The organism is Nonomuraea sp. NPDC000554 (genome assembly GCF_040300065.1).
GTDB lineage: Bacteria > Actinomycetota > Actinomycetes > Streptosporangiales > Streptosporangiaceae > Nonomuraea.
Genome location: NZ_JBEPDC010000008.1, coordinates 107,059 through 219,730 on the forward strand (window position 1 = coordinate 107,059; position 112,672 = coordinate 219,730).

The 112,672-nt window shown below is 70.1% G+C and carries 108 protein-coding genes (1 of these 108 cut by a window edge); 65 read left to right on the forward strand and 43 right to left on the reverse strand.

All coding sequences use genetic code 11. The annotated features are described in order from the left end of the window. The coding region (locus ABT294_RS17645; protein ID WP_350806802.1) for an RICIN domain-containing protein at window positions 1–436 on the reverse strand (436 nt) is incomplete at its 3' end. 321 nt (window positions 437–757) lie between these two features. Here ABT294_RS17645 and ABT294_RS17650 point away from each other — a divergent pair. Beyond that, window positions 758–1,612: a universal stress protein gene (locus ABT294_RS17650; protein WP_350806804.1), complete on the forward strand. Its 855-nt coding sequence runs from the start codon at window positions 758–760 to the stop codon at window positions 1,610–1,612. 39 nt (window positions 1,613–1,651) lie between these two features. On the opposite strand, the gene ABT294_RS17655 is transcribed toward ABT294_RS17650, so the two are convergent. Continuing rightward, the gene (locus ABT294_RS17655) at window positions 1,652–2,782 is read right to left on the reverse strand and encodes a site-2 protease family protein (RefSeq protein WP_350806805.1); all 1,131 of its coding nucleotides are present in this window, start codon (window positions 2,780–2,782) and stop codon (window positions 1,652–1,654) included. Between the two features lie 403 nt (window positions 2,783–3,185). Here ABT294_RS17655 and ABT294_RS17660 point away from each other — a divergent pair, with 403 nt between their 5' ends. The 7 genes from ABT294_RS17660 (at window position 3,186) to ABT294_RS17690 (ending at window position 8,641) form a co-directional block, all read left to right on the forward strand. Next, on the forward strand, window positions 3,186–3,827 hold the full coding sequence (locus ABT294_RS17660) for a MauE/DoxX family redox-associated membrane protein (protein ID WP_350806807.1): 642 nt from the start codon (window positions 3,186–3,188) through the stop codon (window positions 3,825–3,827). Between the two features lie 46 nt (window positions 3,828–3,873). Further along, on the forward strand, window positions 3,874–4,374 hold the full coding sequence (locus ABT294_RS17665; RefSeq protein WP_350806809.1) for a TlpA family protein disulfide reductase: 501 nt from the start codon (window positions 3,874–3,876) through the stop codon (window positions 4,372–4,374). Further along, entirely contained in the window at window positions 4,371–6,242 is a 1,872-nt protein-coding gene (locus tag ABT294_RS17670; protein ID WP_350806811.1) for an ABC transporter ATP-binding protein, read from the forward strand. The genes ABT294_RS17665 and ABT294_RS17670 overlap by 4 nt, the downstream gene beginning before the upstream one ends. Further along, window positions 6,239–6,796 carry a S26 family signal peptidase gene (locus ABT294_RS17675; RefSeq protein WP_350806813.1) on the forward strand — a complete coding sequence of 186 codons (558 nt, stop codon included), beginning with the start codon at window positions 6,239–6,241 and terminating at the stop codon, window positions 6,794–6,796. The genes ABT294_RS17670 and ABT294_RS17675 overlap by 4 nt, the downstream gene beginning before the upstream one ends. After that, window positions 6,784–7,002 (forward strand): hypothetical protein, encoded by a 219-nt coding sequence (locus tag ABT294_RS17680; RefSeq protein WP_350806815.1) that lies wholly within the window; start codon window positions 6,784–6,786, stop codon window positions 7,000–7,002. The genes ABT294_RS17675 and ABT294_RS17680 overlap by 13 nt, the downstream gene beginning before the upstream one ends. Window positions 7,003–7,068: 66 nt before the next feature. After that, window positions 7,069–7,551, forward strand: coding sequence for a sensor histidine kinase (locus ABT294_RS17685; RefSeq protein WP_350806818.1), 483 nt, complete (start codon window positions 7,069–7,071; stop codon window positions 7,549–7,551). Between the two features lie 232 nt (window positions 7,552–7,783). Then, window positions 7,784–8,641, forward strand: a complete 858-nt coding sequence (locus ABT294_RS17690; RefSeq protein WP_350806821.1) for a hypothetical protein — start codon at window positions 7,784–7,786, stop codon at window positions 8,639–8,641. Window positions 8,642–8,668: 27 nt separating this feature from the next. On the opposite strand, the gene ABT294_RS17695 is transcribed toward ABT294_RS17690, so the two are convergent. After that, window positions 8,669–9,085 carry a fasciclin domain-containing protein gene (locus tag ABT294_RS17695; RefSeq protein WP_350806822.1) on the reverse strand — a complete coding sequence of 139 codons (417 nt, stop codon included), beginning with the start codon at window positions 9,083–9,085 and terminating at the stop codon, window positions 8,669–8,671. A 604-nt stretch (window positions 9,086–9,689) separates the two neighbouring features. Here ABT294_RS17695 and ABT294_RS17700 point away from each other — a divergent pair. After that, on the forward strand, window positions 9,690–10,547 hold the full coding sequence (locus ABT294_RS17700) for a DUF4429 domain-containing protein (protein ID WP_350806824.1): 858 nt from the start codon (window positions 9,690–9,692) through the stop codon (window positions 10,545–10,547). A 56-nt stretch (window positions 10,548–10,603) separates the two neighbouring features. Here ABT294_RS17700 and secD read toward each other — a convergent pair whose 3' ends face one another. Together secD and ABT294_RS17710 are read right to left on the reverse strand one after the other, a co-directional pair. Next, the gene (gene secD / locus ABT294_RS17705) at window positions 10,604–12,847 is read right to left on the reverse strand and encodes a protein translocase subunit SecD (protein WP_350806827.1); all 2,244 of its coding nucleotides are present in this window, start codon (window positions 12,845–12,847) and stop codon (window positions 10,604–10,606) included. Between the two features lie 35 nt (window positions 12,848–12,882). Next, window positions 12,883–13,275, reverse strand: a complete 393-nt coding sequence (locus ABT294_RS17710; protein ID WP_350806829.1) for a hypothetical protein — start codon at window positions 13,273–13,275, stop codon at window positions 12,883–12,885. An 83-nt stretch (window positions 13,276–13,358) separates the two neighbouring features. Between ABT294_RS17710 and ABT294_RS17715 the strand changes: the two genes are divergently transcribed. The 4 genes from ABT294_RS17715 (at window position 13,359) to ABT294_RS17730 (ending at window position 15,412) form a co-directional block, all read left to right on the forward strand. Then, window positions 13,359–13,739: a hypothetical protein gene (locus tag ABT294_RS17715; protein ID WP_350806830.1), complete on the forward strand. Its 381-nt coding sequence runs from the start codon at window positions 13,359–13,361 to the stop codon at window positions 13,737–13,739. Window positions 13,740–13,890: 151 nt separating this feature from the next. Next, window positions 13,891–14,253 carry a hypothetical protein gene (locus tag ABT294_RS17720; RefSeq protein ID WP_350806831.1) on the forward strand — a complete coding sequence of 121 codons (363 nt, stop codon included), beginning with the start codon at window positions 13,891–13,893 and terminating at the stop codon, window positions 14,251–14,253. Next, the gene (locus ABT294_RS17725) at window positions 14,250–15,053 is read left to right on the forward strand and encodes a rod shape-determining protein (RefSeq protein ID WP_350806833.1); all 804 of its coding nucleotides are present in this window, start codon (window positions 14,250–14,252) and stop codon (window positions 15,051–15,053) included. Before ABT294_RS17720 ends, ABT294_RS17725 begins: the two co-directional genes overlap by 4 nt. Window positions 15,054–15,073: 20 nt before the next feature. Then, a complete protein-coding gene (locus ABT294_RS17730; protein WP_350806834.1) occupies window positions 15,074–15,412 on the forward strand; it encodes a TraR/DksA family transcriptional regulator in 339 nt (112 codons plus the stop codon). A gap of 249 nt (window positions 15,413–15,661) precedes the next feature. Here the strand turns inward: ABT294_RS17730 and ABT294_RS17735 are convergent, their stop codons facing one another. Further along, window positions 15,662–17,218 (reverse strand): MFS transporter, encoded by a 1,557-nt coding sequence (locus ABT294_RS17735; protein ID WP_350806835.1) that lies wholly within the window; start codon window positions 17,216–17,218, stop codon window positions 15,662–15,664. 86 nt (window positions 17,219–17,304) lie between these two features. Between ABT294_RS17735 and ABT294_RS17740 the strand changes: the two genes are divergently transcribed. From ABT294_RS17740 to ABT294_RS17755, 4 genes are all read left to right on the forward strand, one after another. After that, entirely contained in the window at window positions 17,305–18,012 is a 708-nt protein-coding gene (locus ABT294_RS17740) for a TetR/AcrR family transcriptional regulator (protein WP_350806836.1), read from the forward strand. A gap of 162 nt (window positions 18,013–18,174) precedes the next feature. Further along, on the forward strand, window positions 18,175–20,031 hold the full coding sequence (locus ABT294_RS17745) for a LamG-like jellyroll fold domain-containing protein (RefSeq protein WP_350806837.1): 1,857 nt from the start codon (window positions 18,175–18,177) through the stop codon (window positions 20,029–20,031). Between the two features lie 158 nt (window positions 20,032–20,189). Continuing rightward, window positions 20,190–20,690, forward strand: coding sequence for a GNAT family N-acetyltransferase (locus ABT294_RS17750; RefSeq protein WP_350806838.1), 501 nt, complete (start codon window positions 20,190–20,192; stop codon window positions 20,688–20,690). Window positions 20,691–20,806: 116 nt separating this feature from the next. Beyond that, window positions 20,807–21,688 carry a DNA-3-methyladenine glycosylase family protein gene (locus tag ABT294_RS17755; protein WP_350806839.1) on the forward strand — a complete coding sequence of 294 codons (882 nt, stop codon included), beginning with the start codon at window positions 20,807–20,809 and terminating at the stop codon, window positions 21,686–21,688. 62 nt (window positions 21,689–21,750) lie between these two features. Here the strand turns inward: ABT294_RS17755 and ABT294_RS17760 are convergent, their stop codons facing one another. Genes ABT294_RS17760 through ABT294_RS17795 form a run of 8 tightly spaced genes read right to left on the reverse strand, consistent with a single transcriptional unit; the run spans window position 21,751 to window position 30,268 of the window. After that, the gene (locus tag ABT294_RS17760) at window positions 21,751–23,346 is read right to left on the reverse strand and encodes an ABC transporter ATP-binding protein (RefSeq protein WP_350806840.1); all 1,596 of its coding nucleotides are present in this window, start codon (window positions 23,344–23,346) and stop codon (window positions 21,751–21,753) included. Continuing rightward, window positions 23,343–24,377 (reverse strand): serine hydrolase domain-containing protein, encoded by a 1,035-nt coding sequence (locus ABT294_RS17765; protein WP_350806843.1) that lies wholly within the window; start codon window positions 24,375–24,377, stop codon window positions 23,343–23,345. The genes ABT294_RS17760 and ABT294_RS17765 overlap by 4 nt, the downstream gene beginning before the upstream one ends. Then, window positions 24,374–24,826 (reverse strand): GNAT family N-acetyltransferase, encoded by a 453-nt coding sequence (locus ABT294_RS17770; RefSeq protein WP_350806844.1) that lies wholly within the window; start codon window positions 24,824–24,826, stop codon window positions 24,374–24,376. Before ABT294_RS17770 ends, ABT294_RS17765 begins: the two co-directional genes overlap by 4 nt. Before the next feature lie 25 nt (window positions 24,827–24,851). Then, window positions 24,852–26,018: an anhydro-N-acetylmuramic acid kinase gene (locus ABT294_RS17775; protein WP_350806846.1), complete on the reverse strand. Its 1,167-nt coding sequence runs from the start codon at window positions 26,016–26,018 to the stop codon at window positions 24,852–24,854. Continuing rightward, entirely contained in the window at window positions 26,015–26,914 is a 900-nt protein-coding gene (gene murQ, locus ABT294_RS17780; protein WP_350806847.1) for an N-acetylmuramic acid 6-phosphate etherase, read from the reverse strand. Before murQ ends, ABT294_RS17775 begins: the two co-directional genes overlap by 4 nt. After that, window positions 26,911–27,750, reverse strand: coding sequence for an ABC transporter permease (locus ABT294_RS17785; protein ID WP_350806848.1), 840 nt, complete (start codon window positions 27,748–27,750; stop codon window positions 26,911–26,913). The genes murQ and ABT294_RS17785 overlap by 4 nt, the downstream gene beginning before the upstream one ends. Next, on the reverse strand, window positions 27,747–28,703 hold the full coding sequence (locus tag ABT294_RS17790; RefSeq protein ID WP_350806850.1) for an ABC transporter permease: 957 nt from the start codon (window positions 28,701–28,703) through the stop codon (window positions 27,747–27,749). The genes ABT294_RS17785 and ABT294_RS17790 overlap by 4 nt, the downstream gene beginning before the upstream one ends. A 17-nt stretch (window positions 28,704–28,720) precedes the next feature. Then, window positions 28,721–30,268 carry an ABC transporter substrate-binding protein gene (locus ABT294_RS17795; protein WP_350806851.1) on the reverse strand — a complete coding sequence of 516 codons (1,548 nt, stop codon included), beginning with the start codon at window positions 30,266–30,268 and terminating at the stop codon, window positions 28,721–28,723. An 82-nt stretch (window positions 30,269–30,350) separates the two neighbouring features. On the opposite strand from ABT294_RS17795, the gene ABT294_RS17800 reads away from it, so the two are divergent. Beyond that, a complete protein-coding gene (locus ABT294_RS17800; RefSeq protein ID WP_350806852.1) occupies window positions 30,351–31,229 on the forward strand; it encodes a MurR/RpiR family transcriptional regulator in 879 nt (292 codons plus the stop codon). A 256-nt stretch (window positions 31,230–31,485) separates the two neighbouring features. On the opposite strand, the gene ABT294_RS17805 is transcribed toward ABT294_RS17800, so the two are convergent. Further along, the gene (locus ABT294_RS17805; RefSeq protein ID WP_350806854.1) at window positions 31,486–32,232 is read right to left on the reverse strand and encodes an SDR family NAD(P)-dependent oxidoreductase; all 747 of its coding nucleotides are present in this window, start codon (window positions 32,230–32,232) and stop codon (window positions 31,486–31,488) included. A gap of 199 nt (window positions 32,233–32,431) precedes the next feature. Continuing rightward, window positions 32,432–32,881: a redox-sensitive transcriptional activator SoxR gene (gene soxR, locus ABT294_RS17810; protein WP_350806855.1), complete on the reverse strand. Its 450-nt coding sequence runs from the start codon at window positions 32,879–32,881 to the stop codon at window positions 32,432–32,434. 221 nt (window positions 32,882–33,102) lie between these two features. On the opposite strand from soxR, the gene ABT294_RS17815 reads away from it, so the two are divergent. From ABT294_RS17815 to ABT294_RS17830, 4 genes are all read left to right on the forward strand, one after another. Further along, window positions 33,103–33,855, forward strand: a complete 753-nt coding sequence (locus ABT294_RS17815) for an SDR family oxidoreductase (RefSeq protein ID WP_350806857.1) — start codon at window positions 33,103–33,105, stop codon at window positions 33,853–33,855. 149 nt (window positions 33,856–34,004) lie between these two features. After that, a complete protein-coding gene (locus ABT294_RS17820; protein ID WP_350806859.1) occupies window positions 34,005–34,781 on the forward strand; it encodes an SDR family oxidoreductase in 777 nt (258 codons plus the stop codon). 267 nt (window positions 34,782–35,048) lie between these two features. Beyond that, window positions 35,049–35,630 (forward strand): PadR family transcriptional regulator, encoded by a 582-nt coding sequence (locus ABT294_RS17825; protein WP_350806860.1) that lies wholly within the window; start codon window positions 35,049–35,051, stop codon window positions 35,628–35,630. Further along, on the forward strand, window positions 35,627–36,421 hold the full coding sequence (locus ABT294_RS17830) for an SGNH/GDSL hydrolase family protein (RefSeq protein WP_350806861.1): 795 nt from the start codon (window positions 35,627–35,629) through the stop codon (window positions 36,419–36,421). The genes ABT294_RS17825 and ABT294_RS17830 overlap by 4 nt, the downstream gene beginning before the upstream one ends. 6 nt (window positions 36,422–36,427) lie before the next feature. Here the strand turns inward: ABT294_RS17830 and ABT294_RS17835 are convergent, their stop codons facing one another. Further along, window positions 36,428–36,682 (reverse strand): acyl-CoA-like ligand-binding transcription factor, encoded by a 255-nt coding sequence (locus tag ABT294_RS17835; protein WP_350806862.1) that lies wholly within the window; start codon window positions 36,680–36,682, stop codon window positions 36,428–36,430. A 127-nt stretch (window positions 36,683–36,809) separates the two neighbouring features. On the opposite strand from ABT294_RS17835, the gene ABT294_RS17840 reads away from it, so the two are divergent. Both ABT294_RS17840 and ABT294_RS17845 read left to right on the forward strand, forming a co-directional pair. Further along, a complete protein-coding gene (locus ABT294_RS17840) occupies window positions 36,810–37,508 on the forward strand; it encodes an alpha/beta fold hydrolase (protein ID WP_350806863.1) in 699 nt (232 codons plus the stop codon). Window positions 37,509–37,592: 84 nt separating this feature from the next. Next, the gene (locus ABT294_RS17845; RefSeq protein WP_350806864.1) at window positions 37,593–38,591 is read left to right on the forward strand and encodes an AAA family ATPase; all 999 of its coding nucleotides are present in this window, start codon (window positions 37,593–37,595) and stop codon (window positions 38,589–38,591) included. On the opposite strand, the gene ABT294_RS17850 is transcribed toward ABT294_RS17845, so the two are convergent. Further along, window positions 38,533–39,219 carry a hypothetical protein gene (locus ABT294_RS17850; protein ID WP_350806865.1) on the reverse strand — a complete coding sequence of 229 codons (687 nt, stop codon included), beginning with the start codon at window positions 39,217–39,219 and terminating at the stop codon, window positions 38,533–38,535. The genes ABT294_RS17845 and ABT294_RS17850 overlap by 59 nt on opposite strands. A 109-nt stretch (window positions 39,220–39,328) precedes the next feature. Here ABT294_RS17850 and ABT294_RS17855 point away from each other — a divergent pair, with 109 nt between their 5' ends. After that, window positions 39,329–40,276: a helix-turn-helix transcriptional regulator gene (locus ABT294_RS17855; protein WP_350806866.1), complete on the forward strand. Its 948-nt coding sequence runs from the start codon at window positions 39,329–39,331 to the stop codon at window positions 40,274–40,276. Window positions 40,277–40,497: 221 nt separating this feature from the next. Here ABT294_RS17855 and rph read toward each other — a convergent pair whose 3' ends face one another. Then, window positions 40,498–43,086, reverse strand: coding sequence for a rifamycin-inactivating phosphotransferase (rph, locus tag ABT294_RS17860; RefSeq protein WP_350806868.1), 2,589 nt, complete (start codon window positions 43,084–43,086; stop codon window positions 40,498–40,500). 572 nt (window positions 43,087–43,658) lie between these two features. Here rph and ABT294_RS17865 point away from each other — a divergent pair. The 5 genes from ABT294_RS17865 to ABT294_RS17885 all read left to right on the forward strand — a co-directional run bounded on the left by ABT294_RS17865 (window position 43,659) and on the right by ABT294_RS17885 (window position 48,169). Further along, window positions 43,659–44,129, forward strand: coding sequence for a DUF5713 family protein (locus ABT294_RS17865; protein ID WP_350806870.1), 471 nt, complete (start codon window positions 43,659–43,661; stop codon window positions 44,127–44,129). A gap of 87 nt (window positions 44,130–44,216) precedes the next feature. After that, on the forward strand, window positions 44,217–45,242 hold the full coding sequence (locus tag ABT294_RS17870) for a permease (RefSeq protein ID WP_350806872.1): 1,026 nt from the start codon (window positions 44,217–44,219) through the stop codon (window positions 45,240–45,242). Between the two features lie 5 nt (window positions 45,243–45,247). Then, a complete protein-coding gene (locus tag ABT294_RS17875; protein ID WP_350806873.1) occupies window positions 45,248–45,961 on the forward strand; it encodes a TIGR03943 family putative permease subunit in 714 nt (237 codons plus the stop codon). Window positions 45,962–46,322: 361 nt separating this feature from the next. Beyond that, a complete protein-coding gene (locus tag ABT294_RS17880; RefSeq protein ID WP_350806874.1) occupies window positions 46,323–46,937 on the forward strand; it encodes a dihydrofolate reductase family protein in 615 nt (204 codons plus the stop codon). 326 nt (window positions 46,938–47,263) lie between these two features. Next, on the forward strand, window positions 47,264–48,169 hold the full coding sequence (locus ABT294_RS17885) for an LLM class F420-dependent oxidoreductase (protein WP_350806875.1): 906 nt from the start codon (window positions 47,264–47,266) through the stop codon (window positions 48,167–48,169). A gap of 26 nt (window positions 48,170–48,195) precedes the next feature. Here the strand turns inward: ABT294_RS17885 and ABT294_RS17890 are convergent, their stop codons facing one another. Next, entirely contained in the window at window positions 48,196–49,074 is an 879-nt protein-coding gene (locus ABT294_RS17890; protein ID WP_350806877.1) for a DUF72 domain-containing protein, read from the reverse strand. 33 nt (window positions 49,075–49,107) lie between these two features. Further along, complete coding sequence (locus ABT294_RS17895; RefSeq protein ID WP_350806878.1) at window positions 49,108–50,352, reverse strand: MFS transporter; 1,245 nt, start codon at window positions 50,350–50,352, stop codon at window positions 49,108–49,110. A gap of 93 nt (window positions 50,353–50,445) precedes the next feature. Here ABT294_RS17895 and ABT294_RS17900 point away from each other — a divergent pair, with 93 nt between their 5' ends. Further along, the gene (locus ABT294_RS17900) at window positions 50,446–50,904 is read left to right on the forward strand and encodes a winged helix-turn-helix transcriptional regulator (RefSeq protein ID WP_350806880.1); all 459 of its coding nucleotides are present in this window, start codon (window positions 50,446–50,448) and stop codon (window positions 50,902–50,904) included. On the opposite strand, the gene ABT294_RS17905 is transcribed toward ABT294_RS17900, so the two are convergent. The 5 genes from ABT294_RS17905 to ABT294_RS17925 all read right to left on the reverse strand — a co-directional run bounded on the left by ABT294_RS17905 (window position 50,855) and on the right by ABT294_RS17925 (window position 55,607). Continuing rightward, window positions 50,855–51,487 (reverse strand): hypothetical protein, encoded by a 633-nt coding sequence (locus tag ABT294_RS17905; protein ID WP_350806881.1) that lies wholly within the window; start codon window positions 51,485–51,487, stop codon window positions 50,855–50,857. The genes ABT294_RS17900 and ABT294_RS17905 overlap by 50 nt on opposite strands. 79 nt (window positions 51,488–51,566) lie before the next feature. Continuing rightward, window positions 51,567–52,517, reverse strand: coding sequence for an Lrp/AsnC family transcriptional regulator (locus ABT294_RS17910; RefSeq protein WP_350806882.1), 951 nt, complete (start codon window positions 52,515–52,517; stop codon window positions 51,567–51,569). Between the two features lie 99 nt (window positions 52,518–52,616). After that, complete coding sequence (locus ABT294_RS17915; protein ID WP_350806885.1) at window positions 52,617–53,432, reverse strand: carbohydrate ABC transporter permease; 816 nt, start codon at window positions 53,430–53,432, stop codon at window positions 52,617–52,619. Window positions 53,433–53,434: 2 nt separating this feature from the next. After that, window positions 53,435–54,319, reverse strand: a complete 885-nt coding sequence (locus tag ABT294_RS17920) for a carbohydrate ABC transporter permease (protein WP_350806886.1) — start codon at window positions 54,317–54,319, stop codon at window positions 53,435–53,437. Next, on the reverse strand, window positions 54,312–55,607 hold the full coding sequence (locus ABT294_RS17925; protein ID WP_350806888.1) for an ABC transporter substrate-binding protein: 1,296 nt from the start codon (window positions 55,605–55,607) through the stop codon (window positions 54,312–54,314). The genes ABT294_RS17920 and ABT294_RS17925 overlap by 8 nt, the downstream gene beginning before the upstream one ends. Window positions 55,608–55,771: 164 nt before the next feature. On the opposite strand from ABT294_RS17925, the gene ABT294_RS17930 reads away from it, so the two are divergent. From ABT294_RS17930 to ABT294_RS17940, 3 genes are all read left to right on the forward strand, one after another. Further along, window positions 55,772–56,284, forward strand: coding sequence for a Rossmann-fold NAD(P)-binding domain-containing protein (locus ABT294_RS17930; RefSeq protein WP_350806891.1), 513 nt, complete (start codon window positions 55,772–55,774; stop codon window positions 56,282–56,284). A gap of 29 nt (window positions 56,285–56,313) precedes the next feature. Continuing rightward, entirely contained in the window at window positions 56,314–56,637 is a 324-nt protein-coding gene (locus tag ABT294_RS17935; RefSeq protein ID WP_350806892.1) for an integrase core domain-containing protein, read from the forward strand. A gap of 1,411 nt (window positions 56,638–58,048) precedes the next feature. After that, a complete protein-coding gene (locus ABT294_RS17940) occupies window positions 58,049–61,315 on the forward strand; it encodes an NPCBM/NEW2 domain-containing protein (RefSeq protein ID WP_350806893.1) in 3,267 nt (1,088 codons plus the stop codon). A gap of 324 nt (window positions 61,316–61,639) precedes the next feature. Here ABT294_RS17940 and ABT294_RS17945 read toward each other — a convergent pair whose 3' ends face one another. Next, complete coding sequence (locus ABT294_RS17945) at window positions 61,640–62,578, reverse strand: NAD(P)-dependent oxidoreductase (protein WP_350806895.1); 939 nt, start codon at window positions 62,576–62,578, stop codon at window positions 61,640–61,642. Between the two features lie 67 nt (window positions 62,579–62,645). Here ABT294_RS17945 and ABT294_RS17950 point away from each other — a divergent pair, with 67 nt between their 5' ends. Next, on the forward strand, window positions 62,646–63,224 hold the full coding sequence (locus tag ABT294_RS17950; protein WP_350806896.1) for a CGNR zinc finger domain-containing protein: 579 nt from the start codon (window positions 62,646–62,648) through the stop codon (window positions 63,222–63,224). A 106-nt stretch (window positions 63,225–63,330) separates the two neighbouring features. Here ABT294_RS17950 and ABT294_RS17955 read toward each other — a convergent pair whose 3' ends face one another. From ABT294_RS17955 to ABT294_RS17975, 5 genes are all read right to left on the reverse strand, one after another. Further along, a complete protein-coding gene (locus tag ABT294_RS17955; protein WP_350806898.1) occupies window positions 63,331–63,879 on the reverse strand; it encodes a hypothetical protein in 549 nt (182 codons plus the stop codon). 72 nt (window positions 63,880–63,951) lie between these two features. Continuing rightward, window positions 63,952–64,449 carry a hypothetical protein gene (locus ABT294_RS17960; protein WP_350806900.1) on the reverse strand — a complete coding sequence of 166 codons (498 nt, stop codon included), beginning with the start codon at window positions 64,447–64,449 and terminating at the stop codon, window positions 63,952–63,954. Continuing rightward, a complete protein-coding gene (locus ABT294_RS17965; protein WP_350806902.1) occupies window positions 64,446–64,970 on the reverse strand; it encodes an RNA polymerase sigma factor in 525 nt (174 codons plus the stop codon). Before ABT294_RS17965 ends, ABT294_RS17960 begins: the two co-directional genes overlap by 4 nt. A 142-nt stretch (window positions 64,971–65,112) precedes the next feature. Further along, window positions 65,113–65,769, reverse strand: coding sequence for a response regulator (locus ABT294_RS17970; RefSeq protein ID WP_350806904.1), 657 nt, complete (start codon window positions 65,767–65,769; stop codon window positions 65,113–65,115). Further along, entirely contained in the window at window positions 65,766–66,947 is a 1,182-nt protein-coding gene (locus tag ABT294_RS17975; RefSeq protein WP_350806906.1) for a sensor histidine kinase, read from the reverse strand. The genes ABT294_RS17970 and ABT294_RS17975 overlap by 4 nt, the downstream gene beginning before the upstream one ends. Window positions 66,948–67,101: 154 nt before the next feature. Here ABT294_RS17975 and ABT294_RS17980 point away from each other — a divergent pair, with 154 nt between their 5' ends. The 5 genes from ABT294_RS17980 to ABT294_RS18000 all read left to right on the forward strand — a co-directional run bounded on the left by ABT294_RS17980 (window position 67,102) and on the right by ABT294_RS18000 (window position 71,683). Next, the gene (locus tag ABT294_RS17980; RefSeq protein ID WP_350806907.1) at window positions 67,102–68,157 is read left to right on the forward strand and encodes an ABC transporter permease; all 1,056 of its coding nucleotides are present in this window, start codon (window positions 67,102–67,104) and stop codon (window positions 68,155–68,157) included. Beyond that, complete coding sequence (locus ABT294_RS17985; protein ID WP_350806908.1) at window positions 68,154–68,828, forward strand: ABC transporter ATP-binding protein; 675 nt, start codon at window positions 68,154–68,156, stop codon at window positions 68,826–68,828. Before ABT294_RS17980 ends, ABT294_RS17985 begins: the two co-directional genes overlap by 4 nt. 352 nt (window positions 68,829–69,180) lie before the next feature. After that, entirely contained in the window at window positions 69,181–69,942 is a 762-nt protein-coding gene (locus ABT294_RS17990) for a FadR/GntR family transcriptional regulator (RefSeq protein WP_350806909.1), read from the forward strand. Between the two features lie 135 nt (window positions 69,943–70,077). Continuing rightward, window positions 70,078–70,494 (forward strand): thioesterase family protein, encoded by a 417-nt coding sequence (locus ABT294_RS17995; protein WP_350806911.1) that lies wholly within the window; start codon window positions 70,078–70,080, stop codon window positions 70,492–70,494. A gap of 73 nt (window positions 70,495–70,567) precedes the next feature. Further along, the gene (locus ABT294_RS18000; protein ID WP_350806912.1) at window positions 70,568–71,683 is read left to right on the forward strand and encodes a suppressor of fused domain protein; all 1,116 of its coding nucleotides are present in this window, start codon (window positions 70,568–70,570) and stop codon (window positions 71,681–71,683) included. Between the two features lie 217 nt (window positions 71,684–71,900). Here the strand turns inward: ABT294_RS18000 and ABT294_RS18005 are convergent, their stop codons facing one another. Next, entirely contained in the window at window positions 71,901–72,035 is a 135-nt protein-coding gene (locus tag ABT294_RS18005; protein ID WP_350806913.1) for a hypothetical protein, read from the reverse strand. Between the two features lie 206 nt (window positions 72,036–72,241). Between ABT294_RS18005 and ABT294_RS18010 the strand changes: the two genes are divergently transcribed. Further along, window positions 72,242–73,744, forward strand: a complete 1,503-nt coding sequence (locus ABT294_RS18010) for an MFS transporter (protein ID WP_350806914.1) — start codon at window positions 72,242–72,244, stop codon at window positions 73,742–73,744. Here ABT294_RS18010 and ABT294_RS18015 read toward each other — a convergent pair. Beyond that, window positions 73,741–74,121, reverse strand: coding sequence for a hypothetical protein (locus ABT294_RS18015; RefSeq protein ID WP_350806915.1), 381 nt, complete (start codon window positions 74,119–74,121; stop codon window positions 73,741–73,743). The two genes, ABT294_RS18010 and ABT294_RS18015, sit on opposite strands and share 4 nt — an antisense overlap. Before the next feature lie 89 nt (window positions 74,122–74,210). Here ABT294_RS18015 and ABT294_RS18020 point away from each other — a divergent pair, with 89 nt between their 5' ends. The 5 genes from ABT294_RS18020 to ABT294_RS18040 all read left to right on the forward strand — a co-directional run bounded on the left by ABT294_RS18020 (window position 74,211) and on the right by ABT294_RS18040 (window position 77,856). Further along, a complete protein-coding gene (locus ABT294_RS18020; protein ID WP_350806916.1) occupies window positions 74,211–74,417 on the forward strand; it encodes a cold-shock protein in 207 nt (68 codons plus the stop codon). Between the two features lie 448 nt (window positions 74,418–74,865). After that, window positions 74,866–75,105: a hypothetical protein gene (locus ABT294_RS18025; RefSeq protein WP_350806917.1), complete on the forward strand. Its 240-nt coding sequence runs from the start codon at window positions 74,866–74,868 to the stop codon at window positions 75,103–75,105. Between the two features lie 100 nt (window positions 75,106–75,205). Further along, the gene (locus ABT294_RS18030; protein ID WP_350806918.1) at window positions 75,206–76,090 is read left to right on the forward strand and encodes a DMT family transporter; all 885 of its coding nucleotides are present in this window, start codon (window positions 75,206–75,208) and stop codon (window positions 76,088–76,090) included. Between the two features lie 195 nt (window positions 76,091–76,285). Then, a complete protein-coding gene (locus ABT294_RS18035; RefSeq protein WP_350806919.1) occupies window positions 76,286–76,453 on the forward strand; it encodes a hypothetical protein in 168 nt (55 codons plus the stop codon). Window positions 76,454–76,746: 293 nt separating this feature from the next. Further along, a complete protein-coding gene (locus ABT294_RS18040; protein ID WP_350806921.1) occupies window positions 76,747–77,856 on the forward strand; it encodes an acyl-CoA dehydrogenase family protein in 1,110 nt (369 codons plus the stop codon). Between the two features lie 82 nt (window positions 77,857–77,938). On the opposite strand, the gene ABT294_RS18045 is transcribed toward ABT294_RS18040, so the two are convergent. Continuing rightward, window positions 77,939–78,499 (reverse strand): Tn3 family transposase, encoded by a 561-nt coding sequence (locus ABT294_RS18045; protein ID WP_350806922.1) that lies wholly within the window; start codon window positions 78,497–78,499, stop codon window positions 77,939–77,941. A 32-nt stretch (window positions 78,500–78,531) separates the two neighbouring features. Between ABT294_RS18045 and ABT294_RS18050 the strand changes: the two genes are divergently transcribed. The 5 genes from ABT294_RS18050 (at window position 78,532) to ABT294_RS18070 (ending at window position 83,549) form a co-directional block, all read left to right on the forward strand. Further along, window positions 78,532–79,152 carry a dihydrofolate reductase family protein gene (locus ABT294_RS18050; protein WP_350806924.1) on the forward strand — a complete coding sequence of 207 codons (621 nt, stop codon included), beginning with the start codon at window positions 78,532–78,534 and terminating at the stop codon, window positions 79,150–79,152. Between the two features lie 53 nt (window positions 79,153–79,205). After that, a complete protein-coding gene (locus tag ABT294_RS18055) occupies window positions 79,206–79,529 on the forward strand; it encodes a YciI family protein (RefSeq protein WP_350806925.1) in 324 nt (107 codons plus the stop codon). Then, complete coding sequence (locus ABT294_RS18060; RefSeq protein WP_350806927.1) at window positions 79,526–80,767, forward strand: RNA polymerase sigma factor; 1,242 nt, start codon at window positions 79,526–79,528, stop codon at window positions 80,765–80,767. Before ABT294_RS18055 ends, ABT294_RS18060 begins: the two co-directional genes overlap by 4 nt. A gap of 777 nt (window positions 80,768–81,544) precedes the next feature. After that, window positions 81,545–82,819, forward strand: a complete 1,275-nt coding sequence (locus ABT294_RS18065; RefSeq protein ID WP_350806928.1) for a chymotrypsin family serine protease — start codon at window positions 81,545–81,547, stop codon at window positions 82,817–82,819. An 88-nt stretch (window positions 82,820–82,907) separates the two neighbouring features. Next, on the forward strand, window positions 82,908–83,549 hold the full coding sequence (locus ABT294_RS18070) for a hypothetical protein (RefSeq protein WP_350806930.1): 642 nt from the start codon (window positions 82,908–82,910) through the stop codon (window positions 83,547–83,549). 134 nt (window positions 83,550–83,683) lie between these two features. On the opposite strand, the gene ABT294_RS18075 is transcribed toward ABT294_RS18070, so the two are convergent. Beyond that, window positions 83,684–84,520, reverse strand: a complete 837-nt coding sequence (locus ABT294_RS18075; RefSeq protein WP_350806932.1) for an MBL fold metallo-hydrolase — start codon at window positions 84,518–84,520, stop codon at window positions 83,684–83,686. A 386-nt stretch (window positions 84,521–84,906) separates the two neighbouring features. Here ABT294_RS18075 and ABT294_RS18080 point away from each other — a divergent pair, with 386 nt between their 5' ends. Then, window positions 84,907–85,557 (forward strand): SRPBCC family protein, encoded by a 651-nt coding sequence (locus tag ABT294_RS18080; protein ID WP_350806934.1) that lies wholly within the window; start codon window positions 84,907–84,909, stop codon window positions 85,555–85,557. Window positions 85,558–85,978: 421 nt separating this feature from the next. Here ABT294_RS18080 and ABT294_RS18085 read toward each other — a convergent pair whose 3' ends face one another. From ABT294_RS18085 to ABT294_RS18100, 4 genes are read right to left on the reverse strand one after another with little or no spacing between them, the layout of a single operon-like run. Then, complete coding sequence (locus ABT294_RS18085) at window positions 85,979–88,009, reverse strand: phosphocholine-specific phospholipase C (RefSeq protein WP_350806935.1); 2,031 nt, start codon at window positions 88,007–88,009, stop codon at window positions 85,979–85,981. Window positions 88,010–88,023: 14 nt separating this feature from the next. Beyond that, a complete protein-coding gene (locus ABT294_RS18090) occupies window positions 88,024–89,895 on the reverse strand; it encodes a glycoside hydrolase family 5 protein (protein ID WP_350806937.1) in 1,872 nt (623 codons plus the stop codon). Window positions 89,896–89,917: 22 nt separating this feature from the next. Beyond that, on the reverse strand, window positions 89,918–90,709 hold the full coding sequence (locus tag ABT294_RS18095; protein ID WP_350806938.1) for a DUF7158 domain-containing protein: 792 nt from the start codon (window positions 90,707–90,709) through the stop codon (window positions 89,918–89,920). Then, a complete protein-coding gene (locus ABT294_RS18100) occupies window positions 90,706–94,911 on the reverse strand; it encodes a glycoside hydrolase family 38 N-terminal domain-containing protein (protein ID WP_350806939.1) in 4,206 nt (1,401 codons plus the stop codon). The genes ABT294_RS18095 and ABT294_RS18100 overlap by 4 nt, the downstream gene beginning before the upstream one ends. Window positions 94,912–95,017: 106 nt before the next feature. On the opposite strand from ABT294_RS18100, the gene ABT294_RS18105 reads away from it, so the two are divergent. The 9 genes from ABT294_RS18105 (at window position 95,018) to ABT294_RS18145 (ending at window position 105,213) form a co-directional block, all read left to right on the forward strand. Beyond that, window positions 95,018–96,232, forward strand: coding sequence for an ROK family transcriptional regulator (locus ABT294_RS18105; RefSeq protein WP_350806941.1), 1,215 nt, complete (start codon window positions 95,018–95,020; stop codon window positions 96,230–96,232). A gap of 115 nt (window positions 96,233–96,347) precedes the next feature. Further along, window positions 96,348–97,622 carry an ABC transporter substrate-binding protein gene (locus ABT294_RS18110; RefSeq protein WP_350806943.1) on the forward strand — a complete coding sequence of 425 codons (1,275 nt, stop codon included), beginning with the start codon at window positions 96,348–96,350 and terminating at the stop codon, window positions 97,620–97,622. Next, window positions 97,622–98,623, forward strand: coding sequence for a carbohydrate ABC transporter permease (locus tag ABT294_RS18115; RefSeq protein WP_350806945.1), 1,002 nt, complete (start codon window positions 97,622–97,624; stop codon window positions 98,621–98,623). The genes ABT294_RS18110 and ABT294_RS18115 overlap by 1 nt, the downstream gene beginning before the upstream one ends. Before the next feature lie 5 nt (window positions 98,624–98,628). After that, the gene (locus tag ABT294_RS18120) at window positions 98,629–99,465 is read left to right on the forward strand and encodes a carbohydrate ABC transporter permease (protein WP_350806947.1); all 837 of its coding nucleotides are present in this window, start codon (window positions 98,629–98,631) and stop codon (window positions 99,463–99,465) included. Between the two features lie 95 nt (window positions 99,466–99,560). Next, a complete protein-coding gene (locus tag ABT294_RS18125; protein ID WP_350806949.1) occupies window positions 99,561–101,315 on the forward strand; it encodes a beta-galactosidase in 1,755 nt (584 codons plus the stop codon). A gap of 10 nt (window positions 101,316–101,325) precedes the next feature. Beyond that, window positions 101,326–103,500, forward strand: coding sequence for a hypothetical protein (locus tag ABT294_RS18130; protein WP_350806952.1), 2,175 nt, complete (start codon window positions 101,326–101,328; stop codon window positions 103,498–103,500). Window positions 103,501–103,564: 64 nt separating this feature from the next. Continuing rightward, on the forward strand, window positions 103,565–103,810 hold the full coding sequence (locus ABT294_RS18135) for a hypothetical protein (RefSeq protein WP_350806953.1): 246 nt from the start codon (window positions 103,565–103,567) through the stop codon (window positions 103,808–103,810). A 185-nt stretch (window positions 103,811–103,995) separates the two neighbouring features. After that, on the forward strand, window positions 103,996–104,376 hold the full coding sequence (locus ABT294_RS18140; protein ID WP_350806954.1) for a nuclear transport factor 2 family protein: 381 nt from the start codon (window positions 103,996–103,998) through the stop codon (window positions 104,374–104,376). 354 nt (window positions 104,377–104,730) lie between these two features. Continuing rightward, window positions 104,731–105,213: a hypothetical protein gene (locus ABT294_RS18145; protein ID WP_350806956.1), complete on the forward strand. Its 483-nt coding sequence runs from the start codon at window positions 104,731–104,733 to the stop codon at window positions 105,211–105,213. A 41-nt stretch (window positions 105,214–105,254) separates the two neighbouring features. Here ABT294_RS18145 and ABT294_RS18150 read toward each other — a convergent pair whose 3' ends face one another. Further along, window positions 105,255–105,467: a hypothetical protein gene (locus ABT294_RS18150; RefSeq protein WP_350806957.1), complete on the reverse strand. Its 213-nt coding sequence runs from the start codon at window positions 105,465–105,467 to the stop codon at window positions 105,255–105,257. Between the two features lie 157 nt (window positions 105,468–105,624). Then, window positions 105,625–106,350, reverse strand: coding sequence for an alpha/beta fold hydrolase (locus ABT294_RS18155; protein WP_350806959.1), 726 nt, complete (start codon window positions 106,348–106,350; stop codon window positions 105,625–105,627). 160 nt (window positions 106,351–106,510) lie between these two features. On the opposite strand from ABT294_RS18155, the gene ABT294_RS18160 reads away from it, so the two are divergent. Next, window positions 106,511–107,329, forward strand: coding sequence for a helix-turn-helix domain-containing protein (locus tag ABT294_RS18160; RefSeq protein WP_350806961.1), 819 nt, complete (start codon window positions 106,511–106,513; stop codon window positions 107,327–107,329). 242 nt (window positions 107,330–107,571) lie between these two features. Here ABT294_RS18160 and ABT294_RS18165 read toward each other — a convergent pair whose 3' ends face one another. Then, window positions 107,572–108,570 carry a LacI family DNA-binding transcriptional regulator gene (locus ABT294_RS18165; RefSeq protein ID WP_350806962.1) on the reverse strand — a complete coding sequence of 333 codons (999 nt, stop codon included), beginning with the start codon at window positions 108,568–108,570 and terminating at the stop codon, window positions 107,572–107,574. Window positions 108,571–108,689: 119 nt separating this feature from the next. Here ABT294_RS18165 and ABT294_RS18170 point away from each other — a divergent pair, with 119 nt between their 5' ends. The 3 genes in view from ABT294_RS18170 to ABT294_RS18180 are tightly spaced (at most 11 nt apart) and all read left to right on the forward strand, a layout consistent with a single transcriptional unit that may run on beyond the window. Further along, window positions 108,690–110,456: a glycoside hydrolase family 13 protein gene (locus ABT294_RS18170; RefSeq protein ID WP_350806964.1), complete on the forward strand. Its 1,767-nt coding sequence runs from the start codon at window positions 108,690–108,692 to the stop codon at window positions 110,454–110,456. Further along, window positions 110,453–111,799 (forward strand): alpha/beta hydrolase, encoded by a 1,347-nt coding sequence (locus tag ABT294_RS18175; RefSeq protein WP_350806965.1) that lies wholly within the window; start codon window positions 110,453–110,455, stop codon window positions 111,797–111,799. Before ABT294_RS18170 ends, ABT294_RS18175 begins: the two co-directional genes overlap by 4 nt. Window positions 111,800–111,810: 11 nt before the next feature. Further along, window positions 111,811–112,672: the 5' portion of a sugar ABC transporter substrate-binding protein gene (locus ABT294_RS18180; protein ID WP_350806966.1), read on the forward strand. 335 nt of this gene lie beyond the right edge of the window; the window shows 862 of its 1,197 coding nt (coding positions 1–862); its start codon is at window positions 111,811–111,813; the stop codon falls past the right edge of the window.

Genomic DNA, 112,672 nt, shown 5'->3' on the forward strand with positions numbered 1-112,672 from the left:
CTCGCCAGAGGTAGGCGGGTACCTTGATCTGGGAGTTGTCGCCGGCGCTGTCGAGGCAGTATCCGGTGGCGACGTTCTTGATCTGGCCGTTCTGGACGATCCACCTCAGGTTCGGTGAGGGGTTGGAGCAGTCTCGCCAGAGGTAGGCGGGTACCTTGATCTGGGAGTTGTCGCCGGCGCTGTCGAGGCAGTATCCGGTGGCGACGTTCTTGATCTGGCCGTTCTGGATGACCCACCTCAGGTTCGGTGAGGGGTTGGAGCAGTCCCCCCACAGGAACGCGCGGACCTTCACCTGAGACCTGTCGCCGCCGCTGTCCAGGCAGTACCCGGTGGCCGTCCTTCCAGCGGGAGCGTCCGAGTGTCTGTCCGGGCCTGTCGCCACGGCGGCCATCGCCGTGTTCGCGACAGCCCCGACGGCCAGACCGAGCAGAGTCACCGATGCCACCCGGACCGCGTGACGGACATTGATCATCGTGTTCGTCTTCCTTCCGTTCCAGCGGGGAACCGCTCAGCCCCCCAACATGATCACTTTGGCTGCTGAACGCCCCACGGCCCCGCAGCGATGGGCAGCAGCGGATTAAAGATCACGGCAAGGTCTGACCGGACCGCTCCGGTTCCCGTCGCGGCCCAGGAGGTGCTGCGGCCGGCGCGTTGGAGCCGCCGCGGCCCTGCGGCCCATCGGCCCTGCGGCCCGGGACTTCCGGCCCTGCTCGGCGCCGCGGCGGGCGGGGTCGGATGGGGAGAGGAGGTGGCCGTCATGTCTGGTGTGATCGTGGCGGGGGTCGATGGTTCGGCGCCGGCGCTCGCGGGCGTGGAATGGGCGGCCGACGACGCCTTCCGCATGCGCGTGTCGCTGCGCGTCGTCTGCGCGGTGGACCTCTGGCCGTACCCGGTCCCGGAGCTGTCCGTCCCCGACTGGGAGGATGCGCTGTTCAAGGGCGCGCACAAGGTCCTGGCCGAGGCCGAGGCCACGGCGCGGGCGCGTCAGCCGACCGTCGAGGTGAGCACCGAGCTCCTCGCGGGGCCTGCCGCGGCCGCTCTGCGTGAGCAGGCGGACGCCGCGGCCGAGATCGTGATCGGCAGCAGGGGCCTCGGCGGCTTCACCGGGTCCGTACTGGGCTCGATCAGCACGAACGTCGCCGGCCACGCACCCGGCCCGGTGGTCGTCGTCCGGTCGCGGGCCACCGTGGTGCACGGCGAGATCGTCGTCGGCGTCGACGGCTCTCCCGGCTGCGAGCCCGCCCTGGGCTACGCCTTCGAGCAGGCCGCGCTGCGCGGCAGCAGACTTCGAGCGCTGAACACGTGGCAGCTGCCGTACGCGTTCACCCCGCACTTCCCGTACACCGTCGACATCGACGAGATGCGCTGGGCCCAGCGCCGCGTCGCCGAGAGCCAACTCAGCCCGTGGCAGGACAAGTATCCGCAGGTCACGCTGCTGAAGGACGTCCAGCGTGGGCACCCGGTCGAGGCGCTGACCCTCGCCGGCGACAGGGCGGACCTCCTGGTCGTGGGCTCGCACGGGAGAAGCGCGGCAGGGGCGCTCGCGCTGGGCTCGGTGAGCCGGGGCGTCCTGCACCACGCGCGCTGCACGGTCGCGGTGGTCCGGGCCTGAGAGGTGGTCCGGGCCTGAGAGCTGTCTGTGGCTGCCGCGTCAGCTGGTCGCGTCCGCGCTGCGCCGTAGGGCCGCCTGTCCCAGGATCCGGTGCAGGTCGGCGCCGGTCACCATGCCGACCAGCCGTCCACTGTCGACGACGACGGCGATCAGCTGTGCCCGCGTGGGTTGCTGGAGCAGGAGGATGGCGTCGTCGTCCGGCGCGAGGGTCGGCACGGGCCGCTGCTTGGCCGCGAGCGTGCCCACCTGGGTGGTGCTCCGGAGATCCGGACGAACCGACGCCAGGGTGTCCAGCGAGACGTAACCTGCCGGGTCGCCGGAGAACGCCACCACCGGGAAGACCGTCTGGCGGGAGTTCAGCACGACCTTCTGCGCCAGCTGCTCGACGTCCATCCAGGCCGGAGCCACGTCCGGCGACGGTGTCATCACCTCGCGCACGAGCAGGCCGCGCAGCCCGGCGCGGGTGGTCTTGACGGTGAGTTCCTGGCGTGCGCTCACGGCGATGTACCAGCCCAGGAGCGCGAGCCACACGCCGCCCAGCCAGCTCCACAGCAGGGTGCCGAACAGCCCCAGCGAGATGAGCGTCGTGCCGAGCAGGTATCCCGCCTGTGACGCCGTCCGATCCGCTCGGGCGGCGTCCCCGAACCACCCCCACAGCACCGCGTGCAGCACGCGCCCGCCGTCCAGAGGGGCGCCGGGAAGCAGGTTGAACACGCCGAGCAGGAGGTTCATGGTGAACAGCCAGGCGGCGGCCGACGCCGCCAGGGTCGGCTTGGGCAGCACGGCATAGGCGAGGAAGGCCACCGCGGCGATGCCCAGGCTGGCCAGCGGGCCCGCCGCGGCCGTCGCCAGCTCGGTCCGGGGGCTCTTGGCCTCTTCGCCCAGCTCGGTGTATCCGCCGAGAATCCACAGCGTGATCGAGCCGACGGTGAGCCCACGCCACCGGGCCACCAGCGCGTGGGCCACCTCGTGGGTCAGCAGCGACGCCATGAACAGCAGGCCCGTGGCCACGGCCACCAGCCAGTACTGCCGTTGGCTGTGTCCGGGCACGGCCTGCGGCAGCACGGTTTCGCCCAGCAGGACGACGATGAGCACCGCGATGCCGAGCGCCGACCAGTGCGCGCGCACCGGGACTCCGGCCACCCTTCCCAGCGGAAGAGTCTGCTTCACCTGGCCATCATCCAGCGGCGGCAGCCCATCTCGGCAGGGTCGAACCGCCCTCATCGGCAGGACTTTGGTCTATCCGGACCTGGAAGCGGGGTTTTCGCGAGGTGGGCGGGACGGTGCACGCGATGTCCTCGGCGTGGTCGGCGACGATGTCGCGCGCCCGGCAGGCCGCCGGCGTGTGAGCCGTGGGGTCCATGGTGCGTTCCCCTCAGGACCTCGGGTCTTGCGGGTGCTTCATGCCCGGATGATCGCGAGTCTACTGTTCCGGTGGCGCGCGGGCGTCCGGGCTTTCCGCGGTCATACGGACCCCCGCGGCCGACCTCGACGGTCAAGGCGTGCCACGAAAAGACCAAGTGAACGCCAACGGCCGCGGGCAAGGTGGTTGACGTCGACCACGGGGGTGATCATGAGCGAGTTCATGCGGGTGTTCCCGCTGGTGCTTCTCGTGGTCGTCTTCGGGGCCTCGTCCCTTGCGAAGATCTCCCGGGCGGAGGCGTTCCGGAGCTTCGTCGCCTCCGTCCGCTCGCTGCGGATCGTTCCGGCCCGCTGGGCCTCGGCCACGGCCGGCGTCGTGGTCGCCGTGGAGATCGTCACTGTCGGGCTGCTGCTGACACCGCCGTGGTATCCGGCCGGACTCGCCCTGGCGGCGACGGTGCTGGCCGTGTTCGCCGTCGTCGCCGTGGTGACGCGGCGGCGGGGGCTCGCGGTCCCCTGCAACTGCTTCGGCCCCGGGAGAGGCGGGAGACGGGGCGCCGCCGCCCAGGGGCGCCCGCTCGGGGTCCCGCACGCCGTTCGCAACGCGCTCCTGGCAGGGGTGGCCCTCGGTGGCCTGCTCGGGGCGGAGGTCGGCGGGGGGTGGGCGGGAACGGCCTGGGTGGGGGCGGGACTCGCCGGTACGGCAGCCCTGGTCTGCGCCGCCGTCGTGCTGCGGTTCGAGGACATCGTCGCGCTGTTCGGCCAGGCGCCCAGCGTGCCGCGCTCCGTGGAGCCCGTTCGGGGGAGACGGTCCGAATCGTCCAGGCGGCCGAGCCCGGGGACAGCGCGCTGAGCAATCGAGAAGAAGCGGCTGGTGCGGAGGCCGCGGTAGGAGATTCATGCAGTTCGTCGTGGTGGCCCTGGTTCTGGTGGCCTGCGTGTCGGTGCTCAACCTGGTGCTCAATCTCGCCGTGATCCGCCGGCTCCGCGTGCACGAGGAGTTGATCGGGAGCGACCGTCCGGCCGCCGAGCCGGTCATGTTGCCGGTGGGCGAGGCTCCGGCGGACTTCGTGGCAACGGACGTCGACGGAGAGAAGCTGTCCCGCGGCGACCTGCGCGCGGGACTGGTGGGGTTCTTCTCCACGACCTGCCCCGCGTGCGCCCAACGGCTGCCGAGGTTCACAGACCTCGCCGCGAAGCACGACAACGTGGTCGCCGTCGTGGTCGGAGAGCCCGGCGAGACCACGGAGATGATCACCACGCTGCGGCCCGTCGCCCGGGTCTTCACCGAGCGCCACGGGGAGAGCATGACCACGGCGTTCGCCGTGCACGGCTACCCGGCCACCTGCCGGATCGACGACGAGGGCACGGTGCTGGCGCTCGACGTGGAGCTCGGGTGAGCCAGGCCGGGGAGCTGCCGCCGCGCACCCTTGCGGCACACGCGGGACGGGCCGCCGTCCTGGCCTGGCGGGCCGCGCCGGGGATGGTCGTCCTCCAGGCCGCAGGAGCGGTGGTGGCCGGGACCGCCCCGGTGGCCACCGCCTGGTTCACCAAACTGGCCTTCGACCGCCTGGCCGCGTCCGGCGGCGGCCAGGGCACCGGACTGCTCGCCATCGCCCTGGGGCTGGCGGCCACGACCCTCGTCACCGCAGCGCTGCCGCAGGCCGTCCAGTACGCCCAGGACGAGCTGCTGCGCGCGATCACCCTGCGCTCGCAGGCCGCCCTGTACGACGCGCTCAACCGTCTCCCCGGCCTGGCCAGGTTCGAGGACCCGGACTTCCGGGACCGGCTGCAGCTGGCCGAGCAGTCCGGACGGCAGGCGCCGGCGCAGATGGTCACCTCAGCCCTCGGTTCCGCGCGCGCCCTGTTCACCATGGTGGGCTTCGTGGGCTCGCTGATCGCCATCGCGCCATGGATGGCCGGGATCCTCGCGCTCGCGGCCGCTCCCGCCGTCTGGGCGGAGCTGACGATCAGCAGGACCCGCGCCCGGCTCGCCCGCCACACGATCCAGGCGATCCGCCGGGAGTCGTTCTACGCCGAGCTGCTCAGCGGGCTTCGGGCCGCCCAGGAGGTGCGGCTGTTCGGCTTAGGCCGGTTCCTGCGCGGGCGGATGCTCGGCGAGCTGACCGCGGTGCACGACGCCACCCGTCGGCTGGACCAGCGGGAGTTGCGGGTGCAGGGCGCGCCGACCCTGCTCGGCGCGATCGTGGTGGCGGCCGGCCTGGTCTGGGCCATTCACGCGGCCGGCCAGGGGAAGCTGGGCATCGGGGACATCGCGGTGTTCGTCGCGGCCGTCGCCGGCTGCCAGTCGGCGCTGACGGAGCTGGTGCGGACCATGGCGCTCGGACACCAGTCGCTGCTGCTCTACGACCACTACCGCGCGGTCATCACCAGCCCGCCCGACCTCGTCGTGCCCGAGCACGCTCAGGCCGTCCCGGCGCTGCGCACCGGGATCGAGCTGCGGGACGTCTGGTTCAGGTACGGGCCGGACAAGCCGTGGGTCCTGCGCGGTGTCGACCTCACCATCCCCGCCGGGCGGACCGTCGCGCTCGTCGGTCTCAACGGCGCGGGCAAGAGCACCCTGGTCAAGCTGCTGTGCCGGTTCTACGACCCCTCCTCCGGGTCGCTGTCCTGGGACGGCGCGGACTACCGCGAGCTGCGGGTCGACGGGCTGCGCCGGCGCATCGCGACGGTGTTCCAGGACTTCATGCACTACGAGCTCACCGTGCGGGAGAACATCGCACTCGGCGACCTGCCGGCCATGGAGGACCCGTCACGGCTGACCGGGGCTGCCAGGGCCGTCCGCCTGCACGACACGATCACCTCACTGCCCAAGGGCTACGACACCCTGCTCACCAGGACGTTCCTCGACCAGCGCGACGGCGACGACCCGGAGACCGGGGTCCTGCTCTCCGGCGGGCAATGGCAGCGGATCGCCATCGCCAGGGCGCTGCTGCGGAACCAGTGCGACCTCATGATCCTCGACGAGCCCAGCTCCGGGCTCGACGCCGAGGCCGAGCACGAGATCCACCAACGGCTGAGGGAGCTGCGCGAAGGGCGTACGTCGGTCCTGATCTCACACCGGCTGTCCGCCGTGCGCGAGGCCGACCTCATCGTCGTCCTGTCGCACGGCCGCGTCGTGGAACGGGGCTCCCACGACACCCTCATGGCCGCCGGCGGCCACTACGCCCGGCTCTTCCGGATCCAGGCGGGCGGCTACACGGATGCGCTGCCCGGCTCCCCGTCCACCATGGAGGCTTCGACGTGAGAGGGCTCGTGCTCGGTGCGCTCGCCGGAACCGCCGCGTGCGTCGCCGTCGCGGTTTGGCAGGCCCGGCGCCACCTCATGCTCGTCACCGTCAGGGGCGACAGCATGCGGCCCGCCTACCGCGACGGCCAGAGGCTGCTCGCGGTGCGCCGCCCCGCCGTCGGCGTCCGCGCGGGCCGCGTCGTGGTGACCGAGAGCCCTGACAGGGAGACGCTCACCTGGCCCGAGCGCGCGGACGGGCGGGCCGCGGCCACTTTGCTGATCAAACGGGTGGCCGCCACGGCGGGCGATCACGTCCCGCGGGGGTCGGTGGCCGGGCTCGCCGCCGGCCAGCGCGGCCGGGTGCCTGCCGGACAGGTGGTGCTGCTCGGCGACAACGCCACCGTGAGCTTCGACTCCCGGCAGGCCGGTTACTTTCCCGCGGATCGCGTCGTCGCCGTCGTGGTCGGACGGCTGTCCGGCGGGACGGCCCGCGACCAGCCGACGGCTCACCGAACTCCCGGAGACAGGTCCGGGACACCGAGGAAGGAAGGAGACCGCAGATGGTCAAGTTGATGGAGTCGCTGGGCGATCGCCTCCTGGCGCGGCTGGTGCCCAGGGTGACCGCCGAGGCGGGCCCGTACTGCCCGCCTGTCTCGCAGTGCCGTCAGTGCGGCTACGACGGGTCGTTCGTCAAGTTCCGGTGGTACCAGCTGTACTCGAACTGCAACGAGTACTTCGGGCCATGCGTCGTCCAGGGACCGAACTGCCCGGTGAAGTAGCGGCACCCGGCGGTGTCCCTCACCGGCCGCTCAGCCGGTGGGGGACACCAGGCGTCACGGCTGGGAATGGCGGACGGGAAGGGTTTCGAGGCCGCGGAACAGGTTGGTCGGGCCGCTCCCTCGCCACCGCAGGTCGTCGGGGGCGACGGAGAGTGCCAGGCCGGGCTGGCGGCGCAGGAGCGTGCCGATCGCGATCTCCCGGTCACGGTGATCGGCGACCCGCTCCGGCTGCACCAGGTGCTCGCCAACCTGCTGAGCAACGCCCGCGTCCACACCCCGGACGGCACCACGGTCACCGTGACCGTCCAGCGGCTGCCGGCCGAGGTGGAGGTCAGCGTCAAGGACGACGGTCCGGGCATCCCGGCCGGCCTCTCGGAGGCGATCTTCGAGCGGTTCTCCCGCGCGGACCCGGGCCGCTCGCGCGCCACCGGCGGGGCCGGGCTCGGCCTGGCGATCGCCCGGGCGGTGATGGCCGCCCACGGCGGCTCGGTGGACGTGCGAAGCCGCCCCGGTCGGACCGAGTTCCGGCTGCTCCTGCCCGTCCGGTGACGGCACGCGCGCTCAGCTCAGCGGACGACCACGGGCGGTGCCGGCGCCATGGCGTCAGGCCCGCAGCGTGCGCATGGCGCCGCCCCAGGCGAGGACCTCGCCGAGCACGGTGCTCAGCTTGTCCTCGTGCGTCATCACCAAGCCACACGAAATACCCATCAAACCGATGTGAGATCGCCATATGTCCAGCGGCTGCCACGATCTCCCTGGTCACCGCGTGCATGATGACGGAGTGAGAAGGATCATCACGGTGGCCGTCGCCTGCCTGGCGGGTGTGGGCTTGCTCAGTACCCCGGCGTCGGCCGCGGACGACGAGGGAATCATCTTCCGTTTCAAGGATCGGCGGATAACCGAGTCCAGTGGGCTGGCCGTCTCGCTGCTCCACGAGGGCATTGTCTACACCCACAACGACAGTGGCGACGGTGCGGTGTGCTACGCCGTGGGCCTTGACGGGCGGACCCGCGCCACCTACACGCTGAGGGGAGTGCGCGCCCAGGACTGGGAAGCCATGGCGGCCTCCAAGGACCCCGTGACCGGACAGAGCGCACTCTGGTTCGCCGACATCGGAGACAGCCTTGACCGCACGAGGCAGGACGTGTCGATCTACAAGGTCGCCGAGCCCAGGGCGTTGCGTGATGCGACCGTGTCGGCGACCCGCTACCGGTTCAGCTACGAGGACGGCCCCCGGGACGCCGAAGGAATCATGGTCCATCCTCGGACCGGCCGTCTCTACGTGGTCAGCAAGGAGTTCTCGGGCGCGCTCTACATCGCGCCGAAACGGTTGCGCACGGACAGGGTGAACGTGCTGCGAAAGGTCGGCGGGGCGCCGCCCATGGCCACGGACGCCGCCTTCGCTCCCGACGGGTCGAGCTTCGTGATCCGGACCTACGCCTACGCCTCACTGTTCCGCGCGCCCGACGATCTGATCGTCAAGATCTTGATGCCCGGGCTCCACCAGGCCGAGTCCATCGCCTACACCCTGGACGGGGAGGCCCTGCTCGCAGGAAGCGAGGGCGTCAACAGCCCGGTGTGGCGGGTCCCGATGCCGTCCGAGGTCGTGCAGGACAGACGCTCACCCCGTCTTCGGTGATGCAGGCGGACGCCCCGTCGCCGGCTGTCAGCTCCGTGAGCGCGGCTGGAGCGTCCTGTCGATGATGTAGACGGTGGCGTTCTTGGTGACGATGTTGCCGCAGAGCACCTTGGCGCGGCCGGAGATCACGATGTGGTCGCCGCTGCCCTTGGCGGTGATGGTGCCGCCCTGCAGGGTCTTGAGCGGTCCGCTGGTCAGCTCTGTCGGCGTCTTCTTGCCGATGATGACGTGGTATTCGAGGACCCGCGTCAGTTGCGTCTTGTCCTTCAGCAGCTTGGCCAGTTGGCGGCTGCCGGAGGGGAACGCCTGGTTGGCGGGAGCCAGGAACGTGATGTCCTTCGCGGTGTTCAGCCGATTGGTCAGCCCCGCCGCGTTGATGGCCTTGCTGAGCGTGGCGAGCTGTGAAGTGTTGGCCACCGCTGTGGCCAGACGATGGTCGGCCATGTAGGCGATGCTGCCCTTGCCGGAGGCAGGCAGCGACGAACACGCCGGACCGACGGGTTTGGCTCCGTGACGGCTCGTGCCCGCGGTGGGCGACTTCGACGGAGCGCGCATGCTCGTGTGGACGCCGGGCGTCGGCGTGGAAAGGGCGGATGCGGGAACAGCGCAGAGGGCGCTTACCGCTACGACGCTCGTACCGAAGGCAAGGAGACTCTTCTTCACGGCGTCCTCCCATCGTCGATGAAGGCAGGTATGGCGATTCGGCCTGATTGGTGTGCACCCCTTTTTCGACTTCTCGAGACCGTGCCCAGCCAAGCAGCGCCATATCGGGAAATATGCGAAGAAAACGGCAATATGGCGCACCCTTGGTCGTGGCTCTTCCCTCGTCCCGTGGGGGCCTGACCGAGGAAGGGGCCCGCCATGGGTGATTCCAGACGCAGGTTCGACCCCCTTGGCGGGGCGCGGTGCGCATCCTCAAGGAGACGGGCGCGCCGATTCCAGACATTCGAGCATGCGCGCGGGCGCGGCAAGCGGACGAGTGCGGGAATGTGCGCGGGCGCGGCGAAGCGAAGATCGCGAGATGTCTCGCGAGTACTAGGCTGATGACATGGCCGAGATCGCCGTCCCCGACGGCTCCTGGACGTTCGACGGGGAAATCCTGCGCATCGTGCCGGGAAGCGGCAAGGACGTGCACGAGCTGCGCAAGGTGCTCGGCGAGGTGGTGGTGCCGTTGAAAGCCGTCGCGGGCGTCGCGTACGAGCCCGCACGCAAGGGCGGCCACCTGCGCTTACGCCTGCGCACGGGGGCCGACCCGCTGACCGACGCGGTGGCGGGGGCGCTGTCGCCGCCTGCCGACCCGTACCGGCTGGCCGTGCCGAAGGACCGCACGGGCGGCGCCGAGTATTTCGCCGACGAGGTCCGTGACACCCTCCTCGTCCACCAGCCGCCGAGCGGCCCGTCTGAGGGCTACCTGCTGCCCGGCCCCGCCGTTCCCGTCTCCGCCACCGCCGGCGACGGCACGGTGCTGTTCGACGGCCAGCGGGTGCGCCTGGAGTGGACGGGGTTCGCCGCGTCGGAGAAGGCGAGGTCGGGGGCGCAGGAGTTCGCGCTGGCGGACATCACGGGCGTCGAGTGGACACCGCAGTCGGGCATGGGCTACGGCAGCCTCCGCTTCCGCGTCAAGGGCGAGGGCCCGCCCAGGTCCGCGCGGGAGGACCCGCACTGCGTGGCGTGGAGCATCCAGCGCTTCGGCGGCACGACCGCCCTGGTGGCCGCCGCGGTGGTGGCTCGCCTGCCGCGCGACGTCCCCGAGTTGCCGGCCCCGTCGCCTCCGTCCGACGACGTGCACGACGCTGTTCTGCGCCGGCTGGCCGAGCTGGGCGAGTTGCACCGCTCGGGGGTGCTGACGGACGAGGAGTTCAGCGCCGCCAAACAGGCGATGATCCGCCGCCTTCAGGCGCCCTGAGACTCGGCTCCACACCCGTGGGCGGCGCCGCCCACGGGTGTGGAGCCGGGGTGGCCTCAGGTCACCGCCCCCGAGCCCTCGCGCGGCCTGGACGTCCGCCGCCTGGCGGGCTCCGGCGGCGGTTGCTTGCTGCGGCGCTCCAGCTCGATCGCCACCGGCCCGGCCACGAACGTCGAGGACGCGGTGCCCGTCACGATGCCGATGATCAGCGCGACGGCGAAGTCCCGCAGCGAGTCGCCGCCGAAGGCGGCCAGCGCGGCCAGGATGAACAGCGCCCCGAGCCCGGTGTTGACGGTCCGCGGCACGGTCTGCAGGATCGCGGCGTTGACGATCCCCGGGAAGGGCGCGTTCCGTCGCTGCGCCCACAGCTCCCTGACCCGGTCGAACACCACCACCTTGTCGTTGACCGAGTAGCCGATGACCGTGAGCATCGCGGCCAGGAAGACGCCGTCGATCGGCCTGCCCAGCCAGGCGAACACGCCGACGACGACGCCCGCGTCCACCAGCAGCGCCAGCACGGCGGCGGCGCCGAACGTCCACCTGAACCTGATCGCCAGGTAGATCAGTTGCGCGGCCATCGCCACGGCGAGCGCGATGAGCGCGTTGCGGCGCAACTCCTCGCCCAGGCTGGGGCCGATCAGCTCGTCGCGCTCCTTGGTGACCTCGCCGAACCGCCCGTCGAGCGCCTGCTCGATGCCGGCGACGTCCTGCGCCGTGATCTGGCCGGTGCGGACGGACACCCGCTCCCCGGACGTCTGCACGACCGCCGAGGGATGCCCGGCGTCGGCCACGACCTGCCGGGCGGCGTCGGCGTCCACCGGTGCCGAGGCGGCGAACTCGACGATCCGCCCGCCGGTGAACTCGACGCCGAAGTTCAGCCCGCGCACCGACAGCCCGGCCACGGAGACGGCCAGCAGCGCGGCGGCGACGCCGAGCCAGACCCGGCCGCGGGACATCACGTCCGGGTCGCGCCTGGTCAGCCAGGTTCGGATCCGTCCGACGCCGCCGAGACCCGACACGCGCGGCCCCACCCGCCGGATGACCAGGTGGGTCAGCACGCGGGTGATCAGCATCGCGGAGACCAGCGAGGCCAGCACGCCGATGGCGAGCGTCACGCCGAAGCCGCGCACCGGCCCCGACGCCAGCCAGAACAGCAGTCCCGCCGCCAGCAACGTGGTGATGTTGGAGTCGGCGATGGCGCTCCAGGCGCTCCTGAACCCGCGGTCCAGCGCCCGGCGCAGACCCCTGCGCGGCGTCTGGCCGTACTCCTCCCTGGCCCGCTCGAACACCAGCACGTTGGCGTCCACGGCCATGCCGATGGCCAGCACGAACCCGGCCAGACCCGGCAGGGTGAGCGTGGCGCCGAGCGCGACGAGCGCCGCATAGGAGATCAGCCCGTACGCCGCCAGCGCCACCGCGGCGAGCAGGCCGACCAGCCGGTAGACCAGGACGATGAACAGCGCGGTCAGCAGCACGCCCGCGACCCCCGCCTTGGCGCTGGCCTCGATGGCCTCGGCGCCGAGCGTGGGCCCGACCGTGCGCTGCTCGATCAGCTCCATGGGGACGGGCAGCGCGCCGCCCTTGATCAGCACGGCCAGGTTCCGCGCTTCCTCCGAGGTGAACGAGCCGGTGATCTGCGTGGATCCGCCCGGGATGCCGGTCCGGCAGGGCACGGACGCGTCCACCTGAGGAGAGGAGATGATCTCGTTGTCGAGGACGATCGCGACCCGGCGCCTGGGGTCGCCGACGGCTTCGCAGGCGGCGGTTCCCGTGAGCCGCTGCCACGCCTCGGCCTCGCGGAACCCGACCGTGACGAACCAGCCCGCCCCCAGCTGGGCGTCGGTGCGTCCGGCCGCGTCGGTGACGCCGTCGCCGGTGATGGCGGCCGGGCCGAGCGCGAGCGGCTGCCCGGACTCGTCCTTGACGGCCCGTTCGTCACCCGGTTCGGCGCGGCCGAGCACCGGATGGAAGGTGAGCTGCGCGGTCTTGCCGATGACCTCGGCGGCCTGGCGCGGGTCCAGCACGCCGGGCAGCTCCACGATGATCCGCCTCTCTCCGGATCGGACCAGGGTCGGTTCGGACACGCCCAGCGCGTCCGCCCGTAGACGCAGGACGTCCAGGGCACGGTCGGTGGCCTCGGAGTCGGCCTTGACGGTGGGGGAGTCGCGGGTCTCGAAGACGAGCTGGGTGCCGCCGCGCAGGTCCAGGCCGAGACGCGGCGAGATGGTGAAAGCGAGCAGTAGTGCGGTGGCGATGACGGCGCACGCGACCACCGCGCGCCACACGGGCGCACGTGACATGAAAGCCTCCACGGGCTGTCAGGTGAAAGGGGACGTCAGCGCGTCGTGGAGGGTGGTGCTCTGGCCGGGGCGACGCCGCGGCCCGGCTGCGGGGTGAGGAGGGGACCGGCCTGCGCGCCGGCCGCCGGGCGCGGGTAGCCGCCCGACCCGTCGTCGGTGTCGAGGACGGCGAGCCCGCCGGCCAGGCCCTGCCCGCCGACCCGGACCTGGGCCCGTTCGGCGGGCGCCGACCCGGCCAGCCAGTGCGGCCCGGAGGCGTGCTCCGCCGCGCCGATCGACGCGTGGCCGGAGCCCGGCCGCGTGTCGGCGGCGGACGCGACCCGATCAGGGAGCCCGTGAACGGCGAGAGCCGCCTCGACGTGCCCGCCCAGCAGGGCGAACGTCGACAGCAGGAGGAGCAGCGCGGCAGCGGCCCTGGACCGCACCATCTCTCACCTCCCGCCGTGACGCACACCGTACCCCAGGAACAACGCACATGCCTTTCCGCGCAGGCTGGGCTATGGTCGGCTCTATGGACACCAGGTCGTGGCGAGCACCACGCGGGTCCACTGCGTTCTTCACCGTGGTGGGCCTCGTTCTGCTGTCCGTCCTGATGGTGGGCTCCAGCGCGGCCAGGTACGGCAGCCTGTCCGCCGGCGGGCCTGCCGACCTCGTCTCCGACATGTGGGCGCCCGGGTCCTGGATGGACCAGCCGTCCAGCATGCCGTCGAGCTTCGCCGGCGCGCGGGAGCACCTGCTGACGGCGTGGCCGCCGATCCGGCGGGCGCTTCAGCCGGAGGCGGCCCATCTGCGGCTGCCGTCCGCTCCGGGGGCGGGCTCGGAGTCCGTCCTCAGCCCGCAGCAGCTCGTCCATCGCACCACGGGCTCCCGTAGCCCTCCGGCGCTGGTCTGATCGTTCCTTTCGCACGCACCTGCCCGCGTACGCGGCCGTAGGGCCCTTCGCCCTGCCCGTCCGCCGCAGGTCTCCTGCCGCTGCCCAGCACCGGCGTTCACCACACCCGTGCGGTGTGGTCCTCTTCGCCTAGCAAGGAGCCGATGTCGCCATGGCGACCATCAGATCAGTCAACATGCTCATCCAGGACTACGAGCGCCATCTGTCGCAGTTGGACGAACTGCGCGACCTCCTCCAGCAACGCCTGACCGCCGCCAGGGCCGGGCTCGCCTCCCCGGCGGACGCGTTGACGTTGCTGGACTCCGGGTGCGGCCTGGCCGGCAAGCGCACCCGGGCTCGGACGCGGCGGCGCATCGCCGAGCTCGAAGTGGCGATCGAGCGGATGGATCGCGGGCTCTACGGCGTCTGCCGCCGCTGCGGCTGCTTCATCGCCCTGGACCACCTGCGACGCGCCCCACACCGCCAAGAGTGCGACGCCTGCCGGGCCGGGCACCGTCCAACGGCGGCGGCATGACGCACCACCAGCCGTCCTACGCGGCCCTCGACCTGGGGACGGCCCGAACCCGTTCCCTGGTCTCGGGCAGCGTCACCATCGCCGAGCGGGCCTCGTCCGTCCCCGCCCGTCCGCGCCAACCCGGCCGGCAGGAACCGGAGCAGGGCTCCGAGGTGGTGTGGCCGATTCTGCACGGGATGGTGGCCAACATGGCGGCCTGTCACCGCCTGGCACACACCGTCCTGCGGGACGCGATGCTCTACGGGTCCTGGCCGTTGGAGCGGGTGCTGGTGGGCGTCCCGGTGGCGGCGACGCGGATCGACCGCCTCGCCGTCAAGGCGTCCGTCAGCCAGGCGGCCCGGTGCCCGGTCGTCCTGGTGGAGGAGCCGCTGGCTGCGGCCGTCGGCTGCGGCCTGGACATCACGGGCTCACGCCCCCGGCTCCTCCTGGACGTCGGCGCCGGCATCATCGAGGCCGTCGCCCTCGGCGACTCCGCGATCACCGACGCGGGCGCCATCCAGATCACCGCGTCACCGCGTCCCACGCTGCCCGCGTACGCGCTGGACAGCGTGACGGACATGGTCGCCGACCTGCTGCGCCGCCTTCCGGCGCAGCAGCGTCCCGCGGCCCGGGCCAACGGCCTGCTCCTCACGGGCGGCGGCGCCCGCGACCCGAGGCTGGCCCGTCACCTGTGCGCCAAGCTGCGCGTCTCCGTCACCCCGGCGCTCGAACCAGCGCACGCGACGATCCGCGGGCTGGCCCGGCTGTGCCTGCTTCCGGCCCTGGCCGAGCAGATCGCCACGCCGGCCGCCGCCCACTGACCTCCGAAAGGACCTGAACCATGACCACCAACCACCGCCCCACGCTGAGCAGCGTCCAGATCCAGACCCTGCGTCAGGAACTGCAGGAGCACCTGCAGTGGCGGATCACCCAGCGCGACAACCTCAAGGCCTCGGCCGACGGCACCAACGGCGCCGACCACGCCTGGCAGGACATCCTCGCCTCGCTGACCGCGGCCGACCGCGCCATCGCCGAAACCCAGCACTGCCTGGACAGACTCGACGAAGGCAGCTACGGGCAGTGCGCCGAGTGCGAGGTCGACATCCCCTTCGAGCGCCTGAAGATCCGTCCTCTGGCCCGCTACTGCATCACCTGCCAGCGCAGCCACGAAGCCGCCTGACCCGCCCAGGCCCCCGCCTCACCACCGGGGGCCACTCCGGCCGCTGCCTAGCATGCTCGATCATGGAGTACGAGCCGAGTCACGAGACGCTTGCCGCCATCGCCGCCCGCCACGGGACCACCGCCGAGAAGGTGCGGCGCATCCTCCCGGGCGGCGCCAACCAGGTCTTCTCCCTCGGGGACGATCTGGTGCTGCGGATTCCGCGGACGAAGCGGCTTCTCCGCGACCTGGTCAAGGAGACCGCCGTCATCAGCCGCCTGGGCGGATCTGGTCTGATGTCCCGTACCTCTCGTCAGAGTCGCGCCTGGCGGGCACTTCCGCCTGTGTAGACGGTGCGTCGCGGCGCAGGACCACGGCCGCGATGAGCGCTCCGGCTGTGGCGCACCCCGCGGCGGTGACCATCGTGAGGGTCTGGGCGTGGGTGAATGCGTGGAGAGCGCTCGTGACGAGGTTCGTGTCACGAGGATGTGCACCGGCGTGTGCCAGGGTGGCTGCCAGGGAACCGCGCGCGTGCTGGGGGAGTCCGCCGGGCAGTTCGGCGCGGTACGCGGTGGACAGCAGGCCACCCAGGACGGCCACGCCCAGGGCGATGCCGAGTTGTTGGTGCGTGTCGTTGAGCGCCGACCCCATCCCCGCCCGGTCGGTGGGCACCGCCGCCAGCACCACGCTGGTGGTGGCGGGAGCGGCGAACCCGGTTCCCGCTCCGGCAAGGAGCAGGCCGGCGGCCACCACGAGATAGGGGCTGGCGGGGCTCAGGGCGGCGAGGACGAGAAAGCCGGCGGCGGTGATGCCGAAGCCGAGCACGATGCACAGGCGCGGGCCGATGCGCGCGGGCGCACGGCCCCCGCCGATGGACCCCAGCACGGTGCCCGCGGCCACGGGCGTGACAGCCAGCCCGGCCTGCCAGGGGTCGTACACCATGACGAGTTGCAGGTGCTGGGCCAGCACGAACAGGACACTGCCCGTTCCCACCGTGAGCAGGGCGGCCGCGATGCTCCCTCCGGCGAAACGCCGCTCGCGGTACAGGGAGAAGTCCACGACGGGGACTGCCGCGTGCCGCTGACGCCAGGCGAAGACGGCCAGTGCGGCGATCGCGGTGAGGGCGCCGCCGATGACGAGCGGCGTGGTGAAGCCGCGTTCACCGGCGGCGACCGCGGCAGTGGTCAGCGCGACCATGCCCAGGGTGACCAGGACGGCGCCGAACGGATCGACGGCCCGGGCATGGGGGGCACGCGATTCGGGGACCCAGCGGATGATCGCGGCCACGGCGACGGCGACCAACGGCACGTTGACCACGAACACCCCCGCCCAGCTCCACACCGACACCAGGAATCCGCCCAGCGCCGGGCCGACGGCCATGGCCACCGAGGCGACCGCACCCCACACCGCGAACGCCTTGGGCCGCTCGCGAGGCGGAAAGCTCCGGACGAGCACCGCCAGCGTGGCCGGCATGACTAGCGCCGCCCCCACCCCCATGAGGGCGCGCATCGCCACCAGCCACCACACCGACCATGCGGCCGCGGCGGCCCCCGAGGCCACGCCGAGAACCGTCAGCCCGGCCAGCAGGACGCGGCGATGGCCGTGACGGTCGCTGACCGCTCCCGCGGCGATCAGCAGCCCGGCGAACACGACCACGTAGGCGTCGATGACCGCCTGCTGCTGGGCGTTGGACGCGTCGAAGGCTGCCCCGATCGAGGGCAACGCCACGTTGACCACGGTGTTGTCCACCACGATCAACAGCAGCGCCGTGCTGACGGCGGCCAGGATCTTCCATCGTCGCGGGTGTCCCTGCTCAGGGTCGATCACGCCGTCTCCTTTCTCCTACATCGTATGGTTACTCCTACACTGTAGGGGAAGTCGGGCGCTGTAGGGTCAGCGGCTAGGCTCGGGGCATGAGCTCAAAGCGCGCCCAGCCGACCCCGTCCAGCCCAGGAGCGGTGTGGCTGCGCGAGCCGCGGCAGGCCGCGCGAACGCCGGCGCTGACCCTCGATCGCATCACCGCAGCCGCGGTGCGGGTCCTGGACGAGTCCGGCGAGGCGGGTCTCAGCATGCGCAAACTCGCCGAGACCCTCGGCGTGCACGCGACCAGCCTGTACTGGCACGTCGCCACCCGCGACGACCTGCTCGACCTGGCCCTGGACGCGATCTTCGCCGAGGTCGACCTCCCCCCGGCAGGCCGGAACTCCTGGCAGGCCGACATCGCTGCGTACATGACCGGCCTGCGCGAGGCGCTGCTCCGCCACCCCTGGGCCGCCGCCCTGGCCGGCAGCCGCCCGCTGATGGGCCCCAAGGCGCTGGACCACGCGGAATCCGTCCATGCTGCCCTGGTCAGCGCGGGTTTCAGCGGGACGGGCCTGTCCGCCGCAGCGGCGGCGATCTCCAACTACGTCATCGGCTCCACCGCCACCGAGACGGCCTGGCGCCACCAGGATCAGAGCGCCGCCCGCCGCGTCCTCGCCGACCACATCCAGAGCGCCGCCGATCGCTACCCGACGCTCGCCGCCCACCCTCCCACTCCGCACAGCGACTGGACCGCTCACTTCCGCCGCGGCATGGACGTCCTCATCGCCGGCCTCGCCGCATCCACCAAGAACGCCTGACCGCCACTCCCGAACCGGCCCCCGGCACGAACGGCGGACAGGCGTTCACGGTGCCATCTCGAGGACCGCACGCATTCACTCGCACGCCCGGACTTCGTCATCCGGCCATGTCATCGTCGCTCCGCCTCCCCAGCATCCGGGGAGAGACGGAAGGAACCACACGTGAGAACCAGTCCCGGTGCCATGCTGCCCCGGTTCGCGGCCGCCGTACTGGCAACCGCCGCGATCGCCGCGTCCGCGCTGTTAACGCCCCCCACCGCGCCGGCGAGCGCCCAGTCGGCGGAGCGCACCGACCCCGCGAACCCGCGTTTCAGCATCGCCGTCCTGCCTGACACCCAGTACTTCTTCGACGGAGACCCCGGCGACACCGCGCCCCTCGACGCCGCGGTCCGCTGGATCGACCGTAACCGCGAGGAAGAGAACATCGTCTTCACCACCCAGCTCGGGGACATCACCGAGAACGGCGCGAAGGAAGAGTTCGCCGAGGCCGACAAGGTGTTCCGGCCGCTGGACCTCAAGCGCATCCCGTACAGCGTCCTGGCCGGCAACCACGACATCAGGTCGAGCACGAGCGACGACCGCGGCCCGAGCCCCTACCTGGACACCTTCGGCCCGCAGCGATTCCGCAAGTCCCCGGCGTTCGGCGGCGCGTCCCCTGACGGCTACAACACCTTCCACACCTTCACCGCGGGCGGCCGCGAGTGGCTGGTGCTGGCGTTGGACTGGAAGCCGTCGGACGCCACGCTGACCTGGGCGCAGAACGTCATCGACCAGCACCCGAAGATGGCCGTCATCCTCACCACGCACGACTTCGTCTCGACGGAGGACAAGCCCGGGCAGGCCGTGCTGTCGGGCAACGGGCAGAACATCTGGAACAAGCTGGTCGCGAAGAAGGACCAGATCTTCCTGACGCTGAACGGCCACTACTGGCCGGCCGGCCGTACGACGCTGAAGAACGCCGCCGGTCACGACGTGTACGCGCACATCACCAACTACCAGGACCGCTACTACGGCGGCAGCGGCATGATCCGGCTCTACCGGTTCGACCTGGCACGCGACACGATCGACGTCGAGACGTTCTCGCCCTGGATCATGGACAAGCCCGCGCGCGACCGCAACCCGCTGGAGCAGCGCGAGATCGAACTGACGGACCCGGCCAACCGCTTCTCGGTGCCGATCGACTTCACCGAGCGGTTCGCGGGCTTCGCGCCTGAGACTCAGCCGGCGCCGCGCCCGGCCGAGGCGATGGTCATTCCCGGCACCGTCGCCTACTGGCGGTTCGACGAGCGGCGCCCGGACGGCACCCCGGTGCCCGAGAGCACCGCGGTGCGGGACCTGTCGGGGCGGGGCAACGACCTCACCCGGGTGACCCTTCCCGGCAGCGGCGCGGACGCGCTGACCTTCTCCGGCGAGCACCACCCGGCCCAGCCCGGCCACGGCAGCCTGCTCTTCAACGGCTCGAAGAACCCGGCCCGCGGCGCGTACCTGCGGACGTCCGACAGCGCGCCGCTCAACAAGGAGACGTTCGAGCGCGGCTACACCATCGAGGCGTTCATGAAGCTGCCCGCCGACTGGGACGCGTCCCACGCGTGGATGGGGCTGCTCAGCCGCATGGGAGCCGGCGCGGACGCCGGTCGTACCGGCAGCGACCCGCTCGAACCGGTCGGCACGCTCAACATCAGCGACGGGCACGGCGCCCAGTGGGCGGTCTTCCCCCAGCGCAGGAACGACATCTCCACCAACTGGAGCCACGAACTGCCGACGGACACCTGGGTTCACGTGGCGGTGGTCAACGACGGGCGCCAGACCGTCATGTACATCGACGGAGCGAAGGTGCTGCGCAACCCGTCCACGCCGGCGGTCGGCATCGCAACGGCGGGCAAGCCGTGGCTGGTCGGCGCGACGACGTATGACCGGGTCGTCGAGCAGGCCTTCTACGGCAGGATCGGCGACATCCGGATCGTGGACCGCCCCCTGCGCACCGAGCAGTTCATGACCGCCGTGCCGCGCGGCAACTGATCGGAGCACGGCCTGCCGGACTCCGGGGCGAGAGCGGCCTCGCCCCGGAGAAACGGGCCAGAAGGGTTCACGTGCGTCGCGACGGCTGAACGGCCCCTCACGGCACCGAGCCGACGTCGAGCTAAGCCCTTCAGCGGGCCGCTGAGATACTTCAGCGCATGAGTACGAGCACGAGTGCGGACGGGATGGCGCAGGAGATCGCGACCACGTGGGAGCTGCGTCCCGCTGGGCAGGGAGACGTCGAGGTGATCGCGGAGTTGCGGGCGACGGTGATGCGTCCGGACCTGCAGCGGCTGGGCAGATTCGACGAACACCGGGTCCGGCAGCGTCTGCGGGATTCGTTCTCCTCCGAGCACACGTCGCTCATCGTGGCCGATGGCGAACAAGCGGGCTGCGTGACGTTGCGGCCGGCCGCGGACGGATGGTGGCTGGAGCACTTCTACCTCGCCCCGGAGCACCAGGGCCGCGGTCTGGGTTCGGCCGTCCTGCGGGCTCTGCTGGAGCGAACGGACGCCGAAGGCGTGCCTGTCCGCCTGAACGTCCTGCGGGGGAGCGCCGCGCAGCGGCTGTACGAACGCCACGGGTTCACCGTGGAGAACCAGGACCCGATCGACGTCTTCATGGTCCGGCAGCCGGCCGCGAGCACGCCGGGAACCTGAATCAGTGCGGAACGTCTTGGGTGGCCGTGGCGTGATCTCCGTGCGGAAGTCCTCGATGACGCGTGCGGCGCCCGAGAGGTGACAGGCTGGTCCGTGCGGCCCCCTACCATACGCGCATGACCACGCACGGATTCACGCTCACCGCCGAAGGCCCGTTCGACTTCGGCGCCTCGCTGCGCTTCGTCGAGGACTGGCCGGCCACCAGCGCGCTGCCGTCCGACGGGCGGGCGCTGCGGTTCGCGTACTGCGCGGAGTCCGACTGGCTGCCGATCGGCGTGAGCGTGACGGCCGCGCCGGGCGGGGTCGCCGTCGCCACGACGCGGGCCGCGGGGCCGGGAATCCGGGGCGAGGTGGCGCGGATCCTCTCCCTCGACGTCGACGGCGCCGGCTTCGCCAAGCTCGGCGAGGCCGACCCGGTGCTCGGCGACCTGCAGCGGCGCAGCCCCGGCCTGCGGCCGGTGTGCTTCTGGAGCCCGTGGGAGGCGGCGTGCTGGGCCGTGATCGTCCAGCGCTCGTCGATGCTCATCGCCTCCCGGATCAAGCAGCGCATCGCGGAGCGGTACGGCGCGAAGGTCACCGTGGACGGCCGGTCGTACCCGGCCTTCCCGCCCCCCGTCACGTTGCTGGAGGCCGGCGGGCTCGGCCTGCCCGCGCAGAAGGAGGAGTGGCTGCACGGGCTGGCCCGCGCGGCGCTCGACGGCGTGCTCACCACCGAGCACCTGCGCGCGCTCGCCCCGGAGGAGGCCCTGGCCGAGCTGCGCGCCCTCCCGGGGGTGGGTCCGTTCTCCGCGGGACTGATCCTGATCCGCGGCGCGGGCGCGCCGGACGCGTTCCCGGGCGACGAGCCGCGCCTGTTCGCCATCCTGCGCGACGCGTACGGCCTGCCGGAGGACGCGTCGCCGGCCGCGTACCGGAAGCTGGCCGAGGCGTGGCGGCCCTACCGCTCCTGGGCCTCCTTCCTGTTCCGGGCCTCCACCTACGGCGTCATGGACGACTGAGCGCCTTTCGTCGTCGGAGGGTGAAAGGCGCCGGTCAGCAGGGCGGAACAGCGCGTCCGCTCCTAGGGGGCGGGGATCGCGGCCAGCAGCTCGCGGGTGTAGTCGGCCTTGGGGTGCTCGAAGATGTCGTCCGCGGTCCCGCTCTCCACGATCCGCCCGCGCTGCATCACATGCACGGTGTGCGAGAGCATGCGGACCACGGCCAGGTCGTGGCTGATGAACAGGTAGCTGAGCTTCAGCTCCCGCTGCAGCTCGGCCAGCAGCTCGAGAATCTGGGCCTGGACGAGCACGTCCAGGGCGGAGACGGCCTCGTCGAGCACCACGAGCTCGGGGGAGAGCGCCAGCGCCCTGGCGATGGCGACCCGCTGGCGCTGACCGCCCGACAGCTCGTGCGGCAGCCGCTGCGCGAGCGAGGCGGGCAGCGAGACCTGGTCGAGCAGGCCGGCGACGGCCTGCTTGCGGCTGGCCGCGGTGCCGACGCGGTGCACGCGCAGCGGCTCGCTGATCGACTTCTCCACGGTGTAGCGGGGGTCCAGCGAGGCGTAGGGGTTCTGGAAGACCGGCTGCACGCGGCGGCGGAACGCGAACAGCTCGCGCCGTCCGAGCGAGGTGACGTCGGTGCCGTCGAAGCGGATCTGCCCGGACGTGACGTCGTCCAGGCCGAGCAGCAGGTTCGCGGTCGTCGACTTGCCCGACCCCGACTCGCCGACGATGGACACGGTGTGGCCGCGGGGGATGCTGAAGCTGACGCCGTCGACGGCGGTGAACTCCGCGGCGCTGCCCCTGATCGGGAAGACCTTGCGCAGGCCCTCGATCCGGACGAGGTCGTGGGCGTCCCGCGACGGCTCGGCCAGCCGCACCGACGACAGGCTGGGCACGGCGCGCAGCAGCCGCCGGGTGTACTCGTGTTGCGGCTCGGCCAGGATCTCGCGCGCCGGGCCGACCTCGACGAGCTCGCCCTGGTACATGACGGCGACGACGTCAGCGCGCTCGGCGGCCAGGGCGAGGTCGTGCGTGATGAGGAAGACGGCGGTGCCCATCTCGGCGGTCAGCTCGGCGAGCTGGTCGAGGATGCGCCGCTGGACGGTCACGTCCAGCGCGGACGTCGGCTCGTCGGCGATGAGCAGCTTGGGACGGCAGGCCAGCCCCATGGCGATGAGCACGCGCTGCCGCATGCCGCCGGAGAACTCGTGCGGGTACTGGTTGATCCGCTGCGCCGGGTCCGGGATGCCGACCATGTCCAGCAGCTCGATCACGCGCGCGTGTGCGGCCTTGCCGGAGGCGACGCCGTGCACCTCGAGGGCCTCGGCGATCTGGTCGCCGATGCGCATGAGCGGGTTGAGGTTCGACATCGGGTCCTGGGGGACGAGCCCGATCCCGGCCCCCCGGATGGCGACCATCTCGCGCTCGCCGACCTCGGCCAGGTCGCGCCCGTCGAAGAGCACCTGGCCGCCGGTGATGCGGCCGTTGTCGGGCAGGAGGCGGTTGACGGCGGCGGCCGTGGTGGACTTGCCCGAGCCCGACTCCCCGACGACCGCGACGGTCTGGCCCGGCATGATGTCCATCGAGACGTTCTTCACGACGGTGACGTCCTGCTTGCCGCTGCGGAAGGCGACCGACAGGTCACGGATGGCCAGGAGCGGCGTGCTGCTCGTCATGTTGTCCTCGATCGTTGTGTGGTGGCCTTCAGCAGGTCGTCCCAGAGGACGTCCGTGGGCACGGGCGTCCCGTCGACCAGCAGCCGGTTGCTGACCATGACCAGGCAGATGTCGCGGTCGGGCACGAAGCCGATGGCGCCGCCCACGTAGCCGGGGTGGCCGAGCACGGTGACGGCCTCGTCCCGGACCTGGAGGTCGTACCTGCGGAAGCCGAGCGCCTGCTGGGCGTCGGGGCCCGGTGCGAAGAACTCCCGCGCGACCTCGGGCCGCCACAGCCTGTCGTGCTCGCGGTAGCGCGACAGCGCGGCGCAGTAGCGCAGCAGGTCGGGGACGGTGGAGAAGAGCCCGGCGTGTCCCGAGACGCCGCCGAAGGCATGGTGGGCGTTGCCGTCGCTCACCTGCCCGATCACGGGTTCCAGGCGCCACCCGGCGAAGTCGGCGCTGCGGAACGGAACGGGGTACGGCTGCTGGGAGTCCAGCATGCCCATTTCGACCCGGTCGTCCCGTGCACTCATGGCCACCCGCGGGCCCGCCGGGCGGGCGTACCTGGTCGAGGTCAGCCCGAGCGGCTCGGTCACCAGCTCCGCCACGGCCCGGTCGAGGGGCAGCCCCGTGACCGCGGCGACGACCTGTCCGAGCAGGACGAACCCGAGGTCGGAGTAGTGCCGCTCCTGGCCGGGACGGTAGCGCGGCGGCGGCAGCTCCCGCTGGATGTAGAGCGGGTACCACTCCCACAGCCCGCCCCGGTGCAGGAGCAGGTCCCGCACGGTGATGCCGTCGAAGCAGCCGGGCAGGTGGCGGCGCACCGGCGCGTCCAGGTCGACGAGGTTGTCGGAGACGAGACGGATGAGCGCCGTCGTGGTGGCGACGATCTTCGTGATCGAGGCGAGGTCGTGGTGGGTGTCGAGGGTCATCGGCTCCTCGCCGACGCGGACGCCGTCCTCCCAGCGCACGGTGCGATGGCCGGCGCACTCGGTCAGCTCGAACCACGGGGTGCGCGCCGCCGTCACGATGCCGGGGGGCGCGGTCACGCCAGCTCCTTCGTCAGCCGGAGCTCGGGCTCGCCGAACTCGGGCGTGACGCGTTCGGTCCCGTCGGGAGCCCAGCCCTGGCGACGGTAGAACCCGATCGACGGCAGGTTGTCGCGGAACACCCACAGGAACGCCGTGGTGGTTCCGGCCGACGCCAGCGCGTCCTCCGCCGCGCCGAGCAGCCGCGCGCCGAGCCCTCCGCCCTGCGCCCCCGGGTGCACGTAGAGCGAGTGGACGGTGTCGCCCGAGAAGCGCGTGAGACCGCGAACCCGGCCGTCGTCCTCCGCCACGACGGCCGGCTTGCCCGTCCACAGCTCGCGGGCGCGCTCCGTGGACATGGCCGACACCAGCCGCTCGGGCAGCACCCTCGCGTAGCTCTCGTGCCAGCAGGCGAGGAAGACCTCGACGATGCCGTCCAGGTCGTCAGGGGCCGCGGGGCGCAGTCTCATCGGCCCAACTCTCGTCGGCCCGCTCTCATCGGTGCAGCGTGAGCGAGCGCGGCCGGTCGGCGATCGGCGCGGGCAGGACGAGCGGCCCGGCTCCCGGCGTGAGCGTGCCGAGGACGCGGGCGGCGCGGGCGCCCGTTCCCGCGGGAACGGTTCCGGGCAGGCCGTGCGCCGTGCACCAGCCGATGAGGGCGAAGGCGATCGCCTCCTTGTCGTCGGCGGGAGCGCCGTAGTCGTCGGAGAGCGCGACCGCCACGCCGGCGAGCGCGTCACGCAGCCCCTTCATCAGGACGGGGTTGCGGCAGCCGCCGCCCGAGACGACGAGCAGGTCCACCCCCGCGGCCAGGACGTCCCTGGCGACCGTCCGCACGGTGAGCTCGGTCAGGGTCGCCACCAGGTCGGCGTCGGAGACCGGGTGTCCCGCCCTGGCGAGCGCGTCCTCGACGTAGGCGAGGTGGAACAGCTCCTTGCCGGTGCTCTTCGGCGCGGGCAGCAGGTAGTACGGCTCGTCGAGCAGCACCTCGAGCAGGCGCTCGTCGACCCGTCCCGAGGCGGCGATCCGGCCGTCCTCGTCGAAGCCGCGCTCGCTCAGCCCGCTGCTCGTGACGACGGCGTCCACCAGCGCGTTCGCCGGGCCGATGTCGTAGGCGTACAGCTCGTCGAGCCCGCGCACCACCGTCATGTTGGCGATGCCGCCCAGGTTGAGCGCGGCGGCGCTGCCCGGGTGCCCGGCGAGGAGCAGGGAGTCGAGGACGGAGACCAGCGGGGCGCCGTGCCCGCCCGCCGTGATGTCGCGGATGCGGACGTCCGACAGCACCGGGGCGCCCGTGCGCTCGGCGATCCACGCGGGCTGGCCGATCTGCAGCGTGCCCAGCGCGTGCGCGCCGTCGACCCAGTGGAACACCGTCTGGCCGTGCGAGACGATCAGGTCCACCGGCCCGGCCTGCTCGATCGCCGCGGCGGCGGCCTCGGCGAAGCTCTGGCCGATGAGCGTGTCCAGGACGCACACCTCGGCGAGCGTCGTCGGCGCGGGAGGCAGCGCCTCGACCAGCCTGGCGCGCAGCTCCGGCGGGTACGGCGTGCTCGCGGTGTGCTCGACCCTGCCGTTCAGCACACCGCCGGCGAGGTCGAAGTCGACGACGGCGACGTCGATGCCGTCGTGCGAGGTGCCGGAGATCATTCCGAGGACTCTCATACCTGCTCTCCTAGCGCGGCCCGCAGCCGCCCGCCGCTGCGGGCCAGCCGCGCCGCGGCGTCCTGGGGGCTGAGGTCGAAGCGGGAGGCCACGACCGCCTGTTTCACGTTGAAGCCGTTCTGGCGGAGCACCGTCAGCGCCTGGTCGCGTCCGGCCCCCGTGATGGTCCGGACGATGCCGACGGCGCGTTCGCGCAGCTTGCCGTTGCTGGCCTTGACGTCGACCATCAGGTTCCCGTACGTCTTGCCGAGTTGCACCATGACGATCGTCGAGAACATGTTGAGCACCAGCTTCTGCGCGGTGCCCGCCTTGAGCCTGGTGGAGCCGCTGATCACCTCCGGGCCCACGAGGACCTCGATCGCGTGCTCCGCCTCCTCACTCAGCGGGCTGCCCGTGTTGCACGACAGGCCCACGGTCAGCGCCCCGCGCTCCCGCGCGCGCCGCACCGCGGCGAGGACGAACGGGGTGCGCCCGCTCGACGCGATGCCCACCACGGTGTCGAGCGGGCCGATCCCGGCCGCGTCGATCGCCGTGACGGCGGCGTCCTGGTCGTCCTCCGCGCCCTCGAAGGGGGAGACGATCGCGCTCTCGCCGCCCGCGATGATCGCGAAGACCTGCTCGGGCGGGGTGCCGAAGGTCGGAGGGCACTCGGACGCGTCGAGCACGCCGATCCGGCCAGGGGTGCCCGCGCCGACGTAGACCAGCCGCCCGCCCGCCTTCATCCGCTCGGACGTGGCCTCGATCGCCCTCGTGATCTCGGGCAGCGCCTTGGCGACCGCGTCGGGGACCGTGGCGTCGGCCCCGTTCATGGTCGCGGCGAGCTCGGCCACGCTCATCCTGTCGATGCCGGAGAAACGGGGGTCGGTCGACTCCGTCGTCAGATCTGAGAGGTTCACCGCTTGCCTCGGTTTCGCGGGTCGAGAGTGTCACGAAGGCCGTCGCCGACCAGGTTCAGGCCCACCACCAGCAGGACGACGACCGCGCCCGGCGCGATCAGCGTCCACGGGGCCACGAAGACCAGGCTGCGCGCCTCGAAGATCATCGATCCGAGGGAGGGGGCCGGAGGCGGCGTCCCCAGGCCGAGGAAGCTCAGCGACGCCTCGGTGAGCACCGCCCACGACAGCGACAGGGCCACCTGGATGACGATGATCGAGGTGATGTTCGGCAGCACGTGCCGCAGCATGATCATCCATCGGCTCTGCCCGGTCGAGGTGGCCGCCTTGACGTACTCGATCTCCCTGAGCGAGAGCACGGGACCCCGGGTGACCCGGATGAAGATGGGCACGTAGACGATCGCGATCGCGACGGCGATCGTGAACCAGTTGCGGTCGAACACCGAGGCGAGCGAGAGCGCGAGCAGCAGCGGCGGGAAGGCGAACAGCACGTTGGTGACCCCGCCGATGGCCCCGTCGGCGAAGCCCCGGTAGAAGCCCGACACCAGCCCGCCGAGCGTGCCGACCACCGTGGAGAAGGCGACGGCGACGACCGCGATGAGCGCCGAGTTGCCCACCCCTGCCGCGACCCTGGAGAAGACGTCCCTGCCGAACTGGTCCGTCCCGAACAGATGGTCGCCCGAGGGCGACAGAAAACGCGACGGCGGGTTCTGCGCGATCGGGTCGTGCGGCAGCAGGCCGAAGGACGACAGCAGCGCGACGACGGCGAGCAACGCGAGGATGACGCCGCCGACCAGGCCGCTGGGGCTCTTGCGCAACGTGGTCATGAGGGCGGTCATGAGGCGCGCACCCGCGGGTCGATGATCCGGTAGAGCAGGTCCGTCAGGAGGTTGACGATCACGAACGCCAGCGCGATGACCAGCACCGTGCTCTGCACGACCGCGTACTCCTTCTGCTGGATGCCCAGCAGCACCTGTCTGCCGATGCCGGGAACGGAGAAGACCTGCTCGACCACCACGGCCCCGCCCAGCAGGTAGCCGAACTGCAGGCCCGTCATCGTCACGATGGGTACGAGCGCGTTGCCCAGCACGTGCCTGATCTGAAGGCGTCTCGGCGGCACGCCCTTGGCCCGCGCGGTGCGGACGAAGTCGTTCGAGCGCACCTCCAGGACGGCGGTCCGCGTGGTGCGCTGGATCGGCGCCGCGATGCCGAAGCCCAGCACGAGCGCGGGCAGGAACATCTGCTGCAGGTTGAGCAGCGGATCGTCGAGCAGGCCCGCGAACCCCTGCCCGTTCGGGTTGAAGCCGAACGAGGCCGCCAGGACCGACAGCAGCGTCGTGGCCAGCAGGAAGGCCGGGATCGACAGCCCGCCCAGGCTCACGACCTGCCCGAGAGCGTCCCTGGGCGAGTTCGTCCTGGACGCGGCGAGCATGCCGAGCGGGACGCCGATCAGCAGGGCCAGCACGATGGAGAACACCGCCAGCTCGAACGTGACGGGCAGCGAGTGCAGCGTCAGGTCCAGCACGCTCTGCTGCGAGCGTGCCGAATAGCCGAAGTTCCCGCTGAACATGTTGCCGAGCCAGGAGAAGAACTGGGTGAACAGCGACTCGTCGAGGCCGTAGTAGCGCTCCAGCGCCACCCGCTGCGCCGGGGTGAGCGCGGCGGCCTCCGTGCCGAGCCCCGCGGTGATCTGGTCGCCGGGAATCGCCCGGAGCATGACGAACACGAACACGGCCACCCCGAACAGGGTGCCGAGCACGCCCGCCACGCGCCGGACGACGCGGTTGCGCACAAGTGCTCCCAGCATGGCTAGCCGAGCGTCGTCGTGCGCAGGTACTGCAGCGAGCCGCTGGCCATCGGGACGAAGCCCTTCACCTGCGACGTGGTTCCGGTGTAGGTGTAGCCGGTGAACATCCAGATCCACGCGGCGTTGTTCTCGAGCTCGGCCGACACCTTGGCGTAGATCTCCTTGCGCTTCGCCTGGTCGGTCGTGGCCTTGCCCTCGGCGAACAGTTTGTCCAGCTCGGGCGAGCTGTAGCCGGCGACCTTGTTCAGGTTGCCCTTGCTGGTGAAGTAGCGGCCGTACATCCCGTCGGGGTCGGGACGCCCGCCGTTCAGCGCGACGGCCGCGTCGAAGTCGCCCGCGACCCACCGGTCCACGAACGCCCCCGACTCCAGCACCTCGAGGTCCAGGTTGATCTTCGCCTCGGCGAGCTGCGCCTTGAGGTTCTGCGCCTCGTTGACGGAGGTCGCGTACTCGCCCTGGGAGACCATCGTCTTGATGGTCAGCCCGCCCGCCTTGCCCGCCTTGCCGAGATACTCGGCCGCCTTGGCCAGGTCACGCGTGGGGCACGGACGCTGCTGCGGGTCCGACTTGAACACCGGAGAGGTGATCGGCCCCGTCACCTCGCCCTCGCCGAGCGCGGCGGTGTCGAGCACCTGCTTGCGGTCCACCGCGCACTGGATCGCCAGGCGCACGTTGAGGTCCTTCAGGTCGCCGTGGGTGGCGTTGAGCTGGAGGGCGTGGTAGTTGAGCTGCGGCGTCTTGGCGACGGTGATCGTGCCGCCGCCCTCCGCGGTCTGCGCGACCAGCGGGTCGTTGAAGACCGCGAGCTGGACGTTGCCCGACTGCATCGCCGAGACGATGGACGACTCGTCGGGGATGACCCGGAACTCGACGCCGTCCAGCTTGGGCTTCTCGCTGCCCCAGTACTTGTCGTTCCTGGCCAGCGTGATCGACTGGCTCGCGACGCGCTTCTTCAACGTGAAGGGGCCGGTGCCGTTGGGGGTCGTGTTGAGCTTCTCCTCGGTGTCGTCAGAGGAGAGCATCGCCATGTTGACCGTGGCCAGGTTGGCGGGCAGCGCGGCGTCGGGCGTGTTCAGGTGCAGCACCACGGTGTTCGCGTCGGGAGCCTCCACCGACTTGACCGAGGAGAGCGAGGCCCTCGCGACGGCGGCCGTGGCCTCGTCCATGATCTTGTCGAGGGAGGCCTTGACGTCCTTGGAGTCGAAGGCGCTGCCGTCGCTGAAGGTGACGCCCTTCCTGAGGGTGAGGGTGAGGGTCTTGCCGTCCTCGGCGGGCTTCCACGACTCGGCCAGGCCCGGCACCACGTTGAGGTCCTTGTCGAACTCCGTGAGCGTGCCGTAGATGTTCGTCAGCACGTTGACGGCCTGGAACTGGGTGGCCTTCCAGGGGAAGAGCGTGTCGGGGTCGGTGGTGACACCGACGACGAGGTTTCCACCCGACGCACCCGACGCGCCGGTAGTGGTTGCGGGCCCGGAGGATGATGAGCAACCGGTGAGAGCGATGGACAGCGCTGCGGCTGCGCCGATCGCGGAGAACGCGCCACGGGACATGTGGCCTCCTCGGGCAGTAGGTCATAAAATTACGCAGACCATACCATCGCTGTACAATCATTCCTCAATAGGGTTGGTGAAGATGGCTGACGGCACCCTGCTCATTCGCATCCGAGCGGCCGTGCCCGCTCTCCGGCCCACGGAGAGGCGCATCGCAGAGCTGGTCGTCGGCGACCCCGCGGGCGCCGCCAACCTGTCCATCGCCGAACTGGCGGCCCGCTGCGAGACCTCGACCACCTCGGTGGTGCGCTTCTACAAGCGCATGGGCTACGCCCACTTCAAGGACTTCACCATCGACCTGACCAGGGAGGTCACGCGGGAGGAGTTCGCCACCTCGAACCTGCCCGAGGTGTCGGGCGACATCGACCGCCACGACTCCCTGGAAGAGATCGTGTCCAAGGTGGCGACGAACGAGACGCTCTCCATCGCCGACACCGCCCGCGCGCTGGACATGGACGCGCTCGCCCGAGCCGTGGCGCTCGTGCTGGCCGCCCGGCGCATCGACACCTTCGGAGTGGGTGCGAGCGCTCTCGTCGGGCTCGACCTCCAGCAGAAGCTGTCGCGCATCGGCAGGACGGCCATCAACTGGCACGACTCGCACTCGGCCTGGACGTCCGCCGCCACGCTCAACGGCACCTGCGTGGCCGTCGCCGTCTCACACACGGGCGCGACCGTTGACACGGTCGAGTTCCTGGCGATCGCCCGCAAGTCCGGCGCCGCGACCATCGCCATCACCAACTACCACGACTCGCCACTCGCGGCCACGTCCGACGTGACGCTCACGACGGCGGCGCGGGAGACCCAGTTCAGGTCGGGCGCGCTCGGCAGCCGCATCGCTCAGCTCATGGTCGTCGACTGCCTGTTCACGGGCGTGGCCCAGGCGTCCTACGACGAGTCGATGGCGGCCCTGCGCAACACCTACACGGTGGTCCACGACCGCATCGTCCGCAAGCGCGGCTGACCGCCAGCGGATTGTCGGCTCGGTCACGCCGCTTTCAAGCCGTCCCCGGCGACGACGGCGCTCCCTGTGTTCTGCGCAGCCACTCGTCCAGAACGGCGTAGTCGGTGTCGCCGAGGCCCTGACGGGGATCGACCCGATGAAGTCCGATGACTCCGGCCAGATCACCACGGGCAACGGCCAGCCCGAGCAGCGGTGCGACGCATGCGTTCGCGTGTCGAAACGATTGCCTGACGGGCCCGGGCGCTTTCGGCGGGGATCACACCGCGATGCGGCCGCCGTCAACGGGCAGGACGGCGCCGTGAACGAAACTGGCACGGTCGGTGGCCAGGTAGGCGATGGCGTCGGCGATCTCCTCGGCCGACCCTGGGCGTCCAGCGGGCGCGGCCGCGGCCAGGGCGTCGAGCGACTCACCCATGGCGGCGGTGCCTTCGGTGCGGGTCGGGCCGGGGCTGACCGCGTTCACGCGCACGCCACGCGGCCCGTACTCGGCCGCCCAGGACTTCGTGAGCAGCACGAGCGCGGCCTTGCTGGATCCGTACAGGCTCATGTCCGCCATGCCGAGCTCGGCGACCACCGTGGTCACGTTGATGATCGCGCCCTTGCCGCGCCCGGCCATGTCCGGGGCGAGCTCGGCGACGAGGAAGAAAGGCGCCTTGACGTTGATGGTGTACACCGAGTCGAAGTCCTCCTCGGTCATCTTCTCGGTGGGGCCGAAGGGGAAGATGCCGGCGTTGTTGACCAGGACGTCGACCTTCCCGAGCGCCTCCTTGGCCCGCCTGGCCAGGGACCGCGCCCCGGCCGCGTCGCGCAGGTCGGCGGGCAGGAAGACGGCCGTGCCGCCGGCGGCCCGGATGTCCTGGACGACCTGGTCGCCCCTGGCCTCGTCCCGGCCGGACAGCGCCACGTGGGCGCCGAGCGCGGCCAGCGCGACCGCGGCGGCCCGTCCGATGCCGCTGGTCCCACCGGTCACCAGCGCCGAGGTACCCGACAGTTCTGTAGTCATGGTCCACTTACCGTTTCTGATGGACATGTAGAGCCGCGGTTGGCGGACGTCGCCCCGTAGCCAAGGCCCGATCGTTCACCGCGACCAGACATCTCCCAAGCCTTCCCTGCTTTAGGGAAAAGGCGGGAAAACGACGCGTAGGAAATCCTTGGCGGATCCGGGTGCACCTGCCGAGGTCAGGACCGCGAAAGCTGCCGCGTCAGGAGTCGAGGACGGAGGAGGCGCCCTGCCGGGCCAGCCTGTCGCCCGGGTTGACCAGCAGGCACTGGTCGAAGGACAGGCAACCGCACCCGATGCACTCGGTGAACTGGTCGCGCATGCGTTCCAGCTTCGCGATGCGGCCGTTGATGGCCTCGCTCCAGCACTCCGACGCCTTCAGCCACAGCTCACGGTTGGGCGCGACATCGTGCGGCACGTACTCCAGCACGGCCTCGATCAGCGACAGCGGTATGCCCACGCTCTGGGAGGCGCGGATGAACGCGAGCCTGCGCAGCGTGCTGCGGTGGTAGCGGCGCTGGTTGCCGACGGTACGGCGGCTGGAGATGAGCCCCTTGCGCTCGTAGAAGCGCAGGGCTGAGGCGGGCACGCCGCTGCGGGCGGACAGCGCCCCGATGGTCAGCTCCGTGGCGATCGCTTCGGATTCCGGCATGCGGCCAACCTAGCTTGACTTAAACCTTGGTTCAGCAACGAGCCTGGTTCCCGAGGCGTTGGACGAACGCCGCACACCCCTGTGACCGAGCCGCTCCAGCTCGCGGTGATCGTCGGCAGCGTGCGCGACGGCCGGCTCGGCCCGACCGTCGCGAACTGGATCGCACCACCGGCGCCTGACCCCCGTCCACCTCATCTCCCAGTGACCACCAGGAAGGCACCATGAACATTCTCAACGGCAAGACCGCGCTCGTCACCGGCGCGAGCAGAGGCATCGGCCGGGCCATCGCCCGGCGCCTGGCGCGCGACGGCGCCCGCGTCGCCGTCCACTACGGCGGCAACGAGCGGGCGGCCGAGGAGACGGTCGCCGCGATCGAGGCAGCAGGCGGGCAGGCCTTCGCCCTGCAGGCCGAGCTGGGGGCGCCAGGCGACGCCGAACACCTGTGGGCCGCCTTCGACGCGCGGGCCGACGGGCCGCTGGACATCCTGGTCAACAACGCGGGGATCCTCAACGACGAGCCCGGCATCGAGCATGTGACCAGGCAGCAGTTCGAGCGGATCTTCGCGGTCAACGCCACCGCCCCGTTCTTCGTCACGAAGCTCGCGCTGCCACGCCTGCGCGACGGCGGCCGGATCATCAACATCTCCACGATGCTGACCCGCGGCTCGGCCATGCCGCAATCCATCAGCTACGCCATGTCCAAGGGCGCGCTCGACGTCCTCACCTCGACGCTCGCCAAGCAGCTCGGACCCCGCGCGATCACCGTCAACACCGTGTCGCCCGGCGTCATCGACACCGACATGCACGAGGGCAGGCTCGTCGGGGACGCGCTGGCGTGGCTGTCGTCGCTGTCGCCCATGGGCCGCGTGGGCGTGCCCGAGGACGTCGCCGACGCCGTCGCCTTCCTGGCCTCCGACGACAGCCGCTGGGTGACCGGGCACTGGCTGGACGCCTCAGGGGGAACCCTGCTGTGAGCAGCACGCATGCACGGACGCCGGTGAACTGATGTAGAGCAAACCACGCAAAAGCCTCAAACATCTCCACGCATGTCGCAAAGCCCGAATTCTGGATCTCCGCGTGGATACGACAGGACGGAGAAAGGCGAAAAGGGAGGCGTTTGCTCGTGACTGCTCAGATGTCCGCCAAGCCGCTGGAAGGCCGGGTGGCCGTCGTCACCGGCGCCTCCAGCGGTATCGGAGAAGCCGCCGCCGAACACCTCGCGTGGCTGGGCGCGAAGGTCGCGGTCCTGGCGCGGCGGGAGGGGCGCCTGCGGGACCTGGTCGCCCGAATCGAGAAGAACGGCGGCAGCGCGCTGGAGATCGCCGCCGACGTGACCGACGCCGCCGTGATGCGCGCAGCCGCCGACCGTGTGGAGGAGCAGCTGGGGAGTGCGGACCTGCTGCTCAACAACGCGGGCGTCATGCTGCCCGCGCCGATCGAGGAACTGCGCGCCGACCAGTGGCAACACCAGATCGACCTGAACATCACCGGGCTCATGAACGCCATCGGCGCGTTCGTTCCGCAACTGGTCAGGGCGGCGGGAATGCGCGGTGTGGCCGATCTGGTCAACACCTCCTCGATCGCGGCGCACAACATCTTCCCGAACTTCGCCGTCTACTCCGCCACGAAGGCGTACGTCACGCAGCTGTCGCGGCACCTGCGGGTCGAACTGGGGCCCAAGAACGTGCGCGTCGCCGCGATCGAGCCCGGGATCGTGGGCACCGAGTTGCAGGACCACGTCACCGACACGGGCGCGCAGGAGTGGCTGAACGCTTCCCAGCAGACCATCGAGTGGCTCACTCCGCAGGACGTCGCCCAGGTCGTCGGCTTCATCGCGACCCTGCCCCCGCGGGTGAACCTGCAGGAGGTCATCGTCATGCCGACCGGCCAGGGCAGCTGACGGCCGACCTGCTCGCGACACCCACGCTGCGCCTGACCGCCGGCGGAGCCTCGTAGGCGGCACCCCGGTCACCGACCCCGGCACGGTGGGCCAGGTGATCGACGATGTCCGCGCCAAGTACGGCGCATCGGACGTGGCCGTCGAAGTCGCCCTCGGGTGACCAGCGGACCGGCGGCCCCGACGAAGCCCGGCGCAATCTTGCTAGTCATCGTTGTGACTACTCATGTCGATGAGTAGCATCGGCCTAGGATGTGGAGGTGGTCGGAGATGGCGTTGCGCCATGCGGTGCTCGCGACACTGCTCGACGGGGAGTACAGCGGCTACCAGCTCACCAAGCTGTTCGACGTGGGCGTCTCCAACTTCTGGTACGCCGCGCCGCAGCAGCTCTACAGCGAGTTGACCAAGCTGGAGGACGCCGGGCTGATCAGCGGGCGGGAGGTCGTCCAGCAAGGGCGTCCGAACAAGCGGGTGTTCCTCGTCACCGAGGCCGGTATCGATGAGCTGGCGTCCTTCGCGGCGTCCTCGAGCAAGCCGCTGCTCATCCGCGACGACCTGGCGGTCAAGGTCCACGCGGTCGACATGGTCGATCCGGCGCCTGTGATCGCGCAGCTGCATGAGCGTGCCGTCGAGGCCGCGGCCAAGCTCGAAGTCTTCGAGCGGGCCTTGGTGCACATGCGCGGCGACCTGGACGAGGAGTCGTTTCTGCGGCAGAGCGACCGGATCGGTCCCTACCTGACCTGCCTGGCGGGCTGCCGCCTCGAACGCCAGATGCGCGACTGGTGTCTGAGCGCCGCGCGGACGCTGGGGGAGCGCGCCACCCAGCCGCACTCGGGAGGGAAGGCCTCATGAGCTTCAAACGGTACGTCGCCCTCGGCGACAGTCAGACCGAAGGGCTCGGCGACGGAGACGATGTCCGAGGTCACCGAGGCTGGGCCGACCGGCTGGCCGAGCACCTGGCCCGGATCGACCCGGAAACGCGCTATGCGAACCTCGCGGTGCGGGGCCGGCGGGCCGCGCAGGTCCGCGACGAGCAGCTCGGGCCCGCCCTGGAGCTCCGGCCCGACCTGGCCACGGTCATGGCAGGGGTGAACGACCTCATCCGCCCCGGCTTCGACGCCGCCGAGGTCACCGCCTGCCTGGAGGAGATGTTCGACGCTCTCGGCACGGCGGGCGCGCATGTGGTCACCGTCACCTACCCCGACCCCAGCAAGATCGCCCCCCTCGCCCGTCCGTTACGCTCCCGGGTCCTCGATTTCAACGCCCGCATCCGCGTCGCCGCCGCCCGCCACGGTGTCACCGTCGTCGACACCTACCCCCACGCCTTCACCACCGACGCCAGGATGTGGAGCACCGACCGCCTGCACGCCAGCCCCCTCGGCCACGCCCGCATGGCCGCCGCCATCGCCCACACGCTCGGCCTGCCCGGCAGCGACGACACCTGGTCCCTCCCGCTTGCCCCGGTGCCACCGTCCACGACCTGGCAGTCCATCGGAGCCGAACTGCGCTGGGTCGCCGCCTTCGCCGGCCCGTGGATCTACCGCCGCCTGCGTGGTCGTTCCTCCGGCGACGGACGCCGGGCCAAGCGCCCCCAACTCGCACCGCTGTCCCCGAGCTCGGCCCTCCCCGAGTCCGCGACCTGACCGCCACTACCGCGATGTACGAGAGGCCCGGCCTTCGACGGCGTCCAACGCCGGGGCGATGACGGCGAAGGCCCGGTCGGTCAGTTCGGCGGGGTCCTCGGCGCCGTCGCTGCCGCTCCACCGCTGCAGGACGGCGTCGAAGGCGGTCAGCGCCATCCCGGCGGCCAGCTGCGGGTACAGATCGGTGTCGGGCGCGAGCCCCAGGCGGCGCGCCAACTCCGCCGCCAGGTCGTCGCGCCACTGCGCGTACCAAGGCCGCACAACCCGCCACCCTGCCACCGGCAACTACGTCATTTGACGCAATCGAGCCACCTTCGGGCCTGTCTAGCGTTCCGGTTATCTCCCCGATCGAGCCCGGGGCCGAATCTCGGGCGAAGGAGGCAATGCCGTGAACGCAGGTCCGGACGTGAAGAACATCGTGCTGGTGCACGGCGGGTTCGTCGACGGCTCAGGCTGGCAGGGAGTCTACGACCACCTGACCGCCGACGGCTATCGGGTGGCCGTCGTGCAGAACCCGACGCTGTCGCTGGCCGGAGACGTCGCCGCGACCCACCAGATCCTCGACGGCCTGGACGGCCCGGCCGTTCTGGTCGGCCACTCCTACGGCGGCGTGGTCATCACCGAGGCCGGCAACCACCCCAACGTCGTCGCCCTCGCGTACATCGCGGCGTTCGCCCCCGACAAGGGCGAGTCGGTCAACTCGCTGATCGCCGACCCGCCGCCCGGCGCGCCGGTCCCGCCGATCCTGCCCCCGGTCAACGGGTTCCTGTTCCTGGACCGCGACAAGTTCGCCGCGTCATTCGCCGCCGACCTGCCCGCGGCGCAGGCCGCGTTCATGGCCGACTCGCAGGTGCCGTGGGGCGTCGACGCGCTCGGCGGCGCGGTCTCCGAACCGGCCTGGCGGATCAAGCCGTCCTGGTACCTGGTCGCCACCGACGACCGCATGATCCCCCCGCCTGCCCAGCGCGCCATGTCGGAACGGGCCGGTTCGACCGTCACCGAGACTTCGGGAAGCCACGCCGTCTACGTGTCCAACCCCGCCGCCGTGGCCGCCGTCATCGCCCAGGCCGCCACGGCCGGCCAGTAGACAGCGCGCCGAACCGCCGCCTCCCGGCCCGGGCGCCGTCCGTGCACGCTGGACAGGATCCAGAAGACGAAGGAGGGTCGGGGGATGGACGGGTTCAGCACGCGCCACGATCAGGCGACTGCCGGGGCGGCGGACCTGATCGGCCGCGAGCCGGAGATTCAGCGACTGCGCCGGTTCGTCGGCCGGATCGCCGAAGGGGCGGGGGAGGCGCTCCTGCTGGCGGGTGACCCGGGCGTCGGAAAGACGTCCCTGCTGGACCAGGCCGCCGCCCTCGCGGCCGGTTCGGGGATCAGGCTGCTGCGGGCGACCGGCTCGCAGTTCGAGGCGGACATCTCCTATGCCGCCCTCCACCAGCTCCTCCTCCCGTGCCTCGGCGAGGCGCCCCGGCTGAGCCCCCTGCTCGCCGGGGCGCTGAACGTGGCGCTGGGCCTGGGCGAAGGGGCGCCGCCCGCCCAGCTTCTGGTCGCCAGCGCGGTCCTGGCGCTGCTGCAGTCGGCGGCCGACCAACAGCCGCTGCTGCTCGTGGTCGATGACCTGCCGTGGCTGGACCGTGCGAGCGCGCTCGTGCTCGGCATGGTGGCCCGCCGGCTGACCGGCCTGCCGGTGGGCCTGGTCGCGGCCTGCCGTACCGGCGAACCCAGCTTCTTCGACCTGGGCGGCCTGCCGGTCGTGTACGTGAACCCCCTCTCGGAGGAGGCGGCGACCGAACTGCTGACCAGCCGCTATCCCGTGATGACCCCGCGCGTGCGGCGGCGGCCTGAGAACCGATCACCCCATCCCCGACCTGCCGGTGATGACCCCGCGCGTGCGGCGGCGGCTGCTGGACGCGGCCCGGGGGAACCCGCTGGCCCTGCTGGAACTCCCCGTCTCCCTCGCCACCCTGGGCACCACCGTCGCCGGGACGCTGCCCGCGACGCTGCCCCTCAGCCACCGGCTGCAGACCGTCTTCGCCTCCCGCGTCCGGGCGCTGCCCCCGCCGGTCGTCGAACTGTTACTTCTGGTCGCCCTGGACGGTACGGGCGACCTACGCCTCGTCCGGGCGATCGACGCCGACCGGGGCGGCGGGAGCCTGCCGGCTGCTGAACGCTCCGGTCTGGTGCGCGCTGATGGGTCCAGTGAACGGCTGATGTTCCGCCACCCCCTGATCCAGTCGGCGATCGTGGAGCTGTCGACCAGCGAGCAGCGCCGCCGCGCCCACGCCGAACTCGCCGCCCGCCTCGCCGACCGGCCCGAACGGCACGCCTGGCACCTGGCCGAGGCCACCGAGGAACCCGACGAGAAGGTCGCCGCCCTCCTGAAGGAGGTCGCCATCGCCAACCTGCGGCGCGGCGACTCCGTCGGCGCCGTCATCCAGCTGCTGCGCGCCGCCCAGCTCAGCCCGTTGGGAAAGGGCCGCAGCGGACGGCTCGCCGAAGCCGCCTACCTGGGCTCCCTGGTCACCGGTGACCTGCGGGACGCCCCCCGCCTGCTGGAACAGGCCCGCCTCGCCGAGCCCGGCCCCGGCGACCTGCTGTCGGTGGCCGGCGCCCGCGCCTTCCACCTCCTGCACGGTGACGGGGACGTCGACACCGCCCACCGGCTGCTGATCACTGCCATCCAGGACCACGACGGTTCGCGCGACGCCGGCGACATCGTGGCTGGCCCGTGCCGACGCCGCCGTCGCGCGCCTCGGCCACGAGGCCAGCTCCGCTCGCATCATTCGCACCGGCATCGCCGTCGCCTACCTCGACCGGCTCTCCCAGTGCCGGGAGGCCCTCCAGCGCGTCATCCAGCACGGCCGGGAGGGCGGTGCGATCAGCTCGGCGATCGAAGCGCTGTTCTTGCTCGGCCAGGACGCCTTCCACACCGGCCGGTGGGACGAAGCCCAGCAGCTGATCGACGAGGGCCTCCACCTGTGCGAGGCCCACGGCTACGACCTGCTGACCTGGCCGGGCCGCCTCACCGATGCCCTGCTGGCCGCGGCCCGCGGAGACTTGCGGAAGGCGACCGACACCGCCCGGGACATGGACGCTTGGGCCGCGCCCCGCCGCGCCGGGATCATCGGCGCCTACGCCTCCCACATCCGCAGCCTCGCCGCCCTCGGCCAGGGCGACTTCGAGACCGCCTTCCACAACGCCGCCGCCGTCAGCCCGCCCGGCACTCTCGCCCCGTACGCGCCGCACGCCCTGTGGGTGTTTCACGACCTCATCGAGGCCGCCCTCCACACCGGTCGCGGCGCGGAGGCCGCGGCCCATGTCGCCGCCGCCCGCGCTTCCCGCGTCGACCGGCTCTCCCCGCGCCTGCGCCTGGTCGTCCTGGCCGCCGCGGCCATCACCGACCCCCGCACCGAGACCGCCGCACTGGAACAGGCGATCGCCGAACCCGGCAACGACCGCTGGCCCTTCGACCTGGCCCGCATCCAGCTCATCTACGGCTCCCACCTACGCCGCGCCAAACGCACCACCGAGGCCCGCCGCCATCTGGCGAGCGCTTCCCAGACCTTCCACCGCCTCGGAGCCGTCCCCTGGGCGGAACGAGCCGACCGGGAACTACGCGCCACCGGCATCAGCCATTCCAGCACCGCGACCGGCCTCGCCTCCCTCACCCCGCAGCAACGTCAGATCGCCCAGCTCGCGGCGGCAGGCCACACCAACAAAGAGATCGCCGCCCGCCTCTTCCTGTCCCCGCGAACCGTCTCCACCCACCTCTACCAGGTATTCCCCAAGCTCGGCATCACCTCCCGCGCCGCCCTGCGTGATGCCCTCGCCGACCCGTCAGACTCCCTGTGACGGCCTCGGCGTCTCCGTTAGGGGCGCTCCTCGAGGACTGTCTCTGTGTTCGCCGACGATTCCGCCGAACTCACCGTCGCGCAGAGAGCGGCCAGGGCCACCAGCTGACCTGAACCATCCAGCGACCTCTTCCACCGTGCCCCGGCCGCACACAACCGTCAGCACGCGCCCGCGGGCCGGCGGGGTCCCAGGCCGATGAGGACGGCCCACCCCGGCCGGGGTCACGGCAGAATCTCGACGTACCCGTCGCTTCCGTGCACGCGGATCCGCTGCCCATCGGAAATAAGCCGGGTGGCATCGACCACACTGACGACAGCCGGCAGGCCGTACTCCCGTGCGATCACTGCGCCGTGCGTCATCAATCCTCCGACCTCCGTCACCAGGCCTGTGATGGCGACGAAGAGGGGCGTCCAGCTCGGGTCCGTGTGGGCCGTGACGAGGATGTCACCCGGTTCGAGATCAGCCTGGGCCATGTCCAGGATGACGCGGGCGCGCCCTTCGATGGTCCCGGCGGAGACCGGTAGGCCGATCAGGGCGCCGGTCGGCACGTCGTCGCGTCGGTACGCCCCGGCGATGGCCTCGCCGTCAGATGTGAGCACCCGGGGCGGCGTGAGCGCGTGGTACGAGCGGAACGCGTCCTTGCGCTGCTGGATCAGCTGGTCATCCACCTGGTTGGTGCGCACGACGTCGTGGAGCTCCTGGAACGTGAGGTAGAAGACGTCCTCCTTCTCGGGGAGGACGTCGGCCTGCACGAGGCGCTCGGCCTCTTCCAGCAAGGCCTGCTTGTAGACGAAGTAGCGGCTGACGATGCCGTACTTCGGGTACTCCCGGTAGCCGATGAAGGTCCGGACCCGGTCGATCATCCGCTTGGTCTCGTTGGCCTTGTGCTCCCCGTCCGGCAGGGCCCGCAGGTGTTCGAGCACCTCCTGCGCCTTCTTCTGCGCCTCCTGCCGTCCTTGCTCGAAGCGCCGCTTGGCGGCGCCCGGCTCGAAGTTCCTGACGTTGTCGAGGATCACGGGCACGAGCGTGGTGGGGCGTTCGCGCCAACGCGGCCTCGTGATGTCGATCTCGCCGACGCAGCGCATGCCGTACCGGTCGAGGTAAGCCTCGATGGCGTGGCGCGCTTCGGTCCCGCCCGCGAGCTTCGGCAGCTCGTCCAGGAAGCCGCCGTCCTCGACGTCCTGAAGGAACGCCACCACCTGCGGATGCGGGCGGATCACGTCGGCGACGTCGAGCAGCGCCAGTCCCATCTCCGACGTGACGTTGTCAGGGGCGGACAGCGTGAGGGTGTCGGCCGCGTTCTTCTCGCCCAGCCATTCCTGCAGCTGGTCGTTGAGCCACCAGGTGGCCTCCATCCCCGCCATGATCGCCTGCACGCTCAAGGGATCACTGAGGACTCGCTTGTGCTCCTGGAAGGCCTCCAGCAGGAAGTCGAACAGCGCCGGTCCGGTCTTCGTCCGGATGTCGCGCCGCAGGGCGGCGATGGAGGCCTGGCTGCGCTCGATCAGCTCGGTGACGATGGCCGGATCGGTCTCGATCGGGGCGGACGCGCCCCTGGCCGGCGGCCCGCCGGGACCAGCCTCCGGGAGCGTCGGGACGAAGCCGTGGCGGTCGAGGACGGTCTCCAGCGCGTCCCTGGTCAGCGGATCGGACCTCCCCACCATCTCCAGGAGGCCGGCGCGGCCCGCGGGCGAGGCCAGGTGCCGGGTGGCGTCGACGAACAGCCTCCCGCCGGCCTCGTGCATCGGCGCCATGGCCGTCAGCTGCCACACGGAGAGCCCCAGTGGCTTCATGGGGTCGGTCATCATCTGCTGATGACCGACGGAGAGGTAGACGTGGTTCTCCTGGTCGCGGGCCGCGGGGATGGGGAACAGCGTGGTGATCGGCCGGCTCTGCACGATCTGGAAGTCCTCGTCGACCAGGCACCATTCGATGTCCTGCGGGCGGCCGAAATGCGCTTCGATCCGCCGCCCGAGCTGCACGAGCCGCACGACCTGCGCATCCGTCAGCGCCGGCTGCCCCTGCCGCTGCGGGTCGATCGCCACTTCCTGCGTCCCGCCGGCCGGCAGGGCGTGAACGGCACGCTGTTTGGCGGCGACCGCCTTGGTGACGACCTCGCCGTCGCGCACCTTGAAGACGTCCGGGTTCACCAGGCCGGAAACCAGGGCCTCGCCGAGGCCGAAGCCGGCGTCCACGGTGGCGACCTTCCGGTTGCCCGTGACGGGGTCGGCCGTGAACAGGACGCCGGCCGCATCCGGGAAGACCATCTGCTGCACGATCACGGCCATGTGGACCGCACGGTGGTCGATGCCGTTCCGCAGGCGGTAGGTCACGGCCCGCTCGGTGAACAGCGACGCCCAGCACCGGCTGACATGCTGGAGGATCGCCGCCGGCCCCACGACGTTCAGGAACGTGTCCTGCTGGCCGGCGAAGGACGCCGTCGGCAGGTCCTCTGCCGTCGCGCTGGATCGCACGGCGTAGGCGGCTTGCTCGCCGAACTGGGCGAGCGCGCGGAGGATCGCCGCCGCCAGATCGCCCGAGATGGCAATCCCTTCGATGGTCCGGCGGATCTCCGCGCTGAGCGCGCGGATCGCCTCCCGGTCATCCGGGTTCAGGCGCGATAGCCGATCGTCGATCGACGGCGCTTCCGCCATGATCCGCCGGAAGGCGGCCGTCGTCACGCAGAACCCGGCCGGCACGCGGATGCCTTCGATCCGCGACAGCCCGCCCAGCTGCGCGGCCTTGCCGCCAACGACCGCGACCTGCGTCTCGTCAACCTCTTGAAGATCCAGCACGTACTGCTCGATCATTGCGATACCTCCGAGGCAGCCGTGCTCCGTTGCACAGCACCGGCCGATCGAATCACCGGCGCGTCGAGCTGTGCCGAACTCCTTATCGGGCGCGTCCTCATGTCTGGTTGGCTTCCCTCTGACGAGTCGGCCGGCCGCTGCGCCCGGTCGGGCGGCGCGCACCCCCGCACCTCCGCGTCAAGCGCCCGCGACTGCACCGCCACTCTCATCAGCGGCTCGAGGTCGCCGCGTCCCGCGTACATCGACAACACACCCACGTCGTGCCCCCCCACTTCTGTGTCCGGCCGCCGATTCTGCGGCAAGGACCGGGTCTTGCCGCAAGCCCCCCTGTGCGCTATACGGTGGAAGTGGCAGGGAGTGAGATCTTCTTGCCTTTGCTTGTCTCGTCCGCCGCGGGTTGAGCTCCTTCGACCGCCTGGAGCGCCTGGCCCGGCGACGGCGGGACGGCGATCGTTGCGCAGGGTGTGGTCCCACAGCGCCGCCTCCGACGTCGCCCACACGCCCAGGACCTCCAGCTTGCTCTCCTGACCGGCCGCGATGGGGGTCAGCTGCTTGGAGGCGCGTTGTAACACATGAGGCGGATGTTCAGCGTGGCGCGCACCACCACCCGGGGCCGGGCGCCCGTCGCCTTCCCGCCGCGCTTTGTCGGTGGCGCAGTGCACTATCGGGACACCGACCTACGGCCAGGACAGGAGATCATGGTGTCGCCCACGAACCAGCAGGTGGTCAACCACGCGTTCCTCAGGGGCATGTACGACGACGGGTACTTCCCCGATCACGTCGTCGACAAGGGGAAGGCGATCCTCCTGAGGCTGTGCGAGCGGATCGAGGCCGAGCGGCCGTCGGATCTGGCGGCGCTGTACACGCTCACGGAGGCTGCGACGGAGGAGTTCAACGCACTGGAGGCGGAGTTCGAGGCGGCGGGCAGTGAGATCGAGACCGTTGCGCGAGAGGTGATCGCCGAAGACTTCTGGTTCGTGGCGTCGGCATACGGGTTCGCGGAGGCGGATGCGGAAGAGCTGGTCGCCGCCCGCGACTGGTGATCATACCGGACCTCTCATCAACAGAGATCACAAAACCCGCTACTCTACGGCCGCATGTCAGAAGGACGGCACCGGCCGGGAAACGTGATGACACAGCGAGCCACAGATGACTGGCTGAGCGAGGACGACCGCCTTCCTCCCGACAGCTGGGGACGCCGGCAGTCGGCGGGCCGAGGGTTGCCGTGGGCGATCATCCTCCTGATCACGGCCCTGGTGGCGGGACGGCTCCTCCTGGCCCCGCACCTGACGGCTCCGGCGCTGCGGACGTGGGCCACCGTCTTCGTGGCGGTGTGCCTGCAGGCGTTGCCGTTCCTGGTGTTCGGAGTGATGCTGTCGGCTGCGATCACCGCCTTCGTCCCGCCGTCGTTCTGGACGAAGGCGCTGCCCAGGCAGCCGTACGCCGCCGTTCCGATAGCGGGCGCCGCTGGGGCGGTGCTGCCCGGATGTGAGTGCGCGTCGGTGCCGGTGGCCTCGGGGCTGATGTCGCGCGGGGTGGCCCCCGCCGCGGCGCTGGCCTTCCTGCTCGCATCGCCCGCGATCAACCCGGTGGTGCTGGTGGCCACCGCGGTGGCCTTTCCCGGCAATCCGGCCATGGTGGTGGCGCGCTTCGTCGCCTCCCTGACCGTGGCCGTGCTGGCGGGGTGGGCGTGGGCACGGTTCGGCCGTCCAGAGTGGCTGCGCGTCCGGGCCCACACGGTGGTGCCGGGGCAGAGCAAAGGAGGGAGCTTCGTCGAGGCGATGCGGCACGACCTGCTGCACGCCGGCGGGTTCCTGGTCGTCGGCGGGCTGACCGCGGCGACTCTGAACGTGATGGTCCCGAGGTCGTGGCTCACCTCCGTGGGCGAGCTTCCGGTGCTGTCCGTGTTGGTGCTGGGGCTGCTCGCGGTGCTGCTGTCGATCTGTTCGGAGGCCGACGCGTTCGTGGCGGCGTCGATGACCGCGTTCTCGCCGACCGCGAAGCTGGCGTTCCTGGTGGTCGGGCCGATGGTGGACCTCAAGCTGATCGCGCTGCAGGCCGGGACGTTCGGCCGCGCCTTCGCCTGGAGGTTCGTCCCGCTGACCTTCACCCTGGCGATCGCCGTCAGCTTCGCCGCAGGCTGGGTGCTGCTGTGAATCGCGTGTCGCAGAACCTCCTGCTGCTGGTGGTGGCCGGCATGCTGGTGAAAGTCTCGCTCTTCTCCGAGACGTACGTGAACTACGTCAAGCCGGGGTTCCGGCCCATGCTGATCGCGGCGGGCGTGGTGGTGGCCGCGCTGGCCCTGGCCGGACTGGTCAGAGGCTGGCGGGACGCGCCGCGAACCGACAACGAACAGGGCGATCACGGCCACGACCATGGACACGACCACGGGCATGGGCCACGGGTGGCGTGGTTCATGGCCGTGCCCGTGTTCGCGCTGACGCTGGTCGCCCCACCCGCCCTGGGGGCGTTCGCCGTCCAGCGCGAGGAACGGCCACCGCCACCCAAGGTGTCGGACTACCGAAACCTCAGCGACGCCGGGGTGACACCGCTGGCTGTGGGCGAGTTCATCGGCCGCGCGTACGGAAAATCGCTGGCGGGCAAGCGGGTGAAGCTCACCGGCTTCGTGGTGAAATCCAGCAGAACGGGCCAGTGGTACGTGGCCAGGATGCAGATGAGCTGCTGCGCCGCGGACGCGATCGCGCTCAAGGTGGCCGTCCGTGGCGCGTCCGCCCCCAAGGAGGACACCTGGGTGGAGGTCACGGGCACCTGGATCCCGTGGAAGGGCGGCAAGGTGCCGAACGGCTTCGTCGCGCCCGGCCTGACCGCTTCCGACGTCAAAGAGATCGACCAGCCCGCGGAACCGTACGAGTGAGGTTCGGGGCGCGCGGCGGTTCGCGCGCCCAGCGGCCCTCCGGGCCGGGCTCCCGCTTCGACTTCGCGTTTGAGGCGCACAAGCTGAACTCCGTCCCGGGGAGCCTGGTCGGCGGCGGCTCTGGGAGCTGTAGGGGAGCAGGGCCGGCTCGCGGGCGTTCTTGATCGCGCGAGCAGCCGTCCCCAAGCGCAGGACCTCCCGCGGCAACACCCGGCGCCGCCCCATGGGCGGCTAAAGGTTGAGGAAGGAGTGTCTTCGCCTCGCGCGTGCTGCCCATCGCAGGTGGTCTCGTTCGCCGTAGTTGGTGAGGGCGTCATCACCGATGCCCAACGGAAGCGAGGGAAACGACATGCGACAGCTGATGGTGACCACGTTTGTGTCCTTGGACGGGGTCATGCAGTCACCGGGCGCCCCCGACGAGGACCGCGACGGCGGGTTCGAGCACGGCGGATGGGTCGCACCACACTTCGACCAGCAGCTCGTCCAGCGGATGACCGCGCTGGTCAGAAGGGCCGACGCGCTCCTGGTCGGGCGCAAGACCTACGACATCTTCGCCTCCGCCTGGCCTCTGGCCGAGGCCGGCGACCCGATCGGGGAGAGGATGAACAGCCTGCCCAAGTACGTCGCGTCACGGACGCTGCACACCGTGTCGTGGCAGAACTCGACGCTGCTCACCGGCGATGTCGCCGAGGCGGTCAGAGACCTCAAGCGGGGCGAAGGCGGCGAGATCCAGGTCCACGGCAGCGGCAAGCTGATCCAGACGCTCGTCGAGCACGACCTCGTCGACGAGTTCCACCTGCTGGTCTTCCCCGTGCTCATCGGCTCCGGCAAGCGGCTCTTCGCCGAGGGAACGATGCCGGTCGGCCTCAAGCTGGTCGACACCACGACGTCGAGCGCCGGTGTCGTGGTCAGCACGTACAGGCGGGACGGCAAGGTCGAGTACGGTGCGATGGGCCCCGAGACCGGTAACTGGTGATCGAGCGAAGCGACCGGTTTCGTGGCGGAGACCACGGACCTCGCGCACGCGGTCGCGATCGGCACGCTGCTTCCGATCATGGTTGGCGCCGTCGAGGTGCGGCCGCTGCTCGCGGTGTGACCGACGTCCGGCAGGCGGTCGCCGACGCGCACCGTCGCGAGTGGGCCACAGCGCTCGCCGCGACGGTCGCGTCAGCAGCGGGTCAGCGTCCAGCGCCGACGCCAAGTCATGAATCGGGCGTTAACCTGCCCCGACGATGCTCTGCGTATCGTGAACCCGGGTGAGTCCCGTGACCTGCGATGACAGGTGGCAATGAGGGGGTTGCGATGCCTGATGCCGCGGCGCTGAAGCGGCGCATGGGACGGGTAGGGGTCTGGAACGCCACGCTGAGCGCCGAGTCGGCCTCGTTCGAGCGGGAGGCGGCCGCCGAGATCGAGAGTCTGGGCTTCGGGACGCTGTGGGTCGGTGAAAGCCCGACGGGCAAGGAGGCGCTGGCCCATTCGGCGATCCTGTTGGAAGCGACGCAGCGGATGTTGATCGCTACCGGTATCGCCAACGTCTGGGTCCGCGACGCCACCGCCGCCTCGAACGGGGCGAACGCCCTCGCGGAGGCGTTCGGCGGCCGGTTCGTGCTCGGGCTGGGCGTGAGCCACGCGCCGACGGTGTCGGTGAGAGGGCACGACTACCAACGGCCGGTGTCGGTGATGCGCTCCTATCTCGACGCCATGGACGCGACGGAGTACAGCGGTCCGCTGCCGGAACCCGCTCCGCGGATGCTGGCCGCACTCCGAACCAGGATGCTGGAGCTGGCCGCGCAGCGCACCCACGGAGCGCATCCCTACTTCGTGCCCCTCGAGCACACCGCCCGCGCTCGCGCGATCCTCGGCCCCGATCCCGTGCTGGCACCGGAACAGACGGTCGTGCTCGACACCGACCCGGAGCGGGCGCGGCAGACCGCCCGTCGTTTCACGTCCTTCTACCTTCGGCTGCCGAACTACGCGAACAACCTGCGCGACCTGGGCTGGGATGACAAGGACCTCGCCAACGGCGGAAGTGACGCGCTGGTCGACGCCGTCGTGGCATGGGGCGACCCGGAGACGATCATCGAGCGGGTGCGCGCGCACCACGACGCCGGCGCGGACCACGTCTGCGTCCAGCCGCTCGCCGAGACCGCCGATGACATGATGGAGCACCTGCGCATCCTGGCCCGGAGTGGTCTGATCTCGGGCTGACGCGTCCCGTCGTCCGAGCCCGGACGTCATTCCTGCGGGATCAGGCGAGCCAGCTGCGCGGCGTTGACCTGCGCGTAGTCGCGGTAGCAGTTGTTCATGACCGCGTGGAGCGTGTCGGCGTCCTCGGCGAGGCGCCGCAGCCTCGAGGCCCATTCCCGCAGTTCCCCCTCGCGGTAGAGGTAGCCGAACCGCTCGTGGATGTCCTTGCTCGTCCACTTCTCCGCATGGCCGTGGAACCGCACCACGGACAGGTCCGCGGTGGCGGCGAGCACGGGCGGGACGGAGTCGGGGTAGCCCTGCGGCATGTCGACGCACACGTACGGGATCGCGTACGAGGTGAGGAAGTCGAGCGTCTCGGCCTGGTTCTCCCCGCTCATCCAGGTGTGGTTGCGGAACTCGACGCAAACCCGCAGCGGAGCGCAGCGCGCCTTGCACTCCAGGATGTACTGCTTGTTGCGCTTGCCGATCGGGAACCAGCGGGGGAACTGGAACAGGACCGCGCCCAGCCGGCCGGAGTCGTGCAGCGGCGCCAGCGCCGTCACGAACCGCTCCCACACCTGCTCGACGAGTTCGGGGTCCACGTCGCGCAGGTAGACGTTCCGCCTGCTCTCGCCGAGACGTTCCCGCAGGTCCTTGTAGAGCGCCGCGGGCCTGGTCGGGTGCTGGGTCAGCAGCGAGAAGGCCTTGACGTCGAAGGTGAACCCGTCGGGCGTCCGATCACGCCACAGCGCGGCGGTGCTCTGCGCGGGCGGCGCGTAGTAGGTGGAGTCCACCTCCACGATGGGGAACCGGCTCGCGTAGCAGCGCAGCCTGTCCTGCGCGGAGGTGACGTCGCCGGGATACCATCCGGACTCCAGCAGCGTCTTGTCGGTCCACGAGGCGGTTCCCACCAGGATGCGGCCCATGTCCGTACCCCTACCCGAGCCCGCCCGACGCCGTCACCTCGTCGCGGCCCTGCTCCGTCCAGCGTTCCGCGTCGCCGCCCACAGCACCAGCGCCGCGCAGCTGAACGCGGCTCCCAGTGCGCACACCCCCGTCCATCCGGCCGCCGCGTACAGCAGTGACGAGCCGATGGCCCCGAGCGCGCTGCCCGCCGAGTAGAAGATCATGTAGCCGCCGATGATCCGGCTCCCCGAGTCCGGCCGCACCGCGTAGATGAGCGTCTGGTTGGTGACGTGGACCGCCTGGACGGCGAAGTCCAGCAGCACCGTTCCGGCGCCGAGCGCCCACAGCGACTGCTGCGTGAACGCCAGCGGCACCCAGGACACCGCCAACAGCCCCAACCCGATGCCTGTGGTCCGCTGCGCCAGGCCGCGGTCGCTCCACCGTCCAGCGGCACCCGCCGCCAGCGCGCCGGCCGCCCCTGCCAGCCCGAACGCGCCGATCGCGGTGTGCGACAGCGACCACGGCGGCTCGCTCAGCGGCTGCGCGACGCTGCTCCACAGCGTGCTGAACGCCGCGAACAGCAAGAACGCCAGCAGTCCGCGCACCCGCAGCAGGGGCTGGCGCGCGAACAGGGTGACGGTCGACCACACCAGCCGCCAGTACGGCACGCTTTGCGCGGTTTCACCGCCGATTGGCAGGGCACGGTGCAGCGCCACCGCCACGGCGGCGGTCAGCACGGCCGAGGCGAGGTAGACGGCGCGCCAGCCGGCGAGGTCGGCCAGCAGCCCTGACACCGTGCGAGCCAGCAGGATGCCGGTGATCACCCCTCCGGTGACCACCCCGACGACGCGTCCTCGTTGGGCCGGCCCGGCCAGCGACGCCGCCGCGGCGACCATCGTCTGGGTGACGACGGCCGACAGCCCCACCCCGCACATCCCCGCGAGCAGGACGGCGGCACCGGGCGCCAGCCCGACGGCCAGCAGCGCCGCCCCGAGCAGGGCCAGCTGGACGGTGATCAGGCGGCGCCGGTCGAGCAGGTCGCCCAGCGGGACCAGGAGGAACAGGCCCAGCCCGTATCCGAGCTGAGTGACGCTGACGATCGCCCCGATCGTGCTCGGGCTCAGGGAGAACTGCTCCCCGAGAGTGACCAGCAGCGGCTGCGCGAAGTAGACGTTGGCCACCGCGCTGCCGCAGGCGACGGCGAACAGCAGGATCAGCCGCCGGGGCGGCGCGGACGCCGGGCCCATGCCCACGGTGCGCTCGCCTCCGCGCGTCGACGCTTGGTTGTCGCGGGCCATCAAGCACCCACCTTCCACTCGGTTGCATGTTGCTACCTGTCAGACCGTAGCCAGAGGAGGTAGCATGTTGCAACCGAAGAGGGAGAGGACACCATGGTCACCCGGACGAGATTCGACACCGATTCCTGCCCCGTCGCCCGGTCGGTCGACGCCATCGGCGACTGGTGGTCCCTGCTGATCGTGCGCGACGCCTTCGACGGCAGCCGCCGCTACGGCGAGTTCCAGCGCAGCCTCGGCATCGCCAAGAACATCCTCGCCGCCCGGCTACGCGCGCTGGTCGAAGCCGGAGTCATGGACGCCGTGCCCGCGTCGGACGGCAGCGCCCACCGCGAGTACGTCCTCACCGAAAAGGGCCGGGACCTCTTCCCCGTCATCGTCGCGCTGCGCCAGTGGGGCGAGGCGCACTGCTTCGACCTCGGCGAACCGCACTCCCGGCTCCTCGACCGCCACCAGGGACGTCCGCTCCGTCCGCTGGAGATCCGCACCGACGACGGGCGGCCGATCACGCCGGACGAGACGGTCGTGGAAAAGCTCGAGGACGCCGCTCCTTGACGTACCGGGTGACGATGACACCGGCGCTCACCAGGGCGGCCACCCATACGATCACCAGCGCCCAGACCGCCGCCGAGCGTACCGTCAGGCCGAAGCCGGGCGGCAGGAAGATCATCTGAACGGCCGCGCCGACCGGCACCGTGAGCTTCGCGACGAGACCGATCAACCCGGGGCGCGTGATGCTCGCGCCCACGGCGCCGAGAGCCGACCCGAGCACCAGGCTCGCGAGCCACCAGAAACGCGTCTCCTGCCCGTACCAGGCCAACGGTTCCGCCCGCAGGAGGGAATCCACCGAGTAGTACGCCGCCGTGGCCGCCGCCAGGGCCGCCACACCCGAGGCCGCCCCTCGGGCGAGCCCTCCGGCCGGCCACCCCACGAGCACCGCCAGGGCCGCCCAGGCCCAGCCGGCGTCCAGCAGCAGGCTCACCACCTCCGCGCCCTCGGCGACCCACGCCCGCCCCGCATTCACCAACGCGCCCCCGACCTGCCCGAACGGGGAGGAGACGTCGTTGACGAGGGAGGTGATCGCGCCGAATGCCAGGCCGAGCAGGAGGGCGCCCACCACGCTGCGAATGCTCTTCACACCGGGGAGAATAGTGGCGCGCACGATCTGCTCGGCGTCACGCCAACCCTGACAGCCGCGACGTGCACGCAGCCGGCCGTTACAGCAGAAGCGCGCCCGCGCGTTTCACGGTACGGATGATCGGGGCGGTCTCCATCTCGTTGATCCCCTCCAGCGAGGCGATCCGCTCGGTCAGGAACCGTCCGAGCTCAGCGGTGTCACGGCAGGCGAGTGCCACCAGCAGGTTGGTCGGCCCTGTCGTGAGCGCGGCGAAGGACGCCTCGGGCTGCTGGGCCAGGGCCTCGGCGATCTGGACGACACGGGCGGGCTGCGCGTTGATCCACAACCGGGCTTCGACGGGGAAGCCGATCGTGGCCGGCGCCAGGTCCAGCTGGAAACGGAGGATGCCGGCGCGGCGCAACGTGGCCAGGCGGCGCTTCACCGTGGACTCCGACCAGCCGGTGACCGAGGTCAACTCGGCGTAGGAGGCCCGGCCGTCGCGGTTCAGCGCGTGCAGCAGCGCCTTGTCGCCTTCGTCCAGTTCGACCGGCCCATCCGGAGGCTGCACCGGTTCCGGCGTCAGCCGCGCCGCCTGCTCGGCAGGCAGCCACTCCAGCCCCTTCCACCCGGTGGGCAGCTGGAAGCCGCGCAACAACAGGTGCGCGGAGACCGCGATCACCCGGCTGGTGCGAGGCAGCTTGTGCAGCAGCAGGGCGTCCTGGTCCTGGGCGCTGCGGGCCTGGACGCTGCAGGACACCTCGGTTCCGCCGGACAGCAGGTACACGAACGAGGTGTCCTCCCGGTCGGCCAGCGCGCGGGCCACCGGCGCGGCGGCGTCGGGGGTGCAGCGCAGCCGGATCGTCCAGGCCACGTACCCGAGCGGGGCGCCGTAGACCGTGCCCACCACCCGCAGCAGGCCCTGCCCGCGCAGCTTGCGGTAGCGCCGTGCCACCGTGTTCTCCGACACGCCCAGCACCGCGGCGATGTCCCGGAAGGCCGCCCGTCCGTCGAGGTGCAGCGCATGAACCAGTCCACGGTCGACGGAATCCATCCAGTGAGCGTAGTGGAATGACGGTATCCGCGATCAGGGGCGGCTCGCGCTGCTCACCGTGCTCGGCACGCAGGTGCTCACCGAGTAGCCAAGCGTTTCCTAGCCCTTGATGGCGCCCCGGGTGATGCCGTTGACGAAGCTGCGCTGGAACGTCAGGTAGACCAGGACGATCGGGGCGATGACGATCAGACTGGCCGCCGCCAGGAGCGGGATGTCCGTGGCGTACTGGCCGACGAAGAGGCCGAGGCCGGCGGGCGCGGTCCGCCGGTCCGGGTCCTGCATCATGACCAACACCAGCAGGAACTGGTTCCACGACCACATGAAGTACAGCACCGACAGGGTGGTGATCGCCGGCCAGGAGATCGGCAGCAGCACCCGCACCAGGACGACGAGGTCACGCGCGCCGTCGATGCGGGCCGCCTCCACCAGCGTGCTCGGGACGCCGGAGAAGTGGGCTTGCATCCAGTACACCCCGAACGGCATGAACAGCGCCGCCTCGGCCAGGACGATGCCGAGGTAGGAGTTGGTGAGCCCGACTTCGCGCAGGTTGAAGTAGAGCGCCACCACCACCAGCTCGACCGGCAGCGTGAGCCCCAGGACGAACCCGGCCGACAGCGTCCTGTTGCCCCAGACCTTGAGAATGGTCAGCCCGTACGCGGCGAGCGTGGCGAGGACGAGCGCGAGCGGCACCACGCAGACCGCGATCAGGACGCTGGAGAGCATGAGGTGGCTGAAGTTGCCCCGTTCCCAGGCGAGCGTGAAGTTCTCCCACGACCAGCGCTCGGGGATGCTCAGCCCGCTGATCTGGGCGCCGGGGGAGTGCAGGGCGGCCAGGATGATGCCGGCGAACGGCAGCAGCACCATGACCGCCAGCACGATGAGGATCGCGTACCGGACGCCGACACCGCCGCGCATGCTCACCCCCTGTCTCTCGTGACGTATCGGATGGTGCTGACGACGGCGACCACGAGCACGGTCAGCACGACGGCCAGGGCGCTGGCGCCGCCAATGTCGCCCTCGTTGAACGCCAGCCGGTAGACGAGCAGAGCCGGTACGTTGGTCTGCCCGGCGGGGCCGCCGTTCGTGGTGACGAAGACGAGGTCGAAGCTGGCCAGCGCGGCGATCGTGGTGATCACGCCGGCGATCGTGATCTCTTTGCGGACGCCGGGCAGGGTGACGTGGCGGAACTGCCGGTACGATCCGGCGCCGTCGAGGGTGGCCGCCTCGTAGAGCGACGGGTCGATCTTCTGTGCGCCGGCGAGGAAGAGCATCATGCAGAGCCCGCTCATGATCCAGGTGCCGATGAGTCCGAGCGCGATGAGCGCCAGGCCGTAGTCGCCCAGCCAGGCGCGGGTGAGCGTGCCGAGCCCGACGACGTCGAGCAGCTGGTTGACCACGCCGGACTCGCTGTAGAGCCAGCGCCAGGTGATGCCGACGGCGACCAGCGGCAGCACTTGGGGGAGGAAGAAGACGATCCGGAAGAACGTCATGCCGCCGCGTACCTTGCCCATGAGCAGGGCTGTCATGAGCAGCCCTGCGGCGATGGGGATGAAGGAGAAGAAGACGATCAGTACGAGGCTGTGCAGGATCGCTTCGTAGAGCGCCGGGTCCTGAAAGATCTTGGTGTAGTTGCCGAGGCCGGCCCAGGTCGCGGGCAGGATGCCGTCCCAGTTGAGGAACGACAGGCGCAGCGTGTTCAGCGCGGGCCAGAGGGCGAAGCCGAGGTAGACGGCGAGTGCGGGCAGCACGTACAGCCAGCCGCGTAGGCGCCGTCCCCGCCCGCTGCTCGGGTTATCAGCCATGGTGCTGGTCCCATGCCGACTGCAGGGAGCGCAGGAAGTCGTCGGTGCTCGTCTTGCCGCTGATGAGGCCCTGGACGCCCGGGGTGAGCTTGTCGATCATGCCGGGTGACGCGAAGTCGGGGAACGGGACGATTCCGTTGTGCTGTGCGACCGGCGTGAAGGCGGCCGCGATCTCATGGGGGAGGGCGTCGCCGCCCAGTTCGGCTTTGGCGTCGACCGGCATGAACCCGGCCTCGAACTGGATCTTCGCCGCCTCGGGGGAGCTGAGGTAGTCGAGGAACGCGGCCGCGACGTTGGGGTGCTTGGTCTTCGACGAGATGGCGTAGGCGACGCTCGCCCCGGAGGCGACGTTCTTCGGCCGCCCGGTGGTGGAGGGCAGCAGGAAGAAGCCGACGTCGTCGCCCATCGCCTTCTGCAGCGCGGCGGCGGCCCAGTTGCCGGTCACGAGGAAGGCGCTCCTGCCCTGGGCGAAGCCGGCCTGCGCGTCGCTGTCGGCCGTGGCGTTCGCCGAGGCGGGGATGTATCCCTTGTGTACCCAGTCGGTCAGTGTCTGGGCGGCCTTCTGCGCGCTCGGGGTTTCGATGGTGGCCCCTGGCTGGCCGTACACCCAGGAGCGGTAGGCGTTGACGTCGCCGAGGACGTTGAGCAGCGCGTTCCAGATCTGGAACCCGCCGACCTGGAGGGCGCCGACGCTCAGCGGGGTCTGCCCGGCGTCCTTCGCCTTCTGCATCGTGGCCTCGAACTCGGCCAGTGTTCTGGGCACCTGTTTCACGATCTTCTTGTTGTAGAAGACGCCGAGGACGGACAGTGCCCCGGGTGCGGCGTAGAGGGCGCCGGTGCCGAACCGTTTGGCTGTTTTGTCGGAGCTGAGGACTTCGAGGCTGGCGGGCGGGAAGCGGCTGTTCCAGCCGTAGGCCCTGGCCCAGGGGCCCAGGTCGAGGATGAGTCCGGCCGGGACGAGGGCGTTCATCGCGCCGGGGTTGTACTGGGCGATGTCCGGTGGCTGGTCTGACGACATCGCCAGCTTGATCGACTTCACGTAGTCGTTGAAGGGGGTCCGCTGGGGTTTGATCGTGACGTTCGGGTGCCGTCTCATGAAGCCGTCGATGAGCGCCTTGGTGGGCGGGTCGTCGGTGTAGGCGAGGGTCAGGGTGACCGGTTCGCTGGGGACGGTGGTCGAGGCCGTGACCTGTCTCGCCGTGCCGCCGTTGGAGCCGCCGGTGCCCGCGCAGGCAGTCAGCGTGATCGCGGTGCCCACGGTCACGAGCCACCGAACTGGTGCCGTCATCCGCATGCCCTTCTCCTTACCGCCCACCTGAGTCTTTATCGGGTCTCGTGGTGGGCGTTTCACGCCAGGATGTGGCTGCTCGGCTGGTCGGTACCCAGGAAAGCGATCAGTTCGGGGTTGACGAGAGCAGCCGCGTCACCCGGTTTCCGATCGACAGGTCGAGCATGCGGAGCACGCAGGACGACACGGTCGCCGAGGCCACGCTGCACGACACCGCCTCAGGCACCGTCGTCACCGAGCGCTTCGATCTGGTGGTGGGCGCCGACGGGCTGCGCTCCACCGTACGCAGTCTGTCCTTCGGCCCGCAGGAGTACCTGCACCCGCTGAACTACATGATCGCCGTCACCCTGCTGGACGAGCCGATCGAGGGCTTCGGCCTGCACGAGGGCCTGATCCTGGCCGAGCCGGGACGCTCGGCATGGACCTTCCCCTTCCGCAACCACCCGCCGAGCCTGCTGTTCTCCTACCGCACCGGCGACATCGACGCCGAGTTCGCCCGCCCGCCGATCGAGTCGATCCGCGCCGCCTTCGGCCCGCAGCCCGCAGGGCCCCTGCTGGAGAGCTTGGCCGGAGGTGAACTGCTGGGCACCATGCTGCGACGGCGCCCTGACGACCTGCCCGGCGCGCTGCGGGCGTGGGAGGCCCGGATGCTCCAGGAAGCAGGCGACCCCGGCTGATCGCGCAGCGCCGGATCATCCCCGGCAGGTTGCAGTCCCTCATCTTCGTTCCGTCGAGCGTCACCGACACCGGGCGGACGTTCTCGCCCGCCGAGGCCTTCGTGGCGTTCGACACCGCGGCCCGCTACCAGGACCTGTGCGGGTGTCCGGGTGTGGCGCGGTCGATGGGCCGGGCCGGTTGCGCGCTGGACGACGCAGCAGCCGAAGCGTTGAACAGCACCGTCGAGTACGTCCACCGCCACCGCTTCCGCACCAAAGCCGAAGCCCGCCTGAAGATCGCTACCTGGATCGCCGACTTCTACGACACCACCCGGCGGCACAGCGCCGGCGACGGGCTGCCGCCCATCACGTGATCGACAACAGGACAGCCTCAGCGTCCCTGCTGAGGACCGCTGTGGCAGTGGCCGTCTGCACGCTTTCAGGGGATTGACACCGAACAGGTACCCCACCAACCGGTCAGACCAGCGACGACAACACCTCGCGATGGTCGCAGCCGCCACGCTGATCGCGCGGCAGACCTCAGCCCACAGCACGAAACCGTGTTTTCGAGCGGGACCCGCTTCCGCGCGCAGGGCCACTCCAGAAGACGCGGGACGACAGGACGGCCCTGTCGGTGGATCCGGCCGTCGTCGTTCCGAACCAGCTCTCAAAGTCACGCACACCCGGTTGCTGCTGCTTTGACCTCTCGGCGGGGCGTCATCTGTGGTCAGGGCGCTGAGCCGGACAAGTCGGCGTCGATCCATGGCGCGGCTTCCGCGGGGGTGGCGTTTGCCAGGACGCTACACCCGGGATTGCAAGTATTCAATGAAAGTTTTCGCTCGATCGGTCAGAGTGGATTGTCGGGCCGTTCCAGGGCGTAGCCGCCCCGCCTCAGTCGCCTTGCTGGAGCAGGTGTCGTCCGGCCGCATCGGGACGTCGAGCCGCCGACGTGTCAACGTGTGGGTCCGCCCGGCCGATGTCATCGGATCCCGGCGCGCGTGGACGGCAGCGCCCAGCCGGCACCTGGTTCGGGCATAGCTGGGCCAGGAGCGTAGCTAGCATCGTCAAACTAAACAACTGTTGACATCGATCTTTGTGAAGTGCTCAATAGGCAACACAGATCAACTTCTTCCAACGTTCGGCGTACCGATGAAAGGACGTCACCGTGCCCACCCAGCACGTCCGGTGGCGGCTCGCCCTCACCCCCTCGCCCACGCACCCCTGTGTCACCATCGCCGCGATGGCCTCGTGCGGCACCACGCGGAACTCCCTCAATTCCGGCTAGCGACTCGGGGCCGGCGACGAACAGCCGAAAGGACGACACTCCGGCACCGCATCGACGGTCCGCACCATCGCCTCGCAACCGGGCGGCCCGTCGCCTCGATCTCCCCGCCCCTGCCGGTCGCGAAGCAGCGTCGGCAAGCAGACCTGAGCGACAGCACACCACTCAGGTGACCTCGCACGGCCGGAGGTACCCCGGCCGCACTTCGGCATCGACGCAATCACGGGCGGTCCACCCGCACTCGCCGATGGCAGAGCCCTGGAGCCGCCCTGCGCTGCCCGGGGTGGCCGAATTCCTCGGCAAGGTGACCGGCGGCATGCAAACGCAGGTCGTCCGGACCGCCAACGGCTGCCGGCACCGCTCTGCCCGGCACGTTTCACAGCAAACCAGATGGCGGGCGAAGGTCTCGAAACTCCGAATTTATTGAAAGGAATCGATCGCATATGCGTCGATTTACTTGTGCACTGCTTGCCTTATTAGCATCGACTCTCACCGTACTTGTCTTGCCCGGCGTACCTGCCGAGGCGGCGGAGCCGTACGTCATCGAAGCCGAGAGCATGACGCTGGCCAACTTCACGACGGCCACCGTCAACCACACCTCTAACGGCGCGACAATCGAGACCGTCACCTACATCCAGGGCGTGTCAGGGCAGACGAGCACCGCTACCAAGACCTTCACCGGCACCGCCGGAACCTACGACCTCATCACGCGCTACAACGGCAAGACCGCAAGCGGAGTGACGTATACGATTTCCGTGAACTCCGCCACCGTGGATTCGTGGGCAACGTCGCAGCGGAACGGCGGCGACTACACCGATCCGGTGAACATCGACACCCATACCTCGAGCAAGGTCACGCTCAACACCGGTGACACCATCAAGCTGACGGCCGCGTCCGCCAGCGAGACTCCGCGCGTCGACAAAATCACGATCCAGCCGTACACGGGGCCACCGACCAGCGCGCTGACCATCGATTCACCGAACGCGACGCTGAACGACGGTTTCAACTGGGGCAAGAATCGGGCCTTGGGCATGACGTTCTACCCGGGGAACCCGATGATGGGCCACGAACCGGAGTGGTGGCGCCTCAAGGATTCCACGCACACCACGATGGTGCCCGGCTACTGGGGTTCCTACGTCAATCGGGAGGCCTTCTACAACCGGGACATCGCCCATCAGTCGGATGGCGCGCACGCGCTCGGCCTGGACGCCCAGACATTCAACATGCTGAAGACGTTCGCCGGCGATGCCGACGATCCGGGCCAGAACGGTTGGCCGTTGTGGGCGCACAGCTCCTACGGGAGCATGTACTACGTCGACGGCACGGGCTTCCGGGAATTACCGTCGCCGTTCAACGTGATGGCCAAGGCGTACAAACAGTACCTGTGGACGGGCAACTCGAACTGGATCAACGACCCGACCCTTTCGGCGTACTACGACTCGACCATGGGTTCGTTCCTGACCAACCACGAGGTGACGTGGAACGACGCGAACCCGTCCAGCGAGCAGCCGGTGGCGAAGAAGCAGACCGGGGAATACACGGCGACATACTTCGAGTTTCCGAATGAGAATCTCGTCTCCGCCGCCGATGCGCTCGGGTACCAATACCAGTCGATGCTGGCGTATGCGGCGATCCTGAAGGCGAAGGGCGACAACGCCAACAGCACGAAGTGGGCCGATCGCGCTCAGCGGATGCGTGACTACTTCGAGAAGAACTGGTGGGACGCGTCGAACAACCGGTACATCCGCGGCAAGGACGCCGGCGGCACGGGCTACAGCAGCTGGGGGCACGAGGCCAGCTTCCTGATGATGCTGACAGGGCTGGGCGATCACGGCGCCAGGACCAGCGGTTACCTGGATTTCATCGCCGCCAACGATGACGACTTGAACGTCGAGGCGACCTCCTATCTGCCGGAGATGTACTACCAGTACAACCGGTCTGAAGAGGGCTGGTCGTGGCTCAAGAAGCTCATGACCGGTAAGAACGGTTACCCAGAGATCTCGTTCATGGCGGTCAGCAGCACCATCGACGGCATGATGGGCGTGCAACCGGATGCCCCGAACAACAAGGTGGCCACCATCCCGCGGTTGACGTCCGAGGTGCCCTGGGTGGAACTCAACCACCTCAAGGTCGGCGGCAACGACCTGAAGCTCAAGCACACCGGTACGACGACGTCCACGCTGACCAACAACTCCGGCGGCACCATCAACTGGGAAGCCCAGTTCTACGGAACCCTCGCCACGATCAACGTGAACGGCACCGCGCAGACGCCGCAGACCAAGTCGCTGTACGGCCGGACGGTGTCGTACGTGACCGTGCCGGTGGCCAGCGGTGCGTCCGTGACCGCGACCGCCGGAGCCGCAGGGGGCGACACCACGGCCCCCACCGCGCCGACCAACCTCGCATCGAGCAAGGTGACGTCGAACAGCGTGGCGCTGAACTGGACGGCGTCGACCGACAACGTCGGCGTGACCGGCTACAGCATCTACCGCGGTACCACGCTGGTCGGTTCGTCGACGGGCACGAGCTTCACGGCGACCGACCTTTCGGCCTCGACGCCGTACACGTTCACGGTGAAGGCGAGGGACGCTGCCGAGAACGTCTCCGGGGCCAGCAACGCGGTCAAGGTCACCACCGCCACCAGCGGAAACGGACAGACGGCCGCGCTGAGCGATCTCACGTGGGCCGATGCCACGAGCGGCTTCGGCACCGTTCAGAAGGACAGGAGCGTCGGGTCGAACCCCATCAAGCTGGCCGGGACCACGTACGCCAAGGGCATCGGCACGCACGCCAACAGCACCATCACCTACACCTTGAACGGCGGGTACTCGAGGTTTCAGTCGGATGTCGGCGTCGATGACGAGGTCAGCTCGAATGCGACGATCAAGTTCGAGGTCTGGGGCGACGGCGTCAAGCTGTACGAGAGTCCGGCGGCGATGACGCCGTCGAGCGCGACCCAGTCCATCGACGTCAGCATCGCCGGCGTGACCTCGCTGGTGCTGAAGGTGACGGACGCGGGCGACGGCATCAACAGCGACCACGCCGACTGGGCGAATGCCAAGCTCATCGGGGACACCCAAGCGCCGACGGCGCCGACCAACCTCAAGTCGAGCAACGTCACGTCGAACAGTGTGGCCCTGAACTGGACGGCGTCGACCGACAACGTCGGGGTGACCAGTTACGACGTCTACCGGGGGACGACACCGGCCGGTTCGTCGAAGGACGCGAGCTTCACGGCGACGGGGCTGTCGGCCTCGACGTCGTACACGTTCACGGTGAAGGCGAAGGACGCGGCAGGAAACGTGTCGGGTGCGAGCAACGCGGTCACTGTCACCACCTCCAGCGGTGGTGCGGCGTTCCTCAGCGATCTGAACTGGACCGGTACGCCCACGATCGGGTGGGGCACCATTCACAAGGACTCCAGCGTTTACGGGAGCCCCCTCACCCTGAACGGGACCACGTACGCCAAGGGCATCGGCACGCACGCCAACAGCACCATCACCTACACCTTGAACGGTGGGTACTCGAGGTTCCAGTCGGATGTCGGCGTCGATGACGAGGTCGGCGCGAATGCGACGATCAAGTTCGAGGTCTGGGGCGACGGCGTCAAGCTGTACGAGAGTCCGGCGGCGATGACGCCGTCGAGCGCGACCCAGTCCATCGACGTCAGCGTCGCCGGCGTGACCTCGCTGGTGCTGAAGGTGACGGACGCGGGCGACGGCATCAACAGCGACCACGCCGACTGGGGCGGGGCAAGACTGGTGCCGTAACACCGACGCCGAAGCCGGTGAGGAGCCCTCCAGGGCGGCTCGCCGGCTCGCAGGCGCGGTGACCGAGTATTCGAGCCCCCGCGGGGCCGGTGAGCCAGGTCCGCGCACCTCATCCTGGCCGCCGGCGCAGGGGACTGTACGGTCATCTGAGGCAGAGCCGAAAGAGAGACAGGGCCATCGGCTGACCCGCTGAATCCCCGACCGGGCGCCGCCACGGCGGCGTCGGTCCGCGCCGCCACGGCGGCGTCGGTCCCCGCCGCGTCTGCCCGGCGCGCCGACCCTCCGTGCCGGGCGGTAGCGGATCTTCGGGAGACTCGCGAGCGTTCAGGCCCCCTGGCCGGTCGCTGACGGCGGGAGGTCGCGGCGGCGCTGGGTGGCGGCGAGCGCGGCCCAGTCGTGCCGGCCGAGACCCGCGTCGACGTTGTCCTGCAGCAGAGTCCGCAGCAGGTTGCCGATGGGCAGGTCGAGCCCGGTGTCGGCGGCGGCGGCACGGGCGAGGTTGACGTCCTTGAGGCCGAGGACGGTGGAGAAGCCGGCCGGCTCGTACGCGTCCCGGACGATCCGGTCGGCATATCCGGAGTACACCGGCCCCGGCACGATCGTGGAGGTCAGCACCTCGGCGACGTCGGCCGCGTCGAGGCCGGCGCGCTCGGTCAGGCTGATCGCCTCCGACAGGGTCTGGATCGCCGAGGCGATGAGCAGATTGCCGGCGATCTTGACGATGATGGACCGGACCGGGTCGTCTCCCAGACGCCAGGTGCGGGCGCCGATGACGTCGAAGACCGGTTGGGCCGCTTCGATCAGCTCCGCCGGCCCGGCGGCCAGGATGTTCAGCTTGCCGGCCTCGGCGACCGGGACAGCGCCGAACACCGGAGCAGCGACGTATCCGACGCCGTGTCGCGCGTGCGCCTCGGCAGCCGTGCGCGTCAGGGTGGGGCTGACGGTGGCCATGTTGATGTGGATCGTCCCCGGGCGTGCTGCGGCCAGCACCTCGTCGCGCAGGAACACCTCGGTGACGGCGTCGTCGTTCGCCAGGACCGACAGCACGATGTCGGCCCGCAGTGCCTCGGCCGGAGCGGCGACGGCCCGCGCGCCCGCGTCCACCAACGCCTGGACCGGCGCCTGGCTGCGGTTCCACACCGCGACCTCATACCCGGCACTCAGCAGGTTCCGGGCGATGGGTGCTCCTATCGACCCCAGGCCGACGACGGCGATGCCGCTCATCTCGTACTCCTTCCTCGTGAACCATCTAAGATGGTTCAACTATGGCATGCGTGACCTACCTGAGGCGAACCGGCTAAACTGGTTCGCCTGAGAGGAGGGGGTGAGCATGACAGCCGTGCGCGGCCCCGGCGAGTTGTTCCGCCTCGACAACGAGTACCTCGCCTTCCGGTTCACCGCCACCCTGAGCGACCGCTACGGCGTGTCGTACGAACGCCTGACCGGCCCGGCGCGGCTGGCCGAGTGGCTGCGCCTGAACGGGCTCGACTGCTCCGAGACCGAGGCGACGCCCCGGGATCTCGACCTCGCGCGGCGGCTGCGCGAAGCCGTCCACCGTGCCGGCGCCGCCGTCGCCCGCCGCGAACGGATCGCGGCCGAAGACCTCGAGCTGATCAACCGGATCGCACGTTCCGGCCAGGCGCGCCGTCAGCTCCATCACGACGGAGCGCACTGGGCCACCACCGGCCCGCACCCGATCCGGGACGCGCTCGGCGTGATCGCCTCCGAGGCGATCGAGACCCTCGGCGGGGCCGACCGCGACCGCGTCAAGACCTGCGACAACCCCGACTGCCGTGGACTCTACGTCGACACCAGCCGCGGCCGGAACCGCCGCTGGTGCTCGATGAACACCTGCGGCAACAAGGCCAAGAAAGCCGCCATGGGCGCCCGCGCCGCAACCGTCGGATGATCTCAAGCAGGCGGAGCGCGCGAGGCTCAGGACTGCCCAGGTGATCCGTCTTCGGCGCCGCATGCCGACGCGACTTCACGCCGGAGTCGATCAGGGCTCGACCGCGTCACCTCATGACGGACGCCGGCGCGACGACACGCAGGTAGACGCACCAGAGCAGCAGCGGCCCCGCCATGCCCGCGACGACTCCGGATCCCGCGCCGCCGTCCCGGTGCGTAGCACGCGTGGCCACCACGGAGACCAGGACCACGGGGACGATCACATCCCACAACACGGGGACCTTGAACCAGGTGTCCACCACCGAACCGACCGTGACGGCCAGGACGCACGAGACCAGCCCGAGCCGCGTCCCCGCGTGCCGGAGTCCGGCGGCGGCCGCGGCGGCGCCGATGCCGCCGCCGGCGAGGGAGGCGAGGAGGGCGACGGTCGCGGGGGGCGCGCCGAGCGCCTGGACGTACTGCAGCGGCCCGGCCGTCACCGCGCAGCCGAGCCAGGCGGCGAGGGGGAGAGCCAGGAAGCGGCCGCGCCCGCCGGGGAGCGCGCCCGCGACCGCCGCGGCGATCACCACCGCGGCCGCGGGATACCAGATGGCGCTGGTGAGGTCGCGATACCAGCCCGGTCCGTCGTACTCGTGGTAGTCCTCCCACAGCGTCATCCCCAGGGCCTTGGCCGCGACGAGCTGCCCGCACCCGAGCGCGGCACGTCCAGCGCCGCTCGCCGTCAGCCGCTAACGTCCCGGCCCTGCCTCGTCGTCGCCGGTCAGCTCGCGCAGGCGGCGCAGCAGCGCGGCCTGGCGGGCATGGGCGCGGACGGCCAGCGCCAGCGCGGCCGCGACGAACAGACCGCCGACCGCCAGGGGCACGCCCAGGCCGGTGCCGCGCTGGACGGAGACGGCGCCCAGGGTCGCGGTCGTGGCGACGGAGGCGGTCACGGCGATCCAGGCGGCGATCACCCGGTCGGTGGCGAACAGCGGCACCCTGCGCGTCAGCAGCCAGCCGCCGTAGCCGGCCCAGGCCAGGCAGAAGACGGTGAGCAGCCCGAACGCCAGGTGGGTGCGGCCAGGCAGCGGACCAGGCTCGCTCCACCACAGCGCGGCCACGAACACCGTGCCGGCCAGCCCGGCCACCAGCGCCGCCACCGCCCGGACGCGCCTGCTCAAGGACAGCGACGGTTCCAGCCGCTCGATCATCTCGCGGGCCGACAGGCGCGGCTCTTCCTCGGTCATGGCCGGTATCCCTTCTCCTCCAGGTGCTCACGCAGCAGCCGGCGGGCGCGGTTGAGCCGGGACTTGACCGTGCCGGCGGGAATCCGGCAGATCTGCGCGCAGTCCTCCACCGACAGGTCTTCCAGGTAGAACAGGACGAGGATCTCCCGCTCCGGCAGCGGCAAGCCCGACAGGGCACTCACCAGCTCGGCACGGTCCACCGTGGCCTCGGCCGGGTCATCGGCGGCCACGCCGCCCGCCGCGAGCTCCTCCCTCTCCCACGCGTACTCGCTGCGCAGGCGGTCGGTCACCGATCGGCGGGCGATCGTGAACAGCCAGGGCGCGAACCGGGCGGGCTCCCGCAGCCGGGGCAGGCCGCGGACCACGGCCAGCCAGATCTCCTGGGTCACGTCGTCGGCCCGTTCGGCGTCCAGCATGCGACGCACGTACGTCCACACCGGCACCCGCCAGCGGGCCACCAGCTCGGCCACCGCCGCCCGCTCGCCCAGCTGGGCGCGCAGCACCAGCAGCTCATCGGTCATCTCATCCTCCCGTCACCCTGCACAGTCGGACGAGAAGCCGATCAGGTTCACCGCCTCCGCATCATCATCGGACGCGCATCAGGTTTCAGGAACCCATGACGCCCGGCGGCAGGCGCCGGTGCCGATCGTGGCGTCCCCGATCTCAACGGCGGTTGCGGGCGTCGCCCAGCCGGCTTTCGTCGAGGCGGATGAGCCCCCGCTGGGTGGCCGCGGCGACGGCGGCGGTGCGTGAGTCGACGCCGAGCTTGGCGTAGATGTGCACGAGGTGGGTCTTGACCGTCGTCTCGCTGAGGAACATCCGCTTGCTGATCTCGCGGTTGGACAGCCCGGCCGCGACCAGGCTGAGGACTTCCAGCTCCCGCGGGCTGAGCACGGCCGTGCGGTCACGGACCCGGCCGAGCAGGCGGAAGGCGACGCTTGGAGCCAGCGCGCTGGCCCCGCCGGCCGCCGACCGGATCGCGGCGTGCAGCTCTTCCGAGGGAGCGTCCTTGAGGAGGTAGCCGGTCGCACCGGCCTCGATCGCGGTGACGATGTCGGCGTCGGTGTCGAACGTGGTGAGCACCAGCACCTTGGGGCCGCCGAGTTCGACGATCCGCCTGGTCGCCTCGCTGCCGTGGATGCCGCTGCCCAGTTGCAGGTCCATCAGCACCACGTCGGGGCGCAGCCGCCCAGCCGCCTCGACGCCGTCCTCGCCGGTGGCGGCCTCTCCGACCAGCTCGAAGCCGGGCTCTCCCGCGAGCATCGCCCGCAGTCCGGAACGGACGACGGGGTGGTCGTCCACGAGCACGATACGGATCATGGGGCTTCCCTGACAGGCAGCGGCAAGGTGGCGGCGACGGCGGTGCCCTCGCCCGGCGCGGACTCGACGGCCAGGGAGCCGCCGAGCGCCGTCACACGTTCTCGCATGGCGCGCAGGCCGTACCCCACGGCCTGGTCCGGCCGGAACCCGCGGCCGTCGTCGTAGACGTCCAGGACCACCACGTCGTCCAGATAGGTGAGGGTCACGCCCGCGTGCCTGGCCTGCGAGTGCCGGGTGACGTTGCCCAGCGCGCCCTGGGCGATGCGCAGAAGCGCCAGTTCGTGCTCGGGCGGCAGTGGTACAGGGGTTCCGGAGATCTCGAAGCGCACCCCCGTGTCCGAGCCCGCGGTGGCGGTGTCGCCGATCCTGCGCAACGCGGCGCCCAGCGAGGACTGCTGGAGCGCGGGAGGAGCCAGGCCGCGGACGAAGTGCCGCGCCTCCTCCAGGTTCTCGCGCGCGGTCTGCTCCGCTTCCGCGATGTGCCGGGTGGCGCGCTCAGGGTGGTCGCTCAGGTTCGCGCGTACGGCGCGCAGCAGCAGGATGATGCTCGACATGCCCTGGGCCAGGGTGTCGTGGATCTCTCTGGCCAGCCGCTCTCGCTCGGCCAGGCGTGCCGACTCGCTCTCCGCGCGCAGGAGCATGTCCTGGGTGCGTACCAGGTCCTCGATCAGCTCGCGGCGCTGCTCGCTCTCGGCGTGCAGGGCCTTGTAGACCAGCGCCATCAGCGTGGCCACGATCGCGCCGATCATCGGCCCCACCACCTGCGCCGCGCTCAGGCTTCCCGAGTGCCAGGCGTCGGCTGCGACGGCCCCCGCGGTGAGCAGCGTCACCGCAGGAAGGGCCACGGCGAGCGGCAGCAGGTGCAGACAGGCGAAGAACAGCGGGAAGGCCAGCCACACGAAGCGCGGAGAGCTCAGCGCGAGCACGGCCCAGCCGGCTGTGACCACCAGTAGCCAGACCCGCCCCAACGCCAGGTGGAGCCGGCCGCCGAAGTGGGGGAGCCTGGCCTCGACCGTCAGCCCGAGCCCATACAGCAGCCCCAGCAGGAGGCCGCCCCAGGCGGCGCCCGCCCTGCCCTCCCGCAGCACGCCGGCGATCGCGATGGCCAGCAGGATCGCGAACGTGCCGTGGATCACCCATCTGAGCAGTCTGAGCGCAGGCGGGAACGGAGTGTTCATCGCTCACTAAGTGTAATGTCGGGTTTCTTCCGCCAGCATCGTTCAAAAGGTGTATTTCGGAGCGACCGAAGGAGCGACCCGCGTCGGTGCGTTCCCACGATGTGCCGGGTCACGGCGGCCGCGCATGATGACGCTCGTTCACTTTCGTTGACCCGTGACAGGGGGACGCGCCGTGTTCGTGGCGCTCAGAGATCTGCGATTCGCCAAAGGACGGTTCGCCCTCATGGGGGCGGTCGTCTTCCTCATCACCTTGCTCGTGACCATGCTGTCCGGGCTGACGGCCGGGCTGGCCAGGGAGAACGTCTCCGCGATAGAGCAGCTCCCCGCCGACCACATCATCTTCTCCGGGACCGGCAAACCGTCGTTCTCCGACAGCAGGATCGACCGGAAGACGTGGGAAGGGTGGCGGAGCGTGCCCGGCGTCACCGCCGCGCGGCTCGGGATATCCATGGGCCGTCTCACCCGCGGAGACGACGGCACGGCCGTCGCCGTCTTCGGCGTGGACGCCGGTATCCAGCAGGTGAAACCGGGGACGGTCGTCCTGTCCTCCGCCCTGGCCGCCGAGCGGGGAAGCACCGTGACGATCCTCGGACACGACTTCGTGGTCGACGGCGTCAGCGGTGAGGCCGCCTACAGCCACGCACCGGTGGCGTGGATCGGCATCGACGACTGGACCAGCCTGGCACGCCGCAGCGGTGCGGACGGCGAAGCCACGGCCCTGGCCCTGCGCACCCACGGCGAGCCCGACCTGCCGGCCGCCGACCGCCGCCTTGGCACGACCGCCGTGCCCCTGGACGACGCGCCGTCCGCGATCGGCTCGTTCACGTCCGAGAACGGGTCGCTACAGCTCATGCGCGGGTTCCTGTTCGCCATCTCCGCGCTGGTGATCGGAGCCTTCTTCACGGTGTGGACCATCCAGCGACGTGGTGAGGTCGCGGTGCTCAAGGCGTTGGGCGCCAGTACCGGCTACGTGCTGCGCGACGCCCTGGCCCAAGCCCTGCTCGTGCTCCTGCTCGGCGCGGGCATCGGCGGCGCACTGGGCACCGGCCTCGGCTTCCTGGCGCAAGACACCGTGCCCTTCGTCCTGTCCGCCACCACCACGCTGGTTCCGGTCGTGGTGATGATCCTGCTCGGCGCCGTGGGGGCGGCCCTGGCCATCCGAAAGATCACCTCAGTTGACCCGCTGACCGCCCTCGGAGCATCGCGATGACCCTCAAGCTCGCCGACGTCGTCCTGACCTACCCCGACGGTGACCGCACGCTGACCGCGCTCGACCACGTCGACCTCGCGGTCGCGCCCGGCGAGTTCACCGCGGTCGTCGGACCGTCCGGCTCCGGCAAGTCCAGTTTGCTCGCCGTGGCCGCGACGCTGATCCGTCCTGACTCGGGAACCGTCTCGGTCGCCGGTCTGGACGTGTGCGAAGCCAGTTCGGCCGCCAGAGCCCGCTTGCGGCGAGACCACATCGGGATCGTGTTCCAACACGCCAACCTGCTGGCCTCGTGCACCGCGCTGGACCAGCTCCTGCTCATGGCGGACCTGACGGGTCGCCCGGCCAGGAAGGTGAAGGCGCGGGCGGCCGAGCTACTGGCCGCGGTGGGGCTCACGGGCAAGGAGCACAAGCGGCCGCACCAGCTGTCCGGCGGCGAGCGGCAGCGGGTCAACATCGCCCGCGCCCTGATGAACGCGCCCGAGGTGCTGGTCGTCGACGAGCCCACGAGCGCCCTCGACCACCAACGCGGTGCCGAGATCGTCTCCCTGCTGGCCGAGCTCACCCGCCGGGACAACCTCGCGACCGTCATGGTCACGCACGACCTCGACACCCTGTCCCTGGTCGACTCCGTGCTGACCATGACCGACGGCAGGCTCAGGCCGCGATCGTAAGGCCGAGGATCACCAGAATCTCCCGCATCGCAGGCGGCGGCGCCGATGATCTCCATCGCGGATCTATCCAGGGTTAGGCCTCAGAATTGATCTGATACTTCACCGTTGAGCTTGGAGGTCGGCGTGGACGACAGAAACGGGCGGCCATGGAGCCAGACAGCCGTTGACCAGCCTGTTCGCCGAATATAGGCCGAGGGCGAAAGGTGTCGCGCGCTCCTTGGACTGGGGCAAGAATCCCATCGCGTCAACCCTTTAGATGTGATTCGCTGCGATGGAATTAGTTAAATAGATCTGAAATATCTTCGGCTAAGATGGGCCCGTCAGCGGATCCGACCAGAGATCGGGTAGGGGATTGAACCCACCATCATCGCTCCCTCAGCAGCCAAGTTCAGAGGGCGGCTATCGGCCCGGATACGAGATCGCCGCGGAGCGCATCCTCGAGTACATCGTCCGGGAAGAGCTCCAGCCGGGAGCTCGCCTGCCAACGGAGAAAGATCTGGCAGACGCGATACAGATGAGCAGAACGGTCGTGAGGGAGGCGGTGAAGATCCTCTCCGCGCTCAAGAGGCTGAGCGTGCAGAAGGGCAGGGGCATCTACGTGGCCGAGCCCGAAGGGGCCCTCTGGCGGGAGTCGTTCGCGCAGTTCCTTCCGGCGGATCTCGGACAGGTTGATCAGATGTTCGAGTTCCGGCGTCACATCGAGGCGGCCACATCTCGCCTCGCCGCGCAGCGGGCCGTCCCCGCACAGGTGAAGGCGCTGCGCGAAGCGGCACAACTCTCGGCGGAGGCCGCGGCACGCAACGACATCGAGGGCTTCACCCAGGCCGACGAGCTGTTCCATGGGCAGGTCGGGGCCGCCGCGTCCAACATGTTCCTGTCGGCGACCGTCGGCTCGGTGCAACGGCTCCAGCGGCAGGTCAGCATCATCGGGCTGGCGGGAGTGGCGGGCGGATCGCTGGTCGTGGCCGCCGAGCAGCATCTGGCGATCGCTCAGGCCATCGCGTCCGGTGATGAGGAGCAGGCCGTCGCGCTCATGGCCGAGCACATCGACATGACGATGCGGCAGTTTCAGCAGGAGATCCGCCACCGCCTCTTCCCCGGTGACGACGCTTGAACATTTCTCTGGAGACGAGGGGATGGATGCCTGTCGTCCCCGGTGCGCAGCGCCATGCTGATGATGGAAAGGCCGGCGTCGTCGTCGTGGGAGACTGACTGGCGCGCCGGCCCACCGTGAGCGGAAAGGAACATCATGCGCGTCTCACTTCGTCCGGGGCTGGCCTCCCGGCTGGACTACGTGGTCCCGGCGGAACGCACCGTGCCGCACCTGCTGCCCGAATCCGAGTACTTCGCCGCCCTGCCCGCGGTCCTGGCCACCGGATACCTGGTCGCCATCGTGGAATGGACCTGCATGCGAGCCCTCGACGGGCACCTGGACGACGGCGAGCAAACCCTGGGCGTGCACGTCGACCTCAGCCACCAGGCTCCGACGCCCCCGGGCAGCACTCTCACCGTCCACGCCGAACTCGGTGCCGTCGAAGGCAGACAGCTCACCTTCACCGTCCGTGCCCATGACGACGCCGCCACGGTCTGCGAAGGCGTCCACCGCCGCGCCGTCATCGACACCGAACGCTTCCACGCCCGGCTCCGCACCCGAACCACCGACTAGGACCGGCGAACGTTAGCTGTGGGCCGGTTTATGATCTTGAAGGTCCCCAGGTTCTCCTTCTGAAAGGCCTCCCGTGGCTACCCATGCCGAACTCGTCCAGGTCTTCGGCGCGGACGGCGTCATGACGCTTGACCGGGCCGATGTCGAGTCCCACGGCGTCCGTTCGGACGACGTCGAGGTGCTCTGCTCTGTCGGGGTCCCGGTCACCGCCGACATCTTCTTCACCATGAAGGTGGACGGCCCGTACGACGCCTTCACGATGTTCGGCGCCGAGACGCAGGACAGGCCGGCGCGCTTCCTGATCCTCGGCAAGGCGTGCACCGACGACCAGATCCGCTACGCCGTGGAGCTGGAGAGCGGCAACGTCTTCACCCTCGGCCTCGAAGACGGCGTGCCCAACGGCGACATCGAGACGATCAACACGACGCTCGACGCGTTCGTGGAGTTCCTCTACCGGATCGAGCTGCGCCGGACGGAGATGGCCGGGTCCTCCGCCGAGGAGGCGCGTCCGTACACCGAGAAGCTCATCGCCCAGCTGAAGGCCCGGGACGAGCGGGCCCTCGCACCCGGCACCCTGTGGGACGGGGTGTTCGAGGCGTTCCTTGAGACGGGCGTCCCGGAGGTCCGCGAGGGCAGCCGGATGGCGATCGTCGCGGCTCTGGAGGCCCACCTGCCCGACGGGCGGCCGCTGCGGTGGTCGACCGGGACCCCGATCGGCAAGGGCGTCCAGGAGCTGAGCGCCCACCGCGCGGCCGGCTACTGGCTGCTCGTCACCCACGGCTTCAGCGACCTGGACGGCGTCCTCGACACCGGAACCAGCGGCCTCGGCTTCGAGCTGACGATGCGAGTCCCTCGCGAGGACGACGACGAGATGCCGCCCGGCTGGGCCCTCCAGACGCTGTGCGACCTGGGCGAGTACGTCTACGGCGAGGGATACCCGTTCGCCGACGGGCACCGGATGGGCGTCGCCGGCTGCCTCGGCCCGCAGGGCAGCCGGCTCAACGCCCTGGCCTTCATCACCGACCCGCAACTCGGGGCGATCGACGCCCCCGACGGCCGGGTCGAGTTCATCACGGCCGTCGGGGTCACTCGCGAGGAACTCGCCGAGGCCAAGGCCATCGGCAACGACGCGGTCCTGGCTCGTCTCACCGGAGAGCACGGGGTCCCGATCACCGACATCACCCGCTGAGGACGCCCCACCTACGATCGGCTTTTACGCGACCAGGATTGTCTGGCGGAGCAGCAGGAAGCGTGCTGGAACTAACGCCTTCTGGTGATTGAGTCGGTCATGACGCCCGGATCCGAGCCACTCAGAACAGGCTGATAGGCGATTCGCTCGCGTCACACGTCCTCGAACGCCACGCGATGCCCGTTGGCGGTGTCCAAGTGTTCGCGCACCCGATGGATCAGCCCGTCCCGCCGTCGTTGCCGTTGGCCAGGACCACGACCACGTCGCCGTCGGCGTAGAACCCCCGGAAGTCCACCGTCACATCCGCGACGAATATGCGCGGGAAGCGGACGATGGCGTCCCTGCCCACCATGTGGTGCGTCGCGCCAGGGCCACGGCGGTCGCGTCCCCGGGCAAGGGGACCAGCCAGATCCGGCCATGGCCCGGACGGTCGAGCCGCATCAGACGCGGGGCTGGCCGCGCTCGCGTCGGGAGATCCGATGTCACGAGCCAACCGGCTTGACCTTATGTCTCTGTGCCCTCCTTTCTCGGGCATAGAGGCAGTGGGAGATGAGGTCGATGTCCGCGAATCCGGGGGGCAAGCGGCACGGCGAGAGCCACGGGCCGGTGCGCGCCGTGGTCGACTGGGCCACACAGCGGATGATGGCCATGGTGGGAGGGCCTGCGCGGTTCCGGGTCATTGTCCTGCTTGCGGGCGTTCTTGCGCTTGTGGCCGCCGATCAGGCGACCGTCGGGGCGGTGGGGATGGAGGTCAAGCGGAGCCTGGGCATCACGAACACCCAACTCGGGTCCCTGTCCGCCGTGTCCTCCGGGGCCGGTGCCCTGGCCGTCCTGCCTGTCGGCGTCCTGACCGACCGGACTCGGCGGGTGCGGATCCTGGCGGTGAGCATCGCCCTGTGGAGCCTGGCCATGCTGGTCGGCGGCATGGCCGAGTCGATCCAATGGCTCCTGCTCTCCCGGGTGGCACTCGGTGCCGTGACGGCCGCGTCCGGGCCGACGGTCGCCTCGCTCGTCGGCGACTTCTTCCCGACTGCCGAACGGGGCCGGATCTACGGCTTCATCCTGAGCGGCGAGATGCTCGGCGCCGGATTCGGCTTGCTGGTGTGCGGCAACCTCGCGCATCTTCTGTCATGGCGTTCCGCGTTCTGGTTCCTCGCGCTGCTCGGGGTCGTCTTCCTGGTCGTCATCGTGCGAAAGCTGCCCGAGCCCAAACGTGGCGGCCAAAGCAGGCTGCCCGCTGAAGTGGCCGACCCGACCTCGGAACAGAGCGTCGCGCCGGGTCAGGACGACGCGGCGCGTTCCGCGGTGCGGGATCGCGGCGTCGAGCCCGACCCGGCCCTGGTGCTCCGCCGCGACCCGATGCGGATGTCGATGTGGCAGGCGGCGCGGTATGTGCTGCGCATCCCCACGAATGTCGTCCTGATCATCTCCTCGGCGGTGGGATACTTCTTCTTCGCCGGTCTGCGGACCTTCACCGTCGTCTTCGTCGACCAGCAGTACGGCCTCAGCCAGGCGGCGCTGACGGGCCTGGCCCCGCTCGTCGGGCTCGGCGCCCTCTTGGGAGTGCTCAGTGGCGGACGGGTCGCCGACTGGTTCGCCCGTCGCGGACGTGTCAGCGCCCGCATGGTGGTGCCCGCCGTGGCGTACCTCACCGCCGCGGTCTTCTGCGCCCCGGCCCTGCTCACCACGTCGGTGGCGATCGCGCTGCCGTTCCTCTTCGTCTCGGCCGGCTCGCTCTCGGCGGCCAACCCCCCGCTGGACGCCGCCCGCCTCGACGTCGTCCACTTCCGGCTCTGGGGACGCGCGGAGAGTGTCCGGACGTTCCTTCGCATGGGCGCGGAGGCCGTCGCCCCCGTGACGTTCGGCCTCCTGGCCGATGTGCTCGGCTCAGGCGGGACGCGGAGCGCGCAGGGGCTGCAGTACACCTTCCTGATCATGCTGGTGCCGTTGGTGGCGAACGCGGCCATTCTCCTGCACGGCAGGCGTACCTATCCCCGTGACGTCGCCACAGCCGCCGCCTCCGAACGCATGACAGAAACAGGTCGTGGAAGGCCCCGCTAGCGACCGGTCGGGCCGGTGGGGATCAGATTCGTCCACTGGACACCCGGCGTTCCCGGCTCCGGCACGTGGCCGCGCAGGAACGTGAGCTTCGAGGCCTGATCGTTTCTCGGCTCCAAGCCCACGGCATCCACGTTCCACCCGATCAGCGATGATCTGATCGGTTGGACCCTGAACCGCCCGCCGACCAACGGTCTAGGGGCAACACCTTCCGCTTCCGGATCGGTGTCTGAGGGTGGCATGGAAATGGCACTGGGCCAGTCGTCACCGGTGCTCGGCGGTTTCTCCTGCGGAGTGACCGGCAGATCGCGGGCCGCCGCGGCGAACAGCTTGGGATCTGAGTCGTCGCCCTCAAGGACCGGACGAACGCGGCCGACCACGCCGCCACGCTCCGCACGCGCATATGTACACACCGTCCAGGGGAGGACCGGTGTGGAACCACGAAAGCAACTGTGAGCTGGGAGCGTACATGGCACTCGGGATTGTGAAGTCGTTCGACGACGCGAAGGGGTTCGGTTGGATCGCCCCGGAGGACGGGGGACCGGACCTCTTCGCTCATTTTTCCGCCATCAACGCGCAGGGCTTCAAGACCCTCAAACCAGGGCAAAGGGTGATGTTCGAGGTTGTGGAGGGCCCGAAGGGTAAGCGAGCGTCGAACATCCAGTTCTCGTCGTAACCCAGGCCGCGCGGGCATGTACGGTGCTGATACCGGCGAGTAACGGCACGCCTTCGGGTTTCCCGACGAATGATCTGCAAGAGCATGCGGATATCTGCCGTACTCGCCGCGGCCGCCGTCGTGCCGGCCGGCGGCGGCCCCGCTGCCGCCGCGACCTCGGCGATCTCGATCGCCCAGCAGGCGCGGTCACTGCCGCCGCAGCGAAACGTCCCCGACCTGGACACCTTCCTGGACGGCAAGAGAGCCGGCGACACGAAGTCGGCAACGGTCACCCGGCCACCCACCCGCCGCCGATCCCATGCCGGAAGAAGAACGTGCCCAACTCCGCTCGTGACGTCACACCCCGTAGCGTGGGTGGGGAATCGCGTCACATCGACCAAGGGAAGCCATGGAGATCCAAGACGTCACGCCCACCGCCGACCCCAGTCAGGGCCCAACCCTCGTGAGAGTGCCCGCGGCGATTGAGGCACGTGAGGCCCTTCTTGTGGCCATCGCCCAGGAGAGCCGTACTGCTGTCCACAAGCAGCCCGGGAAAGCATCTGGTGCGCTCGTCGAGCTCGCCCAGGCCTACGCGCTGCTGGCTTCCGGCTCCGTGCCGGTGACCACCGATGGCGGCAGCGTCCTGGCGCCCGCGCAGGCCAGGGCCGGTGGCGACCAGGTCGGGCTGTGCCTGGAGCTGGAGCCGTAAAGCACCTTCGGGCGGCCGGGTCTTGGGCAGGCGAACCTCGTGAGAGGAGTTGATAGATCATGATTGACGGCATCCCGCGCCGGTGGAGCCGAGGGACGTCATGATCGCCACTGAGGTGCTCGTCCTCATGGCGGCCGCCCTGCTCGGGCTCGGATTCGTGGCCCAACAGCATGCGGCCTACGCCGAACCGCTCGGCGAGGTGCTGCACGTGAGCCTGTTGCTGCATCTGGTTCGCAAGCCTGTGTGGCTCTTCGGCATCGGCGCGATGGTGGGTGGCCAGATCCTCGGCTCGCTGGCGCTGCAGGAGGCCAATGTCGCGCAGGTCACGCCGCTCCTGGCGACGAACCTCGTCTTCGCTCTCGTGCTGGCGGCCGTCCGCTACCAGGAGTTCCTGGGCCCCGCCGAGTGGCTCGGAGCGGTACTGGTCAGTGGCGGGGTGGCGGTCTTCCTGGCGTCCGGGCAGCCGCACGGTGGCGACCTGTCAGGACCCGCCGCCGTGGCCTGGATGGCGGCGGCGGGCGTGCTGGCGCTGGCGGGCGGGCTGGTCGTGCTGGCGCTTCGGACCGGCCTGAAGACGAAGGCGATGTTGCTGGCCGCGGCCGCCGGCGCGCTGTACGGGCTGCAGGACGCCCTGACGCGTGGCTCCCTGCTCACACTCGAGCATGGGCCGCGTGCTCTGTTCGGCTCGTGGTATCTGTACACGCTTCCGGTGATCGCGGTGACCGGCATCTGGCTGAACCAGAGCGCGTTCGACGCCGCCCCGCTGCGGATCTCGCTGCCGACCGCCACCGCGACAGAGCCGATCATCGGTATCGTGCTGGGAGTCGCGATCTTCAGGGAGCACCTGCGCGTGGATCCCCAGGCTCTGGTAGGCGAGGTCGTGGGCCTGGTCGCGCTCGTGGTGGGGATCGTCATCCTGGGCCGATCGCCGTTTCTGGCCAAATCCGAGCAGGGCCCTCAACAACCGGACTCGCAACGTCGGTGACACTTCTTCCCGGAAACTGTCAGCCAGTGTCCAGGGCGCTGGACCATGAGGTGTTCACCTCGCGCGGCTGGTACGGGCTCCGCCACCTTGATTGCCGGGCGGCGGCCGCCCTTGCCGCCCTTGGCCTCGGCGGCCCGTAGCCCGTCGCAGGTCAGTTCGCGCTGGAGTTCGCCGGCGACCGCGAGGGTCTGCACCATGAACTTCACCATGGACAGCAGTTCTCCGGTGCGCGGGTGGCGGGCGGTGAGGTCCAAGCAGCTCGCCGAACTTCGGCCGCTGGGGCGGGTGGAGGCGGCTGGAGGCGCCGGCCTCCTCCTCGAAAGTGACCGGGTCCTGGATCCCGGCTTCGCCCGGCGACGGTGACGGAGTCGTGTCGCCGGTCACCGGCACGGACCGAGTGCGGTGCGAAGAAGGACGGCCGACCCCGACCGGGCACCTCCGCCTCCGAGGCGGATGGCGCGAGGCCGACCGCGTCCGCCGACGTGTCGCTGCGCGTGTGGATCAAGGGCCGTCCGCACGCGGTGCTGCCGAAGTACATTGGCTTCCAGGGTCGGCCCGGCCCTGGGGCGGAGTGGCAGCTGCCGCGCGCCACCCCGGACGCTGTGAGCCGGCCTGGGCCACCGACCGGGTGGTCGTCCCAGGGGAAGTGGGGGAACATGCGATTTCTGGAGCGGGAACGCGCCACTGTGGCGAAGCTGCTGCCGGGGCTGGACGAGAGCCTGCGGGCGTTACCCCTCATGAAGCTGGAGGGCCCGGATAGCCCCGGCATCCAGCTCTTCCGCGACAGCGGCGGCCCCGGGCTGCTGGCGCCGAGCGACCAGCAGGGGCTGGGAGCCACGGCCCTGGACGCCCTGCGGGTGCAGCGCGCACTGGGCAGCAGGACACCGTCGCTGGCCGTGGCCACCACCATGCACCACTTCTCGATGGCCACCTTGATCGGTCTGGCCACCACCGAGGGTGACCTGGGGTCGATGCTTGTCGAGGGGGTGGCTGCCGGCAACCAACTCATGGCGTCCGGCTTCGCCGAAGAGCGCCCCGACGCCGGAATCCTCTCCCCCTCGATGACCGCCACGGAGGGGCCCGACGGGCCGCTGATCAACGGGGTCACGCGCCCATACAGTCTGGCCCGGTCGATGGACCTGCTCATCACCAGTGTCATGGTCTCCCGCTCGGACGGCCAGGGCGAGGAGCTGGCGGTGGCGCTGGTGCCCGCGGAAAGCGAGGGGTTGAGCGTCGGCGGGGCGGGGGCGGAGAGCGAGCAGGTCACCCTCGACGACGTACTGGTGGCGCCGGAGCTGCTGGTGCGGACCTCGGCCCTCGATGGGCAGCTGGACGTACTGCTGACCGCGGGCTTCGCCTGGTTCCAGCTGCTGATGACGGGCAGCTACCTCGGGGCCGCCAGCGCACTGGTCGAGCGGGTGCTGCTCGACAACCGAGTGCCCGAGTCCGAGCGGGTCGGGCTGCTGGTGGAGGCCGAGGGCGCGATGTCGGCCGCGGAGGGCGTCGCCCGCCGGATCGACGACGGCGGCCCTGACGAGTCGACGCTCGCCGACTCGCTGTGCGTCCGGTACTACGTGCAGGACGCCCTCTCCCGGGTAGTCCCGCGCGCGGTCGAACTGCTCGCCGACCTCGACTCCACGGCCTCCGACGAGGTCGGCTACCTCGCCACCTGCGCCAACGAGCTGACCCTGCATCCGCCGGTACGGTCCCAGATGACCGGTCCGCTGGCGGCGTACCTGGTCGACGGGCCGCTCACCATCGCCTGATCCCAGTCGCCCGACAGCGCCTTCGGCCGCGCGCTCACCGGCTGCGGGTCGTCGGCATGCGCCAGGGCCGTGAGCACCCCCCTCACCCGGCCGCGCCACGTCGATCAGGCGAGGCGCTGACGCTCACTCCTGCCCGCCGTCGTCCTCGTCCAGTTCCGGCGCGTCCGGGTCGCGCAGCGGGCGGGGCCGAGGCGGTGAAGCTGTAGCGGCCGAGCAGGTTCAGGTTGCGGTGCTTGAGCGGGGAGAGCCGGGCGATGTCCTCCTCCCGGATCTCGTGGCCCTCGGCCCGGAGCTGGGCGACGGCGGCGTCGATGTACCGGGTGCCGTGGCCGGTGGTGCGCCTGGCTGAGCAGCTCGACGTTGATCCGGCCGCGATCCGCTCGCACGGAACATCGTCGGCTGGCGGCGCAGTATCTGGGAAGCGGGCCCCGACGACGATGGAGCTGAAGGAGCTCCGCGATCGATCTGGTCCAAGAGCTTGTCCGCACTGGGCGCGCTCGAGGAAGTGGAGCGCGGTCTCCGCGAAACTGTCGTGCTGTCGGATCGCTGACGACCGGCGTCCCGGAAAATTCTTCAAAGAAATCCGGGAGGCGGTGTCGGATCGGGGCGGTGGTGTTCGTAGCAGGGGTGAGGCCGCCCGCAAGGGGGCGGCGCCAAGGCAGAGGAACCGCGATCATGAAGCTGACGACCATGACTCAGGTCACCATCGATGGAGTGATGCAGGGAAACGGCGCCGCGTCGGATGAGGACCGCAGGAACGGGTTCGAGCGCGGGGGATGGGCCCTGGGCAAGGGCGACAACGAGACCCACGCGTTTATCAACCAGACCTACCAGCGCGCCGACGCGTTCCTGCTCGGCCGGCGGACCTACGAGCTGTTCGCCGGCTCGTGGGGGTCCTGGACGGTCCAGGATGTCCCTGGCTGGGAGCCCGTCATGCGGGCGTTGAACACACGGCCCAAGTACGTGGCATCGACCACACTCGCCGATCCGGCGTGGTCGGGCACCACCGTCCTGCCCGACGACCTTGCGACCGCCATCGCGGACCTGAAGGCCAAGCCGGGGGGTGAGCTGCAGGTGCACGGCAGCGGCACCCTGACCCGGTGGCTGCTGGAGAACGATCTGGTCGACGAGATGACTCTGATCGTGGTCCCGGTGATTCTCGGCCAGGGCGCGCGGTTGTTCCCGGAGACCGGCCCGGATCTTGCGCTCGACCTGGTCGAGTCGCGCGTCGACTCGAAGGGCGTGACGATCCAGGTCTACCGGCCGGCCGGGCGCCCGCAATATGCAACGGCTTGAAGTCCCTGACCGGCGCACCACACTGTCTCGACACCACAGGAGATGATCCTCAGATGCAGTACCTGATTTCCGTGATCCACGACCAGGCCGGCCTCGCCACCCCGGACGAGGACGCTGCGATCGACGTGTTCAATGACCGGCTCCAGGTCGAGGGGCACTGGGTCTTCGCCGGCGGCCTCGCCTCGCCCGACATGGCCACCGTCATCGACAACCGGGGTGGGGAGGCGATAGTCACCGACGGGCCGTTCCTGGAGTCCAAGGAGTACCTCGCCGGCTTCTGGATCATCGAGGCAGCCGACCTCGACGTGGCGCTCAAGCTCGCCGCCGAGGGGTCGAAGGCCTGCAATCGGAGAGTCGAGGTGCGGCCGTTCCTGTGAAAAGGATCGACGTCCGTGAGGCGATCACCCAGGCGCACCATGAGGAATGGGCCCGGGTGGTCGCCTCCCTGACCAGGCGCTTCGGTGACCTCGACATCGCCGAGGAGGCGGCTGCGGAGGCGTTCGCGACCGCCGTCCAGCGGTGGCCGACCGACGGCGTGCCCCCCAACCCTGGCGCCTGGCTGACCACCACCGCCAACCGCCAGGCCATCGACCGGATCCGGCGCGAGAACAAGCGTGACGACAAGCACAGGAAGGCTCAGATGTCCTACGACGACGACCCGTCCGAGCCTCTCGGCGCCATCGACGACGAACGGCTCCGGCTGATCTTCACCTGCTGTCACCCGGCACTGGCGATGGAGACCCGCGTGGCGCTGACGCTGCGCATGGTCGCCGGCCTGACCATGCCCGAGATCGCCCGCGCCTTCCTGGTGGCCGAGAGCGCCATGGGGCAGCGGATCACCCGCGCGAAGGCCAAGATCAAGGCGGCGCGCATCCCCTATCGGGTGCCGTCCGCCGAGGATCTCCCGGCACGCGTCTCCGGCGTCCTCGCCGTCCTCTACCTCGTCTTCAACGAGGGCTACCTGGCCACCAGCGCCGACACCGATCCCCTACGGCACGAGCTGACCGCCGAGGCGATCCGGCTCACTCGCCTGATCCGTGCCCTCCTGCCGGACGACGGTGAGGTGGCCGGGCTGCTGGCGCTGATGCTCCTCATCGAGGCCCGCCGCCCCGCCCGGGTCTCGGCCGGCGGCGAACTGGTCGCTCTCGACGAGCAGGACCGTGGGGCCTGGGACGCGACGCTGATCGCCGAGGGTCACCGGCTGGTGCGCGAGCGCCTCGCCGCTGCCGCCGCCGGGGTGGCTCCGGGTCGCTACCAGATTCTCGCGGCGATCAACGCCGTGCACACCTCCGCCCGCGACATGCGCGACACCGACTGGTCGCAGGTCCTCGCCCTCTACGACCAGCTCGTCCGCCTCGACCCCTCGCCGATCATCGCCCTCAACCGGGCCATCGCGGTCGCCGAGCTCGACGGCCCGGAGGTGGCACTGGCGGCCGTCAACCGTCTTGAGGACAGGTTGGCCGGCTATCACGCCTACCACGCGACCCGCGCCGATCTGCTGCGCCGGTTGGGCCGCGGTCATGAGTCGCGCGTGGCCTACGACAAGGCCATCGACCTGACGGGCAACACCGCCGAGACCGCCTACCTGACCCGCCGCCGCGACCAACTGCGGTAGCGCCCACGGACGCATCTCGCACGGGAGGTCCGGTGGTGTTCCGTAAGGCGACCCTCACCGGAACACCGCCCGGCCCGAACAGACTTCCAGGTCGAGGTGTTCCGTATAGCTGTTCCGGTGATGGGGGGGTATCCGGAGGAGCGCGTGAACGGGACCCGCGTCGGCTACCGGACGTCACACTTTGTGCAAGATCATTCTCAGCGCCGACGGCTGTTCCTGGGTTCCTCAACCCCGAGCTCGTCCGCCAGCGCCCAGTGGGTGGTCGCCTGTCGTCCGTCCAGCAGAGCGGCGTGCGCCAGCGCGGGCAGACGCTGACCAGCCGCGTTCCGCGGGAGTGCGCGCGGCACCATGCCCGGGACGACCACGGTGTCCGCCCGGTCGATTGCGTCCAGCCCGTCGGTCGCAAGCGTGTCGTACCCGGCACCACTTCAACCGGGTTCGCCTGCTGAGAAAACCTCAGTGAGAACTTCTTCAGCCCTGAAGCCCCCGCCTGCCCAGGGTATCGGGAAATCCACCGGCCGTCGCATGTAAGCGATCGTCCCGATGTCCTATTCATGACATCGCCACTTACCTGAAATTCGGCCCTCGGAAAATACGGAGACCCAGGTCGGCGACGCATCCGCTTTTGACCGCAACCAATAACAGGACGTCGGAATCGGAGAAATACAGAATGCTCAATCCCGGCTAATTCATCCCGTCGGTCTTGTCAAGAATTGACGTCAAATTTCGGTTCATGAAACATCGGATTCCTTGCACCCACCACGGCAGGAGGAATCCGTGAGAGTAAGCCCAGCCGCCCTCACCACCAGCCGCCGCAGCAGGCGCCTCGCGGTGGCGTTCGGCGTCGCCGTGCTCGCCACGGCGCTGTCCGGCACCCAGGCGATCGCCGCGCAGAACCAGGACAAGGACCCGCGCACACAGGCCATCGAGCCGGTCGGCGCGGTGCCCGGCGGCTTCGCCACCTGGAAGGACCTGCTGACCGAGCAGCAGCGCCTGGTCAGCGCGGCCGACCGCATCTCCGCGGCGGCCCAGGAGAACGGCGTCAACGGCTACGCCGGCATCGTCGCCGCGCCGGAGAACCACGAATTACGGGTGTACTGGAAGGGCCGCACGCCCAAGTCCATCGACACCCTCATCGGGAAACTCCGCGGCGACGTCCCGATCAGCGTCATCGGGGCCCGGCACTCGGCGCGTGAGCTGGCCAACGAGGCGGCCAAGGTCAGCCGCAAGATGCTCGACAGCGGCATCACCTCGGTCGCGCCCAACGCCGACGGCTCCGGCCTGACCATCACCGGCGCGAACGCCGTGGCGACCCGCAAGGCGGTCAAGGACGTGACCGTGCCGGTCAACGTCGAGACCGGCGTCACTCCCGCGCTGGCCACCCGGTGGAACGACTCCCCGCCGTGGTATGGCGGGGCCGCCTGGCGCAACGCCACCACCGGCGGCGGCTGCTCGACCGGTTTCGCGGTGTGGCACGGCGGCGTCACCAAGATGCTCTCGGCCGGCCACTGCGGCGCGATCGGCAACACCGCCACCGACCCCACCGGTGAGGTCATCGGCACGATCACGGAGGACAGCGACCCCAACGACGTCCTGCTCATCAACGGCCGCTCGGCGGGCCGCGTCTACAACAACCAGATCGGCAACGTCAGCAACGAGTTCAGCAACCCGGTCATCGGCACCTCCAGCAGCTACGTCGGCCTGTGGGTGTGCACGTCCGGCGCCTACACGGGCACCTCGTGCAGCATCCAGGTGCAGCAGACCGGCGTCACCATCAACGTCGGCTACCTGATCTTCAACACCGTCCGCGCCGAGCAGTCCGCCCACGCGATCGCCGTCGGCCAGGGCGACAGTGGCGGCCCGGTCGAGGTCATCAACGCCAGCAACACGGCGCAGGTGTACGCGGCCGGCACCAACACCGCCATCGACACGAGCACCTCGGTGCCGTGCACCGGCTACGTCACCAGCGGCCGGACCTGCGCCTGGCGCATGTACTACGCCCCGTGGAGCAACGCGGTTTCCTCGTTCGGCGTGTCCATCGTCCTGGGCTGAGCCATAGTGAACCCCCGGCGGGCCGGTGCGACGGGCACCGGCCCGCTGGGCACATGTGCGATGTAACCGCCCACGCCGGAGGTACGTCATGGCCCCGCCTGCTCGCCGCCACCCCAGGCCCGCCACCGTCACCGCAAACCCGCCCCGCCGCCGGCGCCCGGCGCCCGCCGTCCTCACCGCGGGCGTCGTGTGCTGTCTGGTCGTGGCCGTCCTGGCAGGCTGCGGGACGGTCGGCGGCGCAGGCGGTACGGAGCCGACCCCGGCCACCGGCCCCCCGGCCTCGCCGAACTCCGGGAAGTCCCCAGGCCAGGCGGAGCTCGACAGGTCGGCGACCCGGATCGACGAGTACCTGCGCACGAACTTCCCCGACCACTACGCGGGAATCGTCGTCGACCAGCCCCGGTCCACGATCATCGTCTACCGGCGCCGGTCCGCCGAACTGGACGCCGCCCTGCCCGCGCTCGCCGGCGGCCACGTGCGGGTGGAACCGCGCGACGCCCCGCACTCCGCCATGGACTTGCGCAAGCTCGCCGACCGCGTGCAGGCCGACATCGAGTACTGGAGCACGCAGGGTGTCACGATCACCTCGGTCGCCGTCCGCCCGGACGGCACTGCCGTCGAGGTCGGCACGCGCGAGCTCGCCCGCGCCCGCACGAATCTCCCGCAACGGTACGGCGCCGCGCCCCTGGACATCATCGAGTCGAACCCGACGCTGCTCACCCCTGGCTGATGGGAACCCGGACGTCGGGGAACGGGGCGATTTCTCCCGCAGCGGCACGTCCCGCCGCCGGCGGGGGCGCGTGGCTGGACCGGTCGCTGTCCCTCGACGAAGCCGCGGAATCGCCGGGCCGGTACTCCCGCGAGCTAGCCGGGCGTCCCGTCGCGCTCGCTTCGCCGGGCGAGGCGCTGGGCTTGCCCGTTGTGCACATCGCTTACCCACTCCCAGCCAGGCTTAGCCGATGGGCCGATCCGCGGGTCGCTGGGAGCGTGGGCGTCACGCAAGGCGTGCACGTACGCCCGATCCTGGTCGATCCGTGCGTGTACCTGATCAGCTCCGCCGATGGCCCCGTGGCCGGGGACGAGGACATCGACGTCGCCCGCCACGCCCTCGAGCAGCCGCAGCGCTGCGAGGTAGTCCTCGATCGGGTCAGCGGTGCCGTTCAAGTCGAGCATCGGAGTCAAGACATCAGAGAGCATGTCGCCGGCGACGAGAACCCCGCGTTCTTCGATGAACAGCGCCGCATGGCCCGGTGCATGCGCTTGATGCTCGATGATCCGGACTTGAGGGCCATCCCAGGGAATCTGCGCCGTCTCGGCGGGCAGGGCGGTGATGAGGCCGAGCAGGTCCAGCGGTACCTGCTCGGCGATGCCCGTCTCGAGCAGGTGGGCGGTGATGCGGGCCTTCGCACCCGGGTCGGACAGCTGATCCCGGACAGTGGCCGCGCAGCGGGCCGTGCCGTAGCGAGGGGCCGCGCCGAGCTGGGCGTGCCAGAGCAGGTGATCCCAGTGCGGATGCGTCGAGAAGCCTGCCACAACGGGCTGGCTCAATTCGCGAAGGTCGTTCGCGAGGCAGGCCATTTCGTGGTCCTGCACCCCGGGGTCGATGAGCAGCACGCCGGCGCGGCCTTGCACGACAACGGCGTTGCTCTGGCAGAACTCGCTCTCGTGGATCAGCACGCCCTCCGCGACCTGCTTCAGCACGGGCGGCTCCTTCCGCTTGTGGTTTGCAACCGCTTGTCGAGACGGTAGTACCGGGCGGTGGCAGATTGCAAGCAGTATGGGCGAAGCGTATGAGCCGCGGTCGGGGTGCCCGATCAACGCCGCCATCGAGGTGTTCGGCGATCGCTGGAGCCTGATCGTCCTCCGCGACCTGAACATACGCGACGAGATCGACTCTGCGAACTCCTCCACGAGTCTCCACATGCCGCTTGAGCTGCATGGATGCGGCTTTCGGCAGGCGCGGCCCACGCAGTTATAGCCTCTCACTTTTCCTATTGACACTCACTATGTCTAGTTATAGCCTCTAGCAATAGCAATTGGTTGTAACTAGACCGACTGGATCGGTCGGTGAACAGAGGAGAAGGATCATGTTCGGTACTCGCTCGACCACCTCGCGAACCCCTCGTCGCCGGACCAGCGCGCGTGCTGCCGCGCTCACGGTCCCGCTGGCTGTCGCCGGCGTCCTCGGCATCACCGCCGCGCCCGCCCAGGCCGCCACCCCCGATCACGGCACCGGCCCGGCCTCGCTGACCTGCCAAGGCAGAGGTGTCGACCCGGCCGCCAAGGCCCGCTACCGGGCCGAGATCTTCATCCAAGCACCGCTGCGCACGATCTGGCGCCTGCAGACCGACGTGGAAGGCTGGCCCTCCTGGCAGAAACCCGTCGCTCCCATGACCGTGAAGCGTCTGGACCCCGGCCCGCTGCGCAAGCTCTCACAGTTCCAGGCGACCATCCACCTACCCCCCAACCCCCCAGCCCCGCCCGGCACGGTGGTCATCACCTCCACCGTCCAGCAACTCCAGTACGGCAAGTGCATCCGCTGGACCGGACCCGCCGACGGCGCCGGATTCCATATCGACGGCACCCACGTCTGGAACTTCATCAAAGTCCCCGGCGGCGTCCTCGTCCGCACCGAAGAAAGCCACACCGGCCCCCAGGCCGACCCCAACTCGGACATGGGACTCGAAACCTGGCTCAGCGACCTCAAAACCGCCGCCGAAGCCAACCCCCGCGACTGACCGGACAACAACTGACCTAGACCCATCGGCTCAGCTCCGGACACGTCTATCCCGGCCTGGGCCCAGACCTGCCCCAGGACTGTCCGATGCGGCGATACACCAAGAAGAGCACCGACCTCCAACGGGACGGAGGGGGAGGTAATGCAGCAACAGCCCATCTCGACGAGCGCGCCGTCGATGTGAAGGGAAGAGCGTGCCGGCTAACGGTGGTCGCGACCCTCATGACAGAGACAGGGACTCGGACGAGGTGGAGGAACGACTCGCATCGTGGACAACCGTCGCGTCGAAACGCGGGCGTTGCGCCGACGCTCGTAGGCGCCGATCGCCGCGTGCTGCCGGGCGGGGCGACCTCAAGGCGGCAGACGAGAGCTTCACGGCCATCGACGATCCTGTTCGGCGCCCAGGATCGGCAGCGTGGTGCCTAGCCGGAAACACTGATCCGGCCGTCCTCGAGGTGGCCCATGATGCGGCGGTGAAAGGACGGGTCCTCGGCCACGGTCAGCCGCAGGTCGTACCAGCCTGACGTGGCGTCCCAGCAGAGGACTGTCCGTCCTCCGGGCGCGACCGCCGCGTTCTGCCGGCCGGCGCCGTACTCAAGCGCTTCGAGCGTGAACGACAACCAGGCAGGGCCCGGGTTGGCGATCGTCACCGTGAGCCGGTGCCCGTCACCGCGGGAGGACACCGCCACTGCGGCGGCCGCGCCCGCGTCCGACCCGGCGAATTCGCGCCGGAACCCGTTCGGGCCGGTGAGAACCAGCCGGTAGGCGCCGCTCTTGACGGGGACGGTGAGGGTCTGCGTGCCGAGCACGTCGTACTGACGCGGGAATTCGAACTCCCCGGCGTATGGGTAGAGGGCGAAATGGCTGCCCCGCTCCCCGACATCGGTCATGGTGAGGATCAGCCCGTCTCCTGCCAGGACGGCGGACGCCTCCGGCCGGTACGGCAGCGGCCGGGCCGGCCGGGTGCCGGGCTCCTGTGTGGCGAGCCGTCCCGCTGCGGGCGGTGTGGCAGGCCAGCGCACCCGGAACGGTGGCACGACTACCCCTGCACCGGCCTGCGGGCGGTCGGGTCCGACCGCCCCGGCATTCGCCCCCGTGGTGGGCGCGGGCGGGGTGAAGTCGAAGGCCGAGGTGAGGTCGCCGGCGACGCGGCGGCGCCACGGGGTGATGTTGGGCTCCGCGACGCCGAGCCAGCGTTCCACGAAACGGATCGTGGACGTGTGGTCGAACACCTCCGAGCAGACGTGCCCGCCGGCCGTCCACGGCGACACGATCGTCATCGGCACCCGGTAGCCGAGCCCGATCGGCAGCCCGTCGATGAACTCATCCTCGGTGCCCTCCGGCGGCAGCGGCGGCGGCACATGGTCGTAGAAGCCGTCGTTCTCGTCGAAGGTGAGGAAGAGCGCGGTCCGCTCCCACACCGAGGGGTGTGAGGCGAGCGCGTCCAGGATGTCGTAGACGAGGTCGGCGCTGTGGGCCGGGCTGGACGGGTCCGGATGCTCGGAGTACGCCTCCGGCGCGACGATGTAGGAGACCTGTGGAAGCCGTCCCCCGGCCACGTCCGCGCGGAACGACGCGGCGAGCCGTCCCGGCTCGACCCTGGACAGCCCTCGCTCGTAGGCGTCGAGGTCGGCGGGGGACAGCTCCGCCACCCCCCTCAGCAACGCCGCGAGCATCTCCTCCCGCCCGGCCACGGGGAGCCTGGCGAGCGAGGCGTAGAAGGAGTGCAGGCTCCGGTGGGGTGTGTGCGCCAGCGCCCTGCGCGCGACCTTCTTGAAGGAGACGAAGTAGTCGAGCGAGTTGCACTGGTAGTTGTCCCACTCCTGGTAGACCCGCCAGGTACGGCCCGCCGCCGTCAGCCTCTCCGGGTAGGACGTGTGGGTGTAACCGGGGTGTGTGTCCTCCTCGCAGGCGTCGTTGCCGGTGGTGCGCCGCCCTGACGGCTCGACCCCCGCGGTCCCGGACCAGTGGTAGAGCCGGTTGGGGTTCGTCGGCCCGAACATGGAGCAGTGGTAGGCGTCGCACAGGGTGAAGGCGTCGGCCAGCTCGAACTGGAACGGCAGGTCGCGGCGGTCGAAGTGGACCATCGCGCCGGGCCCCTTGGCCGCGATCCAGCCGTCGTGCCAGCCGCCGCCCCGGGTCCGCTGCCCCGTGTCCCACTCGTGGTCGACGCCCTCCACGTACTGGAGGTCACCCTCGGTCAGGTCCCGGCCGCCGGCCCCGGCGCGCACCGGGTAGGGCAGCACTCCGGACTGGTCGAACACCGTCCGGCCGTCCGGCAGCGTGATGGCGTTGCGGTCGCCGAACCCGCGCACTCCACGCAGTGTCCCGAAATAGTGGTCGAAGGAGCGGTTCTCCTGCATGAAGAACACGACGTGCTGGAGGGAGCCGAGCCCGCCGGGCGGTGCCGGCCGAGCCAGCACCGCCCGCAGGGAGGGGGGAAGAGCGGACAAGGGACTGCGGCCTTTCAGAGTTTCCGGCAGTAGAGGGCGTCAGGGGTGCCGTTGCGGCCGACACTGTAGGAGAACGCGATCCCGGCGGCGTACTCGTCGGACGCGCACTGCGCCTTGTAGTAGCCGGAGGCGTAGTCGCCACCCTCGCCAGAGGCGGGACGGCTGTCGCCCCGGTCGTCCCAGAGGGTCCGTCCGGCGCCGGCGAGCGGGACCCGCCCGGGAGCGCAGAGGACCGCCGACACCTTGTCGCCGCGCAGGCTGTAGCCGATCATGAACTGGCCGGTGGGGCACTGGTACTTGGTGAACCCCGTCGCCCAGTCAGTGGTGACGTTCTCGGTGGTCACCACGGTTGCCGGGCCGGAGGCCCACAGGTTCGCCACCGTGGCGTCGGTGCACAGGCCGCCCTGTCCCTTCTGGCTGATGCCGACCAGGCGCTGGTCGTCGGGGCAGGACAGTTTGTGCGCGCCGGAGTCCCAGTCGCCCTGGGCGCGCATCCGCGCGGACTGGTTCGCGTCGCCGTGGATGGCCTGCAGCATGGACCAGGCGCGGACAGGGTCGACCTGCCCGGTGCGCCCGGTCGCGGCGATCAGGCGACGCCAGTGCGGGCCGCGCCAGTCGTCGGTGTCGAGCACGCTGCGCAGCCCGCCGTTGGCGGCGTAGCGGACCAGGCCCCAGGTGTTGCCTTGGTCGTTGTCCTGGAAGCCGACCATCGGCCAGTACGCGAAGTCCACGTCGTTGTCGATGAGGAAGTCGACCATGTTGGCGAACCAGGCCTTGTCCTGGTCGGTGGCGGACTTGCCGACGCCGAACTCGCTGACCCACACGGGGGCGGTGAAATGCCGGTCCGGGGTGGTCGCCACGTAGGTGGCGGTGTCGCGCATGACCGCGAACAGGTCGGAGCGGCTCAGGTCGCGGTAGCGGGGGTCGTGGGTCTCGCCGAGGCCGTCGGCGCCGGTGTGCTGCGGGCCGGTGTAGCCGTAGAAGTGCGCGGCGTAGACCAGTTTGTGCGAGCGGACGAGAGTCTGCGAGAGGGTCGCGACCGGTTTGAGCAGCGGCCTGTCGTGCCAGAACCCGTCGACCGGGATGCCGGACCAGTTGATCCCCTCGATCATGATGAGCAGGTCCGGGTTGGCCTCGGTGAGGATGCGGTCGCCCGCCTGCTGGGCGGCGGCGGCCCAGTCATGGCTGTCTCCCATGCCCCAGTTGGGGTTGTCCCAGGTGTCCCTGCGCACCTCGTTACGCAGGTCGGCGCCGACGACCCGGTGGTTGGCCCGGTATCGCCTGGCCATGAACACCCAGTCGTCCAGCCACTTCTGCGTGGACTGGCTGCTGTTCCACCGTTCGTTGCCGTCGACGCCGCAGCACCAGCGGGTGGTGGTCGTGTGGTTGTTGAGGATGACGGCGAACCCGTCGGTGGTGAGCGCCTCGACGACCTTGTCGTAGACCTGGAGCGGGGTGAGGCCGCGCAGCTGCGGGTTGGCCGCCACGCCCGCGTCGGTGACGGGCCGCGCGTCGGTGATCATCGCGTTGGAGAACGGCAGCCGGACGCTGTTGACGCCGAGCGCGCGGAAGTCCGCGATCAGCTTGCTCATCGGGACGCGGTCCAGGCCGAGCGGGACCCGGTGGGAGGTCTCCGACGCGTAGTTGTTGGCGGGGTCCTCGTCGTCGCCGCTGCCGGTCCAGGTGCCGCTGGCGCCGTGCCAGTTGCCGGACTGCAGCTTGAACCGTCTTCCGGTGGCGTCCACGATGTAGCGGCCCCGGGTGCTGAGCGGTCCCTCCCAGGACGCGGCGAGGGGGGTCGGCTCGGCGGCGGACGCGGGCGCAGGGACCGCGGCCAGGCCGCTGAGAGCGGTGGCGAGGACGGCTAACAGTGCTCTGATTCTCACAGGAACACCTCGGGTGGGGGAGTCAGTGGTGGTGGGTGCTGTCGGGCTGATGGATGTCCGCGGGGTGTTCGAAGCCCGGCATCAGGCGGACCTGGTCCGCAATCTGCGCGCTCGTCCACAGTGCGAAGACCCTTCGCTGCTCGGCGTGGACGAGCGCGTCTCGGATCGCCCACAAGGCGGAGGCGTCGTCGGCGGCCTGGATGTCACCGAGTTCGAACCAGTGGTCGGGTGATGGGCTGATCTTGTCGTTGGTCTGTCCGGCGAAGACTGCTTCGGCGATCTGGGGTGGGACCTCGTTCGCGGCGAGCAGGTAGGGCTTGCCGTTGTTGATCTGCTGGCCGCGGTGCCTGTGGACGACCCAGCGTCGCGGAACATACGCCCCGGATCCGTGCAGCTGGTCGCGGTAGTCGTGCACGGCCGCGTCGGAGACGGTGACGTCGGCGGTCACCAGGTCGTACGTCGCCCAGGCCAGCGGGGACGTGGCGAGGACGGCCGCCAGCACGCTTCCCAGGTCGATGCGTGCAGACGGGGGCAGGCGACGGGGTGCGTCGGGCGGGGCTGACAGCCCGTGGCGTCGGGCCTCGTCGTGCAGCAGACGCTCTGTGACCAGGACCTGCGCGGTCCACCGCCGCAGCTGGCGGCCTTCGGCTGTGGCGGGCGCGGGGAGCAGGGCGGCACGCGGGCCGCGTCGCAGCTCGGCCACCCGCGCGTCGACGTCGTCGGCCGTGATCACGCCGGTTCCGACGTGGGCCGCGATCTCCTGACTTCCGGCGTGATGTCCGCCGTGCCGGTGGTGCTGGTCGGCCGCGGTCACGGCTTCGTCTCGATGACGATCTCGGCGGCCGGCGAGTAGTTCACCTGGCCGAACCACATCGTCTTGAGGACGAGCCACCATCGCCCGCCGCGGGCGTCGCCAGGGGCTGCGACGTCGATCCGGACCTCGCTGTGGCCCAGCGCGGGAATGACGAACTCCTGGATGGCGGGCGTGACCGCCGACCAGGTGCCCCACGGGCTGATGGCCTGGCACTCGCCGCGGATCTCGAACGAGGCATCGTTGTGCAGGGTCGCGGACAGCGAGGCCCGGCCGCCTGCGGCGACCGTCAGACTCTCTTCATTCAGCTCGATCCGGAGCCGGTCGCGGTTCGACGGCGAGGGTTCGCCGTGGCCGTCCACGAACACGACGTCCTCGTAGGTCTGCCCGTCGTATGCGAGCAGCGCCCGGATCGGGTGCGGGCCAGGTCCGGCGTCGTTCTTGGGCGGCGTTACGGTGATGTCGATCCCGGTCCAGCCGCCGGGCTCGAGCCAGCATGGGCGGTCGGACGGATCGACCTGCCAGCCCTCGGGCGCGATCAACTGAAGCCGCGCCTCGACCGCGCGATCCATGACGTCCGAGGCGACCGTGACTCGCAAGGCGGCGTTGCCCGTGGCCGTCAGGTGGACGCTTACCGGTTGGTTGCCCAGCGGTGCCGGGCCCTTGTTGTGCAGCCAGTATCGGCTGTAGACCGGCTGGACGCTTTCCGCCGCGTGGCCGAGTGAGGTGCGGACACCGTGTGCCGGTGCCGCAGACGGGACCATCAGCAGCGTCTCGACGGCGTTGGCGCCGATCGTGGTCGATACGGATGTTCCCGGCTCGATGCCGAGATCGGTTCCCTGAGCTTCGTTGAGGTCGCTGCGTGACGCCGACCGCACAGGGACCGGGAGGTCGATCCGCAGTTCGGTGTCCCGGCCATGCGCTTCGTACACCCGCGCCACGATGCCGGAGGCCGGATCGGAGCCGTCCGCCCGGCCGGTGGCCAGCGGGTTGCCTGCGGCTTTGAGCGCGGTGAGGACGACCGTGGACGGCTCGACGCTGAGCAGCGACCCGGTGCCGGCGAGTTCTCCCCGATGGTCGCCGGTCGAGACCACGGCGGTCAGCGGGTGGTTGTAGTCGTGGGCGCGGGCGACGATGCCGGTGCGGCGCCAGTCGCCGGGTCCGGTGACGAGGGCGTACTCGAAGGAGTGAGTCCAGTGCTGGAGCTGGAAGCCGCTGCCATCAGGCGCGGTGCGTTGGGGCGGGTCGATCCAGACTCCTGACGGCCAGCCGGTGCACGAGCGCATGAGTGAGAGGTGGAGGCGGCCGGTGACGTCGACGGCGAAGCCGGGGATTCCCCGGTTGAGGAGGGCGACCGTACGGTCCTCGAACGCCGGGTTTCCGGACAGGGCCGCGGGCTGGCGGACGTCTATGCGCGCGTCGCGCAGTCCTGCGATGACGTGGGCGATGGCGTCAGGAAGGTCGGTCCCGTCGATGATGAGGACGGGCAGGTCCAGAGTGCCAGTGAGGTCCGCCCCGGGAATCCAGGCCTCGGTGAGGGGCTTGCTCGCGGGGACCCAGACCAGGGCGCGGCCCGTGGTGTCGAGCTGCCGGCGCAGTTCTTCCGCGTAGGCCGGGTCTGCCTGGGCCAGGACCGTGGCGGTGAAGGAGTTGGTGCCGGGGCCGCCGACGCTGATGCGTACGTCCGGCAGGTTAGAGTCGAAGGACAGCGCGCCGTAGCGGTAGCCGTCGGCCACCGAGCAGGTCGAGGTGACGCCGGATCGCACGAGCGCGACGCTCAGGTCCCTGACGAGGCCTGTCGCCGCGGCCTCGTCCGCGGCCACGATCTCGGCGATGCCGATGGCGCGGGTGCCGACGAGCGTCTCGTCGAGCAGCCGTATCTGGGCGGTGCTGCTGAGCCCGAACCACTGGTACGCCGGGTTGTCCAGCGTCCACGGCTGTGCGGCGCTGTCCACGTCCGGATGAGCGAATCCCCGCCCGATCACGGCGTCGGCCACCTCGGACACCGGCAGCCCGCCCTCGACCGGCATCGGCCATCGCAGGCGGATCAGTTCGTCGCTTCCGGTGTAGTCGTCGAGGTGAGTCTCGCAGTCGAGCCGGTCCAGCCCTCGCCACAGCGTCAGCCGCTGGGTGAACCTGACCGTCCCGACCGAGCCTCGAACGGTGACCCGCTGGCCGACCGCGCAGTCCTCGACCAGAACCTCGTCCGCCGGCCGCGTTGCCGATCCCACGCTGTGCCCGGTCGGCAGCAGGTGCCAGGGCCCCTCGCGGAAGACCGGGTGCTCGGAGTACTCGTCGTAGGCCACGATCTCGTTGCCGACGCCGCCTGGCGCGATCAGCTGCCGCCCGCTGGCCAGCTCGACCAGGCTTTCGACGGCCCCTCCCAACGCGGGTGAGACCCGCAGTTCGCAGAACTCGTTGGCGATCGTCGTGGACTGCCGCGGCACCCACGCGGAAGGCTCACCGTCCTGCGTCAGACGATACGTACGGCAGCCGAGCGCCGGGACTGACTCGGCGAGGAACGTCACCGCGACCGTCTGATCCGCACCCGGCTCGCACACCACGGGAATCGACCGTCCGCCTTCGTCCGCAATCCCGGCGAAGGGCGCGGAGACGGTGCAGCGTACGAGGTCGTCCCGCGCCCACGAGCTGGGGTTGAAGACGGTCACCGCCGCACCCTCACCGGAGGTGTCGACCAGGCCCACGAGGTGTTCCAACGCGCGGTCGTGCACCGCGGAAGCCAGATCCCATGCCTCGCGCCACCCGGACAGCAGGTCGATGTACACCTGATCGGACTCCGATCCGGTGATCGCGTCGTGATGCGCTCCGTAGACCAGCTGGCGCCAGGCCTTGTCCAGCGCGGCGTCCGGGTAGGCGGCGTCGCCGAGCAGGCAGGCGAGGGTGGCGAACTTCTCGGCGTCGACGAGCTTGTTCTCCGTGGCGCGCTGGGCGAGTTTCGTGTCGATGTAGGACACGTCTTTGCCGGTGTAGATGGGGTTCATGTCCCGGGTCTGCGGCGACAATCTTCGCCCCGACGCCTCCAGCTCAGCGCGTACCGCGGCGAAGAAGTCCCGGGGCAGGGCACAGATGAACCGGGGCCACACGTACCGCGCATTCCAGTCCCGGTGGATCGCGGTCGCCCACTTGTTGGGCGGGGTGTAGTCCGTACCGACAGGCAGCAGCGTGTTACGGGTCGCGGACACCTTCTTCATCTGCTGGAACAGGCGCAGGACGGCGGCTTCGGCCTCCTCGAGCGTCGAGCAGGAGTCCATCCACCAGCCGGCGCTGTAATGCGCGGCCATGTAATGCGTGAGCAGCGCATCCCCGCTGGGCGAGACCCAGTCGAACTCGCTCGCGAACTGCATGCCGTCGAGTTCCGCCTGAGGAGCCTCGTGCGAGCCGAGCGTCATGTTCGGCCCCCACTGATGGAACGGCCCCCGAGCCCAGGAACTCGACGTCAGACCGGCCGCGGCCATCAGCCCGGGGAACTGCGGATCGTGCCCGAACGCGTCCAGTTGCCAAGCCGTGGCCGGATCGCCGCCGACGACGTCCTTCTGGAACCCGATCCCGTACACGGCATTGCGAATGGTGCTCTCGGCCCCGGTCAGGTTGGTGGACGGCTCGTTGTACATCCCGCCCATCAGCTCCAGCCGGCCCTCGGCGAGCAGGGCGCGGATCGTGGCGCGGTCCTCGGGATAGGCGTCCCAATAGGGCTTGAGGTAGTCGACCTCGGCCAGGACGAAGCAGTAGTCGGCGTCGCGCCTGGCCAGGTCCAGGTGCGCCTGTACCAGCTCGAAGCCGGTGTGCTGGGAGTTGCCCCGCGACTCCTGGTCCCACGTGGCCGTGTACCCGGCCTGGGTGTTCCACCACACCGGGTCGTAGTGGAAGTGCGAGACCATGAACATCGTCCAGCCCTTCTCGGCCACGGTCATCGCGGCATCGCGGCTGACGCGCTCGTCGCCGGCCACGACCTCCACCGAGACGGTGACCTCGGCGCCCTCGGGCTCTTGACACTCGACAGGAACCTCGAACGGCCCCGAGTCGCCCAAGGCGGTCAACGTGCCGGTGGCCGCGCCCCGTACCGAGATCTCGACGGATACTCCATGCCGGACGCCGGAGACCGAGACCCGCAGAACCTGGAGCGGATGGTCCCGCGATCCGACGAACAGGTCGGTGCTCTGGATCGAGTCGATGTGAAGCGTCAACGCGATGGCTCTTTTCGGGGAGTGGCGGAGGCAGCCGAGTGTAGGTTCGCGCGGCGTCGAGATTCAATACTTGACTAAGTTATTGATTGCCTCCTAGGTTTCACCCGTGTTACAAGAACCGACAGCCAAGACGCTGGCGGCGACGCCCGCCGCGTCCGCCGTCCTGGCCCTCCTCCTCACAGAAGGCCCGCTCAGCCGGGTGGAGATGGCGCGCCGCCTCGACCTGTCGTCGACCGCCGTCACCAAGGCCGCGCGGCCGCTCCTCGACGCCGGGTACCTGCACGAGCTCGCCTCCGAGCGCACTGCTCCGGGGTCAGGCCGTCCGGTCAGTCCCCTGGCCGTCACCGCTGAGCGTGAGTACTTCGTCGGCGTGAAGGTCACCACCGACGACCTCGTCGACGAGATCGTCGGAGTCCTCTGCGACCTTCAGGCTCAGGTTCGGGTGTCCGTACGGCGTCCGCTGCCCGACCGCAGCCCCGAAGCGGTGGTCGTCGAACTGGCGGCCCTGGTTGACGAGCTGCTGGACGCAGGGTCTGACTACCGCGCGCGGACCAGGAATCTCGGCATCGCCATCTCGGGGGACGTGGACAGAGCCCGGGGGCTGGTCCGGTTGTCGGCCAGGTTCGGCTGGCGCGACGTCCCGATCGGACAGCTCGCCGCCGAGGCGACCGGGCTCAGCGTCGCCGTCGAGAACGACGTCAAGGCGCTCACCGTCGCCGAGCACTGGTTCGGCGAAGGGGTGGGGACCGACTCGTTCGCCCTCGTCACCGTCGGGGCCGGCATCGGCTGCGGCATCGTCGTCGACGGCCGTCTCCTCACCGGGGGCTTCGGCGTGGCTGGGGAGATCGGGCACATCTGCGTCGATCCGGACGGCGCACCCTGCCGCTGCGGCAATCAGGGCTGCGTCGAGACCGTCGCCACCACCGGGGCGATACTGGCGGCGGCGCGGGCCGCGTCCGGTGAGGCCGACATGACCTTCGGACGCGCCGTGGAGCGGGCTCGGGCGGGCGACGAGGCGGTGAAGGAGGTCTTCGCCAAGGCGGGCACCGCCATCGGGCTCGCGGTGGCGGCGATGGTCAACATCGCCGGCCCCGAGCGGATCGTGGTCTCCGGCGAAGGGCTCGACACCTACGACCTGTTCGAGGAGCGCATCTGGGCGTCGTTCGCGGCACACGCTTTCGGAGCCGCCGTTCAGGCTCCGGTCTTCATCCGTCCGCTCCCGTTCGAGGAGTGGGCCCGCGGCGCCGCCGCGGTCAGCCTCAGGGCCCTGTTCCCACAGGTCCGCACCCACCACGCGCGCGCCGTGACCCACCGCGCGTAAGCCGAACGGCCCTGACCGGTGTCCTCTACTGCCTGCAAGCAATCTCCGGAAGACACCGGCTGGGCGAGCCATTTCCTCCGCGCCCGATTCCCCCCATTCGAAGAAAGGACGCGAAATGAGCACACGCAACACACATCTTAGCCGACGAGGATTCCTCGGAGGCTCGCTGCTGTTCGTCGCCGGCGCCGTCACCGCGTGCAGCAGCAACCCGATGGGCGGCACCGCCACCAGCGCCGCGAAGACCACCCTGAACGTCTGGTACCACGCCTACGGCGAGGCCGGGACGCAGCAGGCCGTGACCCGCTACGCCACCGCCTTCACCAAGGCCAACCCTGACATCGCCGTCAAGGTCACCTGGATTCCCGGCGACTACGGGACGAAGCTGAACTCGACGCTGCTGACCGCCGACGCGCCCGACGTGTTCGAGGTCGGCGACTTCAACACCGGACTGATCCAGAGTGGCCAGATCGCCGCGCTCGACGACCTGTACGGCGACACCAAGTCGGACTACAGCACCACCAACCTCGACTACCTCAGCGCCGGCGGCAAGATCTACGGCATCAAGCAGGTCGACGACGTCATGATGCTCTACTACCGCAAGAGCGTCCTGGACAAGGCCGGCATCAAGGTTCCGACCACCCTCGCCGAACTCGCCGACGCGGCCAAGGAACTCACGACCAAGGACGCCAAGGGCCTGTTCGTCGGCAACGACGGCGTCGGCAACGCACCCGCCAACGCGATCTGGTCCAACGGCGGCGAACTGATCGCCGACGGCAAGGCCGCCTTCGCCTCTCCGCAGGCCATCGAGGCTGTGACCGCCGCCAAGCGGCTGCACGACGACAAGTCGCTGCTGCTCGGCTTCACCACCGACTGGTGGGACGCCGCGGCCCTGACCCAGAACGCCGCCGCGATGCAGTGGGGCGGCCTGTGGTCGATGCCGGACATCCAGAAGGCGCTCGGCGACGACTTCGGCGTGGCCCCGTGGCCCGCCCTGAAGGCCGGCGGCAATCCGGTGGTCCGCATCGGCGGCTGGGCCAGCCTGGTCAACGCGAAGGGCAAGAACGTCGAGGCCGCGAAGAAGTACGTGCAGTGGCTGTGGATCTCGCAGACCGACCTGCAGAAGGACTTCAACGAGAGCTACGGCCTCCACGTCCCGCCGCGCAAGACCGTCGCAGCCACGGCCGACAAGCTACAGGCCGGTAGTGCCAAGGACGCCGTGGACCTGGCCGCCAAGTACGGCAAGTCGAACCCGAACACCTGGTCCAGCGCGGTCAGCAGCGTGTTCGACGCCGCGGCCGCCAAGGCGATGACCGGGCAGGGTGACGTCGCGGCTCTGCTGACCGCCGCTGCCGCGAAGGCCCAGCCCGAGATCGACAAGCAGAAGGTCTGATGGACACGGCACCGAAGGCGACGCTGCCGCCGACGGGCTCAGGGAGTCCCGCGACCCGGTCGCGGGGCACCGCCTCGACGACGGCCCGACGCAGGCGCATCGACTGGCGGGCCGTGGGCGTCTTCGCCCTGATGACCGCCCCGGTCCTGCTCGGGATCGGGATCTTCAAGTACTTCGCCATCGTCTGGAGCTTCCTGCTCAGCTTCTCCAAGGCGGACCGGACGATCTCCCTGGGCGACTGGGTCGGGTTCGCCAACTACTCCCAACTCCTCGGCGACCCCGACTTCCGGAAATCCATCACCCAGATCCTGCTGTTCACCCTGTTCATCGTGCCGGTGACGTTCGCCGCCTCGCTCGGCCTGGCCCTGCTGGTCCACCGCATCCGGCGGGGCAGAGCCCTGTTCAGGACCAGCTTCCTGATCCCGGCGGCGGTGTCGTATGTGGCGGCGTCGCTGCTGTGGAAGATGTCCCTGTTCAACGGCCTTCCAGGCGGCGTCGCCAACACGATCGGCGACTGGTTCGGCATGAGCGCGACACCGTGGCTCCAGACGCAGAGCCCGCCGCTGTACTGGGTCGTGATCGTCACCCTACGGCTGTGGCTCCAGGTTGGATTCTTCATGATCCTCTTCCTGGCCGGACTCCAGGGCGTCCCCCGCGAGGTCTACGAGGCGGCCTCACTCGACGGCGCGAGCGGCTGGCGCCTCTTTCGCCGGATCACGCTGCCGATGCTGCGCAACACCTCGGTCGCGGTCCTCATGCTGCTGTTCATCGCCGCGTTCCAGGCGTTCGACGAGTTCTACAACCTGTTCATCGGAGGGGGAGGGGCGACCAGCGGCGCCGCGACAGCCGTCCGACCACCCCTGGTCTACCTCTACGACGTGGCGATGCAGGCCCAGAACTACGGCCTCGGATCGGCGGGCGCATTCGTGCTCACCGGCCTCATCGTGGCCGTGACGTTGATCCAGGGCCGCATCACCGGCTTCGGCAAGAGCGAGGAGTGACCACCGTGCACCCACTGACCCGCACCCTGCGGGTAACGGCCCGCAGCGCGCTCATCGGCGTGGTCACCCTGATCTTCCTGACGCCGTTCTACCTCATGCTCCGCAACTCCCTGATGGACTCCCGGGAGATCACGTCACCACACTGGGTATGGTGGCCGTCCTCCATGCACTGGGACAACTTCACCTCCCTGTTCACCGACCCGAGTGTGCCGATGGCAGACGGCCTGAGAAACTCACTGATCGTCGCGGCGATCACCGCGCCGCTCTCGACGCTGTTCGCCTCGGCGGCCGGATACGCCTTCGCGCGGCTTCCTGTGCCAGGGCGCGGATTCCTGCTGGCGTTCGTCGTCGGCACCCTCATGATTCCGGGCTCGGCGACATTCGTTCCGACGTTCGTCGTCGTAGGGTCACTCGGCGGGGTGAACACGTTGTGGGGCATCATCGTGCCCGGCCTGTTCAACCCCTTCGCGGTACTGCTGTTCCGCAACTTCTACCTGCGCTTCCCCAGAGAACTTGAAGAAGCCGGCCGCCTGGACGGCCTCGGCTGGTTCGGGCTCTACCGGCGGATCGCGCTTCCCAGCTCCGCCGCGATGCTGGCCTCGCTCGGAGCGCTGGCGTTCATCGACAGCTGGAACGCCTTCCTGTGGCCGCTGGTCATCGGACAGGACCCAGGGTCGTGGACGGCACAGATCACGCTGTCGAACTTCCTCACCGCCCAGACCATCAACCTTCCGGGACTGTTCGCCGGAGCCGTCCTGACCATCGCGCCGCTCGTCGTCATGTTCCTCGTCGCACAGCGCTACATCGTCGAAGGCATCGCCACCAGCGGCCTCAAGGGTTAGAACGATCACTCGGAAGTGGAACGACCAGGGCGGGTCAGTCTGATCTGGACGGCCCCCCAAGAACTCGAAGCAACCATGCGAGGAGCACCACAGGCATGCCTGGACTGGACATCGTCGAGGACGGATTCCGCCTCGACGGCGAGCCGTTCCGCATCATCTCCGGCGGGATCCACTACTTCCGGATCCACCCCGACCAGTGGGCCGACCGGCTGCGCAAAGCGCGCCTGATGGGGCTGAACACGGTCGAGACCTACGTCCCATGGAACCTGCACGCGCCCCGGCGCGGCGAATTCCGCACAGACGGAATCCTCGACCTGACTCGCTTCCTGGAACTGGCTGCGGCGGAGGGGCTGAGAGTCCTCGTCCGCCCCGGCCCGTACATCTGCGCCGAGTGGGAAGGCGGCGGCCTGCCGTCATGGCTGCTGGCGCACGAGGGAATCGCGATGCGCAGCTGCGATCCCGTCTTCCTCGCGGCTGTCGAAGAGTACTTCGACGCCCTGCTGCCACTGATCTCGCCGTACTTCGGCAGCCGTGGCGGTCCGGTGCTGGCCGTACAGGTGGAGAACGAATACGGCGCCTACGGTTCCGACACCGATTACCTGAAGCACATCGCGAAGCTGCTGCGCGACGGCGGCGTCGACGTCCCTCTGTTCACCTGCGATCAGCCCGCTGATCTGGCGCGCGGCGGTCTGGACGGCGTGTTGCGCACCGTCAACTTCGGCAGCCGCGTGGACGCCGGCCTGGCCGCACTGCGCGAGATCCAGCCGACGGGACCGCTGATGTGCTCGGAGTTCTGGATCGGCTGGTTCGACCGCTGGGGTGCGGTACACAAGGGCCGCAGTACCCAGGACGCCGCAGCCGACCTCGACCGCCTCCTCGCGGCCGGCGCGTCGGTGAACATCTACATGTTCCACGGCGGGACCAACTTCGGATTCACCAACGGCGCCAACGACAAAGGCACGTATCGGCCGACGGTCACGTCGTACGACTACGACGCGCCGCTGGACGAGGCGGGCGATCCGGCCGCCAAGTATGCGGCGTTCCGTGAGGTGATCGCTCGCCACGCGCCGGTGCCGGACGAGCCGATTCCCGCGTCGGGCCGCAAGCTCGCTCCGGTCCGGGTTTCGCTGACGGAGTCCGCCGGATTGTTCGAGCTCGCGGAGCTCTTCGGGCCCGGCGTCGGGGCGTCCCGGCCGCTGTCGATGGAGGAGATCGGCCAGGCGGTCGGCTTCGTGCTCTACCGAGCCACGCTGCCTGACGCGGGTCCGGCCGTGCTGCGCGTCGAGGACGTACGGGATCGCGCCCAGGTGTTCATCGACGGCCAACCAGTCGGCGTGCTGGAGCGCGAGAACCACGAGCACGCGATGTCGTTCGTCGCACCGCGGGCAGGGGCCGTACTGGAGCTGCTGGTCGAGAACCTGGGACGGGTGAACTACGGTCAGGGAATCCACGATCGCAAGGGTCTGATCGGTGACGTCACCGTCAACGGCGCGGCCCTGGACACCTGGATCACGACCGCGCTTCCGCTCGACGAGAGCGGCTGGGAATCAGGTCTGCGATTCTCCGCGTCGGCGGCTCGGGTCGGCCCCGCATTCCACCGGGGCGAGTTCGAGATCGACGAACCCGCGGACGCGTTCCTGGCGACCGACGGCTGGACCAAGGGCCACGTCTGGATCAACGGCTTCGCCCTCGGACGGTACTGGTCGCGCGGACCGCAGGGGACGCTGTACGTCCCCGCGCCGGTGCTGCGTTCCGGGCGCAACGAGCTCGTCGTGCTGGAGCTGCACGGCTCGGCGACGGACGCCGTCGAACTGCGCGGTTCGTCGGATCTGGGCATCACCGAGGAGTAAGGGGAGTCCTGTGCCGCAGACGCCACCGAGCCTGGACACGCTCGCGAGCGAATGGCTGCCGCGTCGGGGAGTGGCTCACCTCCCCGCGACCAGCAACTTCTGGGGCGGGGTCGGAGCTGCGGACAACGTGCTTGCGGTCCGCAACCTCACTCTCGCGCCGTATCTGGACGACGGCGGCGACTGGTGCGCGTTGGCCGTGGACGGCGTTCCCATCCCGGCCGACGAGTACCGGTGGTCCGCCTACGAGATCACGCGCAGGGCCATCACGCCGACCGGCGTCGAGATCCTGACCTCGGCCCGGCTCGCCTTCGAAGCCGATCGCCTGCTGCTCCGGTTCACGGCGGCGAACCCCGCAACGGCACCGGCGGCGGCCACCGTGTCGGTCGGCCTCGATCCGCGGATCGCCAAAGCGACCACCGGGTGGGACTGGGACCCGCCGCGCCCCGACGGCCACGTCTTCACGGCCCGGCTCGCCGGTCCGAACCTGGTGATCTCCGACGGGAGCAGCCCGGCGGTGACCGTGCTGGCGCTCACTCCCGCGCCCTCCCTCCTCACTGCGGCGCGGGCCGGCAGTACCGCCGAATGGCAGGTCGAGCCGGGGCGGACCGTGACGATCGACATCGTCGTGGCGTTCGGCGAAACCTCGACCGGCGGCCCGCTGACGTCCGTATCCGACGGCGCCGGCGTCCTGGCCGACGCCGACGCCACCGCCGGATCGTTCCAGCAGGCGTTCGACGCCGTCCACGCAGGGTGGGAGAAGCGTTGGCAGGACGCCTTCACCCCCGGCAACACCCACTACTCGGGATCCCTGCCGGTCCTGACCACTGACGACGACGCCGTCAGCCGGCTGTACTACATGAGCGTCCTGTCCGTCCTGGCCTGCGAGCGCACCAATCTCGGCGCTGACTTCAACGACGTCCTGGGGCGGGCGCCGGGCGGCTTCACCGGCTTCGACCGCGTCTACGTCACCGGTGCTCCCGAGTGGGCGAACACGGTCACCTACTTCTGGGACACCTCCTACTGCTCAGTCGTCCTAGCCCTGCTCGATCCCACCGTGATGAAAGCCCAGACCATGTACTGGCTCACCCGGGGGATCCACGACGGATACGCCGTGGACTGCGTCCAGGGCGGACTGGTCGGCCCGTGGTACAGCGCCAACGACCTCACTGTCTTCACGACGATCCTCAACTACGTCAACTACAGCGGCGACCGCTCCGCGCTGGACGCCACAATCGTCGCCGACGGAGAGAGCAGCACCGTCCTGCACCAGCTGAAGGCCATCGCCACGCACTGGCGGAAGCTGGTGCGGACGGGACAGTCCCTGGCCGACTACGGAGCGGACCACAACCTTCTGGAAGTCCTGCCGAACTACGTCAACCAGGTGCCGTCGTTCAACGCGGCCAACGTGTGGATGTTGCGGGAAGCCGCGGACCTGTGCGGCCGGGCCGGCGAACCCGAGGCCGCGGACGTCCTCACCGGCGAGGCGGACGCCCTCCTCGCCGACGTCCTCGAGCTCTACGACAGCCGGAACGGCGGGGTGTGGAGTTGCCGGCACGCAGACGGCACCCTCGTGCCGGTGCGGACCGTCGTGGACTTCGTGATCGCGGGGAATCTGCTCGCCCCGTCGCTGACCGTCGAGCAGAAGACCGCCATGAAGGACTTCGTGGCCACCGAACTCCTGGCCGGGGACTGGATGCGCGCGCTGTCCCGCGACGACGCCCTGGCGCCGGTCGACCGTGCGGACCACGGCACCGAGGGCGCGTTCGATTCCTGGCCCGCGCTGACCGCCCAGACCTTCGCGCGCTTCGGCGACTATCCCGCTTTCCTCGCGCTGCTGCGGAGATTCTCCGGTGTGACCCGCCGGGGTCCCTTCGGTCAGGCCCACCAACTCCAGGCCCACCGACTCCAGGCTCAGCAGCTCCGGGCCGGCGATGGAACGCCTGACGACAGCTCCTCCGCCGTCCTGGCATCACCTGACAGCCTGCAGGTCTTCAACAACCTGTGCGGCGGCAAGTTCGCCGACGTCGTCATCAGTGATCTGTTCGGCTACGCTCCGGACGGCGCCGGCCCGCACCTGAAGGACGCCGTGGTTCCGCGGGGAATCACCGCCACGCTGTCGGGAGTCCTCTTCAACGGTGTCGAACACACGATCACCAGCGATGCCGCCGGCCTGTCCCTGTCCTGATCCGCACCGCACTATTGGTTCCAGATCAAGGTCCGGTCTGGGCTATCGGGCGGGAGCTTCCACGGTGTGGCTCATCTTGAAGAAGGCCGGCAGGGGCGCACGAGGCGGCAGCCGGCATACGGGCGACGCAGCCCCTTCACGCACCGAGGACACGCCCGACGACGCGGCGTTCCTGCGGATGATGGCGGGAGCGGCATTCGACCCCCACGTGACCGTGACGCTGCCTAGCGGAAAGACGATCCTCGGTGAGGAGATGACCCGCTGGCTGGAATCCCAGCGAGGCGACGCTCCCGGAGGCTGCCCGGAATGACCAGTCCCGGCCCCTCGGAAGAAGCCCTCACAGACATCAAGACGACCCGGCCCACGACCAGCCTCTCAGGTCAACCGGCCCCTGACAACGAGTCGCATCCATGTTCGATTTAAGCCCACCGTGAAACCGTCGCCAGCCGAGTCCTGTGCACCGGCAGACTCGAGACCACCCCGGAAGGAGCGACCATGGACGATCCCATCGAAGAACTGCACGCGGCTGAGCGCCGCCTTCAGGCGGCGCAGTTCGCCGGTGACACCGATGCCCTCGATAAGCTTCTCGATGATCGGCTGATCTTCACCCTCGGTGTCGATGGGAAGACGTACACCAAACAGGACGATCTTGAGATCCACCGTTCCGGCGCGCAGTCGTTGACTCGGATCGAAGAGGAAGATCTGCGTGTACTCGTTGATGGAGCCACCGGCGTCACGTGGTTTCTCGGTACCCTCGCAGGCACCTTTGGCGGAGATACTTTCCACGCCCGAATGCGCTACACCCGGACCTGGATCAAGGACGACGTGGGGAACTGGCGAGTCATCGCGGCACACGCCAGCGCGGTGCCCGAGTAGCGGCGACTGCGGTCCGGTCGGTTCGCGGGCGACACACGGAAACAGTTGCGCTACAACGAGAGACCACCACGCCCGGCATTGACGGGCGGGTGTTCCCCGGGCGATGCGTGATCGTGCCGGCCTATCCCTTCCGCCGCCACGACGGCGTGTGGCAGCTGGACATGGCGGTTCCCGCCGCCCCCTGGCACGGGGGCTCGGAACTGCTGGTCCCGCTCGCCGCCGGCTGGGTGCTGCTGGTCGGGGCCACGGCCGTGGGCGGCGCGAGTTATCTGGGGTTGTCAAGCGAACCCGCTGGTCAGTCGGTTGAAAGTCGTTAAGCCACGTACGGCAGTAGGCTGACCATGATCGCCTGCGATGGTGAAGAAGCCGCTCATGACCGCCGACCCCACGATGGCCCGGATCGGCGAGGGGGTGGAGTTGCATCACCACCAAGGTCAGCGTGAGGTCGCTCGCGAGTTGTTCGCGCAGATCTGGGACGACATCGGCGGTGAGCAAGGCGACCCGCTGCATGTTTGCGTCCTTGCCCACTCGATGGCTGATGTGCAAGACGACGTGCACCAGGAGTTGATGTGGGATCTGCGAGCGCTTGCCGCCGTCGGCCTGATCACTGATGAGCGGGTGGCCCAAGCCGGGGTGCCGCTTTCGGTGGCCGGCTTGTATCCGTCGTTGCACCTGAACTTGAGTGAGTGCTATCGCAAGCTGGGCGATCTCGGCCGCGCCCGTGAGCATCTCCATCAGGCGCGGGACGGGATCGGCGCACTTGGCGACGACGAGTATGGGCAGCTCATCAAGGGTGGACTGGAGCGGCTGGCCGAACAGTTGGGTGAAACCGTCTGACTGTGCCCTCAGTCCAGGAGGGCCAGGGTTTCGGGGGTTTCTCAGGCCGTCAGATGCCGGGCAGGGTCGGTTTCTTCCGGCGCGAACTCGTTGATCAGGTCGGCGAGGGCTTGTCGGTCCTCCTTGGGAAGGCTCTGCAGGAGGGTGGCCACCGGCTCCAGCACCTTGATCGTTATGTCGTCGTCGTCACTGAGATCAAGCTTGATGACGATCTCCGTGAGCGCTTTGGCAAGGGTGTGTTCGAGCGGGGTCATGATGGGCTCCTGGCCGGGTCGTTGGGGTTGTGGTGCGTCCAGGGGCGGCTGCCATAGCGCGAAGGCGCTACTCCTTGCGGGCGATTGAGTGGGGGTTGCCGACGCTGCACCGCCGCCAGGACTCTGCGGCCGCCGACCCGCGGCTCGGGTGGGCGGGTCAGCCGAGCGTGAGCAGCAGTTCGGTGAGCTCGGCCGGCATGGTGATCATGCAGTCGTGGCCCGTCTCCAGTTCCCACACCTGTGCCGGGTTGCCGTTGGGCTGTATCGCTGGGACGGGCCGCCGCTCGATGCCCTCCGGTACGCCGGCGACGCAGTGAATGTGCGTTCGCGGAATCGTGCCCACGGCCGGGTTGTCCAGCCGGACCGGTTGCCGGAGGCAGAGGACCGGCTGATCCGACAACATCGTCCGCAGCCACGCCACATCCGCCGGGTCGGTGACCCCGAACAGGCCCAGGGGCGGCGGCAACTCGGGCATCGGCGGGATCCGCCAGCCGACCTCGGACTCCGCGGCGCGGTCGATGAGGGCCTGGGTCACGGGATGCACATCCACCGCGCTCTCACCGTCCTCCGGGACCATCGCGTCGAGATAGACCAGATGGGCGATCCGATCCGGGATTCGGTTGGCGGCGGCCGAGATGACCAGCCCGGCGTAGCTGTGGCCCACCAGGATCACGTCGGTGAGGTCCTCCTCGGTGATCAGCCTGACGATGTCATCGACGTGCGTGTCCAGCCCTACCTCGGGGCCGAGCAGATGCGCCTTGTCGCCGTAGCCGGTCAGCGACGGCGCGACCACCCGATGCCCGGCCGATGCCAGCAACGGGACCACCCGCTCCCAGCACTGCCCGCTGTGCCAGGCCCCGTGTACCAGCAAATATGTTGACATGGTGTAGCTCCTTGCTCGCGGAAGGGACCACCGGCCGATCTTGCCGGTGTTCGTCCCGGAAGCGAGGTTTCCGCTCGCCCGCTGACGGAGCCAGAGCCCCCGCGATCCTGGGGGTGACAGGACCAGGCACGCACGAAGGCGCGCGAATTACAGTGAGCCCATGAGCGACGAATTCAACCTTCTGGGCGATTACGTACGCGCCCGCCGGGAGCTCGTCACTCCTGAACAGGCCGGCATCCCCTCCGTGGGCGTACGGCGCGTGTCGGGCCTGCGCCGGGAGGAGGTCGCGATGCTCGCCGGCATCAGCGCCGACTACTACCTGCGTCTGGAGCAGGGCCGCGACCGCAACCCCTCCGCGCAGGTCCTCGAGTCCCTCGCCCGCGTGCTGCTGCTCGACGACGACGCAACGGCCTACCTGCTACGCCTCGGGGCGGGAAAACCCCGGCGGCGGCGACGGCCCCGGAAGGAGACCGTCCCTCCAGGCGTCGCCAAGCTCGTCGTCACGCTTCCGCTCCCCGCCTACGTGGAGGGCCGCTACTTCGACGTCCTCGCCGCCAACGCGCTGGCGACCGCTCTGTCGCCGCGACTCGTGGCGGGGGGCAACCGCCTGCGGGACGTGTTCCTCGACCCCGCCGAGCAGGCCCTCTACCCGGAGTGGGAGGACGCCGCGCAGGGCATGGTCGCCGGCTTCCGCGAGTCCGTCGGCACCGACACGGACGACCCCCGATTCATCGAACTCGTCGGCGAGCTCTCCCTCGCCAGCCCTCGCTTCAGCAGGCTCTGGGCCCGCCACGACGTGAACACGTGTGAGGGCACACCCAAGCACGTCGACCACCCCCAGGTCGGTGGCCTGTGGCTGAACCGGGAGAGACTGGGCGTCAGCGGCGCGTCAGGCCAGACGCTCGTCGTCCTCCACCCGGACCCCGGCACCGACAGTGCCGACAAGCTGGCGCTCCTCGCGTCCGTCATGCGGACATGACCCCGCCCATGCTCAGCCACTCAGCCACTCGGCCGGGTGGCCCTGCCCGAGGGGCGTGGACCTGAGCGGCGGCCTCGTCCGCCTGCACCTCCACCTCGCCTTGAAGAGCCGAAGGCTCGCGTCCCGTGCACCGGGCTGATCGCCTCCCCGGGGCTCGCAGAGACGTCCGAACAGCTCCGCACGGGGGCGGCCACCCCGAGTCACGGCACTCAAGCCACCGCAGAGCTCCGATCGCGCGCGCCTCACAGGTCGCGGGCTCTGCCCGTCGAGGATCTGACCACCAGGCGGGGCGCGAACACGTGGTCCACGTGCGGGGCGTGGTAGCCCTGGAGCGATTGCCACATCGCCGTCGCCACCGCGGCCGCCATCGCCTCCACCGGCTGCTGCACGGTCGTCAGCGCCGGGTCGCCGTGCACGGCCAGATAGGAGTCGTCGTACCCGACGACCGACACCTCGCCTGGCACCGGCAGCCCGGCCTCGCGGGCGGCCGCGACCGCACCCAGCGCCATCAGGTCGCTCCCCGCGATCACCGCCGTCGCCCCGGCCGCCAGCAGCCGCCGGGCGGCTGCGTGGCCACCGGTCAGCGAGTAGTCCGACTCGACGTACAGCGCGTCGTCCACCGATCCGAATGAGCGTCGCATCTCCCGCCGCCAGCCTGTCAGCCGGTTCTGCGAGGGCCGCAGGTAGCCCTGCCCGCCCGCCAGCCCGATCCGCTCGTGGCCGAGTTCGCGCAGGTGCGCCACCGCCATCGCCGCGCCCGCCGCCTCGTCGGTGGTGACCGTGGAGACCGGCAGGTCCGCCACCTGGCCGCCGACCAGCACCATGGGGATGCGCTGCTGGTGGAGCTGCCAGTAGAAGCCGTGGTCGGCGGCCGGGTTGGCGTGCCGTCCCGAGACGAGGACCAGGCCCTGGATGCCCCGCCGTACCAGGGCGGAGATGTAGTCCAGCTCGGTCGGGCCCTTGGCGGTGGAGCTGCCGATCAGCGCGGTGACGCCGTGGGCGCCGAGCTTGGCCTCGATGGCGCCCGCCAGCAGCGGGAAGACCGGATTGTCCAGCTCGGGGACGATGATGCCGACGAACGGCTCGGCGGCGGGCGCGATCAGGCCGTGTTCCCGCATGCCCCGCAGGACCTTGGCCCGCAGCTCCTCCGACACGCCCGGCCGGCCGTTGAGCACCCTGCTGACCGTCGCGGCGCTCACTCCCACGCGGGTGGCGATCGTCCGCACGGATGGTCGAGGCATGGGGGACCCTTCGAGAATCCGATGAAACATGTTTCGAAGTGTTGCGGCGCCGTTTCCACAGCTCCTAGGCTCGCGACACATCTGACCAGGTGAACGGCGCATTTCGGAGCAGTAACAGCATGGGGCATCGAAAAACACTCTGCAACACCAGGGCGCACCACGACGGGTCGCCGCTGTACGTCGGCGATCCGTCGCCGTCGCTCGGCGACCGCGTCCAGGTGTTCCTGCGCACCTCGCTCGAGCTGGACGTGCGGCAGGTCCACGTGCGCACCACGCCGGACGGCGAGCCCAGGTTCGCCGAGGCGACGGCCGACCGGGTCACCGGTTCCGAGACCTGGTGGCGCGCCACGGTCGAGATGGTGAACCCGGAGTGCGGCTACCGTTTCCTGCTGCGGACCGCGACCGGCCCGCTGTGGCTGACCGCCGCCGGGCTGTCGCCGCTGGACGTGCCGGACACCACCGACTTCATGCTGACCGCCTACCCGCCCCCGCCCACGTGGGCCGCCGACTCGGTGATCTACCAGATCTTCCCCGACCGCTTCGCCCGCTCAGACAGGGACCACGGGCCCGACCCCGCGTGGGTACGACGGGCGGACTGGGACGACCCGATCCCCTGGGGCAGGGACGGCGCGTTACAGCAGATCTACGGCGGCGACCTGTGGGGCGTGGCCGACCGCCTCGACCACATCGCCGATCTGGGCGCGAACCTGCTGTACTTGACGCCGTTCTTCCCCTCCCGCTCCAACCACCGCTACGACGCGACCACCTTCGACAGAGTGGACCCGCTGCTCGGCGGCGACGAGGCGCTACGCGCGCTGACCGCCGCGGCCCACGCCCGGGGCATGCGCGTCATCGGCGACATCACGCTCAACCACTCGGGCGACGGCCACGAGTGGTTCGCCGAGGACAGCCCTGTGCGCGAAGACTTCTACTACGTGGACGGGCCCGACTACGCCACCTTCGCCGGGGTCAGGACGCTGCCCAAATTCGACCACCGCTCCGCCGAACTGCGCCGCCGCCTCTACGACGGGCCGGGCTCGGTGATCGCCCGCTACCTGGACGAGTTCGGCCTCGACGGCTGGCGGGTGGACGTCGCCCAGTCGGCGGGCCGCCACGGCGGGGTCGAGCTGAACGACCAGGTCGCCAGGCTGACGCGGGCCACGGTGGGCGACGCGCTGCTGCTGGCGGAGCACCAGTTCGACGCCTCCGGCGCGCTGCGCGGCACCGGCTGGCACGGCACGATGTCCTATGCCGGTTTCGCCCGGCCCGTCTGGTCGTGGCTGGCGCGGGAACGCTCCACGGAGTTCTGGGGCGTGCCCGGCCCGATCCCGCAGTACGGCGGCGCGGACGTGGCCGAGGTGATGCGCCGCTACGCCGCGCTCGTCCCGTGGCGGGCCCACACCCACAACCTGACGCTGCTCGACTCGCACGACACGGCCAGGTTCCGCTCGATCGCCGGGCGTGAGCACCAGCACCTGGGCGCCGCGCTGCTGCTCACGCTGCCGGGCCTGCCGATGATCTTCGCCGGTGACGAGGTCGGCGTCGAGGGAGTGCACCTGGAGGACGGCCGCCGTCCCTTCCCCTGGGACACCGCCCGCTGGGACCAGGGCACCTACCGGCTCTACCGCGACCTGGTAGGGCTGCGCCGCTCGCACGAGGCCCTGCGCACGGGCGGCCTGCGCTGGCTGCACGCCGACGCCGACACCCTCGTCTACGAGCGGGCCGCGCCGGGGCAGACACTGCTCGTCCAGGTCAGCAGGGCCGCGCACGAACCGTTCCGCGCCCCCGCCGCCGGGGCCAACCTCACCGGCGGCCCCGACCTGCGGCCGGGATCGCCCATGCCCGCCGACGGGCCCGCCTTCCACGTCTGGGAGCTCGAAGCGTGATCGACATCCTGCGCGGCGTCCACTCCGCCGCCCTCGGCAACGCGCGTGACGTCTTCGTCTACCTGCCGCCCCGCTACGACGCCACGGACGGCCCCTACCCGGTGGTGTACCTGCACGACGGGCAGCACGTGTTCGCGGCGGCCGGGCTGGAGCCGAGCTGGCGCCTGGACGAGACGCTGGACGCGCTGATCACCGCCGGGACGCTGCCGCCGCTGGTCGCGGTCGGGGTGTCCAACGCGGGCGACGCTCGCGGCGCGGAGTACTCCCACGTCGCGCCCTACCCCCGCGACCCGCGCGGCAGGCTCGCTGGAGAGTCCTACGAGGACTTCCTGATCGAGGAGCTGATGCCGCTGATCCGCTCGCGATACGCGGTGACCGGCGCGGCCGAGCGCACGGCGGTCATGGGCTCGTCGATGGGCGGCCTGGTCAGCTACCACCTGTCCTTCCGGCGGCCCGAGGTGTTCGGGCTGGCGGCGATCATGTCGCCGTTCCTGGTGTTCGTCGATCCGCAGACGCTGGAGGAGACGCCCGTCTACCGGCGTTTCGCCGAGCGGGGGCCGCGCCGGGTGTGGCTGGACATCGGCGGGATGGAGGGCCTCATCACCGTCCACCACGCCAGGGAGCTGGCCGAGCAGCTCGTCGGGCTCGGCTACGGCCCGGACGCCGAGCTGCGCTACCGGCACGAGCCGGCAGCCCCGCACCACGAGAGTGCCTGGGCGACCCGGGCGGCCAGCGCGCTGCTGCACCTGTTCGGGACGGAGGGGCCGCCGGTCGAGCTGCCCGCCTTCGACGCCGCCGCCGACGCCGAGGTGGTCGCCGTCGGCCAGGCCCTGGACGTCGCGCCGCTCGCGCTGCGGGCCGACGGCTGCGCGTACTCCGCGCTCGGCGCGAGCCTCGCCTGGGACCCCGAACCCCTGCTCAAGCCGACGGGCACCGCCCTGCTCACCCCCACCGCGCCGGGCCTCGCGCGGGTGCGCGCCACGGCGGGCGGCCTGACCGTCGAACGCGAGCTGTCCGTCGTGGACGGCGAGCCCACCGCGACGCTCGACGTCACGGTCGTCACCCCGCCCGGCACCCCCGAAGGCGACACCGTCTACTTCTCCGGCCTGGTCACCACCCGGATCGCGCCCGGTGTGCACCACGGCGTCTGGCGGCTGCCCCGAGGGCTCGGGCTCAACGGTTCGGTCGGCAGGGGCTGGCGCTGCGACGGGCTGGACTCCGACGGCCTGCCCGTCGGCGAACCGCTCAGGCACGACCGCGACCGCCGCCTGGTCGTCCACGTCCACGGCTGGAGCGACCCCGGCGCCCAGCACGACCCGCACCAAGGCACCGACGGCTCATGAGGAGCACCCACATGCGCACGACCATCCTGGCCGTGACCGGCCTGGCCCTGCTGGCCGCCGGTTGCGCCGCCGCCACCCCCGCCCCCGCCGCGAAGGCCGCGGCCGTCCTCACCGTCTGGGCCGACGACAGCCGCGCCCGACCGCTGCGGGACCTGGCCGAGGCCTTCCAGAAGGCCAGAGGCGTCCAGGTCAAGATCGTGCAGAAGAGCATGGGCGGCCTCCGCGACGACTTCATCTCCCAGGCGCCCACCGGCCAGGGCCCGGACCTGATCGCCGGGCCGCACGACTGGCTCGGCAAGCTCGTCCAGAACGGCGTCGTCGCCCCGATCGACCTCGGCGCCACCGCCTCGGCCTTTCCGAAGCTCGCGCTCGACGCCATGCGCTACGAAGGCCAGACGTACGGCCTGCCGTACGCGATCGAGAGCGTGGCGCTGCTGCGCAACACCAAGCTCGCGCCGCAACGGCCGAAGACGTTCGGCGAGCTGGCCGCCACCGGCCAGAAGCTGGTGCGCGACGGCAAGGCGGACTTCCCCGTCGGGCTGCCCGTCGACCCCAAGGCGGGCTCGCCCTACCACCTCTACCCGCTGCAGACCTCCTTCGGCTCCAGCGTGTTCGACGGCGACAAGCTGGGGATCGACGACAGGGGCGGGCTGGCGTTCGCCGCCTACCTGCGCGCGCTGGCCAAAGCCAAGGTGATCTCCACATCGCTGAGCGGCGAGATCGCCACCGACGCCTTCCGCGAGGGCCGCACCCCGTACCTGGTCACCGGGCCGTGGGATGCGCCCGCGCTGGCCAGGTCCGGCCTGGCCTTCTCCGTCGAGCCGGTGCCCCCGGCGAGCGATCGGCCCGCCCGGCCGTTCGTCGGCGTGCAGG

What these genes read in the sequence shown, in the direction of transcription:
- ABT294_RS17650 (WP_350806804.1), top strand. Translation starts at nt 758, where the DNA reads ATGTCTGGTGTGATCGTGGCGGGGGTCGATGGTTCGGCGCCGGCGCTC.
- ABT294_RS17660 (WP_350806807.1), top strand. Translation starts at nt 3,186, where the DNA reads ATGAGCGAGTTCATGCGGGTGTTCCCGCTGGTGCTTCTCGTGGTCGTC.
- ABT294_RS17665 (WP_350806809.1), top strand. Translation starts at nt 3,874, where the DNA reads ATGCAGTTCGTCGTGGTGGCCCTGGTTCTGGTGGCCTGCGTGTCGGTG.
- ABT294_RS17680 (WP_350806815.1), top strand. Translation starts at nt 6,784, where the DNA reads ATGGTCAAGTTGATGGAGTCGCTGGGCGATCGCCTCCTGGCGCGGCTG.
- ABT294_RS17685 (WP_350806818.1), top strand. Translation starts at nt 7,069, where the DNA reads ATGGCGGACGGGAAGGGTTTCGAGGCCGCGGAACAGGTTGGTCGGGCC.
- ABT294_RS17695 (WP_350806822.1), bottom strand. Translation starts at nt 9,085, where the DNA reads ATGGCCGACCATCGTCTGGCCACAGCGGTGGCCAACACTTCACAGCTC.
- ABT294_RS17700 (WP_350806824.1), top strand. Translation starts at nt 9,690, where the DNA reads ATGGCCGAGATCGCCGTCCCCGACGGCTCCTGGACGTTCGACGGGGAA.
- secD (WP_350806827.1), bottom strand. Translation starts at nt 12,847, where the DNA reads ATGTCACGTGCGCCCGTGTGGCGCGCGGTGGTCGCGTGCGCCGTCATC.
- ABT294_RS17710 (WP_350806829.1), bottom strand. Translation starts at nt 13,275, where the DNA reads ATGGTGCGGTCCAGGGCCGCTGCCGCGCTGCTCCTCCTGCTGTCGACG.
- ABT294_RS17715 (WP_350806830.1), top strand. Translation starts at nt 13,359, where the DNA reads ATGGACACCAGGTCGTGGCGAGCACCACGCGGGTCCACTGCGTTCTTC.
- ABT294_RS17720 (WP_350806831.1), top strand. Translation starts at nt 13,891, where the DNA reads ATGGCGACCATCAGATCAGTCAACATGCTCATCCAGGACTACGAGCGC.
- ABT294_RS17725 (WP_350806833.1), top strand. Translation starts at nt 14,250, where the DNA reads ATGACGCACCACCAGCCGTCCTACGCGGCCCTCGACCTGGGGACGGCC.
- ABT294_RS17730 (WP_350806834.1), top strand. Translation starts at nt 15,074, where the DNA reads ATGACCACCAACCACCGCCCCACGCTGAGCAGCGTCCAGATCCAGACC.
- ABT294_RS17740 (WP_350806836.1), top strand. Translation starts at nt 17,305, where the DNA reads ATGAGCTCAAAGCGCGCCCAGCCGACCCCGTCCAGCCCAGGAGCGGTG.
- ABT294_RS17750 (WP_350806838.1), top strand. Translation starts at nt 20,190, where the DNA reads ATGAGTACGAGCACGAGTGCGGACGGGATGGCGCAGGAGATCGCGACC.
- ABT294_RS17755 (WP_350806839.1), top strand. Translation starts at nt 20,807, where the DNA reads ATGACCACGCACGGATTCACGCTCACCGCCGAAGGCCCGTTCGACTTC.
- ABT294_RS17760 (WP_350806840.1), bottom strand. Translation starts at nt 23,346, where the DNA reads ATGACGAGCAGCACGCCGCTCCTGGCCATCCGTGACCTGTCGGTCGCC.
- ABT294_RS17770 (WP_350806844.1), bottom strand. Translation starts at nt 24,826, where the DNA reads ATGAGACTGCGCCCCGCGGCCCCTGACGACCTGGACGGCATCGTCGAG.
- ABT294_RS17775 (WP_350806846.1), bottom strand. Translation starts at nt 26,018, where the DNA reads ATGAGAGTCCTCGGAATGATCTCCGGCACCTCGCACGACGGCATCGAC.
- ABT294_RS17785 (WP_350806848.1), bottom strand. Translation starts at nt 27,750, where the DNA reads ATGACCGCCCTCATGACCACGTTGCGCAAGAGCCCCAGCGGCCTGGTC.
- ABT294_RS17795 (WP_350806851.1), bottom strand. Translation starts at nt 30,268, where the DNA reads ATGTCCCGTGGCGCGTTCTCCGCGATCGGCGCAGCCGCAGCGCTGTCC.
- ABT294_RS17800 (WP_350806852.1), top strand. Translation starts at nt 30,351, where the DNA reads ATGGCTGACGGCACCCTGCTCATTCGCATCCGAGCGGCCGTGCCCGCT.
- ABT294_RS17805 (WP_350806854.1), bottom strand. Translation starts at nt 32,232, where the DNA reads ATGACTACAGAACTGTCGGGTACCTCGGCGCTGGTGACCGGTGGGACC.
- soxR (WP_350806855.1), bottom strand. Translation starts at nt 32,881, where the DNA reads ATGCCGGAATCCGAAGCGATCGCCACGGAGCTGACCATCGGGGCGCTG.
- ABT294_RS17815 (WP_350806857.1), top strand. Translation starts at nt 33,103, where the DNA reads ATGAACATTCTCAACGGCAAGACCGCGCTCGTCACCGGCGCGAGCAGA.
- ABT294_RS17825 (WP_350806860.1), top strand. Translation starts at nt 35,049, where the DNA reads ATGGCGTTGCGCCATGCGGTGCTCGCGACACTGCTCGACGGGGAGTAC.
- ABT294_RS17830 (WP_350806861.1), top strand. Translation starts at nt 35,627, where the DNA reads ATGAGCTTCAAACGGTACGTCGCCCTCGGCGACAGTCAGACCGAAGGG.
- ABT294_RS17845 (WP_350806864.1), top strand. Translation starts at nt 37,593, where the DNA reads ATGGACGGGTTCAGCACGCGCCACGATCAGGCGACTGCCGGGGCGGCG.
- ABT294_RS17850 (WP_350806865.1), bottom strand. Translation starts at nt 39,219, where the DNA reads ATGCCGGTGCGAATGATGCGAGCGGAGCTGGCCTCGTGGCCGAGGCGC.
- rph (WP_350806868.1), bottom strand. Translation starts at nt 43,086, where the DNA reads ATGATCGAGCAGTACGTGCTGGATCTTCAAGAGGTTGACGAGACGCAG.
- ABT294_RS17865 (WP_350806870.1), top strand. Translation starts at nt 43,659, where the DNA reads ATGAGGCGGATGTTCAGCGTGGCGCGCACCACCACCCGGGGCCGGGCG.
- ABT294_RS17870 (WP_350806872.1), top strand. Translation starts at nt 44,217, where the DNA reads ATGACACAGCGAGCCACAGATGACTGGCTGAGCGAGGACGACCGCCTT.
- ABT294_RS17880 (WP_350806874.1), top strand. Translation starts at nt 46,323, where the DNA reads ATGGTGACCACGTTTGTGTCCTTGGACGGGGTCATGCAGTCACCGGGC.
- ABT294_RS17885 (WP_350806875.1), top strand. Translation starts at nt 47,264, where the DNA reads ATGCCTGATGCCGCGGCGCTGAAGCGGCGCATGGGACGGGTAGGGGTC.
- ABT294_RS17890 (WP_350806877.1), bottom strand. Translation starts at nt 49,074, where the DNA reads ATGGGCCGCATCCTGGTGGGAACCGCCTCGTGGACCGACAAGACGCTG.
- ABT294_RS17895 (WP_350806878.1), bottom strand. Translation starts at nt 50,352, where the DNA reads ATGGCCCGCGACAACCAAGCGTCGACGCGCGGAGGCGAGCGCACCGTG.
- ABT294_RS17900 (WP_350806880.1), top strand. Translation starts at nt 50,446, where the DNA reads ATGGTCACCCGGACGAGATTCGACACCGATTCCTGCCCCGTCGCCCGG.
- ABT294_RS17910 (WP_350806882.1), bottom strand. Translation starts at nt 52,517, where the DNA reads ATGGATTCCGTCGACCGTGGACTGGTTCATGCGCTGCACCTCGACGGA.
- ABT294_RS17915 (WP_350806885.1), bottom strand. Translation starts at nt 53,432, where the DNA reads ATGCGCGGCGGTGTCGGCGTCCGGTACGCGATCCTCATCGTGCTGGCG.
- ABT294_RS17920 (WP_350806886.1), bottom strand. Translation starts at nt 54,319, where the DNA reads ATGGCTGATAACCCGAGCAGCGGGCGGGGACGGCGCCTACGCGGCTGG.
- ABT294_RS17925 (WP_350806888.1), bottom strand. Translation starts at nt 55,607, where the DNA reads ATGACGGCACCAGTTCGGTGGCTCGTGACCGTGGGCACCGCGATCACG.
- ABT294_RS17930 (WP_350806891.1), top strand. Translation starts at nt 55,772, where the DNA reads ATGCGGAGCACGCAGGACGACACGGTCGCCGAGGCCACGCTGCACGAC.
- ABT294_RS17950 (WP_350806896.1), top strand. Translation starts at nt 62,646, where the DNA reads ATGACAGCCGTGCGCGGCCCCGGCGAGTTGTTCCGCCTCGACAACGAG.
- ABT294_RS17955 (WP_350806898.1), bottom strand. Translation starts at nt 63,879, where the DNA reads ATGACGCTGTGGGAGGACTACCACGAGTACGACGGACCGGGCTGGTAT.
- ABT294_RS17960 (WP_350806900.1), bottom strand. Translation starts at nt 64,449, where the DNA reads ATGACCGAGGAAGAGCCGCGCCTGTCGGCCCGCGAGATGATCGAGCGG.
- ABT294_RS17965 (WP_350806902.1), bottom strand. Translation starts at nt 64,970, where the DNA reads ATGACCGATGAGCTGCTGGTGCTGCGCGCCCAGCTGGGCGAGCGGGCG.
- ABT294_RS17970 (WP_350806904.1), bottom strand. Translation starts at nt 65,769, where the DNA reads ATGATCCGTATCGTGCTCGTGGACGACCACCCCGTCGTCCGTTCCGGA.
- ABT294_RS17975 (WP_350806906.1), bottom strand. Translation starts at nt 66,947, where the DNA reads ATGAACACTCCGTTCCCGCCTGCGCTCAGACTGCTCAGATGGGTGATC.
- ABT294_RS17985 (WP_350806908.1), top strand. Translation starts at nt 68,154, where the DNA reads ATGACCCTCAAGCTCGCCGACGTCGTCCTGACCTACCCCGACGGTGAC.
- ABT294_RS17995 (WP_350806911.1), top strand. Translation starts at nt 70,078, where the DNA reads ATGCGCGTCTCACTTCGTCCGGGGCTGGCCTCCCGGCTGGACTACGTG.
- ABT294_RS18005 (WP_350806913.1), bottom strand. Translation starts at nt 72,035, where the DNA reads ATGGTGGGCAGGGACGCCATCGTCCGCTTCCCGCGCATATTCGTCGCG.
- ABT294_RS18010 (WP_350806914.1), top strand. Translation starts at nt 72,242, where the DNA reads ATGTCCGCGAATCCGGGGGGCAAGCGGCACGGCGAGAGCCACGGGCCG.
- ABT294_RS18020 (WP_350806916.1), top strand. Translation starts at nt 74,211, where the DNA reads ATGGCACTCGGGATTGTGAAGTCGTTCGACGACGCGAAGGGGTTCGGT.
- ABT294_RS18030 (WP_350806918.1), top strand. Translation starts at nt 75,206, where the DNA reads ATGATCGCCACTGAGGTGCTCGTCCTCATGGCGGCCGCCCTGCTCGGG.
- ABT294_RS18035 (WP_350806919.1), top strand. Translation starts at nt 76,286, where the DNA reads ATGAACTTCACCATGGACAGCAGTTCTCCGGTGCGCGGGTGGCGGGCG.
- ABT294_RS18040 (WP_350806921.1), top strand. Translation starts at nt 76,747, where the DNA reads ATGCGATTTCTGGAGCGGGAACGCGCCACTGTGGCGAAGCTGCTGCCG.
- ABT294_RS18050 (WP_350806924.1), top strand. Translation starts at nt 78,532, where the DNA reads ATGAAGCTGACGACCATGACTCAGGTCACCATCGATGGAGTGATGCAG.
- ABT294_RS18055 (WP_350806925.1), top strand. Translation starts at nt 79,206, where the DNA reads ATGCAGTACCTGATTTCCGTGATCCACGACCAGGCCGGCCTCGCCACC.
- ABT294_RS18070 (WP_350806930.1), top strand. Translation starts at nt 82,908, where the DNA reads ATGGCCCCGCCTGCTCGCCGCCACCCCAGGCCCGCCACCGTCACCGCA.
- ABT294_RS18080 (WP_350806934.1), top strand. Translation starts at nt 84,907, where the DNA reads ATGTTCGGTACTCGCTCGACCACCTCGCGAACCCCTCGTCGCCGGACC.
- ABT294_RS18110 (WP_350806943.1), top strand. Translation starts at nt 96,348, where the DNA reads ATGAGCACACGCAACACACATCTTAGCCGACGAGGATTCCTCGGAGGC.
- ABT294_RS18115 (WP_350806945.1), top strand. Translation starts at nt 97,622, where the DNA reads ATGGACACGGCACCGAAGGCGACGCTGCCGCCGACGGGCTCAGGGAGT.
- ABT294_RS18125 (WP_350806949.1), top strand. Translation starts at nt 99,561, where the DNA reads ATGCCTGGACTGGACATCGTCGAGGACGGATTCCGCCTCGACGGCGAG.
- ABT294_RS18140 (WP_350806954.1), top strand. Translation starts at nt 103,996, where the DNA reads ATGGACGATCCCATCGAAGAACTGCACGCGGCTGAGCGCCGCCTTCAG.
- ABT294_RS18145 (WP_350806956.1), top strand. Translation starts at nt 104,731, where the DNA reads ATGGTGAAGAAGCCGCTCATGACCGCCGACCCCACGATGGCCCGGATC.
- ABT294_RS18150 (WP_350806957.1), bottom strand. Translation starts at nt 105,467, where the DNA reads ATGACCCCGCTCGAACACACCCTTGCCAAAGCGCTCACGGAGATCGTC.
- ABT294_RS18155 (WP_350806959.1), bottom strand. Translation starts at nt 106,350, where the DNA reads ATGTCAACATATTTGCTGGTACACGGGGCCTGGCACAGCGGGCAGTGC.
- ABT294_RS18160 (WP_350806961.1), top strand. Translation starts at nt 106,511, where the DNA reads ATGAGCGACGAATTCAACCTTCTGGGCGATTACGTACGCGCCCGCCGG.
- ABT294_RS18165 (WP_350806962.1), bottom strand. Translation starts at nt 108,570, where the DNA reads ATGCCTCGACCATCCGTGCGGACGATCGCCACCCGCGTGGGAGTGAGC.
- ABT294_RS18170 (WP_350806964.1), top strand. Translation starts at nt 108,690, where the DNA reads ATGGGGCATCGAAAAACACTCTGCAACACCAGGGCGCACCACGACGGG.